Source organism: Rhizobium mongolense USDA 1844, from assembly GCF_000419765.1.
In the GTDB taxonomy this organism is placed as follows: domain Bacteria; phylum Pseudomonadota; class Alphaproteobacteria; order Rhizobiales; family Rhizobiaceae; genus Rhizobium; species Rhizobium mongolense.
On record NZ_ATTQ01000010.1, the window covers coordinates 110,708 to 223,997 of the forward strand.

A 113,290-nucleotide genomic window follows, 5' to 3' on the forward strand; every position below is an offset into this window, starting at 1 on the left:
ACGGCTTCAGGCGCGGCACCGACGCGTTTGCCACCTGCTTGCAGCGCATTGATCTCGACAGGCGCGCCGACGCGCGGGCATTTCGCGCGCAGGCAGATGAAAACTTCGACGACTTCACCCGGCCGATCTACTATCCGCGCTATTACCGCCGCTGACCGTTGCTGATGACCGCCTGAGCTGCCGCGAGCCGGGCAATCGGCACGCGGAACGGCGAACAGGAGACATAATCGAGGCCGATCGTCTCACAGAAATGGATCGAGGCGGGATCGCCGCCATGCTCGCCGCAGATGCCGAGCTTCATGTCGTTGCGTGTGCGCCTGCCGCGTTCTGCAGCGATGCTGATCAACTCGCCGACGCCGTCGAAATCCAGTGAGATGAAAGGATCGTGCTCGATAATCCCCTTTCGCTGGTAAGTCGGGATGAAGGCGGAGGCATCGTCGCGCGACATGCCGAAGGTCGTCTGCGTCAGGTCGTTGGTGCCGAAGGAGAAGAACTCGGCGGCCTCGGCGATCTTGTGCGCGCGCAGGGCTGCCCGCGGCAACTCGATCATCGTGCCGACGAGATAATCGATCTTCATGCCAGCCTCGGTCATCACCTCCCCGGCAACCGCGTCGATCCGTTCCTTGACATAATCCAATTCCGAACGCAGGCCGACGAGTGGCACCATGATTTCCGGCACGACGGCCGCCCCCGTTTCCTGCGCGGCGGCAATAGCCGCCTCGAAAATGGCGCGCGCCTGCATTTCGACGATTTCGGGATGGGAAATGGCTAGCCGGCAGCCGCGGTGGCCGAGCATCGGGTTGAACTCGTGCAGCGCATCGACACGCTGTCGGAGTGCGGCCGCCTCCATGCCCATGGCAGCGGCGACATCCACGACCTCTTCCTCGGTCTTCGGCAGGAATTCGTGGAGCGGCGGATCGAGCAAGCGGATCGTCACCGGCAGGCCGTGCATGACGCTGAAGAGGCCGGTGAAATCCAACCGCTGCATTGGCAGCAGCTTGTCGAGTGCGGCGCGCCTGCCCTTTTCGTCTTCGGCAAGGATCATTTCACGCATGACATGGATGCGCTCGCCTTCGAAGAACATGTGTTCGGTGCGGCAGAGGCCGATACCTTCCGCGCCGAAGGCACGCGCAGCGCGCGCGTCGGCGGGGGTATCGGCATTGGTGCGCACCGTCATGCGGCGGAGCCTGTCGGCCCAGCCCATGATGCGGCCGAAATCGCCGGAAAGCTCCGGCTGGATCATCGGAACCTCGCCCTTCAGCACCTGCCCGGCCGAGCCATCGATGGTGATGATGTCGCCCTTTTTCAGCGTCACGCCAACACCAATAAGGCGCTCGTTGCGGAGATCGATGCGCATGGTCCCGGCCCCGACCACGCAAGGGACGCCCATGCCGCGGGCGACCACCGCCGCGTGGCTGGTCATACCGCCGCGCGTGGTGAGGATACCTTCTGCGGCATGCATGCCGTGGATATCCTCCGGGCTCGTTTCGACGCGGAGCAGAATGACCTTGCGGCCCTCCTCATCCGCCTCGACCGCCTCTTCCGCTGTGAAGACGATCGCGCCGGTCGCAGCCCCCGGCGAAGCCGGCAATCCGGTGCCGATCACCTGGCGGTCTACACGCGGATCGATCGTCGGGTGCAGAAGCTGGTCGAGCGTTGACGGCTCGATGCGCAGCACCGCCTGCTCTTCGGTGATCAGCTTTTCATCCACCATATCGACGGCGATCTTCATGGCCGCCTTTGTCGAGCGCTTGCCGGAGCGCGTCTGCAGCATCCAGAGCTTGCCGCGCTCGATGGTGAATTCGATGTCCTGCATGTCGCGGTAGTGCGCTTCGAGCTCCGTGCAGATACGGGTGAGTTCCTCGAAAGCCTCTGGCATCAGCTTTTCCAGCGACGGACGGTCGGAACCGGAGTTGATGCGTCCCTCCTCCGTAATGCTTTGGGGGGTGCGGATGCCGGCGACCACGTCTTCGCCTTGCGCATTGACAAGGAATTCGCCGTAGAGCGACCTTTCGCCGGTCGAGGGGTTGCGCGTAAAGGCGACCCCGGTTGCCGACGCATTGCCGAGATTGCCGAAGACCATGGCCTGGACGTTGACGGCCGTGCCCCAGCCTCCCGGAATGTTGTGGAGCTGGCGATAGGTGACGGCGCGCGCGCTCATCCAGCTTGCGAAGACGGCACCGATGGCACCCCAGAGCTGCTCTTCGGGATCCTGCGGGAATTCCTCGCCGAGTTCCTCCTCGATCAGCTCCTTATACAGCGAAACGACATGCTGCCAGTCGCTGGCCGTCAGCTCGGTCTCGAGCTCATGGCCGAGACGCGCCTTCTGGTCTTCCAGGATCTCCTCGAAAATTTCGTGATCAAGGCCCATGACGACATCCGCATACATCTGGATGAAGCGGCGGTAGCTATCCCAGGCAAACCGGGCGTCGCCCGCATCATGTCCCAGCGCCTGCACGGTTTCGTCGTTGAGGCCGAGATTGAGAACCGTATCCATCATGCCCGGCATGGAAATGCGGGCGCCCGAGCGGACCGACAAGAGCAGCGGCCGGTCCTTTGCGCCGAACTGCCGGCCGGTCGCCTTCTCGATCGTCTCCAATCCGCGGCGGATTTCATCTTTCAGGCCAGCATCGATCCGTCTGCCGAGCGTGTAATAAGCGCTGCAGGCATCGGCGACGATGGTAAAGCCGGGCGGCACCGGCAGGCCCAGGCTGCACATCTCGGCCAGATTGGCGCCCTTACCGCCCAAAACGTCATGGTCCCGTGCGCGACCTTCCGCCTGCCCGTTGCCGAACGTATAGACCAGTTTGGTCATCTTCCCCCCGATTAAAATCAGGACCAGCTTATTCCCTTGGTCCTGAAATGAAAATCGACAAATACGGCGAAATATTGCACCGCACAATGGATGCACGCCGTTTCGAACCGATTGATTGGAACAGGGAAGAAAAAAAGCTTTGCGGGACTGCAACAACCGTCCCGCAAAGCCTTGTTTCCGTCCAGCCAGGAAACTGGACGGGGGGTACGTTAAACCGGGTAAATCCGACTGCCCTTATTCGGTATGCCACCCGGTCGATCCAACATGCGCATAAGCCCGCATCTCAGGTCCGCCATCTAGAAACAACTTCTAATTCAATTCTGGAAAAAGAGCATCACCCAATTGGGTTAACATGTCCTTTGGGACGTGACCTTTTTTGGGTATTTATGAAAGCGCTTATTTTTCAGGCCGTTTCGCGAAGGCGTTCGGCGGTTTGCAAGTCGACGGAAACAAGCTGCGATACACCTTGCTCGGCCATCGTTACACCAAAAAGTCGATTCATGCGCGCCATGGTGATCGGATTGTGAGTAATGATCACGAATCGGGTCTCGGTCGATGCCGCCATTTCGTCCATCAGATTGCAATAGCGCTCAACATTGTGATCATCCAGCGGCGCATCCACCTCGTCCAGCACGCAGATTGGTGCCGGATTGGTGAGGAAGACCGCGAAGATCAGGGCCATGGCCGTGAGCGCCTGTTCGCCGCCCGAAAGCAGTGTCATCGTCTGTGGCTTTTTGCCGGGCGGGCGGGCGAGGATTTCGAGGCCCGCCTCCAGAGGATCATCGGATTCGATCAGCTGAAGCTCCGCCGTGCCGCCACCGAAAAGATGGGTGAAGAGGCGCTGGAACTGGCCGTTGACGACGTCGAAGGCGGCGATCAGGCGTTCGCGGCCCTCGCGGTTGAGGCTCTGGATCGCGCCGCGGAGCTTGCGGATGGCGTCGATGACGTCGTCACGCTCCCTGATCAGCGCCTCGAGCTTTTCGGTGAGTTCCTTCTGCTCTTCCTCGGCGCGGAGGTTCACGGCTCCGAGTCGCTCGCGCTCCATCTTCAGCCGCTCCAGCTCACGCTCGACCTCGCGCAAGTCTGGGACGGACTGCATAGCCTGCAGGCCTGTCAGACGGTACGCCTCATGCGGCGGAACATTGAGCACTTCCCGGATTCGGCTTTCGCTCTCCTGCCGCTTCTCGCGCGCAGAGACGAGGCGCTCTTCGGCGCGGGCGCGGCGCTCGCGGCTTTCGGCAAGCTCGGAAAGCGCGATGGCGGCCTTATGATCGGCTTCGCGCTGCACGAGTTCGGCGGCAGCGAGAAGATCTGCGGCCCCACGGCGGGCGGCTTCTGCTTTCTGCAGTTCGTTCAGCAGCGCCTGGCGCTTGTCCTCGAATTCATCCGGCGCCATTTCGAGTTCGGCCGCTTCCTCGCGGGCCTCCTCCTCGCGATCGCGCAAGGTCGCGATGTGATCCTCGGCGCTTGCGGCGCGCTGGCGCCAGGTCTCGCGCTCCTGGCCGATCGCAATGATGCGGCGCTGGCGAGCCTCGTTCTCGCGGTTCAGGCTTTCGTGGCGGGCGCGCGCTTCGGCCGCACGACCGCGATCGGTCGCGACCTCCGCCTGCTGGATGCGCAGCCGGTCGTCGAGTGCGGTGAGATCCGGAGCATCCTCGAGCTCGATGCGCGCGGTCTCTTCCTGAACGGCGAGGTCTTCCTGCTGCGACTGGAGCTGGTTGACGGCTTCCGCAACCACGTCGCGACGGCGGATGAGATCGCCGGAGGCGCGTTCGGCGGCAGCCAGCGCGTCGCGCGCCTCGACGAGATGACGGGCCGAAAGGCGGCTCATGTCACGCGCTTCGTTGAGCTTGCGTTCCTCGCCGCGAATGGCCTCGCCCGCCATGGCAAGCCGCTCCTCCGCTTCAGAAAGAACATCGCGAGCGAGCGAAACTTCGCTTTCCAGCTCGCCGAGGCGGTTCTTCTGGGCGAGGCGCAAAGCGGCGGCACTCGGGGCATCGGCGCCGGTCACATGGCCATCCCAGCGGTAGACGGCGCCATCTTTCGTCACCAGGCGCTGGCCGGGCTTCAAGTAGTTCATCAACCGCATCGCGTCGCCATCTGCGACGAGGCCAATCTGCTTCAAGCGGCGCGTCAGTGCAGCCGGCGCGCCGACATGGTTCAGCAAGGGCACGGCACCCGCCGGCAGTGCGGGATCGGAAGTGCCATCACCATTTCCCGACCAGTGGGCGGGCGCCTTCGGATCAAGGGGCGATTCCAGATCGTCGCCGAGTGCAGCGCCCAAGGCCGTTTCGAAGCCGCGATCGACGCGGAGCTCATCGGCAACCGGTGGAAATTGCCCTGCCGCCGCACCCGCAGCCAGCATGCGCGAGATCGTGCGGCCTTCGGTTTCCAGCGCGTTCAGCTTCGAGCGCGCCTGATCGACCGGCACGCGTGAAAGCGCTTCGGTCTCTCGCGCTGCGGAGAGCGCTTGTTCGATCGCCTGGATCACCGTTTCGGCCTCGGCGACAGCCATCTCCGCAGCTTCGACCACTGCCCGCCTTTCATCGGGATCGGGCAGCGCAGTGATCTTTTCAGCCACACTGGAGAACTCGCGGTTTGCTTCGTTCATCTGCCGTTCGAGGCGCATCTTGCGGTCTGCGAGATCGCGGATCGCCCGTTCCAGCTGATGGCGTCCAGCGGCAGCTTCGGCACGCTCGGCGGTCAGCGCTGCGAAAACGCGCTCGCTGTCGGCAAGCTTTGCCGCAGCACCTTCGAAAGCCTCGCGCAACTCGTCGGCATGGCGGCCAGAATCGGCCAATATCTCCGCAATATCCGCCTCCTCGGCATCGAGCCGCGAAAGGATCGCAGCATTGTCCGACACCAGCCGCTCCTCGCGCCGAATATCCTCGGCGAGTTGCGCCAGGCGGCGAGTGAGTTCGTCGCGGCGGCGCAGGATGCGGTTTGCGTCGTCCTCGAGCTGCGACTTGGCGATCTGCAGCCGCTGGAGGGCAGCGGCGGCACGCGCCTCGCTCTCGCGAAGCTCCGGAAGCTTCAGGCTGGCCACCCCTTGAGCCTTTGCGGCCTCCATCTGGATCTGGGCCTTTTCCGCAACGACGACGGTCGCCTGGTTAAGGGCGCTGTCGGCCTCGGCTTCCGCCTCCTTCGCCTGCACCCAGCGGATATGCAGGAGTGTGGCTTCGCGCGCGCGGATTTCAGCAGACAGCGTCTTGAAGCGGTTCGCCTGACGCGCCTGGCGCTTCAGGCTCTCGATCTGGCCTTCAAGCTGCGAGGTCACGTCATCAAGGCGTTCGAGGTTGCCTTCGGCGGCACGCAGTCGCAGTTCGGCCTCATGACGGCGGGAATGCAGGCCGGAAATGCCGGCGGCCTCTTCCAGCAACTGGCGGCGGGCCTGGGGCTTTGCCGAAATCAGCTCGCCGATACGCCCCTGCCCGACCATCGATGGCGAGCGCGCGCCGGTCGAGGCATCGGCGAAGAGAAGCTGCACGTCCTTGGCACGGCTTTCCTTGCCATTGATTCGATAGATCGAACCCTGTTCGCGCTCGATGCGGCGGGTCACCTGAATTTCGTCGCTGTCGTTGAACGCGGCAGGCGCCGTACGCTCGCTGTTGTCGAGATAGAGTGCGACTTCGGCCGTGTTGCGCGCCGGCCGGTTTCCCGAACCGGAGAAGATCACATCGTCCATGCCGGAGGCGCGCATGTTCTTGTACGAGTTCTCGCCCATCACCCAGCGCAGCGCCTCGACAAGATTGGACTTGCCGCAGCCGTTCGGCCCGACAACGCCGGTCAGGCCCCGCTCGATAATGAATTCCGTCGGCTCGACGAAGGATTTGAATCCGATGACGCGGAGCTTGTTGAACTTCATGCGGCGCCCTCACGGCGCGCAGAACAAAAAACGGGCGCATGGCTTTGGCCGCCGCCCGTCATCTTGAAACGGTACGGATCAAAGCAGGCTGTCGATGAGGGCCGACATGGTGTCAACCGGCATGTCTCCAGAATAACGCTTCCCGTTGATGAGGAAAGTCGGCGTGGCATCGATGCCGAACTCCTTGGAGCCCCTTTCCCGCGTGGCGTTCACTTCATCCAGAAGCTTCTGGTTCGTCAAGCACTTCGTAAAACTATCCTCACTAAATCCAGCGAGTTTGGCCATCTGGAGAAGTGCAGCACGGCGATCTTCAGCGGCGGCCCAGGTTTCCTGCTGCTTGAAAAGCATGGAAACCATCGGAAAATACTGTTCCGGCGTGCTCAATTCTTCCGGCTTGGAAGCGTTGCAGCGAGCGAGCATGAAGGCTGCAGCAGCTGCCGGATCGAACGGGAATTCGCGGATGATGAAACGCGCCTTGCCGGTGTCCACGTACTTCTTCTTGATCACGTCGAAAGTCGTGTTGTGGAAGTGGGCGCAATGCGGGCAGGTCATCGACATATATTCGACGATGGTCACCGGCGCATCTTCCTTGCCGAGCGCCATTTCTGGCAGCGGGCCCGGCTTCAGCACTTCCACCATGTCGACATCGCCAGCCGGCTGCGGAAGTTCGGCTGCTGCGTTTGCCGTGCCGGTAACCACAAGTGTCGCGGTCGCGGCGGCCATGCCGCTCAGAAGCTGGCGTTTCGTCAGTTGTATTTCAGAGATCAGCATGGGTTCCCCTAATCGAGAGTGGCGGCTGAATGTGCGATATAACGGCACGCGGCCGCGAACAAGGCACGCTTCGGCAACTTTCTTCAAAGAATTGTGACCTTGGTGGGACGAAAGCTGACGTTGCGCGCCGCATCTGCAATTTCAGTTTTGCCAAAAGGCGGCAGGCGTATTTCTGCCAGTCTGGAACAGCCTCCGTATTTGAACGCTGCTTTTCTCAATTCTATAAGCAATGGGGACCCGTTTCTCGAATACAAGAATGCGAACGAAGACGGTTTTTCAAAGTCCGTTATCTGCTCCGCTTCCCCAGCACCGCCGTGCCCAGCCGCTTCACCGCCTCGCGCAGCTTGTCGCCCTCGATGCCTTCCATCATGTCTTCAAGCTTTCGGGCAGCCTCGCCCTTCAGGGGCGGCGGAGAGCGAGAGCGCTTGACCGCTTGCGAAACGGGCTTCTGGACGATGCGGATCTGGTGGACGGCAGCAAAGCCGAAGAAGCTGTTGATGCGCTGGATGAGTTCGCCCTGCGCGTGCGTCAAAAACAGAGCACGCGCGCCTTCGCACGCAATCGTCAGGACGCCGGGTTTATAGGTGCCGACTTCATTGCCGCGCGCCCAGGCGATCTTTTCCGGACGTGTGCAGTCGGCGAAATCCTCGCCGGCAATTTCATCCCAGGAACCGAGCAGCGCGGTGTTGATGCCGGCCCGTTTTGCAAGCACCGGGTCGATCAGGCCGTTCGCCAGTTCGGATATTTGCTTTTCAGCTTTACGTGGATAACTCATGGAAACCTTCGGATGCCGCCGCCAATCGACGCTACCACCTTGATCGCGCAGCATTGCTCCGCCAAGTATAGGGCACTTCCCCGTCCCGCGGCAAATGATGACATCAACGACCCCCGACGCCCCTTCCGCAACGCCTCTTCTCGACTGGTACGACCGGCATCACCGCGACCTACCCTGGCGCGTCTCCCCGCCGATGGCGGCGCGTGGCGTGAGGGCCGATCCCTATCGCGTCTGGCTTTCGGAAGTCATGCTGCAGCAGACGACCGTGCAGGCCGTGAAGCCCTATTTTGCCAATTTCCTGGCGCGCTGGCCAACGGTTCGCGACCTCGCCGAGGCGCCGAACGACGATGTCATGGCAGCTTGGGCGGGGCTCGGCTACTACGCCCGCGCCCGCAATCTCAAGAAATGCGCAGAAGCGGTCGCCACGCAACATGACGGCGTCTTTCCGGACACGGAGGACAGCCTGAAATCGCTGCCGGGCATCGGCGACTATACGGCAGCGGCGGTCGCGGCGATCGCCTTCAACAGGCAGGCTGCCGTCATGGACGGCAATGTCGAGCGTGTGATCTCCAGGCTCTACGCGATCGCGACACCGCTTCCAGCCGGCAAGCTGCTGATGAAGCAGAAGGTGGCGCTGTTGACGCCAGCCGACAGACCCGGCGATTTCGCGCAGGCGATGATGGATCTCGGCGCGACGATCTGTACGCCGAAACGGCCGGCCTGTTCGCTCTGTCCGTTCAGGGGATCGTGCGAGGCGCTTCGCCTGCATGATCCCGAGCAGTTTCCGGTGAAGGCGGCAAAGAAGGAAAGGCCGGTCCGGCGCGGTGCAGCTTTCGTCGCCGTGACCGCTGACGGCGAAATCCTCCTGCAGCGGCGGATTGCAAGCGGGCTGCTCGGCGGCATGACGGAGGTGCCGACGACCGCTTGGACATCGCGGGCGGATGGGGAAACGTCCGCGGATGCAGCGCCCTTCCCGGCACAATGGGAACCATGCGGCAGCGTCATCCATGTCTTCACGCATTTCGAACTGCGGCTTTCGATCTACCGCACTGCGATCCCATCGCGAATTCAGACTGATGACAAATGGTGGGAGCCGGTTACAAATCTTGAAGCGCAGGCACTGCCGACCATCATGAAAAAAGCGATCGCCACCGCTATTCCTCTTGCGTTTGCAATGCCCAAGGGATGACACATGACAGCATCAATAAATCATATCGTTTTTGATATTGGCAAAGTTCTTATCCACTACGATCCGAATATTCCCTACAGCCGCCTCATTCCCGACGCCGCCGAACGCAAGTGGTTTTTCGACAATGTCTGCACGCATGATTGGAACGTCGAACAGGACCGCGGACGCACCTGGGCGGATGCCGAAGCTCTCCTGATTGAAACCCATCCGACGCGTGAAGAGCATATCCGCGCCTTCCGCAAGTACTGGCACGAAATGGTGCCACATGCCTACGAGGACAGCGTCGCGATCATGGAAGCGCTGATTGCGGAAGGCCGCGATGTCACAATGCTGACGAACTTCGCATCCGATACGTTCCGCGAGGCGCAGAAGCGCTTTGCCTTCCTGACGAAACCGCGCGGCGTCACCGTTTCCGGCGATGTCGGGCTAATCAAGCCGGATATCGCGATCTATGAAACGCATACGAGGAGCTTCAGCCTCGAGCCGGCGGCGACGATCTTCATCGATGACGCGCCTGCGAATGTCGAAGGCGCAAGGGCGGCAGGATGGAACGCCGTGCTTTTCACCGGTGCCGACAAGTTGCGCAGCGATCTTGCCGACTATGGCGTAAGGGCAAGGTGACGGATTGGCGTTGAAAAGAAAAGGCGCCCGGGGTGTTGATCCCGGGCGCCGTAGGCCCTCTTCCGCAACTGGAGGTACAAAAACCGGAAGAAGGTAGTCTCGATCAGGTCAGGCCGCTGCTCATTCCGCCTTCGCCAGATCACTGCGGATCACAGATCTCAAATCGTCGATGGGGCGCAGGGATTGCCCGTCGTCGAAGTGCCAGAATGTCCATCCGTTGCATGCATCAAGCCCCTGCACTTTCGCGCCGAGACGATGAATCGAACCGGCCTCGCCGCCGGAGGCAACCGTGCCGTCGGCGCGGACAATCGCGCTGTAGCGGCGGCGGGCATCAGTCAGCACCTGGCCGGGTTTGATGAGGCCGCTTTCCAACAGGGCATTGAAGGCGACGCGAACCTCCTGCTTCTTGCCGGTCATGACGGTCAGCTCTGCCTTGCCGAGCGGCTCGACGGCGGCAATGCGGGCAGACGCCGCATCGATATAGTCCTGTTCGCGCTCGATGCCGACGAAGTGGCGGCCGAGGCGCTTGGCGACAGCGCCGGTGGTGCCGGAGCCGAAGAACGGGTCGAGTATGATGTCGCCGGGTTTCGACGACGCCATGATGACACGGGCGAGCAGCGCCTCCGGCTTCTGCGTCGGATGAACTTTCTTGCCATCGTCGCCCTTCAGCCGTTCGCCACCGCTGCAGATCGGGAACAACCAGTCGGAACGCATCTGCACGTCGTCGTTGGCAGCCTTCATCGCATCGTAGTTGAAGGTATAGCTCTTGGCCTTCGCGTCGGGGCTCGCCCAGATCATCGTCTCATGGGCATTCTGGAAGCGGCGGCCCTTGAAGTTCGGCATCGGGTTGGTCTTGCGCCAGATGATGTCGTTGAGAATCCAGAAGTTCAGGTCCTGCAGGGTCGCGCCGACCCGGAAAATGTTGTGATAGGAGCCGATGACCCAGATCGTGCCGGTAGGCTTCAGCACGCGGCGGCAGGCAAGCAGCCAAGCGCGGGTAAAGGCGTCGTAGGCTTCGAAGGATGCGAACTGATCCCACGCGTCATCGACGGCATCGACAAGCGACTGGTCCGGACGATGGAGCGTGCCGCCGAGCTGGAGATTGTACGGCGGGTCAGCGAATATGACATCGACAGAATTGGTCGGCAAAGCTTCGAGGGCTGCAACACAATCACCCTTGATGATCGTGTCGATCCAAGAACCCGGTGTTGCGGAGGTCTTGAGATCGGCAAGCGGAAAAACTGACGCCATATGGATACTCGCTTATACACATTACGCTTTTACTCGCCGTTATGGTTACTCAAGTTGGTTACCAAAGCCTGAACCGGTGGATGATTTCGGGAAATAAATGCAGGACGCGGAAATAAAGTCGCCGCCGCGCCAAACTTCCTTCGCGAAAAGAAACGAAGCCATTGAGAGACTGAAGCGACGGGCCGACGCCATCCGGGCGCTCGGTGCAACTTCGCTCTACCTTTTCGGTTCGGTCGCGCGTGAGGAGACAGGCCCGGCGAGTGACCTCGACTTCATCGACTCCATCCGGCAAGCCGCGTCAGCGCCTTCGGTCTCATCGGCATCAAACTCTTCCTAGAAGACGAGAGCAACTGCTCATCGATGTTCGCGATACCGGACAACCCTCCATCCCCTGTCGAAGGACAGGTCGAAAATTCCGCCTTGCAGGTCGTTTGATCCCCCGCGAGGTCCGGCACATTCTAGCGAATATCCTTCAGGCAATTGCCATCATCAAGACAGTAATTGCCGGCAAGCCGTTCGCCGACTACCGGAACGACAATCCTGCCTCTCGCTCTGGAGCGGGTCATCTCGAAAGCCAGCCGCGGCATTCGGACAATTTCAAGAACGCGCGGCCGGAAATTGCCCGGGCCGCGTCAAGGCGGTCGAAGCCGTGCTGCGGCACGAATATCATGGCGTTTTCCGACAGGATTATCCGGGGCGCCATCGTGGATGAACGTCCCGAAAGTCCGGATCGCTGTCGCGGCCATTCAAAGCAGGTGGATGAAGCCTGACTAAGCCGCATCATGCACCTGCCGGCTATCGACCGGCGTTTCCGCCCGCTCGAACATGCCGTAGTCTCGAACCACATGGCCGATGCGCAGGCGGTAGTCGGCGAAGATGCCGTTGCGGCCGGCCTTCTGCGCGGCGCGGTGGGCTTCGAGATTGCGCCACTCTGTGACCGCCTCCTCGTCACGCCAGAAGGACAGCGACAGCAGCTTGCCGCGCATCGTCAGGCTCTCGAAGCGTTCGATGGAGATGAAGCCGTCAATCGTTTCCAGTTCGGCGCGCAGGTCGCCAGCAAGGTCGAGGTATTTGTGGCGTTCGCCCATATAGGGCACGACTTCGAAGATGACGGCGATCATGGCAGCACCGGCGGAGAATGAGGGACGGACACGTTCTTCAGGAAGATGCGGTCTTCCTTCAGGATGAAGCGCTCGCGTTTGGCGAATTCATAGTTCTCCTTGCCGAGCGGATCGGCTGCGAGGCGGGCGCGATAGGCTTCATAGGCGGCGAGGGTTTCGATGTTGTAGACGCCGTAGGCTGTCGTCGCGGACCCCTCGTGGGGGCCGAAATAGCCGATGAGATCGGCACCGTTGCGCGGAATCGCCTGCCCCCAGGCACGGGCATACTCGGTAAAGGCATCCTTCTTGAAGGGGTCGATCTCGTAGCGGATGAAGCAGGTCAGCATCACGTTTCTCCTTTGCTTGTGAAAGGCGTTTTCGCACATTGTGCGACGACGATGCTTCGGTTACGATCGAAGTATGAAAGAAGGACCGGATATTGCCCAGATCGGAGCGCTGATCGGTGATCCTGCCCGCGCCAACATGCTGGCTGCGCTGTCGGGCGGCAGGGCCTTAACGGCGACCGAGCTTGCGGCAGTGGGTGGCATCACCCTGCAGACGGCGAGCACGCATCTCGCCAAGCTAGAAACCGGCGGCCTGCTTACCCAGCGAAAGCAGGGCCGCCACCGCTATTTCACACTCGCAGACGAGGCAACTGCCCTGCTGATCGAGAGCATGATGGGTTTCGCTGCCAGCCGCGGACATCTGCGCCACCGGCCGGGTCCGAAGGAACCGGCGCTGCGCAAGGCGCGCATCTGCTACGACCATCTGGCCGGCGATTACGGCGTGCGCATGCTCGACAGTCTCGTGGCTTCGGGTGCGATCGACGCAATCGGCGAGGGATTGTCGGTCACCCCGAAAGGCGAGAGCCGGCTGCAATGCATCGGAATAGATGTCTCCGGCCTCAAATCGTCCCGTCGCCCGCTCTGCCGCTCTTGCCTCGACTGGAGCGAGCGCCGCGCGCATCTGGCCGGCAGTCTCGGCAAGGCGCTGCTTTCGACTTTCTTCGACAGGGGCTGGGCGCGACGGACGGCGGGAAGCCGCTCGGTGATCTTTTCGCCCGAAGGCGAGCAGAAGTTCCTGTCGCTCTTTCCGCTGGAAGCCTGAGCCGCCAAACGTCAGCCGCGAGCCGCCCGCGCGGCGCATTCCAGCCATGCCGGCGTGCCGGTTGAGCTTTCGACGGCCATCGTGTAAATCGCATCATCCCCCAACAAGGCTTGAGAGTACATGGACGGCTTCGACCTCATTATCTTCGACTGCGACGGCGTTCTGGTCGATTCCGAAATCATCGCGGCGGATGTGGAGTCCAAGCTTCTGACCGACGCAGGCTATCCGATCAGCGGCGAAGAGATGGCGGAGCGCTTCGCAGGCATGACCTGGAAGAACATTCTTCTGCAGGTGGAGCGCGAAGCGAGCATTCCGCTTTCCGCCTCGCTGCTCGACAAATCCGAAAAGCTGCTCGACCTGCGCCTCGAACGGGACGTGCAGGCCATTCCCGGCGTCGAGTTCGCCATCTCGCGCCTTGATCTGAAGCGTTGCGTCTGCTCGAATTCCAGCACGCACCGGCTCGACATGATGCTCGGCAAGGTGGGACTGAAGAAGCTGTTTGCTCCAAACGTCTTTTCCGCAAAAGATCTCGGGCCGGATCGCGTCAAGCCGAAGCCGGACATCTTCCTGCATGGCGCCGAGATGATGGGAGTCTCGCCGTCGAAGACGGTCGTCGTCGAAGATTCTGTCCATGGGATCCATGCGGCACGTGATGCCGGCATGCGCGTCATCGGCTTCACCGGCGCATCGCATACCTATTCCTCGCATGCCGACCGCCTGACGGATGCCGGTGCGGAGACGGTCATCTCGCGGATGAAGGATCTGCCGGGCGTCGTTGCTGCTCTTTCGGAATGGGCTGGCGTCCTCTAAAAGTGGGACGGGCCGGCTCTTAGCTGCTCTTCTTGGTCTTCGCAGCCGGGCCCTGATCGAAACCGATATTGACGCGAACCAGCGCGCCGGAGCCGACGGGCAGCTTGAAGCCGTCCTTGCGGAAGAGGACCTGAGCGGCCGTCTGCCCTGCCGGAATTTCGGCAGTAAACGGGACCACTTCCGAGGTGACCACATCCTGGCCGTCGAAGGCGGTGATCCGGACCGGCAGCGTGACGCGGCCGGGGCCGCCGGCCGGGCCGGCGATCAGGCGGATCTGCGCCACGACAGTCATCGTCAGGTTCTGTTCGTTCAGCGTGCACTGACGCGTGTAGTCCCCGATGGCCGCCTGATGGACGATCTGGCTGTTGTCACCTTTCTTGCCCTTGGCATAGGTGCGGAAGATCGCGTCCTGATCCTTCATGAAAATCTGCGGGCAGGAGCCCTGGACGACCGGCTGCGCTGTACCTTGGACGTTGGTCGCGGTGCCGATCGGCTTGTCGCTGGAAGACGGATTGGCGGGCGCAAGCGGCATGATCTGGGCATTGCCGTTTGGCTGCGCCGGCGCTTCGGCGGACTTGCTTTCGCCGCCGACGCCCAGGGAATTGCAGCTTGCAAGGAGAGCGGCGACTGATACGGAAACAAGGAGACGCGAGACTTTGCCGAACACGATTATTCCACCCTCTTACAAAGTTTCTGGCAGGCCCGAAGTCTTGCTTGCAGGGCCTTTCGTGACAGTTTGCGATGGTCTATATCAGCGGCGCAAAGAAAAATCGATTGGGTAAGCACCGTTTTGACGCACATTTCGATCTGCTGCAACTTCGGCGCCTGGATCCTCTATCCGGATTTCCTCCGGCCATAACGTCAAGGATGAAGAACGTGGACTATATCTCGACCCGCGGCGAGGCCCCATCTCTCGGCTTTTGCGATGCGTTGCTGACGGGTCTTGCGCGCGACGGCGGCCTCTATGTCCCGCGGCAATGGCCGCATTTCTCCAAGAAGGAAATCCGGGCGCTGCGCGGCAAGAGCTACCAGGAGATCGCGTTTGCGATCCTATCGCCCTTTACGAACGACGAAATTCCCGCCGCCACATTCCGGGCGATGATCGACGAAGCTTATGGCACCTTCCGCCATCCGGCGATCGCCCCGCTCGTCCAGACGGGACCGAACAGCTTCGTCATGGAGCTTTTCCACGGCACCACGCTCGCCTTCAAGGACGTGGCGATGCAGCTTCTGGCACGCCTGATGGACTATGCGCTGGAAAAGCGCGGCGAGCGCGCGACGATCATCGGCGCAACATCGGGCGATACGGGCGGTGCGGCCATCGACGCCTTCGCCGGTCGCGAGCGCACCGATATTTTCATCCTCTTCCCGCACGGCAAGATCTCGCCGGTGCAGCAGCGGCAAATGACGACCTCGACGGCTCCCAATGTCCACGCGCTGGCGGTCAAGGGCAATTTCGACGACTGCCAAAACCTCGTCAAAGCGATGTTCAACGACACCGCCTTCCGCGACAAGGTTCGCCTTTCCGGTGTCAACTCGATCAACTGGGCGCGCATCATGGCTCAGATCGTCTATTACTTCACGACGGCGATCTCACTCGGCGGGCCGGATCGTAAGATTTCGTTTACGGTACCGACCGGCAATTTCGGTGACATTTTCGCGGGCTACGCGGCCAAACGCATGGGCCTGCCGATCGGCAAGCTGGTGATCGCGACCAACGAGAACGACATCCTCGCCCGCACGATGAAGGCCGGCCGCTACGACATGCAGAAGGTCAAGGCGACGACCTCGCCGTCGATGGACATTCAGATTTCGTCGAATTTCGAGCGCCTGCTTTTCGAAGCCTATGATCGGGACGCTTCCAAGGTGCGCCATGCGATGGACAGCCTGAAGCAGTCGAATGGCTTCGAGATCGCGCCGAAGGCGCTTGCCGCCATCAAGAAGGACTTCCGCGCCGGCCGCGCCAGCGAGAAGCAGGTGGCGCAGACGATCAAGAATACCTACGCCGAAACCGGCTATCTTCTCGACCCGCATTCGGCAATCGGCGTCTTCGTTGCCGCCAAGCACGACAAGCCGAACACGCCGATGGTGACGCTTGCGACGGCGCACCCGGCAAAATTCTCCGCCGCGGTAAAATCCGCCTCCGGTATTGACCCGGCGCTTCCGACGTGGCTTGCTGGTCTGATGCTTAAGGAGGAGCGCTTCCAAGTCGTCGATCCGGAACTTAAGGCCCTTGAAGGTTTTATCGGCAAGCACGCCCGGACGTAATGCGGCAGGCGCAGAAAGATAGCCAATGACAGTTGAGTGCACCCGGCTCAAATCCGGGCTGACAGTAGTAACCCAGACCATGCCGCATCTTGAAAGCGTCGCTCTGGGCGTCTGGATCAAATCGGGTTCGCGCAACGAAACGGAAGACGAGCATGGCATAGCCCACCTGCTCGAACACATGGCTTTCAAGGGTACCGCACGCCGCTCGGCTCGCGACATCGCCGAGGAAATCGAGGATGTGGGCGGCGAAGTGAACGCGGCCACCTCGACCGAAACGACGTCCTACTACGCCCGCGTGCTGAAGGATTACGTGCCGCTCGCCGTCGATATTCTCGCCGACATCCTGACCGAATCGGCCTTCGAGGAAGACGAGCTCGAGCGCGAGAAGCAGGTGATCCTGCAGGAGATCAATGCGGCGAACGACACGCCGGACGACGTGGTCTTCGACAAGTTTTCCGAGACCGCCTATCGCAACCAGACGCTCGGACGCGCCATCCTCGGCACGCCGGAGACCGTCGTCTCCTTCTCGCCGCAACAGATCCGCAACTATCTCGGCCGCAACTATACGACCGATCGCATGTTCGTCGTTGCCGCCGGCGCAGTCGATCACGACGAATTCGTGCGCATGGTGGAACAGCGCTTCGCGAGCCTGCCGACCGCGCCGAGCGCGCCGCCGGTCATCGAGACCGCCCGCTATATCGGCGGCAGCGTGCGCGAGACGCGCGACCTGATGGACGCGCAGATCCTGCTCGGCTTCGAGGGCAAAGCCTATCATGCCCGCGACTTCTACTGTTCGCAGATCCTTGCCAACATCCTCGGCGGCGGCATGTCCTCCCGCCTCTTCCAGGAAGTGCGCGAGATCCGCGGCCTTTGCTATTCGATCTATGCCTTCCACTGGGGCTTTTCCGACACCGGCATCTTCGGCATCCATGCCGCAACAGGCGGCGAGAACCTTCCCGAACTCGTACCGGTGATCATCGACGAGTTGCATAAGTCGGCCGGCTTCATCGAGCAGAAGGAGATCGAGCGTGCCCGTGCGCAGATTCGCGCCCAGCTTCTGATGGGGCAGGAAAGCCCTGCTGCCCGCGCCGGCCAGATCGCCCGCCAGATGATGCTCTACGGCGGCCCGATCTCCAATCAGGAAATGATGGAACGGCTCGAGGGCATCACCATCGAGCGTCTCACCGATCTCGCCGGCCGGCTGTTCTTCGACACTGTGCCGACGCTTTCGGCAATCGGCCCGCTGGAGCAACTGGCACCGACGGAAGATATCGTCGCCTCGCTGTCCGCTCCCCTGCCGCAGTCGAAAACTGCAAGCCGCTGAGCCGCGTTCCATCTGCCGGGAGTGATCGATGCCAAAATCGGTTTTTCGATTCCTGTCGCGGCAGCCGGAGGCGGTGGAGCTCGAGAACGACCGCTATGCGCTGCGGCTTCCACGCTATCAGGATTTCAACCAGTGGCACAAGCTGCGCTCCGCCAGCCGCAAGTTCCTTGAGCCCTGGGAACCGACATGGCGTCGCGACGAGCTGACAGAGGGCGCGTATCGTGCCCGCGTCATCCGCGGCAAGCAGGAATACGCGTCCGGCCAGGCGATCCCGCTGTTCCTGTTTCTGAAACCAGACATGGAACTGCTCGGCGGGATCACGATTGGCTATATCCGCCGCGGCGCGGCGCAGAGCTGCATGATCGGCTACTGGATGGGCGAGAAGCATGCCGGCCAAGGCCATATGTTCGCCGCACTTCAGTTGGTTATACCCTATATCTTCGCAGGGCTTGAGTTGCACCGTATCGAGGCAGCCTGTATTCCGGAGAACGCACGAAGCATTCGCCTGCTTGAGAAAGCCGGGTTTCAGCGGGAAGGCTATCTGCGCGGATACTTGAAAATAAACGGTCAGTGGCATGATCACGTGATGTATTCACTGCTTGCCACCGATACGGATACAGGCAGGAAAACCGACAGCCGATGACCACGAACCGCATGCTGCCCAAATCACCGTCCGGCCGATTGATCGCGGTGATCGCAGCGCTTTTCCTGTCGATGCTTGCATTGGCTGCAGGCGTTGCGCAGGCGGCGGAACCCGTGAAGATTTCCCGCGACGACACCGCGCTCGACTTGACGGCGACGACGGAAATATATGCCAATCAGGGCGAGGCCTTCCAGGTCTCGACGGCCGCAGGCGCAGACGGCATCCGCCGGCGCATCGAGGTGCGTGCCAGCTCTGAAAACCACCAGGGCGACTGGGCCGTCTTTGCGCTCGCCAATGTCTCGGAAGAACAGCTCGAGCGCGTCATCGTCGCTCCGCATTTCCGCCTCGTGAATTCCAAGCTTTTCTGGCCGGACCTCGGCTCGCAGCGCATCATGGCGATCACGCCGAGCGAGGGCTTTGCGCTCGACCGCCAGCCGAGCGACGAGGCCGACGTCTTCCGCATCACTCTGAACCCCGGCGCTGTCATCACCTTCGTCGCCGAGCTTGCGACGCCCGAGCTGCCGCAGATCTACCTGTGGGAGCCGGACGCCTACAAGGACACGATCAACGCCTTCACGCTCTACCGCGGCATCGTGCTCGGGATTGCCGGCCTTCTGGCCGTGTTCCTGACGATCCTCTTCGTGGTCAAGGGCACCTCTATGCTGCCGGCAACGGCGGCACTTGCCTGGGCGGTGCTCGGCTACATCTGCGTCGACTTCGGTTTCCTCGGCAAACTCGTCAGCGTCGCCTCGGCGGACCAACGAATATGGCGCGCCTGCGCGGAAGTGGCGCTGGCGTCGAGTTTCGTGATCTTCCTGTTCACCTATCTGAACCTCAACCGCTGGCACACACATCTCGGCTATGCGACGCTTGCCTGGGTGCTCGGCCTCGCTCTGCTCTTCGGTGTCGCGATCTATGATCCGTCGATCGCCTCCGGTATTGCGCGGCTCTCCTTCGCGCTGACGGCGACGATGGGCATCGTACTCATCATCTATCTCGGCTTCAACCGCTACGACCGCGCCATCCTGCTGGTGCCTGCTTGGGCGCTGATCCTGGTGTGGATATTCGGGGCTTGGCTGACAGTTACCGGCCGGCTCGACAACGACATCATCCAGCCGGCGCTGGGCGGCGGCCTCGTCCTCATCGTTCTGCTGATCGGATTTACGGTGATGCAGCACGCCTTTGCGGGCGGCGCCTTTCAGCAGGGTCTGTTTTCCGATCTCGAACGCCAGTCTCTGGCGCTGACCGGCTCCGGCGACATGGTGTGGGACTGGGATGTGGCGCGCGACCGCGTCGTCACCATTCCGGATGTTTCCATCAAGCTGGGCTTGTCGCCGGGGACCATGCATGGCGCAGCTCGCAACTGGCTGCCGCGGCTTCACCCGGACGATCGCGACCGATTCCGCGCGACGCTGGACGTGCTGCTCGAACATCGTCGCGGACGGCTGAACCACGAGTTCCGCATCCGCGCCGAGGACGGGCATTTCCACTGGCTGCTGATCCGCGCGCGGCCGGTGCTCGGCTCGAACGGCGAGATCATCCGCTGCGTCGGCACGATCGTAGACGTCACCGAGCAGAAGAATTCCGTCGAGCGGCTGCTGCATGATGCGCTGCACGACAATCTCACTGGCCTGCCGAACCGCCAGCTCTTCATCGACCGCCTGCAATCGGTGCTGGCGCTTGCGCCCGGCGGCGAAACGCTCAGGCCGACGGTGATGGTGATAGATATCGACCGCTACAAGCTGGTGAACGATTCGCTTGGCGTCGCAGCCGGCGATAACATTCTGATCGCGCTGACCCGCCGCCTGCGTCGTCTTCTGAAGCCGCAGGATACGCTGGCGCGCATTGCGGGCGACCAGTTCGGTCTCATTCTCGTTTCCGAGCGCGATCCAGCGAAGGTCGCCGATTTTGCTGATGCCGTCAGCAAGGCGATCATGGTGCCGATCAACTTCGGCAATCGCGAAATTATTCTGACGGCCTCGATCGGTCTCGCCTCCTGGGTAGACCAGCAGGAAAACGCGGCCGGAATGCTGAGCGATGCCGAGCTTGCCATGTATCGCGCTAAGCGCGCCGGCGGCAACCGCGTCGAGCCCTTCCGCCCCGCCTTCCGCGATTTCGGCGCCGACCGCCTGCAGCTCGAATCCGATCTCCGCCGCGCCATCGAGCGCAAGGAGCTCTCGATGGTCTACCAGCCGATCGCGCGGCTGGAGGATGTCGAGATTGCCGGATTCGAGGCGCTGATGCGCTGGGAGCATCCGAAGCGCGGCAACATCCCGCCGTCCGAATTCATCCCGATCGCCGAGGCGTCGGACATCATCGGTCCGCTCGGCATGTTCGCGCTCGAACAGGCGACCAGTGACCTGATGGCCTGGCAGAACCAGACCGGCGAGCTGCCGATCTTCGTCTCGATCAACCTGTCGAGCGTGCAGCTCCTCAACAACGAGCTCTATGACGACGTGCGCTCAGTTCTTTCGAAGACCCATTGTGACCCGTCGCGCCTGAAGCTGGAGCTGACGGAATCCATGGTCATGGAAAATCCGGAACAGGCACGGCTTGTGCTGCAGAAGCTCAAGGAAGCTGGCCTCGGGCTGGCGCTCGACGACTTCGGCACGGGCTACTCGTCGCTTGCCTATCTTACCCGCTTCCCCTTCGACACGATCAAGCTCGACAAAGCGCTCGTTCGCGATGACAGCGACAAGAAGGCAACCATCCTCAGGTCGGTCATCTCCATGGCGCGCGAGTTGGAGATGCAGGTGGTCGCCGAAGGCATCGAATCCAACGAGGATGCCATCGAGCTTGCCAAGATGGGCTGCAGCTACGGGCAAAGCTACCTCTTCGGCCCGCCGATGGGCTCCGATTCCGTGCTGCGCCTGCTGAAGGAACGCTTTCCACTGACGAAGCGGGCTTAGGTCTTTCAAATCAATGCTGGCGCCTACCCCTCACCCTGTCCTCCCCCGAAGGGAGAGGAAGCCGAGATACCCGTTACCTCGTCGATACAACCGAGAGCTTTGCGAGCCTCAACCGCATGCCCCTTCTTCCCGTGGGGGAGAAGGGGCCGCAAGCGGATGAGGGGCTACGCCGCAGCCTTCCGCGACATCGCAGACGCGACCTGAATGATCTTGTGCAGATATTCCAGCTTCGCGACGACAGCCCGCGATAGCACGAAGGGATAGGAATCCGGCTGGCCCATGCTGCGCTGAATGGCGTTGATCGCGACGCTGAGCGGAACCCAGGCGCTGACGAGCTGTTCAGCGCTTTCCGCCCTGTATGGATTGAAATCCACTTCCGAGGCCATTTCCTCATGGCCGCGGGGATCGATGGCGATGCCAAAGGCGCGGGCCGTTTCCAGCGTATCAACGATATGGAGGTAGTGCGCAAAGCACTCGGCAAAATCTTCCCACGGATGTGAGGATGCATAGGCGCTGATGAAGCTCTCCCGCCAGCCGAAGGGAGGACCGCTGGCATAATGGTTCTGAAGGGCTGCGCCATAATCCTGTCGTTCGTCCCCGAAGGCGGCGCGGAAGGCATCTAAGCCGTTCCTGTCCCGCACGAGCTTGTTCCAGACGAAGTGGCCGGCCTCATGGCGGAAGTGGCCGAGCAGCGTGCGGTAAGGCTCGTTCATCATGGTGCGCGCTTGTTCGCGGGTGGCGTCATCGGCTTCCGCCGCACGGATGGCGATCAGGCCTTCCTCGTGTCCGGTCATCGCGGGGAGGATATTGCCGTCGTTCTGAACCGTATCTTCGAGGAAATCGAAAACGAGGCCGCCGACGGGATCTTCCTCGCGATCCGGATGCGGCAGGTTCCAGCGCAGCAGCGAATAGAACAGATGGCGCTGCGCCTGGCTGATACGGCGCCAGCGGGCGATGCCGTCCTGGGTTGCGGTGTTCGGCACCAGCCTGTTGTGGCGGCAGGCGATGCAAAAATCATGGGCGTCCTCATCCGCAAGCAGCCAGTTGCAGATATCGAGACCGGCATTGGCGCAGAAGCGGATCCTGCGCTCCGGGCGTGCGACGAGCTGCCACTGCATTTCATCGCGCGGCTCGAGCGCGTGCACGGAGAGATCATCCGGCAAGAAGCCCAGGCGATGATTGCAGCGGACGCAATGGCGGTTGTCGAAGTGGACGACCTGGTCGCAATTATCGCAGGCGAAGAGTCTCATGATTACCTCGACGAATGGTGACGAACCAAAATGCCTGCTGCGCGGTGCGCAACAGGCATTTCGGCGGCGCGCCATCTGGCACGCTTGCCGGAAGAAAACGTCACGATAACGAAATCGTTCCTGGATTAGATATCACGCATGTCCGGCTTCGGCGGAAAGCATGGCGGCCGTGATGCCCATGCCCGCGAGAGCGCGCTCGTATTTGTCGTCCAGATTGCGGTCGAAGATCAGCGCCTCATTGGCGGCGCAGGTCAACCAGCCGTTGCTCGCAACTTCCATTTCGAGCTGGCCGGCACCCCAGGAGGAATAACCGAGCATCATCGTGGCCCTCTTCGGCCCGCCGCCCTTGGAAATCGCGCGGACGATGTCGAGCGTCGCCGTCAGGCAGATATCGTCGCTGATCGGGATGCTGGAGTCGCTTATATAGTCATCGGAATGCAGCACGAACCCGCGGCCGCTTTCCACGGGACCGCCTGTTTGGATCGGGAAGTCCCGGGCATGGTCCGGCAGGACTATCGGCTCCTGGTCGTTGACCATTTCGAGATGCAGCAGCACGTCCGTGAAGGTAAGGCTTTGGGCGCGGTTGATGATGAAGCCCATGGCACCGGCATCGGAATGGGCGCAGATATAGATGACCGTGCGGAAGAAGTTGCTATCTTCCATGCCCGGCATGGCAATCAGGAACTGCCCGTCGAAAAAGCCGCGTTCCCGTCTGTTTTTCAGCGTGGATAAGGACATACTTCCTCCTGCTGCCAGACCGTTACCAACAGCCCTATAAAAGAAACATGGGGCAATGCCGCAGATCAATCAACTGAAAATGAAGAATTAGATGGCCGAACTTCTGGCAGCGAAAGGCGATTTTCGATAAACCGTTGTTCCATGACGATTATTTTTCTCGGGTTTCGCCAGTTTCTGAACGTAACCATCTGCGCCGCCGCGCTGGCCGGTTCGCTTGGGCCGGCGCGCGCCGAGATGAGCGGCTGGATCGACAATGAGGGCGGCCGGATGCGGCTGATCGCGCTGCCGCCCGGCCGGGACGGCACGATGCGCGGTGCGCTGCAGATCGAGCCGAAGCCCGGCTGGATCACCTATTGGCGCGAGCCCGGCAACAGCGGAATACCGCCCCAGATCACGGTCGCGCCCGAAAGCGGCATCACGCTGACGGCAATCCGCTATCCCGTGCCAAAACATCTCGTCGACGGTAAGATAGACGACATCGCCTATGACGCGCCCGTTTCGCTGCCGCTGACCTTCTCGGCCAAAGACGCCTCCCGGTCGCTCGAACTGAAAGCGAGCGCGTTCATCGGCATCTGCAAGGATATCTGCATTCCGTTCCAGGCCGAATTCTCGCTTCCAATCGCTGCCGCCAATCAGTCCCGGCCGGAAGAGGAAGCGATCCTCAGGAATGCCGAGGCCTCCCTGCCGGAAAAGCCGACGTCGCAGTTCACGGTGATGTCCCACACATTCTCTGAGGACATGAAAGAGCTCTGGCTGCAAGTTGCCTTGCCCAACGGGGGCGACACCGCACCGGAGGTGATCCTCACGGGGCCAAACGGATATGTCTTCACTAGGAAGCTGATGAGCAAGCGCGACGGAAAGAATTTTTCAACGTCGATTGCCGTCGACAAGCTGCCGAAGAACTATGAAATCGCCCGCAAAAGCTGGAGCGTTCTGATCATCGACGGCGGCCGCGCCATGGAGACGCCGCTTGCCTTTGACTGACCGGCTTTTATAGTCGGCGGCAACCCCGCAGCTGCCCCCACCGCGATTATAAACACCAAGGAGAATCCTATGACCATCGCAATCGGCGATAAGCTTCCTGCAGCCACATTCAAGGAAAGGACGGCCGACGGACCGGTCGAGGTTTCGACGGATCAGCTCTTCAAAGGCAAGCGCGTCGTGCTTTTCGCCGTACCCGGGGCCTTCACGCCGACCTGCTCGCTAAACCATCTGCCGGGCTATCTCGAAAACCGCGATTCCATCCTCGCCAAGGGCGTCGACGATATCGCCGTTCTCTCCGTCAACGACTGGCACGTCATGGGCGCCTGGGCCGAACAGTCCGGTGGCATGGGCAAGATCCACTTCCTCGCCGACTGGGACGCCGGCTTCACCAAGGCGCTCGGCCTGGACACTGACCTTTCCGCCGGCGGCCTTGGGGTGCGCTCCAAGCGCTATTCGATGCTCATCGAAGACGGCGTCGTGAAATCGCTGAACGTCGAGGAGAGCCCCGGCCAAGCCACGATCTCAGGTGCGGCCACGATGATAGAGCAGCTCTGAGAGGGCCACAGAGAAGGCGTGGAGAGGCGGCCGAACCCAGCCGCCTCAGACCGGTAAATTATTGTATTTTCGTAGATTCTTGTCGACCAGGAATTCCGGCAGGAAACGACGCATGAGGCTGACTTGGCCCGCCAGTTTTCCCGCGGTGTAGCGCCTTTTCGGCGCGGGATCCGCGGCGGCTTTCACGACGGCTTCTGCCACAACTTCGGGGGCGTCGCCGGTTTCGACGCCGCTCCGCATTTGTCCCTCCATCTGAGCGCGAACCGTGTCGTAAATGGGCAGCAACCGATCAGGCCTAGTGAGGTTTTCTTCAAACGACGTGCGGGTGAAGCCAGGCTCGACAAGCACAACCCGAATGCCGAACGTGCGCAGTTCATGATCGAGCGATTCCGAGTATCCTTCGATCGCATGCTTGGTCGAAGCGTAAAGAGCATTATAGGGAGACGGAATTAGCCCCAGAATGGAACTCATATTGATGATTCTGCCCATGCGTTGGCGTCTCATGACCGGCAACACCGCATTTGTCACGCGGAGAACGCCGAAGACATTCACATTGAACAAGGCTTGAGCCTGCGCAGGTGAGGATTCCTCGGCGCCGCCGAGCAAGCCAATGCCGGCATTGTTGACAAGCAAATCGATGCGTCCAGCTCTGCTTAGAATCTCATCCACGATCTTCTGTACAGAAGCGTCATCGGTCACATCGCAGATCAACATCGTAACACCGTCTACCGTTTCGGCTACCGCTTTCCGGCTGGTTCCGAACACGCGATAGCCAGCGCGCTTCAGGGCTTTGGCCGTTGCCAACCCAATGCCTGATGATGCGCCTGTGACTAGGGCTACGCCACGTTCCGTATTGCTCATGTAACTTCAATTCTCCTGTGGACTGTCTGTCACTATAACGTTAGTATCATTTTGAGAGTAAGTCACTATCAAAATGATATGAACGATCAGAATCTTTTAAATGAACCGTGCCCCATCGCGCGCAGCCTGGCATTGGTCGGCGACGCGTGGAGCATCTTGATCCTCAGGGACGCGAATGCAGGCCTTACTCGTTTTGACGAGTTCCGCAAAAGTCTCGGCATTGCACCCACGATCCTGACACGTCGTCTCGCCATGCTGACGGAGGAAGGTTTGCTGGAAAAGCGGCGCTACTTGGAGCGACCCCCACGGGAAGAATACGTGCTGACGGCTGCCGGTCGCGACTTTCTACCGGTGCTCTTCATGATCGGCGCATGGGGGCGCAAGCACCGTGGCGGTGGTAAGCTGACACGGTTCCTGGACGCTGAAACTGGAATCGAGATTGAGCCCGTCGCCGTGGATGGCGTTACCAGCGCAAGGATCGGAACTCGGGCGATACGCGTTGTTAAACCCGAATGATTGAGGAATGCTCGCAGGAAGATCCTCCCTGCCACCAGATACGCATAGGCAGCTTATGACCCCTTCGTGATTGCATGCGCCTTTTGCTAAACGTGGCCCCCATAAAGCCCGGTACCCAAACCACTGGCGGGTGGCCGTTCAGAGCTTGGAAAGACCATTGCGGCAGGTCTGACCGGGAAGGACAGGAGAAGTCGGCCTAACGCCCGTGCCGTTTAACAGACCGCAGAGTTTTCAGGACTGCAAGCAACCGGCGCCCCATCAGCATGAGGAACCGACAAGGGCTATCAGACCAGCATCGCTAAAATGCGTCAGTGGTCCCTCGACCATATCTTCCTCCGAGAAAGAGCACGTGTCGTAATCTGACCGATCAAAGCGCCCTCATCCAGAAGCTCTCCTTCCGCGGAATTCCCGGCTAAAAAGCGACACTGGCTCGGTCTGACTTTTGCAACATGACAGGCGAGCCTTTTGACTTCGGTCCGTATGGTATCTGCCCTTTTGTTTTTCGGTCGGCTCGCCAACGCCCTCAATTTGCCATATTTGTTATAACATAACCTGTAATGTTATTACATTTAAGAAGCGCATCCCCTATGAAGAGATTGCCTTTCGCCTCCGGTCTGCTCCTGCCCTCTGCTGTCTCCCGCGTCGCCTGCGTGCTCGTTCTCGTCGGGGCACTCTGGACGGCGATCCATTGGGCAATCGTCCTGCCATGAGCGGCGCGCTGATCACCCTCGACAACCTGTCCGTCGCCTATGATCGTCACCCAGCGGTGCATCATGTTTCCGGCTCTATTCTCCCAGGCAGCCTGACGGCGATCGCGGGGCCGAACGGTGCAGGTAAATCGACGCTTCTGAAAGCAATTATGGGCGAGCTGCGGCCCGCCGAGGGGCGGATTTCCCATAGGCTGCAACGCACGGATTTCGGCTACCTGCCGCAGGCGGCCGAAATCAACCGACGCTTTCCGATCTCGGTCTTCGACGCCGTGCTGCTTGGTGCTTGGCGTAGCAGCGGTGCCTTCGGGCGCGTCTTGGCGCATGAGACCGGCAAGGCTCGCGAAGCGCTTTCCGCAGTCGGGCTCGAAGGTTTCGGGAAACGCCATATCGGTTCGCTGTCGGCCGGGCAGTTCCAGCGCGTGCTTTTTGCCCGGCTGTTGCTGCAGGATGCCAAGCTCATCCTGCTCGACGAGCCGTTCACAGCCATCGATGCCCGCACGACAAAGGACCTGCTCGATATCGTCGCGCGCTGGCACGGCGACGGGCGGACCGTCATTGCGGTGCTTCACGACTTCGACCAGGTGCGGGCGCATTTCCCCGAGACGCTGCTGATCGCGCGGACGCTGATCGGCTGGGGGCCGACCGGCGACGTCCTGTCGCCCGCCAATCTTCTCAAGGCGCGCGCCATGGCCGAGCGCTGGGACGAGGATGCGAGAGCCGGCGAGCCGGCGGCATGACGGCCTACGACATCTTCCTCGCGCCGTTTGCGGATTACGGTTTCATGCGCCGCGCGCTCGTCGCCTGCCTCTGCCTCGGTCTCGGCGCCGGCCCGATCGGCGTCTTCCTGATGCTGCGGCGCATGAGCCTGATGGGCGATGCGATGAGCCATGCCGTGCTGCCGGGTGCGGCGATCGGCTACCTCGTTGCGGGATCGCTGTCGCTGACCGCCATGGGCATCGGCGGCCTTATCGCCGGGCTCTCCGTCGCGCTGCTTTCCGGCATCGTCAGCCGGACGACGGTACTGCAGGAGGATGCCAGCTTCGCAAGTTTCTACCTCGCGTCGCTGGCGCTCGGCGTGCTGATCGTTTCGCTGCGCGGATCGAATATCGACCTGCTGCATGTGCTCTTCGGCACCATTCTGGCGATCGACGCTCCTTCCCTCGTCCAGATCGGCGCGATCACCTCGACCACGCTCGTCGTTCTCGCCGCGATCTACCGGCCGCTGGTAGCCGAATGCTTCGACCCGGGGTTCCTCAAAGCCGTCGGCGGGCGGGGACCGGTCTATCATGTGCTTTTCCTGCTGCTGGTCGTCCTCAACCTCGTCGCTAGCTTCCAGGCGCTCGGCACGCTGATGGCCGTCGGATTGATGATGCTGCCGGCGGTAATCGCGCAGCTCTGGTCGCGCAGCCTGCCGTCGATGATGGCGATCGCAGTGATCAGCGCCACCTTCTCCGGCTATCTCGGGCTTATCGCTTCCTACCATCTCGAGCTCGCCTCCGGCCCGACCATCATCATGACGGCGGCGGCAATCTACGGGCTTTCCATCCTCTTCGCGCCGTCGGGCCTTGCCCGGCGCCTCTTTCCCCGCCCGCGTCTTGCAGGCTGAACTCAAGGAGACTTCGATGATTTCCCGCAAACTGCTTCTTTCCGCGGCCCTTCCCGCGCTGATCGCCTTTTCGTCCGTACCAGCCTCCGCCGAAACCCTGAAGGTAGTTGCCTCCTTCACCGTGCTTGCCGATGTCGTCAGCCAGGTCGGCGGCGACCACGTGAACGTCACGAGCCTCGTCGGCCCGAATGGCGACCCCCATGAGTTCGAGCCGTCGCCTGCCGACGCCAAGCATCTGAAGGCCGCGCAGGTGACCTTCGTCAGCGGCGAAGGCCTGGAGGGCTGGATGGACCGGCTGATTACCGCTTCCGGCTACAAGGGGACGCCGGTCACCGTCTCCGACGGCATCAAGACCCGCACGATGGAAGAGGACGGCGAGACCGTGACCGATCCCCACATCTGGAACAGTCCGGTCAACGTGAAGGTCTGGGTCGCCAATATCGAGAAGGCGCTATCGGCCGCCGATCCGGCGGATGCCAGCATCTTCAAGGCCAATGCCGAGCGCTACACGAAGACGCTCGACGCGCTTGACGCCTATGCCCATTCCAAATTCGACACGGTTCCGGACGTCCGGCGCAAAGTGCTGACGAGCCACGACGCCTTCGGCTATTTCGGCCGCGAGTACAACGTCAGCTTCCTAGCGCCGCTGGGCATGTCGACCGAAACGGAGGCGTCTGCCGCAGACATCACCAAGCTGATCGAGCAGATCAAGGCCGAACACGTGAAGACCTATTTCTTCGAAAACTCGAACGATCCCCGACTCGTCAGGCAGGTCGCCAAGGCAACAGGTGCGGAACCCGGCGGCGAGCTCTATGTCGAATCGCTTTCGGATGCGAAGGGACCGGCGCCGACCTACGAGAAGATGTTCCGCTACAATGTCGACCAGATCGCCGCCGCGATGGCAAAATCGAGCTGATTGGCGCCGCGGCTTCCCTCAGAGATTGAAATCAAAGACCAGGAGGCCGGCAAGGCCTCCATCCGTCGAGGAGACGATGCGCTCGCCGACGGCCACATGCTCGGGATGCACGAGATAGGCATCCCGCGCCTCGGCATTTTCGAAGGTCACCACGAAGCCGTCGACGAAGCCGCCATGCAGCCCTTCCGGCGAGACGTTTGGGCCATATCTGACATCGAGGATGCCCGGGATCACCTGCTTCAGCGCCACGACCGATTCGAGCAACGCCTGCTTCTCCTCGCCCGTCATGGCAGCCTTCAGCCGCAGCAATACGCAATGCAGGATCATATGGTGGTCTCCTATGGCGTTGCCGGCAGAATAGAGGGAACGAGGAAGAGGGCAAGGGGATTGCGATGACTTCGCGACGGCTCTACTTGAAACCGTGTCCGGCTCCTCCACCTTTCCTAAGTGGTGCCAATCACGAACGCGGGAGCGCTGCGAGCGAGCCTGCTGGCCACAGATCATTCAACAGAGCACATTGCCCTGCTGTTCGTCCGCATTGACCGGCAGCCTCGAAGAATTCGAGGCACTCCCTTTTCGTTTTCAAATGAAGGGAGATGGAAATGGCAAAGGTCGTTTGCGTCCTCTATGACGATCCGGTCGATGGATATCCGAGCGCCTATGCGCGGGATGGCCTGCCGAAACTCGAACACTACCCCGGCGGCCAGACGCTTCCCACCCCGAAAGCCATCGATTTTCAGCCGGGCGCCCTGTTGGGCAGCGTCTCCGGCGAACTGGGCTTGAGGAAGTTTCTCGAAAGCCAGGGGCACAATCTGGTCGTGACCTCGGACAAGGACGGTCCCGGCAGCGTCTTCGAACGCGAGCTTGCCGACGCCGAGATCGTGATCTCGCAGCCTTTTTGGCCGGCTTACCTGACCGCCGAGCGGATCGCCAAGGCGGCCAAGCTGAAGCTGGCGATCACCGCCGGCATCGGCTCCGACCATGTCGATCTCCAGGCCGCGATGGACCGCGGCATCACCGTCGCCGAGGTGACCTACTGCAACTCAATCAGCGTATCCGAACATGTGGTCATGATGATCCTCAGCCTCGCGCGAAACTATATCCCCTCCTACCAGTGGGTCGTGAAAGGCGGCTGGAACATCGCCGACTGCGTCGCGCGCTCTTACGATATCGAGGGCATGGAGATCGGCACGGTGGGTGCCGGGCGGATCGGCAGCGCGGTGCTTCGCCGGCTGAAGCCGTTCGACGTCAAGCTGCACTATACCGACCGCCACCGGCTTCCCGATGCAGTCGAGAAGGAGCTCGGCGTTACCTTCCACAAGACGCCAACTGAGATGGTGCCCGTCTGCGATGTCGTCACGATCAACGCGCCGCTGCATCCGGAGACGGAAAACCTCTTCGACGAAGCGATGATCGCCAAGATGAAACGCGGCGCCTACCTGGTGAACACGGCGCGCGGCAAGATCTGCAATCGCGATGCCGTCGCGCGGGCGCTCGAGAGCGGCCAGCTTGCCGGTTATGCCGGCGACGTGTGGTTCCCGCAGCCCGCACCGAAGGACCATCCTTGGCGGTCGATGCCGCATCATGGCATGACGCCGCATATTTCAGGCTCGTCGCTCTCTGCCCAGGCGCGCTACGCCGCTGGCACGCGGGAAATTCTCGAATGCTGGTTCGAAGGCAAGCCGATCCGCGAGGAATATCTGATCGTCGACGGCGGCAAACTCGCCGGCGCCGGTGCTCACTCCTACAGCGCCGGAGACGCGACGCGCGGGTCTGAAGAGGCGGCGCGATTCAAAAGCTGAAGGCGCCCGGTAGCTCGGAAGGTCGACCAGCTCTCGTTGCCTGCCGAGAGCCGAAGCGTTGCAGGCATGCGTCATCGTCAGTAATGTTATGCCGACTTGTTCGCTTCAATGAAACGACGCAGCGCTGTGGCAGCGTTCAGCATATGTGCTCGCATGCGCCGAGATGCCATTTCGCCGTCACCCTCCGCGATCGCCTGCATGATGGCATCGTGCTCATCCCGGGATTTACGCATCCGATCGCCTTGCCGTAGTTGCGTGCGCCGAAAGGCGTTCAGCCTCGTGCGCACCGCTATCGCTTGTTCGGCAAGAAAGCCGTTGTGGGTAGCGCGATAGATCGTCTCATGGAATTCACGGTTGAAAGCATCATACGCGTCAAAATCACCCTTCTCGACAATCTCGTCAGACATGTCGTGCAGTCCGATCAGGTGACTTCGCTCGAGCGGGGTCATACGGTATGTCGCAAGCCGCACGCACATGGCCTCGATCTCGGCCGACGTCTCAAACATGTCCATGATGCGTTCGGGGGTCAAGCGAGCCACGACGACGCCTCGCCGTGCGCGAACCTCGACGAGCCCGCTGACCGCCAATTGACGCAGCGCTTCTCGAACCGGAGTGCGCGAGGCGCCGAAACGGTCGGCAAGCTGCTGTTCGTCCAGCGAAGCACCCGCTACCAGCGTGCCCGTAGCGATCTCATCCGTCAGTGCGTTGCGAATGCGGTCAGACAAGAGTTCCCGGTCATCGACATCATCTCGAGCGTCTGATCCCTTGACCATGCATAATCTCCCTGACCGTCGGGCTCCTTTGTACGCGAATATGCACAACCGGAAAAGTGACGCATGCAAAATAGTCATCACGGGACTGTTACGCATTCAATTATTGAAATATTACCGTTTGAAGAATACACATTACCAGCACATCATCCATCGTGCATACGCATGGACTTTTATAAAAATGCGAAGCTGGACGACTGGAAAAGCTCTCGCAGCCACGCTTGAGACACGTTGTACGCAAGCCTTCAAACTGTTCGACGCAGAAGGAAGCCAACTCATGATGATGACAAGACGCATTTTCTCAGCCGCCATTGTTGCCGGCGCGGCCACCTCTCTTGTCTCAACCCGCATCATGGCGGCACCCTCTGGTGCGGTGAAGGCGCGCAACGTCGTCCTGGCGCATGGGCTGTTCGCTGATGGATCGTGCTGGTCCGAGGTGATTGCCCGACTGCAGGCAGCGGGGTTTAATGCCACGGCCGTGCAAAATCCGCTAACGACGCTGCCTGAAGCGGTATCCTCCGTTGAGCGGGTGCTAGCACGGCAGGATGGCCCGACGGTTCTGGTCGGGCATTCCTTCGCGGGGATGATCGTAACTGAAGCCGGTATGCATCCGAACGTGTCGGCACTCGTTTATATCGCAGCGCGGGCGCCGGATGCGGGCGAGGATTATGCCGCACTGGCCAAGACATTTCCCACGCCACCGGCCTCCGCAGGTATCGTTTTCGATGGTGACGAAGGGCGCCTTAGCGAGGCGGCATTCCTGCATGATTTCGCGGGCGACCTACCGGAAGCAAGGGCGAAGGTGCTTTATGCTGTCCAGGAGCCATTCAACAAGGCTCTCCTTACGGGCAAGACCTCGCAGGCGGCTTGGCGTTCGAAGCCAAGCTGGTATGCCGTTTCGACGGAAGATCGCACGATCAATCCAGACCTCGAACGCTTCATGGCCAAGCGCATGGGAGCCAAGACCATAGAGGTGAAGGCCAGCCACCTCTCGCTAATCTCCCATCCGGATGAGATCACCCAACTGATCATCGAGGCGGCGGGATAGCACACGCGATCGGGCCGCCCCCTAATGCACTCCGAGGAACTGCTTGAGTTCGGCGGTCTTCGGATTGGCGAAGACTTCTTCCGGCGGGCCGATTTCGTGGACGCGGCCCTGGTGCATGAAGACGACGCGGCTGCAGACGTCGCGGGCGAATTTCATCTCGTGCGTCACCATCAGCAATGTCATGCCCTCGGAGGCAAGCTCGCGCACGACGGCGAGAACCTCGGCGACGAGTTCCGGGTCGAGCGCGGAGGTGATCTCGTCGCACAGCAGCGCGATCGGCTGCATGGCAAGCGCCCGGGCAATCGCGACACGCTGCTGCTGGCCGCCGGAAAGCTCGTCGGGATAGGCATCGAACTTGTGGCCAAGGCCGACGCGGTCGAGCATCTTGCGGGCGACCTCTTCAGCCTCTGCCTTCGGCGTCTTCTTGACCACCGACTGCGACAGCATGACATTGCCGCCGGCCGTCAGGTGCGGGAAGAGATTGAACTGCTGGAAGATCATGCCGACCTTCAGCCTGAGCGCCTTCAGATGCAATTCGTCGTCCAGAAGCTGGGCGCCGGCTACCGAGATCGAACCTTGGGTGATGGTCTCGAGGCCGTTGATGCAGCGCAGCAGCGTTGATTTTCCCGAGCCGCTCTTGCCGATGATGGCAATGACCTCGCCCGGCTCCACATCCAGGTTGATGCCCTTCAGCACCTCGTTCGTGCCGTAGCTCTTGCGGATTTCAGTGATTTCGATGAGCGACATTGAGCTTCCTTTCGAGGATCTGGCTGCTCTTCGACAGAGGCCAGCAAAGCGCAAAATAAATAAGAGCGACGAGCCCGTAGACTGTGAAGGGCTGGAAGGTTGCGTTGGTGACGACGGTGCCTGCCTTCGATAGTTCGACGAAGCCTATGATCGAGGTGAGCGCCGTTCCCTTGACGACCTGGACGGAGAAGCCGACAGTCGGCGGCACGGCGACCCTCAGCGCCTGCGGTAGGATGACGTAGCGCATCTGCTGCAGCCTTCCCATGCCGAGGCTGGCGGAGGCTTCCCATTGGCCTTTTGCAACCGCTTCGACGCAGCCGCGCCAGATTTCGGCGAGGAAGGCAGCGGTCCAGAGGATCAATGTCAGGCCGGCGGCAAGCCAGGCCGGCACGTCGATGCCGAAAAGTCCGAGACCGAAGAATGCGATGAAGAGTTGCATCAGGAGCGGCGTGCCTTGAAAAAGCTCGATGTAGTATTTTGCAAGCGCCCGCAGCGACTTCCGCTTGCTGATGCGCAGGAAGAGCAGGCCGAGCCCGACCGCGCCGCCCCCGATGAAGGAAACGAGCGAAAGCAGAACTGTCCAGCGCGTGGCGAGCAGCAGGTTACGCAGGATATCCCAGAGTGTGAACTCGATCATCGGACAAGCCTCCTCGGGAAGATGAAACCGCCGGCCACCACCAGCAGCTGCCGGAGCAGGATCGCCAGCGCCAGATAGATGGCCGTCGACACGATGTAGGCTTCGAAGGCGCGGAAGGTTCGCGACTGGATGAAGTTGGCGGCAAAGGTCAGGTCCTCGGCGGCGATCTGCGACACGACGGAGGAGCCGAGCATGACGATCACCACCTGCGAGGAAAGTGCCGGCCAGATGCGCTGGAGCGACGGCACGAGAACGACATGTCGGAAGGTTTCGAAAGGCGTCATGGCGAGGCTTGCGCCCGCCTCGAACTGCCCCTTCGGCGTCGCCTGGATGCCGGCGCGGATGATCTCGCAGCTATAGGCCCCGAGATTGACGATCATAGCAAGATTGGCGGCCGTCAGCTCGGAAAGCTGCAGACCGAGCGACGGCAGGCCGAAGAAGATGAAGAAGAGCTGGATCAGGAACGGCGTATTGCGGATCAGCTCGACATAGGCCGCAACGACGGGCTTCAGCCAAGCCGGGCCGAGCGCGCGCACCCAGGCACAGAAGGTGCCGAGCAAAATGCCGAGCACGCCGCCGATCGAGATCAGCTCGATGGTGATCACGATGCCCTTGACGATCTGCGGGTAATATTGAAGCAGCCAACCGAATTCGAAATGGTAGCTCAAGACACTGTCCCCTCTTTGAATACCGACGGCGAGTGGTCACCCTGCGGCGCGGGATGACCATGCTGGACCGGTTTTTAGAGGTCTTTCGGGAGGTCGGCGCCGAGCCACTTCTGAGCAATGGCGTTCAGCGAACCTTCGGCCTTGGCGGCGGCGATGATGCCGTTCACCTTTTCGAGAAGCGCAGGCTGCTCCTTGCTGAGGCCGATGTAGCAGGGCGAGTTCTTGATCAGGAACTTCAGTTCGGGCCGCTTCGGGGGGTTCTTGGCAAGGATGGCGGCGGCAACGACGTTGCCGGTTGCAACGGCCTCTACCTGACCGGAGAGGAAGGCGGAAATCGTGCCGTTGTTATCCTCGTAGCGTTTAATCGTGACATCGGCAGACGCGATCTTCGTCAGTTCGAGGTCTTCGACGGCGCCGCGGGTGACGCCGACCGTCTTGCCGGCAAGATCTTCCACCTTGGCGACGGAAAGATCGCCTGGCGCGAACACGCCGTTATAGAAGGGCGCATAGGCCGCGGAGAAATCGATGACCTTTTCGCGGTCCGGATTCTTGCCGAGGCTGGAAATAACCAGATCGACCTTGTTCGTCTGCAGATAGGGAATGCGGTTGGCGCTGGTGACCGGCACGAGCTCGGTTTTGACGCCGATTTTTTCGGCAATCAGATTGGCCATGTCGATGTCATAGCCCATCGGCGCCATATCGGTGCCGACGCTGCCGAAGGGCGGAAAATCCTGCGGGACGGCGACGCGCAGCGTGCCGCGCGCGGTGATGTCGGCAAGCGCATCGGCATGGGAAGCGGAACCGAAGCCGACAGCGGCTGCGAGCGTTGCGATTGCAAAGAATGTTCTTCTTGTCAGCATGTGTTCATTTCTCCTTTGAAGTTGCGGTTTTTCGTGTGCCTGACGGTTGGGAAGACACGGTCCTGGGAGGGAGCGACAGGGAGCTGCGCAATTCCGAGAGTGGGTCCGGGCGGGTCGTGAGGTCCAGGCCCGTTTCCACCTCGTCCAGATGTTCGACGGAGAGCTCGGCGGCCTTGACGAAATCGCCTGCTGCCATGGCCTCGAAGATGCGGCAGTGCCCCTCATGAGATTGCACTGCGTGAAATTCCGACTGATAGAGCATCGAAATCAGGATTGTCCTGGCAGTGAGATCGCGCAGGATGTCGACAAGGATCGGGTTGCCGCCGAGTTCGGCGATACGGATATGGAAATCACCCATGAGGCAGGTGAGGCGCTGGCGGTCGCCTGCAGCCATCGCAGCCTTTTCCTCCTCGAGGTGGGAGACGAGAACCGTGCGACCCTCGTCCGTCAGCGCGCGCATGCCACGCAACAGGCCGGATTCGATAGCGCGCCTTGCCTCATAGACGGTCATCGCCTCTTCGGCGGACGGCTCGACCACAAACCAGCCTCGCCGGGGGCTCACGGTGACGATGCCGCGCGTTTCGAGCCTCATCATCGCCTCGCGCACGCGGGTGCGCGAAACGCCGAAGACTGACGCAAGCTGGTTTTCGCTCAGCCGCGTGCCGGGCCGGATCCGGGCGGAAAGAATGCCCGAAACGATGGCCTCTTCGATGTTGCTCTGTGTGCTTTCCGATGTATGGCTATCTTGCATACAAGACGGGTAAGCAAGCCATATGCCAATTTTCGCAAATACTTCATTTACAACGGCTTTCCCACCCTGGACCGCGAACCAGTCCGTTGCAATGCCCACAATTTAAGCGGTTTCACATGCTGAATGATGACGAGGCGTCGATATCGGAGGCAACCGAGCCGACGGCTACACAATGTCCAGCAAGAGCGGCCGATGGTCGGACACTTCCGGTTCCCCGACGACGTCGAAGCTCACGACGCCGACTTCAGGCGTCACCAGCATATAGTCCGCAAAGCGCCCGTCTTTGGCATAGTGCGATGTTCTCGTATCCGTGAAGCCGCGGGAAGTGACGAGATCAGTGAGGCCGAGTCCACCGAGCACATCGAACATGACACTTCCGGGCAGCACGTTGAAGTCGCCGCAGACGACGAGACGCTCGCCCTTGCGCCAGATCTGCCCGATCAGGCTGACCAGCGCATCGGCTTGGCCCCGGCGTGCGGGCGTATCGCCCTTGCCGGCCATCTCACGCAGGCCATGCAGGTGGGCGATCGTGATTGCTTGGCCGGCCCCGTAGTCGAAAAGGCGAATGGCATGGGCGTTGCGGGCGCGCGGATGCTCTCCGTAGCTATCTGCTGAGAAATCGCCATGCACGAAATCCACCGCGTGGCCGATGACCGCAACCGACCGACGCACGAACGTCGCAATACCGAACTCCGAAGGCACCCTGTTTTCGTCATCATAAAGCTCGCCTCTCGCCGTCGGGGCGAAGAAGGCGTCATGCTCCGGAAGAACTGTCTTGATCTCCTCGAAGAGGTTGGCGCGCTGCGGCAGGATGTGGCTGCCATCGCGATATTCCAGCCAGTCGCTCTTGACGGTGACGGAACGGGTGACCTCCTGGAGGCAGAGCACGTCCGCCTCAGCAGCCCGGAAATAGTCCATCAGCGGCCGATGCAGCTTGCCGCCCCAGGCATTCAGCGAAATGATGCGCAATACCGCCTCCCCGGATTTGCCGCCCTACCGCTTCTTGAAGGGCGCCATGCCCATGCGCGCCAGTTCGTCGGCACGCTCGTTTTCCGGATGGCCGGCATGGCCCTTGATCCAGTGGAGCGTCACTTTATGTTTGTTGCGGGCTTCCTCCAGCGCCTGCCAGAGCTCGGCATTCTTCACCGGTTTCTTGTCCGCGGTCTTCCAGCCGTTTTTCTTCCAGCCGAAAATCCACTTGGAAATCCCGTCCTTGACGTAGGCGCTGTCGGTATAGAGGTCGACCTCGCAGGGTGTCTTCAGCGCTGAGAGCGCCGAAATCGCCGCCATCAACTCCATGCGGTTATTGGTTGTCTCCGCCTCGCCGCCCGAGATTTCCTTTTCAATGTCGCCATAACGAAGGATCGCGCCCCAACCGCCAGGACCGGGATTGCCCGAGCACGCGCCGTCGGTGAAAATCTCGACGTGCTTCATGCCGAAAGCCCGTATTCGGCAGCCGATGCGACCTGCCGGTGGAAGCGCAGCTTGCGCAGGTATTCGAGCGGGTCCTTCTTGGTGACCATCGCGCCTTCCGGCGTCGTCAGCCAGTCATAGAGGCGGGTCAGGAAGAAACGGAGCGCAGAACCACGCGCAAGCACAGGAAGCGCTGCGAGTTCGCCACTGTTGAGCGGCCGAACACTCTGGTAGCCTTCCAACATGGCAGTGCCCTTGGTGATGTTGTAGGCGCCGTCCTTTTCAAAGCACCACGCGTTGAGAATGATCGAGACGTCGTAGGCAAGCAGATCGTTGCAGGCGAAATAGAAATCGATCAGGCCGGACAGCTCATCGCCGAGGAAGAAGACGTTGTCGGGGAAGAGATCGGCATGAATGACGCCGGCCGGAAGGTCCTTCGGCCAGTGGGCGGAAAGGAAATCGATCTCGCCCCTGATTTCGGCAGACAAGCCCTTCTCGACTTCGTCGGCGCGCGCCTCGGACTTATCCCAAAGCAACTTCCAGCCGTCCAGCGACAGCGCGTTGGGCCGCTTCAGTTCGAAACCTTCGCCGGCGATATGCATCTGCGCCAGGGCCTTGCCAACTTCGCGGCAATGTTTGGCTTCGGGCTTCCTCAGCCACATGCCTTCGAGGAAGGATATGAGCGCCGCCGGACGATCCGAAAGCGTACCGAGCAGCGCACCGTCCTTGCGCGGCATCGGCAGCGGGCAGGACACGCCGCGGGCGGCAAGATGCTGCATCAGGCCGAGGAAGAACGGCAGGTCGGCCTTTTCGACGCGCTTTTCGTAGAGCGTCAGGATCAGCGGCTTTTTGGTGGTGTGCAGGAGGAAGTTGGAATTTTCCACACCTTCCGCAATTCCCTTGTAGGAAAGCAGGGTGCCGGCGTCATACTCCGTCAAAAACCACTTTAAATCGTCTTCTGAAATATCGGTATAGACTGCCAAGGAGGGCTCTCACATTAAGTACGCTAAGGGGGAGTGGTGAAGCGCATGGGGATACCCCCCTCTGTCACTTCGTGACATCACCCCCACAAGGGAGGAGATTGGAAGCATGCGTCTTGCCTTGCGACCTATCGTCTTCGTCGCGATTACCGAAGACGGTGTTACAGCACATCTCCGCCCTTGTGGGGGTGATGCCCGGCACGGCAAAGGAGGGTAAGCGGCACGCTCCAAGCCCCTAATCCCCGTTCACAAAAGCCATGTCGGCCGTCGTCAGCTCGATGTTGCGCAGTTCCCGGTTGACTAGGAAATGCTCGTTTTCCTGCACGGTCTCCGCAAGCTCCACCCTGGCGTCGAAACGCGCCCGGAAGGCCTCGATGATCTCGTTGACGATCACTTCCGGCGCGGAGGCACCGGCGGAAAGGCCAAGCGTCGAAATCGGACCGATGTCGTTCCAGTCCAATTCGGCGGCGCGCTGCACCAGGATCGACTTCTTTGCCCCTGCCCTCAGCGCGACTTCGACAAGGCGCTTGGAGTTAGAGGAATTCGGCGCACCGACGATGATGAAGAGGTCGCAGCCGGGTGCGGCCTGCTTGACCACTTCCTGGCGGTTGGTCGTGGCATAGCAGATCGAATCGGCGGCGGGTGCCGTCAGCTTCGGGAAACGTTGCTCGAGACGCGCAATCACGCCGGCCGTGTCGTCGACCGAGAGCGTCGTCTGGGTCACGTAGCCCAGATTGTCGGGATCGGCAGGCTGATAGGCATCGGCGTCTTCGACCGTCTCGATCAGCGAGACGGAGCCCTCGGGAAGCTGACCCATCGTGCCGATGACTTCCGGATGACCGGCATGACCGATCAGCACGACATGGCGGCCGAGGCGATTATGCCGCATCGCCTGCTTGTGAACCTTGGAAACCAGCGGACAGGTGGCATCGAGATAGAAAAGATTGCGGGCGTTCGCATCTTCCGGAACGGACTTCGGGACGCCGTGCGCGGAAAAAACGACGGGCTGGGCGCGGTGCTCTGCCGGAATTTCATCGAGTTCTTCAACGAAGACCGCGCCCTTGGCCTCCAGTCCCTCGACGACGTAGCGGTTATGGACGATCTCGTGGCGGACATAGACGGGGGCACCATAGGATTTCAGCGCCAGCACGACGATCTGGATGGCGCGGTCGACGCCGGCGCAGAAGCCGCGCGGTCCGCAAAGCCTGATCGTCAATGGAGGTTTCGCCGCTATGTTCATGTCACGTCCGGTAATCTGGGATAGGGGCTGTCTAGCCCAATATAAGAAGGAATTGAAGCGATACTATTGCGAGGCCGGCTTGCCGCGCCCGCCGAACCACGAGATCGCAACGATCACGACCAGCACCGCCGCCAGGCCATACCAAGTAAAGGCATATTGCAGGTGGTTGTTCGGCAGGTCGACGTCGGTGACGCCGCCGATCGGCAGGCCTTTCGGGTTGGGCGTCGAATCGGCATCGACGAAGAAGGGCAAGACGCTCGCCGTGTCGAGACCGGTGCTTGCGGCCATCACGTCGAGGTCTTTCCAGTAAAAGATGTTCTGAGCGACATCGTTGTCCGGTACGAGCCAGGAAGGCTTTCCACGCAGCTTGTTGCGCGCCAGGCCGGTGACCGTCTGCTCGCCGGTCAGTTGGCCCTGCACGCGCATTTCCGGCTCCTTGTTCTCAAAAGGAACGAAGCCGCGATTGACGAAGAGGTAGCGTCCGCCGGCAAGCTCAAGCGGGGTGTAGATGTAATAGCCCGTCTGGCCGCGCCAGGTGGCGAAGAAGTGCCGCTCCTTGTTGTTCACATAGCGGCCGGTTGTTGTGACGGGCCGGTATTCGATGTCGTCGCCCGAGGCGAGCATCCGCTCGATATCGGCGAGCGGCACCGGCGCCGAGGCGCGGCGCTGGGCAATATCGGCGATCAGCCCTTCTTTCCAATGCAGGCGCTCCACCTGCCAGGTGCCGAGCGAAACGAGTACGGCGAGAGCAATCAGCACGGCAATGCCGGCGAAGACCGGCAGCCTGCGGCGCGCAGCCACGGCATGGATATCAGTCACTGGAAATGCGTCCTTCACGGGCATTGTGGCGGTATTGCATGGCAATCAGGATGCCCTTGCACCAGCGTAGCGCCACCAGCGAAAGAGCGATCGTCAACGGACCGAACAGCAGAATGTGCAGCCAGATTGGCGGCGAATAGTTCACCTCCAGCCAGAGCACGGAGCCGATGATGATGAAGCCGACGATGAGAATGACGAAGACGGCGGGGCCATCGCCCGAATCGGCAAAGGAATAGTCGAGGTCGCAGGCGGCACAGCGCGGCTTCACCCCGAGCACGCCATCGAACAATTTTCCCTGTCCGCAGCGCGGGCAGCAGCCCCGCATCCCGGTCCTTGCGGGATCCACAGGGGGAAAATGTGCACTGTCTTCGCTCATCGCCTTCCTTTCGGCCGGAGATCATTTTCAGCCGCGCCTTAACTCTCCCATAAAGTATCTGCAGGACGAAAGGAAATAGCTGCGCGATTTCGCCTCAGCGATTCGCGCCAAACAGAAGAAGACGCTGATGACCAACGAGAACCCTGCAGGCCAGATCGTGATCCTGAACGGGGCGCCGCGAAGCGGCAAGACGACGATCGCGAGAGCCATTCAACAGCAGTTCGAAGGACCGTGGATGAACCTCGGCGTCGACATCTACAATGCCGCGACGCCGGCGCGCTACCTGCCGGGCATCGGCCTTCGCCCCGGCGGCGAGCGCCCCGATCTTGAGGAGCTGGTGCCGTTCTTCTACGCAGCACTCTACGAGTCCATCGCCATCCATGCCGGGCTCGGGCTGAATGTCGTCGCCGACCTCGGTCATCACGACGCCTATTCGCAGCCGCTCGGGATTCTCACCGATTGCGCCCGGCGGCTGGAAGGCTTCCCGGTGCTGTTCGTCGGTGTGCTCTGCCCGCTCGACGTCATCATGCAGCGTCGCAACATCGACGAGCCCGGGCGCGAGCATCTTTATGAAAGAGGCAATGGCGAGGTCCCTGTTCCGGACGCCGTGCGGCGCTGGCAGGAGGAGGTGCACAGGCCGGGCATCTACGATCTCGAGCTCGATACCTCGGTGCTGACGCCATATGAATGCGCCGAGGCGATCCGGCACCAACTCGATCTCGGAATTGCGGAGCCATCGGCCTTCGAGCGGATCGCTGCTTCAAGGTAGCGATGAAAAAAGGCGGGCGCCGATGGCACCCGCCTTTCTGATTTTCTTTCGGTCCATCAGCCTGCCGCGACAGGAGCGCCCCAGCCGCCCCAGACGTAGATGCAAAAGAACAGGAATAGCCAGACGACGTCGACGAAATGCCAGTACCAGGCGGCGGCTTCGAAACCGAAGTGCTGCTTCGGCGTGAAGTCGCCGCGCAACGCGCGCAGCAGGCAGACCAGCAGGAAGATCGTGCCTATCTGCACGTGGAAACCGTGGAAGCCGGTCGCCATGAAGAAGGTGGCGCCGTAGATCGAGTTCTTGAATGCGAAGGGCGCGTGCATGTACTCGTAAGCCTGGACGCCGGAGAACAGAACGCCGAGCAGGACGGTGAGCGTCAGGCCCTGAATGAGACCTCTGCGATCATTATGAAGCAGCGCGTGATGCGCCCACGTGACCGTCGTGCCGGACAGCAGCAGGATGACGGTGTTGTAGATCGGCAGGTGCCAGGGATCGAGAACCTCAATGCCCTTCGGCGGCCACTGGCCACCAGTATAGGCAAGGCGCGACGCCTGGATCGCTTCGTTCGCAAAGAGGCTGGCGTCGAAATAGGCCCAGAACCAGGCGACGAAGAACATCACTTCCGAGGCGATGAACATGATCATGCCATAGCGCAGATGCAGCGAGACGACGCGGGTATGGGCACCCTCATGGGCCTCCTTCACCGTATCGGCCCACCAGCCGTACATGACATAGAGGATCACTACGAGGCCGATGTAAAACAGCCAGGGCTGGGCCCATTCGACACCGAAGAGGTGCAGCGAACCACCGTTCAGGTAGCGCATGTAGCCGACGCCGCCGAATGTTACGATGAAGGCGCCAAGCGACGCCAGAATCGGCCACGGGCTTGGGTCGATGATGTGGTAGTCGTGATTTTTCTGATGCGCATCGGCCATGTCAGATCCCCGGATGTCTTCCTTCGCTTCGCCACCGGCATAGCCGGAAACGATCCTCAATCAAAGTTTCTTTTCAACCTTCTGCGCTCCACCCTCGTTCGAAGCCACCGGCTTCGGTCCCTCTTTCGGGTAGAACGTGTATGACAGCGTAATCGTGTGGATGTCTTTCGACTCGACGGCCTTGGTAATATCCGGGTCGATATAGAACACCACGGGCATTTCAAGCTTCTCGCCCGGCTTCAGGTCCGTTTCGGTAAAGCAGAAGCACTGGATCTTGTTAAAGTAGACGCCCGCCTCGCCCGGCGTCACGTTGAAGACTGCCTGGCCGCGCTGCGTCTCGTTCGACTTGTTCTCCGCCACGAAATTGACCTGGATGGTCTCGCCGATGCGCGGATTGACCTCGCGCTGCACCGGCTTGAAGTCCCAGTACAGGCCCGACGCCACATTGGCGTCGAAGGTCACGCGCATCTTGCGGTCGAGGATGACGCTCGACGCCTGATCGACGCGTTGGGTGGTGCCGTTGTATCCCGTCATCTGGCAGAAGATGCGGTAGAGCGGAACCGCGGCATAGCTCATCGCCGTCATACCGATGACGAAGCTCAGGCACATGAAGACGACGGCGCCATTGTTGCGACCCTGCTTGTTCTGTGCGTTTTCGGTATCGCTCATCGCTTCAGCCTCCGTGCCCGGTGAACTTCACGATGGTGATGGCGTAGAAGAGAACGCAAAGGCCAGCAAGCGCGAGGCCGAGAGCGATGTTCCGGTTGCGGCGCGACTTGCGCTGCGCTTCCGTGAGCTTGACCGTTTCCATCAGAGCAAACCTCCTGCATGGGAGACCAGCATGGAAGCGAGCCGGTCTATCAACAGGGCAGAAAAGATGGCGAAGAGATAAAAGATCGAGAAAGCAAAAAGCTTCTTCGCCGGGATCATCTTGGGATCGCCATCCGGCATGCGCCAGACGGCGATGGAACAGTATATGAAGACCGCGCCGAGCGATGCAGCGACAAGACCGTATCCGGCGCTCGCAAAGCCGAGGAAGGACGGAACTACGCCGCACACGGCCGTCAATACGGCATAGGCGACGATCTGGTGTTTGGTGGCGCGCTCGCCAGATACGTTCGGCAGCATCGGCACGCCGACGGCTTCATAATCGCGCATCTTGAACAGCGCGAGCGCCCAGAAATGCGCCGGCGTCCAGAGGAAGATGATCAGAAACAGGACGGTGCTTTCGATCGTCACCGAATTCGTCACGCAGGCCCAGCCAATCATCGGCGGAAAGGCGCCGGCGGCACCGCCGATGACGATGTTCTGCGGCGTCGAACGCTTCAGCCACATCGTGTAGATGACGACGTAGAAGAAAATCGTGAAGGCGAGGATCGATGCCGAGAGCCAGTTGACCGCGAGGCCGAGGATGACGACCGAAAAACAGGAGAGGATCAGGCCGAAGGCCAGTGCTTCCTTGGGCGTGATGCGACCTGCCGGAATCGGGCGGCGCGCGGTGCGGGTCATGATGGCGTCGATATCGGCATCATACCACATGTTGAGCGCACCCGAGGCGCCTGCGCCGATGGCAATGCACAGGATCGAAATCAGGCCGAGCACGGGATTGATGTGGCCGGGTGCCAGCACGAGGCCGGCAAAAGCCGTGAAGACCACGAGCGACATGACGCGCGGCTTCAGAAGCTCGAAATAATCGCGCGCACTGGCTTCCGACAGGAGATGTTCGCCGTCGTTCACAAGTACCTCGTGATTGTTTATGACCCTCATTCTTCCGTCCTGCATTCTTCAAGGCCGGACGCCGCATTTGCATGCGGCGCCCGGAATATCAGCATCTTACTTGATGCGCGGGAGCTGTTCCCATTGGTGATACGGCGGCGGCGAAGGCAGCTGCCATTCGAGCGTCGTGGCACCCTCGCCCCACGGATTGTCGCCGGCGACGCGCTTCCTGGCGAAGGCTTCGAAGACGCCGAAGAGGAAGATCAGCACGCCGAAGGCCGAGATGTAGGAGCCGATCGAGGAAACGTAGTTCCAGCCGGCAAATGCATCCGGATAGTCGATGTAACGGCGCGGCATTCCAGCAAGGCCGAGGAAATGCTGCGGGAAGAACACCAGGTTGACCCCAATGAACATGACCCAGAAGTGCAGCTTGCCGACGAACTCGTTGTACATGTAGCCGGTCATCTTCGGGAACCAGTAGTACCAGCCTGCGAAGATGGCGAAGACAGCACCGAGCGACAGAACGTAGTGGAAATGAGCCACGACGTAATAGGTGTCATGCAGCGAGCGGTCGAGACCGGCGTTAGCGAGTTGAACACCCGTCACGCCGCCGACCGTAAACAGGAAGATGAAGCCGATCGCCCAGATCATAGGCGTGCGGAAGGTGATCGAGCCGCCCCACATCGTTGCGATCCACGAAAAGATCTTCACGCCCGTCGGAACGGCGATGACCATCGTTGCGAAGACGAAGTAGCGCTGCGCATCGAGCGACAGGCCGACCGTATACATGTGGTGGGCCCAGACGACGAAGCCGACGGCACCGATCGCGACCATGGCATATGCCATGCCAAGGTAACCGAAGACCGGCTTGCGCGAGAAGGTCGAGATGATGTGGCTGACCATGCCGAAACCTGGCAGGATCAGGATGTAGACTTCCGGGTGACCGAAGAACCAGAACAGGTGCTGGTAAAGAATCGGATCGCCGCCGCCTTCCGGCGCGAAGAACGACGTGCCAAAGTTGCGATCGGTGAGCAGCATGGTGATGCCGCCTGCCAGAACCGGCAGCGAGAGCAGCAGCAGGAAGGCCGTGATCAGAACGGCCCAGGCAAAGAGCGGCATCTTGTGCAGCGTCATGCCCGGAGCGCGCATGTTCAGGATCGTGGTGATGAAGTTGATCGCACCGAGGATCGAGGAGGCTCCCGCGACATGCAGCGCAAAGATCGCAAGATCGACCGCCGGACCGGGCGTACCGGAGGTGGCAAGCGGCGGGTAGAGCGTCCAGCCGCCGCCGGCACCGTAAGCGCCCGCCGGGCCTTCGACGAACATCGAAAGCACGAGCAAAAGGAAGGCAGGAACGATCAGCCAGAAGGAAATGTTGTTCAGACGCGGGAATGCCATGTCCGGCGCACCGATCATGATCGGCACCATCCAGTTGGCGAAACCGCCGATCATCGCGGGCATGACCATGAAGAAGATCATGATCAGCGCGTGCGCAGTCGTGAACATGTTGAACATCTGCTTGGCGCCGTCGATGGCGGCGTCGCCTTCGTAACCATAGACCATCGAGGCCAGGCCGTGGAAGATCTGGATGCCCGGCTCCTGAAGCTCCATGCGCATGGCAACAGAGAGCGCGCCGCCGACGATGCCGGCAATGATCGCGAAGATCAGGTAGAGCGTGCCGATGTCCTTGTGGTTCGTCGAAAAGAACCAGCGGTTGACGAAGCTCGGCTTGTGCGAGTGGTCGTGATGATCGTCATGCGCATGAGCGTCATGCGAGTGATCATGAGAATGATCGTGAGCGGAAGGTCCAGCCATTGTCCCGAGCCCCTTCTATTACTGAACGTTTTCGGCGACGTCGACGGTCTTTGCAGGACCGTCGGTGGCAGCCATGAGAGCCTTGTAGGCTCCGGGAAGATCAGAAGCGGCAGCCGTCAGCCACTGCTTGTACTTGTCTTCGGAGACGACGCGGATCGCGATCGGCATGAACGCGTGGTCCTTGCCGCAGAGCTCGGAACACTGGCCATAGAACAGGCCCTCGCGCTCCGTCTTGAACCAGGTTTCGTTCAAACGGCCGGGAACGGCGTCAATCTTGATGCCGAAGGACGGCATGGCGAAGGCGTGAATGACGTCGGTCGGAGCGGCAGTCACGAGAACGCGGACCGTCTTGTTGACCGGCAGAACCACTTCGTTGTCGACGGCGAGCAGACGCGGATAGGTGGCGAGGTCGGACTTGCCGGCAGCTGCGCGATCCGGATCCTTGAGAAGATAGGAGTCGAAGGTGAGCGGCGTCTCGCCGGTGCCTGCGTATTCATAATTCCACTGCCACTGGGTGGCCGTCGCTTTCAGCGTGACATCCGGGTTTTCCGGCAGGGTGAGCTGCGCCGTCAAAAGGTTGAACGACGGAACGGCAAGGAAGAGAAGAATGAGAACCGGCCCGACGGTCCAGATGACTTCGATCAGCGTGTTGTGGCTTGTCTTCGAAGGCACCGGATTGGCGCTGGCGCGGAACTTGAAACAGACGACGATCAGCAGCACGAGAACGAAAAGCGTGATCGGAACGATGAACCACAGCGTATATTGCTCGAACCAGCGGATTTCCCGCATGATCGGCGTTGCCGCCGGCTGCAGCGTTGCCTGCCACGGCAGGGGCTGATCGGCAAAACTGCCGGAAGCAAAAAGCAGACAGACCAGCGCGGCCAGTGCTGCATAAGCCTTCTTAATCACCTTAGTATCTCCCTCGAGCGCTTGATCTGCCACAAATCGAACGCAGAATCCTTGCCATCTTCAGCGCTTCAAACCACAGTTTGGCATCTACCGCAACAGGCCAGAGCGATTGTCTATGCGGCATTTTTGCCTAAAGTCAAATTCCGCAGTCAGGGCAAAACATTGCTGAAGTTTTCATGGTCATATGAAAAAGACCGGCTGTAACCAATCTGCCCTTCCGACAATATCGGCGAAAGGTCCTATTTCTGCCGTAGTCCCCCGGTTTTGACGGGTCGGGGCTTTTCATTTCCGGTGGCGGCCTTCAACAATAGCGGCACTGATTCGAATTCCAGAGGTTTCCATGGGTTTCCGTTCCCTCGCGCGGTCGCTTATCCTGACCACCAGCATCGCAGCCGCGGCGACAACGCCCGTATTTGCCCAGCAGCAGCCTGCGCCGAAGCCGCCTGCCCAGCAACCGGCGCCGGCCCAGCCGGCGCCAGCGCAACCGGATCGCCCGCAGCAGGCAACGCCCGGACAAAGCCAGCCGCAGGCCCCCGGAACCGTGAAGTCCAACCACGGCGCTTGGTCCGTCGTCTGCGACAAGCCGGCTGGCGCTTCGGCCGAGCAATGCGCCCTGATGCAGAACGTGATTGCCGAAGACCGGCCGGAGGTCGGCCTCTCGGTCGTCGTGCTGAAGACCGCCGACCGCAAGTCGAAGATCCTCCGCGTTTTGGCGCCGCTCGGTGTCCTGCTACCGAACGGCCTCGGCCTCAATGTCGACGGCAAGGACATCGGCCGCGCCTATTTCGTGCGCTGCTTTGCCGACGGCTGCTACGCCGAAGTCGTGCTCGAGGACGAGCTGCTCAAGACATTTCGCAGCGGCACCAGCGCCACCTTCATAGTCTTCCAGACGCCCGAAGAAGGCATCGGCATTCCCGTCGACCTCAAGGGCTTTGCAGAAGGCTACGACGCCCTGCCCTGATAAGGGCTTGCTCGAACAGCTCTGCGGACCTACATCGGCCTGGAAGCGTTTCTGCTTCGAAGCGGAGAAGACGACTATGAATACCGACCTGCTGACGCTGTTCGACGCCGACGAAACGACGATGCGCAAACACGTTGCCGAGGCGCTTTCCGGCTCCGATGACGGCGAGCTATTCATCGAGCATGCGCAGGCGGAATCGCTGATGTTCGACAATGGCCGCCTCAAGGGCGGAAGCTTCAATACCGAGCAGGGTTTCGGCCTTCGCGCCGTCGCCGGCGAAGCGGTCGGCTACGCGCATGCAGGCGATCTCTCGGTTGCGGCGCTGAAGCGCGCGGCAGAGGCCGTCGGAGCGGTCACGAAGGGCTATTCCGGCAGCTACGCCGCAGCGCCCCAGCGCACCAACAAGAAATTCTACGGCGACGAGAACCCGATCGGCTCGCCGACCTTCGAAGAGAAGGTTAAAGTCCTGACCGATATCGATGCATACCTGCGCGGCAAGGACGACAAGGTGCGCCAGGTGACGGCGTCGGTCGCCGCAAGCTGGCAGGTTGTCGATATCCTGCGCGCCGATGGTCATCGCGTTCGCGATATCCGCCCGATGACGCGCATCAACGTCTCCGTCATCGTTGGCGAAGGCGATCGGCAGGAAAGCGGCTCCTATGGCAGCGGCGGGCGCATCGGCTTCGGCGATTTTATTGCCGAGGGCAATTGGCAGTACGGTGCCGACGAGGCGCTTCGTCAGGCACTCGTCAATCTCGAAGCGATCGAAGCGCCGGCCGGCACAATGGATGTCGTTCTCGGCTCCGGCTGGCCGGGCGTCATGCTGCACGAAGCGGTCGGCCATGGCCTCGAGGGCGATTTCAATCGCAAAAAGACCTCGGCCTTCGCCGGCCTGCTTGGCCAGATGGTGGCTGCACCGGGCGTCACCGTGGTCGATGACGGCACGATCGACAGCCGACGCGGCTCGATCACCATCGACGACGAGGGCACGCCCTCCGGCTACAACGTGCTCATCGAGAACGGCAAGCTCGTCGGCTACATGCAGGACCGGCAAAACGCCCGGCTGATGGGCATGCAGCCGACCGGCAACGGCCGCCGCCAGGGCTATGCCCATGTGCCGATGCCGCGCATGACCAACACCTACATGTTGGGCGGCGAAAAGACGCCGGAAGAGATCATCGCTTCCGTGAGGAAGGGCATCTATGCCGTCTCCTTCGGCGGCGGCCAGGTGGACATCACCTCCGGCAAGTTCGTCTTCGGCTGCACAGAGGCTTACCTCATCGAGAACGGCAAGATCGGCGCACCAATCAAGGGCGCGATGTTGATCGGCAACGGCCCGGATGCGATGAAGCGCGTCTCGATGATCGGCAACGACATGAAGCTCGACACCGGCATCGGCAATTGCGGCAAGGCCGGGCAGTGGGTTCCGGTCGGCGTCGGACAGCCGCATCTGCGCATGGACCAGGTGACCGTCGGCGGCACGAAAGCCTAACGATCCGGAGGTGGTGATGAGCGAGATCGAGATCAGACCCTTCGCCGCCCCTGACATCGATGGTGTCTTTTCGGTCATCCTGCCGATCCAGCGCGACGAATTCGGCTTCGCGATCACAGCCGACGACCAACCTGATCTGCAGGTCATCCCGGATTTCTACCAGTCCGGCAAAGGCCAGTTCTGGGTCGCGGAGCTTGACGGCGTCATCGTCGGCACGATCGGCCTCAAGGATATCGGCAACAACCGGGCAGCGCTGCGCAAGATGTTCGTCGCCGCGCCCGTGCGCGGCCCCCGGCACGGCGTTGCCGCAAAGCTGCTCGACACGCTCTTTACCCATGCCAAAGCACATGGCATTCACGAGATCTTCCTCGGCACGACCGACAGATTCCTCGCCGCGCATCGCTTTTACGAGAAGAACGGCTTCACTGAGATCAAGCGCAGCGACCTTCCCCGCTCCTTCCCCTTGATGGCCGTGGACAACAAGTTCTACCGGAGAGCGGTCTAGCGATCGTCCACCGGACCAAAGTCTCAGTGAAGGCGTAATGTTTGGCCGCCGACGTTCCTGCTGAAATTCATATCACCTTACCTTGGATGTTCAGCGCATGAAACGCGCTTCGTGGCCTCGCCAGGCGCTATTGCAGCTATTTTGAAAATCGAAACCGAGCGGTTAGCGACGCATTTATCTCGATGAGAGCGAATTAGCAGCGCTACCCTCAACATTCGTCGGCCCTGCTGAGACCGGACGGAGAGGTCATGCTTGCCAGGCCGCATTCGATCGAGGGAGCGCCTTATTTGACCGAAGAACAGTGCCAGTGGTGGATCGCCGAGAGCTTGCGGCGTGGCAAGGCGACTTGCCTGAAGCGCACCTAGTCACGGCCTAAACAGCCACTTCCGCTCGATCGCTAGTGCGAGGTCGATGCCGTTTTGGCGGGCGAAAAGCAGGATGTGGCCGAGCATGTCGGCCGTCTCGTCGGCGAGATCCTGCTTCAGTTCGTCCGGCGCCTTGCCTTTCGGGCGGCCTCTGCCGCTCACGCGGTTCCAGGGCCTGCGTGAGTTCGCCCATTTCTTCCTGCAGCTTCAGGAGATACCAGTCCGGATCTCTTTCGATGCCGTTCACTTCAGCATAACGGCGGGAAGAGGATTCGAACTTTTCCGCGAGATCGGCAAGCATCGGCGTTCTCCTTTTGTATCCAAAACAGGAGAATGCCGATTCGTCCGGATTGTCCAGCGAAGGGTGTTCGGAGCTTAGCCTTGATTGGCGAGCAGCACGCAGTCGTAGGAGCGCTTCTTGAGGGCTTCGCAGGCGGCGGTGGCGGCCTGCTCACTGTCGAACCCGACGAAGCGGGCGCGGTAGATGGCGTTGGCGCCGGTGCCGAAGGCTTCCGTATAGGGCGTTGCGGATTTCAGCGCCGTGCCGCCTTCGGACTTTGCCTGCGCAAGCAGCGCACGGGCGGCATCGGCGCTTGGAGCGGCGGAAATCTGGATCTGCCAGCCGCGGATCGACGGCTGCGGCTTGCCAGCATTGGCCATTTCCTCAAGTGCTGCCGGACGCTCCAAGGGAACGGTTGCCGTGTCAGAGTAACCGAGCGCGAAAGGAGCGTTGCCGGCTTCGCCTTCGCTTCGTGGCGCGGCGGCTGCAAGCGGCGCATCCGTATCGGCGGCGGCGGAGGCGACTTCGACCGGCTGCTTGGCGCCGACGCTTGCAAGCAGCCTGCCGCCGCTGGAAGCGCGGCCGAGATACTTGTCGAGTAGTGCGGCCATCTGGGCATCGCGGCTGCGAGCCGTGCGGCCGCCGAGAACGACGCCGACGACGCGGCGGTTACCGTCGCGCACGGCGCTCACAAGATTGAAACCGGAGGCGTTCGTGTAACCCGTTTTGATGCCGTCCATACCCTGGTAGCGAACCATCAGGTTGTTATGGCCGCGGATGGTTTTGCCGCGGAAGGTGAACGCGGTCATCGAAAAGAGCCGGTATTCCCTCGGATAGTGCTTGAGCAGCGCGACGCCGAGGGTGGACATGTCGCGGGCTGTCGTCACCTGCCGCTCATCCGGCAGGCCGGAAGCATTATAAAAGGCGGTACGGTTCATGCCGAGCTGACGGGCCTTCTGCGTCATTACGCGGGCGAAGTTGCTTTCGGAGCCCGCGAGCGTTTCGCCCACCGCGGCCGCGGCATCATTCGCGGATTTAACGATCATCCCATAGACGGCTTCGCGCACGGTGATCGTTCCGCCCGCCTTCACGCCGAGCTTTGTCGGCGGGCGGCTGGCTGCGTATTTCGACATGACGATCGGCGTGTCCCAGGTGATCTTGCCGCGGTTCAGCGCCTCGAAGGTGAGGTAGAGCGTCATCATCTTGGTGAGCGACGCCGGGTGGTTCAGCACATCACCGTTCTCGGACGCGAGAACCTTGCCTGTCCGGGCATCGAGGATGAGGGAGGCGCTGCCGGCCATGGCCGCGATCGGTGCCGAAACGGCAAGCGTCACAGCTAGAAATGCGGCCAACAACCTTTTCATGAAGTCCCCTCAATACAAGTGCCGACTGCGGCGAAGCCAAAACATGTCCCGTTCTGCGACAGAAGCCGCTAATCTGGCGCGACTTTGAGGCAACGGACACTAATTTTTTGAGTTTTCTTTGCTCTTGGTGAACGGAACGTAAAGATTTCACCCGAAAATGCAACGTTCAACAACGCTTAACACCATAATTGATAGGCTCGCCCGTCTTCAGGGAGGCGGAATGCACAGGCTGTGGAAAAGTCGCGCGAAACGGATCGCCATTGCCGGCGGGCTCGAAGCTGCGCATCTCATCGCTGCTCTCCGGCTCATGCGCAGCGCGCGCGGGCGCGGTGCGATCTTTACCCTGCATCATGTCAGGCCGCACGAGCCGCATGCTTTTGAGCCGAATGCACACCTCGAAATCACGCCCGCATTTCTCGATGCGGCACTGACGCAGCTTGCCCATGACGGGTACCGTTTCGTCGCGCTGGACGAGATTCCGGCATTGCTTTCCAAACCGGCCGGCGACCATCCCTTTGCAGCCTTTACCCTGGACGACGGCTACCGCAACAACCTCGTTCACGCCTATCCGATCTTCGAGAAGCACGAGGCACCCTTTACCGTGTTCGTGGCAAAGGGCCTGACGGAGCGCACGCACACGATCTGGTGGGAGACGCTTGCCGCCGTCCTGCGGAAGGCCGAAAAGGTCCACTTCGATTTCGGTGGAGGCGAAGAGAGCATCACGCTTTTCACATTGGCCGATCAGCATGCGGCATTCTCGCGGTTCGCGGCCCATGTCCACAGCGCCGACGAGGCCTCGGCGGTTGCGAAGATCGATGCGCTTGCCCGTCACCATGAGATCGATCCGGCCGAACTCGTCGACGATCTCGTGATGGGCGCGGCGGAACTCAATCTTCTCGACGCAAGCCCCCTCGCGTCCATCGGCGCCCATACGGTCAGCCACCGCGCGCTCGCGCGGCTTCCGGAAGCCGAAATACGGGAGGAGATGGCGCTTTCCGCCGACCATGTAGAGGCGATTACCGGCAAGCGGCCGGAAACCTTCGCATTCCCATATGGCACGCCCCAAGCAGCAACCCGTCGCGAGGCGGCAATCGCAGCCGAACTGAGGTTCGAGGTCGCGGTGACGACCCGGCCGGGCGTCTTGCGGCCGGACCTGCCTGGCAGCACCACCTATCTGCCGCGGCTCTCTCTCAATGGCTTTTACCAGAAGCCGCGCTATGTCTCGGCACTCGCCTCCGGCATCCCGCTGAAGCTGATGGGCCGTTAACGGCTCAAGGATACATCCTGACCTTTTGCCAATCGCCTTCCGGGGCCTGGCGGCGGAATTCGATGCGGTCGTGCAGGCGGAAGTTTTGGTCCTTCCAGAATTCGATCGAAACCGGCTTGATGCGGAAACCCGACCAGTAGGGCGGCCGCGGGATTTCGCCGATGGCATAACGCGCCGTATATTCGGCCACGGCTTTTTCCAGCGCAAAACGGCTTTCCAGCGGACGGGACTGCTTGGATGCCCAGGCGCCGATGCGGCTGCCGCGGGCGCGCGTCTGGAAATAAGCGTCGGCTTCCTCGTCTGTCACGATTTCCACAGGACCGCGCACGCGCACCTGCCGTCGCAGCGTTTTCCAGTGAAAACACATGGCCGCTTTTTTCTGCCCCAAGATTTCGCGGCCTTTCTGACTCTCGAAATTGGTGTAGAAGACGAATCCGTCGCTATCGAATCCCTTCAGGAGAACCATGCGGACATTGGGAAGGCCAACTTCATCGACCGTCGCAAGCGCTACCGCATTCGGATCGTTTATCTCGGAACCCTCGGCATCTTTCAGCCATTCCGCGAAAAGCTTGAACGGCTCGTCGCGCTCGGTGAAGTCACCGCTTATTAACTCATTTGCCGACATATTAGCTCAAATGCCCCGGGTTTATCGGTTTAATGCCCAGCTTTTCACGACTGGACAGGACGCAGGGTGGAAGTCATAGCAAAGTCAAATCGCCATACAAAGGGCCTGCGGTCCCGTTGTGCCACGTTGTTCGTCATCGGTGCGGCGATGCTGCCGCTTTCCGGCTGCATGACAGGCGGTTTTGACTTCCTGAGCGATTCGAAGGTGGACCGTTCGGTTGCCACCGGAACCGTGCCGCAGACGCCGCCGAGCACCGATACGCTTTCCGACGAAATGACGGTTCGCAACGCGGTCACCTCTGCCGACATCCAGAGGATGGCCGGCCAGCCGCTGCCCTGGGCGAATTCCTCCACCGGCAGCGCCGGCGTCATCGACACGATCGTCGAAAACAATGACCAGGGCCACGTCTGCCGCCAGTTCCGCACGACGCGGCACTCCTATGCGGGCATTGCCAAATTCTACGGCAAGACCTGCCTCGTCGGCGGCGGCAACTGGCAACTGCTGAGCTTCCAGCCGGAAGGTTGACCCGCTTCAAGACATGATTAATCGCAGCCGGACCGCAGCCGCAATGCTTAGCAGAAAGCTAACCATTTGCGGCGAAAGCCGCATTCCCCTCCCCAAAAAATAAGGACTGATTAGTAACTCTGACGCACGATCGGCTCATAGACGCGCGTTTCGGTTCCCTCTGAAATGGACCGGAAGGCGCGCGAAGAGTTGTCATTGGGCTTCGGGGTGCTGGGCAAGGACAGGCACGCCGCATCGCAACACCGGCGGTTATCAAATGCGCGATCCTTACAAGATTTTGGGCGTTCCCCAGGACGCAGGGACAGACGAGATCAAGGCGGCCTGGCGCCACATGGCCAAGGCCGTTCATCCGGATCACAACCAGGGCGATCCGAAGGCAACGGCTCGTTTCGCCGAGGTCGGTCGTGCCTATGAAACATTGAAGGACCCCAAGAAGCGCAGCCTTTTCGATACGGCCGCACGGATGGCAGAGGCGCGAATGAACGGCGAGACGATCATGCAGCAGCGCCAGGCGGCCCGCGAGGCGGCAGTCCGGGCGAAGGCCGCGCAGGCGAATGCCGAACGGGTGATGGAAGAACTCGCCCGCGCCAACGCGCAGAAGGCGGCGAAGGCGGCCGCCGAGGCGGCAAGACAGCAACACGTCAGCCCGGAATCCGCCGAAGACATTGTCGAGCGCATTTTTGGCGCGCAGGCCAAAGCTGCAAGCGCCGGCGCGACGGCTCATCCACAGGCAAATGCCGGCAAGCGGACGCAGGCGGAGGCAGGCAAACTCGAAGCGGAAGCTGTAAAGCCCGAGGAAGACGGCACGGAGACGGTTGCGGCCGCTGGCGGCATTCTTCAGCCCTTGAGCATCCTGACATCGCTTGTGCGCCGCTTTACCGGCAGCGCCCCCGCACCGGAAAAGGCCCCGGATCAATTCGCGCAGGTAACGGTCACGATCGAGGATATATTGAAGGGCAGCTGGACTACGGTGCAGCTCGGCGAGGGCCGCGAGGCAAGCTTCGCATTGTCGGCCGGGACACGGGAGGGCCATCAGGTCCGGCTGAAGGGCCAAGGGTACAAGCTGCCGAACATGCAGCGAGGCGACGCGGTCGTCAGCATCCACATCGCATCCGATGCGCGTTTCACCGTCGATGGCTTCGACCTGCGTACCGTGCTGCCGGTGACGATCGAGAATGCTGTCCTTGGAACCGAAGCGCGCATCGACGGACCGAACGGGCCGGTCGACGTCGCCGTTCCCGCCTGGTCAGGATCCGACAAGACGATCCGAATCTCCGGCCAGGGCCTGCCCGACGACACAGGCGGAAAGGGCGACCTGATCGTCGAGCTACGCATTATGTTGTGGGAAAAGCCGGATGATAAGGTCACGGATCTTATGAGAAGCATGCGCGAAGGGCTGTTTCTATGAAATTTTCGTGACAAGCGCACCCTTTGTTACGATCCCTTACAGTTGATGATTGCCCGCAATCTTGAACCGATTAACGGCCTATGCCATAGGCAATTTCCAATTGGTTCATTAGGGGGCAAAATATGGCTCAAGCAACAGGCCTCATGTCAGGCAAGCGTGGCGTCATCATGGGCGTCGCCAACAATCGTTCGATTGCGTGGGGCATTGCCAAAGCCATTCATACACAGGGCGCCGAAATTGCCTTTACATATCAGGGCGATGCCCTGAAAAAACGCGTCGAGCCTCTGGCTGCCGAACTTGGCGGCGTACTCGCCGGCCACTGTGACGTCAGTGATGAAGCGAGCATCGATGCGGTTTTCGAGAACATCGAAAGGATGTGGGGCAAGATCGATTTCGTCGTTCACGCGATCGGCTTCTCGGACAAGGACGAGTTGACCGGCCGCTACGTCGATACTTCGCCGGACAATTTTTCCAAGACGATGCAGATTTCCGTCTACTCGTTCACGTCCGTCGCACGCCGCGCCGAGAAGCTGATGACGGAGGGCGGCTCGCTTTTGACGCTCACCTATTACGGCGCCGAGAAGGTCATGCCGAACTACAATGTCATGGGCGTTGCGAAGGCTGCGCTCGAAGCGAGCGTCAAGTACCTCGCCGTCGATCTCGGACCGAAGAACATCCGCGTCAATGCGATTTCGGCAGGCCCGATCAAGACGCTGGCAGCGTCCGGCATCGGCGATTTCCGCTATATCCTGAAGTGGAACGAGTATAACGCTCCACTCCGCCGCACCGTCACCATCGAAGACGTCGGCGATGTCGGCCTTTACATGCTGTCTGACCTCTCGCGTTCGGTCACCGGCGAAGTGCACCACGCCGACAGCGGTTATCATGTGATCGGCATGAAGGCGGTAGACGCGCCGGATATTTCAGTTATCAAGGACTGATCGAAGTCCCAATCAAGCGGAATCTGCCTTGCTCATCTATGTGGTCCGACATGGTCAGACCGACTGGAACGCCGAACGCCGTCTGCAAGGCCAGAAGGATATTCCGCTGAATGTCATCGGCCGCGAACAGGCGCGGCTGAACGGCATCGACATGGCCGAGATTCTCAGGGTCGAAGCCATTTCCTTCGATTTCGTCGCAAGCCCGCTCCAGCGCACGCGCGAGACGATGGAGATCATGCGCACGGCAATGGGCCTGCCGCCCAAGGACTATCGCAGCGACGACCGGCTGGTCGAAGTTTCCTTCGGCGACTGGGAAGGCTTCACCATCCGGGAACTGAAGGCGACCCAGCGCGATCGCATCATCGAGCGCAATATCAACAAATGGGATTTCATCCCGCCGGGCGACTATGCCGAAAGCTACGAGATCATGTCGTGGCGCATCCGCTCATGGCTGAACTCCGTCGAGCGCCCGACCGTTTGCGTCACACATGGCGGCGTCATCCGCAGCCTCTTCAAGATGATCGCTGATCTGCCGAAGCACGAGGCTGCCGAGGGGGAAATTCCGCAGGACCGAATCCTGAAGATCGACACCGCGAAGAGACTGATCGGCTGGATATAGCCTCTACTTACTGTACGATGTCGAGGTCGTTGATCACCCGCTTGCCGTCCACTTCCGTGTAGAAGATCACCACTTTCACACCGGCCTTAAGCCCATCGAAGTTGAACTCCTCGGGCGCCTGATATGTCTTGCCGTCATCGAGTGTCAGGCTGAGACTGCTCATGTCGACTTTCTTGATGGTCGCTTCGACGTCGGCGCTTTCGGCAAAGCTGCTGATGGGCGACAGGAAACTTGCTGTGGCCAGCAGCGTGGCAACAAAAAAACGCATCGCGGCAACCCTCTTGAAACTCGACGCAATAATCCGGTGAAACACACATAAGCTCCTGAATATGGCGAAAATTGCCCGGAAGAATGGCTTTCCGCGCCTCATTGATGAATAGCATTTTAACAACAATCAAGAGCAGCCGCTAACCATGAGAGGGATCTGAATTGCAAGCCGCAAAGATGAACCATCAGGAAATCGTAAATTAACCGGTTCCTCCTAGAGTTCCGCCGAACAGGGGGACATATTTTTGCTTTTCCGGCTGGGCGCCAATATGCAGTTGCGGCGGGTACTCAAGAATACCTGGGTTTCACTGCTGGTTTCGACCCTCGTCGCATTTGTGGTCGTTGCGGTCGGCTTCACGCTCGACCGTGCGAATACTGCGGCCTATCTGCGAGAGGTGCAGATCCGCACAGAAAACGAGACGAACCTCATTCGCGCCCGCATGGCGGCACAGATCAATATGGACGTCACCGTCGTCCGCGATCTGTCCAACATGATTTCCATGAGCGCGAAAGCCAACGATGAAGAAATGGAGCGCCAGATCAATTGGCTGCTCATCCAAAATCCCCATTTCGTCAGCATCGCCGTCGCACCCGATTTCGTCGTCGGCAACGTCTTCCCGCCGCAGTCCGGCAAGAGCCGCATCGGCAAGGATGTGCGTGAAATGCTGATGCTGCGCCAGCCCGTCGGGCGCAATACGGGGGACCAACAGGCGCGTTTCTACGGTCCGGTCAAGATCGGCAGCGGAAGGGATGCCTTCGCGATCTTCTTCCCGATCTTCATCAAGGAGAGCGGGCAGCGAAAGATCTGGGGTGCGGTCGAAGTCATGATCGACCAGGATATGTTCTACGAGAACACTGGCCTCAAACCCGCGCGCAATAGCGAAAACCAGGAACGCTACCCGCATCTCGACCATCTTTCGATCGCAGTGCGCGACCTGGGGACTGTGGCCGAGCAACGCGCCCTTCCCTTCTTCGGCAGCGCCGATGTCCTCGACAAGCAGCCGTTCCGCCGCAAGATCACCTTTGCTGGCGGGCGCTGGGAGCTTTCGGCCGTGCCGACGACCGGATGGAATGAAGCTCCGCCGAACCAGCTTCAGCTTCGCTTGATCATCATCGCGGCAGGCTGCGTCATCATCGTGCCGATCTTCCTCGCGACCCTGCTTCTTGGCGAGCGCACCCGCAATGTCAACGAACTCGAGGCACGCGAAACGAAGCTGCTCGAACTTTCGCAACGGCTGAACCTGGCGCTGGATTCGTCCAATATCGGCATCTGGGAACTGCAGGATCACGGCCACAGCCTTTACTGGGACACGCGCGCCTCGGGCCTTCACGGCCAGCCTGCCGGCGAGGGCAGTCATCCGCTTGAAAGCTGGCTCGAGGCAATCGTGGCGGCAGACCGGCCAATCGCCGAGACTCACTTTTTCAACTGCAGCCTGGCAGGCACGTCCTGCACGGCGCAGTACCGTATCAGGCTTTCGGACGGCAGCATCCGGTATCTGCGCTCGGTAGGCTCCTTCTACACGGATGCGGGCGGAACCGGCAGGACGATCGGCATCGTCGCGGACGTGACTGCAGACGCGGAGGCAGCCGATATGCTGCGCAAGGCAAAAGAAAACAGCGATATCAAGAATGCCGAGCTGGAACTGGCACTGGACGAGCTCTCCCGCCGCGAGATGCAGCTTGCCGAACTTTCAACCCGCCTCGATCTGGCGCTCGATTCCTATCAGTGCGGCATCTGGGAAACGACGCTCGACACTGCCGGCTCGGTCTGGGACGAACGCATGCACGAGCTCTACGGGCTGGAACCACGGCAGGGATTCATGCCCCAGGATGTATGGCTTTCCTGCATTCACCCGGAAGATCGAGCTCTTGCGCTGGAAAGCGCACGGCATTTCAAGCAGCTCGGCGACAAGCACACGCTCATTTGCCGCGTGCCGGCCGAGGACGGCAGCATTCGCTACGTCCGCTCGACCGGCAAGGTGCACCAGACGGCGACAGGTCAGCTGAAGCTCATTGGCGTAGCGCTCGACGTCACGGAAGATGCGCTGCTGACAGCCGAGCTGCAGGCTGCGAAGGACGAAGCGGTTGCCAAGAATATCGAACTCGAACTTGCCAAGAATCGTATCGAGCACAATTCGCTGCATGATCCGCTGACGGCACTGGCCAACCGCCGCAAGCTCGACATCGCGCTCGAAAACCTGACGGCCGGCAGCCGGTCGCAGCGGCAGAAATTCGCAATCCTCCACATCGACCTCGACCGCTTCAAGCAGATCAACGACACGCTCGGCCACGCAGCCGGGGACGCGATGCTGGTGCATGCGTCGAAGGTTCTTTCGAAGAATGTCCGCGGCAGCGATGTCGTCGCGCGCATCGGCGGCGACGAGTTCGTCATCCTCGCACTCGATGTCAGCGACGAGGATATGGCCGCGCTGGCGGGCGGGATCATCGAAGAAATGCGCCAGCCCGTCAATTTCCAGGGCTTCCCCTGCCGCTGCGGCGTTTCGATCGGCATCGCGCTTGCGAACGGCGTCCATGTCGACGCGCGCAAGGTGCTGATCAACGCCGATATCGCCCTCTACCGCGCAAAGAGCCTGGGTCGGAACCGCTACGAATTCTTCAACCAGAACCTCCAGGCCGACATCATCAACAGCAAGCGCGTCGCCGACGAGATCCTTGCCGGCATCGAGAATGGCGAATTCACCGCTTGGTACCAGCCGCAATTTTGCGCGCGGACGATGCAGCTCGCCGGCGTCGAAGCGCTGGTGCGCTGGAACCACCCGGCCCGCGGCCTGCTGACGCCGGACAAGTTCCTGCGCATCGCCGACGAGATCAACGTGGTGCAGGCGCTGGACCGCATCGTTCTCGAAACCGCACTGAAGGACAAGATGCGCTGGGCAGCACTCGGCGTTTCAGTGCCGCAGGTCTCCGTCAATGTTTCAGCGCGGCGGCTGCATGACGGTAGCCTCTTCGAATCGCTGAGCGACCTGCAGATACGCCCGGGCGAGCTTTCATTCGAATTGGTGGAATCGATCTTCCTCGACGAGAGCGAGGATGTGGCAGCTCACAACCTCGACCGCATCAAGGCGCTCGGCATCGACATCGAAATCGACGATTTCGGCACCGGCCATACATCGATCGTGAGCCTGCTGAAGCTGAAGCCGAAACGGCTGAAGATCGACCGCCAGCTTGTGCAGCCGATCCTCAACTCTCCGCAGGAGCGCGCACTGGTAAGCTCGATCATCGACATCGCCCGCTCGCTCGGCGTCGAAACGGTGGCGGAAGGGATCGAGACGATCGCGCATGCCGATATGCTGCGCGATCTTGGCTGCGACCTGCTGCAGGGCTACGCCTTCTCTCGTCCCCTCTCCTTCGACGACTTCACGGCCGCCGCAGCCGATGGTGCGGCCTGGCGACTCGCTTCCTGAGGGGCTTAGATAGCCGTTTGCGATTTTTGCCCCCGCTCTCCATCGCATGATTTGCCCCTCGCCCTAACGCTTCTCCCCGTAAACGGGGCGAGGCAACTTGACATGCCCAGCGCCGAGATTTGAGGAAGGTGATGAAGGGGCCGCGGCATTTCTCAATGCCGATGACGTCCAAAACCCGCATCGATCGCAAATTGCGGAAACATCATTTCTTCCTCGCGTGGATTTCGCGCAAAGAAAGGCTTTTGCCCCAACCTCTTTTTGGCCTATGAGTGTCGCGCATTTTGGAGAATGGCGCGGGTTGCCGCGCGTGGTCGGAACACATGTCGCACAATACATTCGGTCATCTCTTCCGTGTAACAACCTGGGGCGAGAGCCACGGCCCGGCACTCGGCTGCGTCGTCGACGGCTGCCCTCCCGGCCTGCGCTTCAAGCTGGAAGACATCCAGGCCTGGCTCGACAAGCGCAAGCCCGGCCAGTCGCGTTTCGTGACGCAGCGCCGCGAGGCGGACCTCGTGAAGGTGCTGTCCGGCGTGATGCTGGATGCCGACGGCGAGACGATGACGACGACCGGAACGCCGATCGCGATGACGATCGAGAACACGGACCAGCGCTCCAAGGATTACGGCGAGATTGCCCGGCAATACCGCCCCGGCCACGCCGACTATACTTATGACGTCAAATACGGCATCCGCGACTATCGCGGCGGCGGCCGCTCCTCCGCCCGCGAGACCGCGGCACGTGTCGCGGCCGGCGGGATTGCCCGTCTCGTTGTGCCGAACATGAAAGTTCACGGAGCTCTCGTGCAGATCGGCAAGCACAAGATCAACCGCCAGAACTGGGATTGGGATCAGGTTAACCAAAATCCCTTCTTCTCGCCGGATGCCGAGATCGTCCCCGTATGGGAGGAATATCTTGACGGCATCCGCAAGAACGGCTCCTCAATCGGCGCCGTCGTCGAAGTCGTGGCTGAAGGTGTTCCGGCCGGGCTCGGTGCGCCCATCTATGCCAAGCTCGACCAGGACATCGCCTCGCTGCTGATGTCGATCAATGCCGTGAAGGGCGTCGAGATCGGTAATGGGTTCGGCGCCGCCGAGATCACCGGCGAAGAAAACGCCGACGAGATGCGCATGGGCAATGACGGCAAGCCGCTGTTTCTTTCCAACCACGCCGGCGGTATTTTAGGCGGCATATCGACCGGTCAGCCGGTGATCGCGCGGTTTGCGATCAAGCCGACTTCCTCCATCCTCACCGAGCGGCGCTCGATTGATGCCGATGGAAACAATGTCGATATCCGCACCAAGGGTCGGCACGACCCCTGCGTCGGTATCCGGGCCGTGCCGATCGGCGAAGCCATGGTCGCCTGCGCCATCGCCGATCACTACCTCCGCGACCGCGGCCAGACCGGCCGGCTGAAATAGGAACTGTCCCATGCCTTATGACCAGAAGCGTGTCGTCGATGCCATCCGGGCCTTCGAAGCCGGCGAAATCGTCGTCGTCATGGATGACGACGACCGGGAGAATGAAGGCGACCTGATCGTCGCCGCCGTCCATTGCACACCGGAAAAGATGGCCTTCATCGTCCGCCATACCTCCGGCATCGTCTGCACGCCCATGCCGAAAGAAGAGGCGAAGCGCCTGAACCTCAACGCCATGGTGGCCGAAAACGACTCCGCGCACACGACGGCCTTCACCGTGTCCGTCGATTTCAAGCACGGCACGACGACCGGCATTTCCGCCGACGACCGCACGCTGACGGTGCGCAATCTCGCCAATCCGAATGTCGGTGCGAGCGATTTCGTCCGGCCCGGCCACATCTTTCCACTCGTTGCCCGCGAAGGCGGCGTTCTGATGCGTTCTGGCCATACGGAAGCGGCCGTCGATCTCTGCAGGCTCGCCGGACTGCCGCTGATCGGCGTCATCAGCGAGCTCGTTAATGACGACGGTACGGTGACGCGCGGGCCGCAGGTCATCGATTTTGCGGAAAAGCATGGCCTGAAGCTCGTCTCGGTCGCAGACCTCATCGCCTATCGCCAGCGCAAGGAAACGCTGATCGAACTCGGCGCCAGCTTCGATATCGAGACGCCGTTCGGCAAGGCCAAGGCGCACACCTATTCGCTTCCCTGGGATCCGATGCAGCACCTCGCCGTCGTCTTCGGCGATATACGCGACGGCATCGACATCCCTGTGCGCCTGCACCCGGAAAATGTCGCCGAGGACCTCTTCGGCAAGAAAAGCCCGGTCGACCACTACATGCAGAAAATCGCCGAGGAAGGCCGCGGCATCATCGTCTACCTCCGTGAAGGCTCCGTGGGCGTGGGCCACTACGACAACGGCCGCAAGGCCCGCAGCCAGGGCCGCGAAGCCCACGCCGAAGCCAAGAGCCGCGAAAGCGAATGGCTGGAAATCGGCTTGGGCGCGCAGATCCTGAAAGACCTCGGCGTCAGTTCGATCAGGCTGCTCACCAGCCGCGAGCGACACTATGTCGGCCTGGAGGGATTTGGAATCAAGATTTCAAAGACGGAGATTTGGTGAGAGGCTCCCTTCTCCGGCGGAGACAGGTGGCCTGCCGGGGCCGGATGGGGGGCGTTCCGACAATCTCGTGCCGAGCGAGGCTCGGCACTTCTCCCCGCTGGGGAAAAGAGACACGCGGCTAACCCATCCACCCCTTAAGAAACACAACCTTCTCCACCCCCGCAAACTTCGCCACGCGCTCCAGTTCCGCTCGCAGCCTCTCCATCCGTCCCGCAGAAGCCTTCACGCCGGGCTCCAGCCATAGCCGCTTCACATCCAGCGTCCCCTTCTTGCGGTCGGCCTTCATGTCGATGCGGCCGATGAGTTTGTCGCCTTCGAGCAGCGGAAAGACGTAATAGCCGTATTCGCGCTTCGGCTCAGGTACGAAAACCTCGATGCGGTAGAAGAAGCCGAACAGGCGTTCGGCGCGGTTGCGGTCGCGGATCGTCGGATCGAAGGGGCTCAAGACGCGAATGCGCGCCGGAGCCTCGAGATAGTCATCCAGCGTCGAAAGGAAATCCGCGAAGGCCCAGGAGGGGCGCGGCTTGCCGCCGAGCGCCGGCTCGATCAGGATCTCGGTCAGTTCGTCGCGATGGGTTGAAACCCAGGCCTTCGCCTCGTCCGGCAACAGCAGATTCCAAAAGGCGGCGATTTCGCCGTGTGTCGCAAAACCGAGCCGTTTCAACGCGCTTCGGCACGCCCAATCGACAAACTCCTCCCGGCTTACTTCCGGATCGCGGAATTCGGCCGGGATGACACGCTCGACCAGATCGTAGATCTTCTGGAAATTGGAGCGGCCGGCGATGGCGAACTTGCCGGTGTGCCAGAAATATTCGAGCGCGGTCTTGTTGGGATGCCAGTTCCACCAGCCGCCCGAGGTGTGTCCGTCGGCCTTGATCTCGCGCGCCATGATCGCGCCGTCGCGCGCCACGCGCTCGTAGGTCTCGTCGAAGGCATGCTCGAAACCCTCGCCGCGCCATTTGCGCCAGCGCTCGACGAGCACCTCTTCCTGGTGGCGGAATTTGTGCTTCCAGTATTTGAAGAAGTCGCTCGGCAGGATGGAGGCGTCGTGCGTCCAATGTTCGAACAGCGCGCCGTCCTTCTCCAGGAGCGCGGTCAGGTGTTCGCGTCTGTATGTCTGGTTGCGGGAAAAGAGGATCTGGTGATGCGCCCGCTCCACCGTCTGGATGCTGTCCACCTGCACGAAACCGATGTCATGGATCAGCTGCAGCAGCCCGGCCTTGGTCAGGGCGCGATTCGGCGGAGAGCTTAGGCCCTGTTTGGCGAGGAAGACGCGGCGGGCATCGCTGTTCGAAAAGAGATTCGTCATGGGCACATCATATTCGGGAAAATGTTCCTAGCCACCCGGTTTTGCACTTTTGACGCTGCGGCTATAGAAGCAGCATCGGATTGTGACAGGGGAATGATTTGGAGATCCGCTTCGAAGGGGCTGCAGTCACTTATGGCGCGCGGGAAGCGCTCTCGCCGCTGACCCTCACTCTCACGGAAAACCGCATCGGCGTAATCGGCCTCAACGGTTCGGGAAAGACCACTTTCGCGCGGCTGATCAATGGCCTGACGAAGCCGACAGCTGGACGCGTGATCGTCAATGGCCGCGACACGGCCGACTTTCATTCGGCCCTTCCGGATGTCGGCTTCATCTTCCAGCAGCCGCAGAACCAGATCATCCTGCCGATCGTGCGCGACGACATTGCCTTCGGATTGAAGGGCCGCGGCCTCTCGAAGGCCGAGATCGAAGCGAAGGTTGAAGCTGCACTCGGCCGCTTCGGTGCCGCCCATCTGGCAGCGCGGCGGGCGCACGAGCTTTCTGGCGGCGAGTTGCAGATCGCTGCCCTCTCCGCGGTGCTGGTGACCGGCCCGGATATCCTGATCCTCGACGAGCCGACGAACCAGCTGGATCTCAAGAATCGCGCGTTGGTGCAGAAGATCATCGAGGACCTGCCTGAAAACGCCATCGTGATCAGCCATGATCTGGAACTGGTCGCGGATTTCGGCCGCGTCCTGCTCTTCCACGGGGGGAGGCTTGCCGCCGATGCGCCGGCGGCCGAGGCCATTGCGCGCTACCGGGAGATTATCGCCTGATGCAATCGCTTTATGTCGAGGGAACCAGCATCATGCACCGGCTTCCGGCGCGCTCGAAGCTGCTTGTTCTCGCGATCCTCGGCGTCATTCTCTTCACCACCCGCAACATTCCGCTGCTTTCGCTCGGCGTGCTGATAACAGGGGCCGTCTATTTCAGCCTCGGCCTGCCTTTCGGGCAGGCGACTGCACGACTGAAGCCCGTGCTGCTGACGATCTTCGTCGTGGCACTTTTCAGCCTCGCCTTCAATCCCTGGCATGGCGCGGTCGTGGCGCTGTTGCGGCTGACGGCGCTGATGCTCTTTGCGGCGGCGGTGACGGCGACAACGACGATCAGCGAGTTCATCGACGAGATCACGCTGCTTGCCCGCCCATTGGAGCGGGCCGGCCTGGTGGCGGCGAACGATGTCGGGCTTGCGGTCGGTCTCGTCGTCCGTTTCGTGCCGGAAATCCTTGGCCGCTACCAGGCGATCAAGGAGGCGCATACAGCCCGCGGCATTAAGGTGCGGCCCGTCACGGTGCTTGCGCCGTTGATCATCCTCACGCTCAGAGATGCGGATAATATTGCCGCAGCGATTGACGCGCGCGGCGTTCGGCGGCATGTCAGTTAACATTCTGTAAACACGGAGCCCATCATGAGCACCCGCGACCTCGTACTCTCAGCCCTCTTTGCCGCAATCATCGTGGCGCTCGGCATTCTGCCGCCGATCACGCTCGGCTTCATTCCGGTGCCGATCACCGCGCAGTCGCTTGGCGTCATGATGGCAGGCGTCGTGCTCGGCGCGCGCCGCGGCGCGATCGCCGTGCTGATCGTGCTTGTTCTTGTTGCGATCGGCCTTCCGGTGCTTTCAGGCGGCCGCGGCGGCCTTGCGGCATTTGCCGCACCGACGACCGGCTTCCTCATCGGCTGGCTCTTTGCCGCCTTCGTCACCGGCTATGTCGCCGAGCGCCTGGTGAAGGCCGAGCAGTCCGGCCTCGTGCAGACGGTCGGCTTCTTCCTCGCATCCGTGATCGGCGGCATCTTCGTTCTCTATGCTTTCGGGATCGCCTATCTCGCGGTCGCTGCCGGCGTCGGCCTGCAACAGGCGTTCGTCGGCTCGATGGCCTTCGTCCCCGGCGATGTCATCAAGGCGTTCGTAGCAGCGCTCGCCGGCCGCGCCGTCATGGTTGGCTATCCGTTGCTGCCTGCACGTGCTTAGGATCGGAGCCTAATCAACGAAGGTGTAAAGCCAGTCGCGCGTTTCTTCAGGGAGCGCGGCCGGCGACAGGTCTTCGCGATTGCGCGCTTGCCAGATGATCTCGACCTCGGCGGCGCGTTCGCCTTCCGCCTCGACGGCAATCAGAAAGCCGACGGAGCGGACGCCGATCTTGTCGACCGCGGTGGTGAACTCCACCAGTTCGTCGTAGTGCAAGGGCCGGTGCAGGATGCAGGAAATCTTGCTTGCAGTATAAATTGGCTCGCCTTCCACTTCCGGCCGCGTAAGCCAGAAATTTGCAAGTACGGATTCGGCATAGGAAATATAGGACGAGATGAACATCTCACCATGCATGTCGACATCCCGAAACGGCACACGTATTTCCGCTACGTTCGAGCGCGCTGATTTTGCCATCTGTCTGCCTATCCTTCCTTCCCTGCTGAAAGACTAATGGCGACACAGGCCGAAGTAAACGGTGGAGGTAACATGCGCGCGACACCGCGCGTATGTTGAAATTGCCGGCATTTGCGCCATCTGCTGTGGATCATGACTGGGGCAAGCGATAAGAGTATCCGCATGAGCACCCGCCTTTACGAACACCCGATCTTTCTCGAACATGTCACGCCCGCGGGCCATCCCGAGCGGCCGGACCGGATGCGGGCAATCAACGTCGCGCTCGGCCATCCGAATTTCGAGCGGCTGGAGCGCAAGGAGGCGCCGCAGGCGAACGAGGAGGCCGTGCTGCTTGCCCATCCCGAGGAACATCTGCGCGCCGTCATGCGCCAGATTCCCGAAGAGGACGGCGAGATCAACCAGATCGAGGCCGATACCTATGCGAGCCCGAAGAGCCTGCAGGCGGCGCTGACGGGCGTCGGTGCGGCCATGGCTGCGGTGGATGACGTCTTCACCGGCAAGGCCGACAATGTCTTCGTCGCCGCCCGCCCGCCCGGGCATCACGCGGAGAAGCTGACGGCAATGGGCTTCTGCTTCTTCAACAATGCGGCGATCGCCGCCCGCCATGCCCAGAAACGCCATGGCGCCGAGCGTGTCGCGATCGTCGATTGGGACGTGCACCACGGCAACGGCACGCAGGACATCTTCTGGGACGACGCCTCCGTGCTCTTCTGCTCGACGCATCAAATGCCGCTCTATCCGGGATCGGGCGCGAAGGACGAAAGCGGCAAGCACGGCACGATCATCAATGCGCCGCTTTCGCCGAATGTCGGCAGCGATCATTTCCGCGAGGCATTCAAATCGCGCGTGCTGCCGGCGCTTGTCGATTTCCGGCCGGACCTCATCATCATATCTGCCGGATTCGACGCGCATCACCGCGATCCCTTGGCGCAGATCAATCTTGTCGGCGAGGATTTCGACTGGGCGACCGGAAGATTGCTGGAGATAGCCGACAAAAGCGCCTCCAACCGGGTCGTCAGCCTGCTGGAAGGCGGCTATGATCTGGAAGGGCTTGCCGAATCGGCAGGCCTGCATGTGCTTCGATTGATGAAGGGTTGAGTATGACTGACAGCGCCAAGCCGGAGGTTTCCGGTCTTTCCTTCGAAAAGGCGGTTGCCGAACTCGAAAGCATCGTGGCCCGCCTGGAGCGCGGCGACGTGGCGCTCGATGAATCCATCGAGATCTACGAGCGCGGCGAAGCGCTGAAGAAGCATTGTGAGACGCTGCTTTCGGCTGCCGAAAACCGCATCGAGAAGATCCGGCTCGACCGCGCCGGCAAACCGCAGGGCACGGAGCCGCTGGACGGGGCGTGATCCCGTAAAACATTCTCCCAAGACTTCTGGCCGGAAGCAAATCGTCAGTCTAACATCCTCCACCAACAGCAGAGGGAACAGTTCAGAATGACGGATAGGCTGAAGGGCAAGGTTGCCATCATCTCGGGCGGTGCGACCGGCATGGGCGGCGCAGCGTCAAAGCTGTTTGCCGCCGAAGGCGCTCGTGTCGCGATCATAGACCGCAATGGCGAGGCGGCGGCGCAGACCGCCACGGCCATCCGGGATGCAGGCGGTGAAGCGGATTACTGGATTGCCGACGTTTCCGACGAGAAAGCGGTGAACACCGCCGTTGCCGGTATCGAGGAGCGCTATGGCGCCGTTACCGTGCTCTTCAATCATGCGGGCACCATCGTCATCAAGCCGTTCCTGGAAACGACGCTTGAGGAATGGGATTGGCTGCATGCCGTCAACGTGCGCTCGATGTTCCTGATGACAAAGGCCGTGTTGCCGAAGATGATCGCGGCAGGCGGCGGATCGATCGTCTGTACCTCGTCCATCTCCGCCGTTGCCGCGACGCCGATGGAAGTGCTCTATGACACGACCAAGGGTGCAGTGCATATGTTCGCGCGAGCGATTGCGGTGGAATTCCGCGACCGCAACATCCGCTGCAATGCAGTCTGCCCCGGCTTCATCCGTACGCCGCACGGCCTTCGTGAGGTAGCCGACTTACAGGCGTTTGGCGTCGATCTTTCCGACGCCGCGATTGCTGCGCAGCAGGGAAGGATCGGCGAGCCGGAAGATGTAGCGAGGGCGGCGCTCTATTTGGCGAGCGACGAATCCAGCTTCGTCAACGGAGCCCATCTCTTCGTCGATAACGGCTTCACAGCCATCTGACGAACATGAACCCTTTCGCGGCGGCCCGCCAGGCGCTATTGCTGGTTGCGCCCTCGTGCTCGGAGAACCGCCATGTCCTTCTTCCCCGGTAAAGACCCGCTGCCCGGTGACGCCTTCGCCTGCGACGCCATCGAGAATCTGATCATTCCGCGCACCAGCGATATCGGCGGTTTTCAGGTGCGGCGAGCGCTTCCGACGCGGCAGCGCCGGCTGGTGGGGCCGTTCATCTTCTTCGACCGGATGGGACCGGCGATTCTGAAGCCTGGCGAAGCGCTGGATGTGAAGCCGCATCCGCATATCGGATTGTCGACAGTCACCTATCTTTTCGATGGCGAAATCCGGCATATGGACAGTCTTGGTACCGAGAAGGTGATACGGCCCGGCGATATCAACCTGATGACGGCCGGGCGCGGCATCGTGCATTCGGAGCGCACGCCCGACAATCTGCGTGGTCACCCGCTGCTGATGTCGGGCCTGCAGACCTGGCTGGCACTACCGGACGACAAGGAAGAAATCGACCCTTCGTTTGCCCATACGGAAAAAAGCGAGATGCCGCTGATCGATGAACGTGGCGTGAGAGGGCGCGTCGTCATCGGCTCCTTCGAAGGCATGACGTCGCCGGTCAAGGTGTTTTCGGACACGCTCTATGCCGATCTCGATATTGAACCAGGCGCCAGCTTCCCCTTCGGCGCGGCCCATGAAGAGCGCGCAGCCTATGTGCTTTCAGGCGAAGTCATCATCGCCGGCGACCGCTTTGCCGCGGATCAGCTGCTCGTCTTCCGGCCAGGCGACGCAATCACGCTTGAGGCAGGTCCTGCGGGCTGTCATCTGATGCTCTTTGGGGGTGCGGCGCTGAATTCGAAGCGGTACATCTGGTGGAACTTCGTTTCCTCCTCCAAGGAGCGTATCGAGAAGGCGAAGGAGGAATGGCGCACGGGCCGCTTCGACATCGTTCCGGGGGACGAAGAGGAATTCGTGCCTTTGCCTGAAGGATGAACTCCCTTAGAATTATGGGGTTGCGGTTCTTGAAATGCACTTGTTTTGCCGCAATCTAATCGAATAAGCAAAGCAAGAACCATAAGAAAGAGCTCCCGCCCGTGACACATCAGCCGAAAACCCCGCTGCTCGACCAGGTCAAATATCCCGCCGACCTGCGCAAGCTCGAGGATCGTGACCTGCCGCAGCTTGCGCGCGAAGTCCGAGACGAGATGATCGATGCGGTCTCGCGCACCGGCGGACATCTGGGCGCGGGTCTTGGCGTCGTCGAACTGACGATCGCCATCCACAGCGTCTTCGATACGCCCGAGGACCGGTTGATCTTCGACGTCGGCCACCAGTGTTACCCGCACAAGATCCTTACCGGCCGCCGCGAGCGGATCCGCACGCTGCGTCAGGAAGGCGGCCTTTCCGGGTTCACGCGGCGCGCCGAGAGCGAATACGATCCCTTCGGGGCGGCGCACTCATCGACCTCGATTTCCGCGGGTCTCGGCATGGCGGTCGCCGCCGAACTGAGCAAGACAGACCGGCGCGTGATTGCCGTCATCGGCGACGGCGCGATGTCGGCCGGCATGGCTTACGAGGCGCTGAACAATGCCGGCGCGCTCGATGCGCGGCTCATCGTCATCCTCAACGACAACGATATGTCAATTGCCCCGCCGACGGGTGCCATGAGCGCCTATCTCGCCCGCCTCGCCTCCGGACGGACCTATATGGGCTTTCGCGATTTCGGCAAGAAGCTGACGGCTTATCTCGGCAAGAAAGTCGACCGGGCGCTCACCCGCGCCGTCGAGCATGCGCGAGGCTACGTGACCGGCGGCACCATGTTCGAGGAAATGGGCTTCTACCATATCGGCCCGATCGATGGACATTCGTTCGAGCATCTGCTCCCGGTGCTGCGCAATGTGCGCGACAACGCCGAAGGTCCGGTGTTGATCCACGTCGTGACGCAGAAGGGCAAGGGTTATCCGCCTGCCGAAGCCGCCGCCGACAAGTACCACGGCGTCAACAAATTCGATGTCATCACCGGGGCGCAGGCGAAGGTGAAGCCGAATGCGCCGAGCTATACGAGCGTCTTCGCCGAGGCGCTGGTGCAGGAGGCAACGCTCGACGACAAGATCGTCGGCATCACGGCGGCCATGCCGAATGGCACTGGCCTGGACAAGCTTGCCGAAGTCTTCCCTGCCCGCTGTTTCGATGTCGGCATCGCCGAGCAGCATGCCGTCACCTTCGCGGCCGGCCTCGCCACCGAGGGTTACAAGCCGTTTGCGGCGCTCTATTCCACCTTCCTGCAGCGCGCCTACGACCAGGTCGTCCACGATGTCGCAATCCAGGGCCTGCCGGTCCGTTTCCCGATCGACCGCGCTGGTTTCGTCGGCGCCGACGGCCCGACGCATGCGGGTTCGTTCGACACGACATTCCTTGCGACGCTTCCCGGCTTCGTCGTCATGGCTGCGGCCGACGAGGTGGAACTGAAGCATATGGTGCGCACGGCGGCGGCTTATGACGCCGGCCCGATTTCATTCCGTTATCCGCGCGGCGAAGGTGTCGGCGTCGAAATGCCGGCGCGCGGCGAAATCCTGCAGATCGGCAAGGGCCGCATCGTCAAGGAAGGCACCAAGGTTGCGCTGCTTTCCTTCGGCTCGCGGCTCGCGGACTGCCTGCTTGCGGCCGAAGATCTTGAGGCTGCCGGCCTTTCGACCACGGTTGCCGATGCGCGTTTCGCCAAGCCGCTGGACCACGGCCTGATTCGCCAGCTCGCCCGCCACCACGAAATGCTGATCACCGTCGAAGAAGGCGCCATCGGCGGCTTTGGCAGTCATGTGCTGCATTTCCTTGCGATGGAAGGCCTGCTTGAAAGCGGCCTGAAGGTCCGCTCGCTCACCATGCCCGATATCTGGATGGAGCAGGCGAAACCAGAGGTGATGAACGCTCATGCCGGTCTCGACCGCGCAGGCATTGTTTCCACCGTCTTCCGGACACTCGGCCCCGGCGCGGCCGTGGGGGTTGCGGGCTGACGCCATCTGGGGCCTTGGGCAGCGCGCAGGCTCCCCCAAAGCTACCAATCTACTTCTTTCCGTCCGGTGTGCCGCCGCACTTCCCGGCGGCGGCAGGTCAGCCGCAGGTGACAGCTGCGGCGACGCCGCATCTGATCGACGCAGGCGTCCGATTGCTGCCTACGCGCCGGAATATGCGGGGGTCCTCGCACCGCTTTTCGAACGCGAGATCCTATACCGAGCCGGCCGCAGGCGGGTCTGCTGCAGCAGATCGCCAATGGTAAAAGCCGGCTGAACCAGATCGGCCGCCCAATCGATTTCGTGCGCAGATCAGGCTGCAGGAGGCGCGGCGCCTCATGGTCGTCGAAGGCATGAAGGCGGCCGAAGCGGGATTTCCCATTGCTACGACAGCCCGTCCCAGTTCAGCGGCGACTATGTCCGGTTCCACCATTGCCACCGAAAGGCGACGTCGAGCGAATGCGCGGCATCCAGGGCATTTAGCACGCAACAAACGAGAAGGGCGGCCAAACCGTCCGCCCCCCTCTTATATTCCAGATCGATCAGCGATCTCAGAATTCCGTCCAATCGTCTTGGACGGCTGCGGCGGTTGCCGCCTTGCCGACGAAGGCGCTGGCGAGCTTGTTGGTCAGCGCGCGGGCGGGCGATGCAACAGGGCGGGCGCCGGACTGCCCGGCAATCGCACGGGGTGCGGCTGCCGGTGCGGCCTGGCCGAGCTTGAACTGTTGCAGCAAGGCGTCCAGCGCGTTGGCTTCCTGAGCCAGCGCATGGCTTGCCGCCGTTTGTTCTTCGACCATGGCAGCATTCTGCTGCGTGCCCTGGTCCATATTGTTGACGGCGGTGTTGATCTCCTGCAGGCCGATCGACTGTTCGCGCGTGGCGGTGACGATCGCGCCGATATGGCGGTTGATCTCCTGGACCTCGCTTACGATCTCGGCAAGCGCCTTGCCGGTTTCACCGACAAGCGAGACGCCGGTGTTGACATGGTCGCCGGAGGTCGTGATCAGCGCCTTGATCTCCTTGGCGGCGTTGGCGGAACGCTGGGCCAGTTCACGCACCTCCTGGGCAACGACGGCAAAGCCCTTGCCCGCATCACCTGCACGGGCGGCCTCGACGCCCGCGTTCAAGGCAAGCAGGTTCGTCTGGAAGGCGATGTCGTCGATGACGCCGATGATGTTGCTGATCTCGCCCGAGGACTTCTCGATCTGCTGCATGGCAGTGACGGCCTTGCGGACAACATCGCCGGAGCGCTCGGCACCGAGACGCGCACGCTCGACCAGATGGCCGACATCTTCGGCGCGCTTGGCGCTGTCGCGGACGGTCGTCGTGACCTCTTCGAGAGCTGCGGCGGTTTCCTCGACAGCAGCAGCCTGCTGTTCGGTGCGGCGGGCGAGGTCGTCGGCGGCGGAGCGGATTTCGCCGGCGCCGGCATTGATCGCCGAGGCATTGCGGCCAACCGCCTGGAGTGCAGACTGGAGCTTTTCAGCGGCATGGTTGAAGTCGTTTCGCAGGCTGTCGAAGTGAGCGGAGAAGGGCGTTGCGATCCGGCTTGCGACATCGCCGTTGGCGAGGTTCGAAAGACCACCCGCCAGACTATCGATCGCAAAGCGGATCTCGGCTGCCTCGCGGGCCTTCTCCTCGTCGGAGAGCTGGCGCTGGCGCTCGGCCTCGTCGCGCATGCGGTCCGTCTCGCCGGAAAGGCGCTGCTTTTCGATTGCGGCCTCCTTGAAGACCAGCACCGATTTCGCCATCAGGCCGACCTCGTCGCCGCGGTCGAGCGCCGGCACGTCGATATCGTTGTGGCCCGCTGCCAAGCGGCCCATGGCGACGGTCATGCCGACGATCGGCTGCGCGATGGTACGCGATAGAAGCCAGGCGAGCACGGCTGCGGCAAGCGATGCAGCGATGCCACCGACGATCAGCGTGAAGGTCAGATCCTTGTTGGCGTCGAGCTGGGTTGCGGCAAAGGCCGCCGACTTTTCGCGGGCGACAGCCTTGATCTTGGCGGAGGCCTGACGGAAGCCGTCGAGTTGTCCCTTCGTGGCGTTAACACCGATCTTGACGACGTCTGCGATCGGCGTCTCGGTTTCCTTGCGGGCTCTGGCCTGCGGTTCGGCAAGTTCGTGGAAATAGAGATCGGCCGCCTTTTGCATGCCGTCGATCATCCCGATCAGTTCCGCCTCGCCTGCAGCTGTCTGCTTGGCAGCAGCAATCGCCTTCAGCATGCGTTCGCGATTGGCGAAGATATCGCCATAGGTGCTGTCGCTGCGGAAGAGGATGAAGCCACGCAGGTTGACGGCCTGCTCCAGCATCGCCTGCAGCGCGTCGTCGATGTGATTGACGAGGAGCTCCGATTTCTCCTGTTCGGCGGCAGCCGCAGCCGACGCGTTTGCCTTGCTGTACACATAGGCTGAGACGGAAATGAAGATGAGAATCAGCGCGGCAAAGGTTGCGGCAAGCTTTCCCTTCAAGGACATGTTGGCGAACACCGGTCAACTCTCCTGACAAAAACGGCGAAACAAGCCGCGCGAGACGCAGCGGCAGAGCGAATTAAACTGAAACATGATCTGCAGGTGAGGTTTTGATGCCATCATGGCAGGGAACGGCCCGGGCGGACCGCTGCAATCACCGCGAAGCTATGGGCACCGGCTTTAAATTTGCTTAATCTGTACTGCCCAAAATTTGGGGAGGAATTGTTTCCACGCGCTTCGCATTTCCTCGAAATGCCCTGGTCTCATCTGCGGCGACGGCAACAAAAGGCTTGCAAGCAGCGGCTTTGCCGGTCATGGACAGCCGATGTCCGATCAGAATACCCAGCGCCTCGACCAGCTTCTCGTGAGCCTCGGCCTTTTTTCCAGCCGCTCGCGGGCACGCGATGCCGTAAGCCGTGGCACAGTGAAGGTCGGCGGCGCTGTCGTGACAAAGCCGGGCGCTCTCTTTGCCGAGGACGCCGTAATCGAGGTCGATGATCCGGCACAGGATTACGTCTCCCGTGCCGCGCTCAAGCTCATTGCGGCGCTCGATCATTTCCATCTCTGTCCGGCAGGCCACCACTGTCTCGACATCGGTGCTTCGACAGGCGGCTTCACGGAAGTGCTGCTGGAGCGCGACGCGGCACATGTGACCGCCATCGATGTCGGTCACGGGCAGATGCATCCGCGCATCGCAGGCGATCCGCGGGTCACGAATATCGAGGGGCTGAACGCCCGCAATTTGACGGCAGAGGATATCGGCCGGCCAACCACCTTCGTCGTGTCGGATGTTTCGTTCATTTCGCTGAAGCTCGCGCTGGCGCCTGCGTTGCAGATCGCCGAGCCTGGCGCCATTGCAGCGCTTTTGGTAAAGCCGCAATTCGAAGCCGGACGCGAAGCGATCGGCAAGGGCGGACTGTTGAAGGACCCCTCCTCCGCGCCTGCGGTCGCGGCGGAGCTCGAGCGCTGGTTCGCCGAAGACATGGGCTGGAAGAGCCTTGGGCTCATCGCTTCGCCGATCGCCGGCGGCGACGGCAATCAGGAATTTCTACTCGCAGGAACGAAGCCGTGAGCACCGAAACAGTCACCATCCAGAAACTCGGCGGCCAGGGCGACGGCATTGCCGACGGCGCGGATGGCCCGATTTACGTGCCCTTCTCACTGCCCGGCGAAAGCGTGGCGATCGCGCGTGTCAAGAACCACGGCACGATCATGTCGATTGCCAAGCCTTCGGTCGACCGGCAGGATCCGCCCTGCCGCCATTTCGGCCCGGATGGCGTCAACGGAACTTGCGGCGGCTGCACGCTGCAGCACATGGCGGATCAGCCCTACCGGACCTTCAAGCGGCAGCTGGTGATCGACGCCCTGAAATCGAAGGGCATATCGGCCGAGGTCGGCGAACTCGTCCCGGCACATCCCGGCGAGCGGCGGCGCGTCGTCTTTGCGGCACGCAAGACCGAGAAGGATATGCTGATCGGCTTCAACCAGGCCGAAAGCCACCATATCGTTGCGATCGAGGAATGTCCTATCTCGTCGGCGGCGATCCTTGCACGGCTGCCGGCGATCAAGGCAATTGGCGCAGCGCTTGCGACCAGCGCCGAGGCCTTTCGCATTTCGGTTCTCGAAACACTTTCCGGGCTCGATCTCGCCGTCGACGGGATCAAGAAGATGCCGGACCCGCAGCGGCGTAAGGCGATTGAAACCGTGCTTGGCCTTCGCGGCATCGCGCGCGTTTCGCTGAATGGCGAAATCCTGGTCGAGCCATCCAAGCCGATCGTCGAGTTCGGCGGTGTGCAGGTCTCGCCGCCGGCTGGCGGCTTCGCGCAGGCGACGAAGCCAGCCGAAGAGACGATGGCCGAGCTGGTGCTTGCCCATCTCGGCAAGGCAAAGCGCATCGCCGATCTCTTTGCGGGCGCCGGCACTTTTTCTCTTCGGCTTGCCCGGATCGGACGTGTGCATGCCGTCGAAGGCGAGGAGAAGGCGCTCGCCGCGCTCGACCAGGCGGCGCGCAAGGCACAAGGGCTGAAGCCGGTCAGCGTCGAGAAGCGCGATCTCTTCCGCCGCCCGCTGATGACGTCCGAACTGAAAGTCTATGACGCGGTGGTCTTCGATCCGCCTCGCGCCGGAGCGGAGTTCCAGTGCCGCGAGCTCGCCCGTTCGACAGTGAAGAAGATCGCCGCGGTCAGCTGCAATCCACTGACACTGGCGCGCGACCTCACCATTCTCATCGAGGGCGGTTACCGGATCACCGGCGTCACGCCGATTGACCAGTTTCTCTGGACCTCGCATGTCGAGGTGGTGGCGACGCTGGAAAAATAGGCCCGGGCTCTCGCTGAGCCGCCATTGCGATCCTGCGCGCGAACGAAAATGCCCGCACAACGCGGGCATTTTTTTGGTTTGAAGCGGCAGGGATCAGGCGGCGCGGCGGTTAGCCGAAGCCGTCATTGCGTGCGCCCCGGATTGTAGGTTGAACTGCGCCAGAAGCTGCATCAGCTTTGCGGCCTCGGTTGCCAGGCCGTGGCTTGCCGCTGTCTGCTCTTCGACCATTGCAGCGTTCTGCTGTGTGCCCTGATCCATTGTGTTGACGGCCATATTGATCTCGTGGAGGCCGGTCGATTGCTCACGGGTGGCCGTGACGATCGCGCCGACATGGCGGCTGATTTCCTGCACCTGCAGAACGATCGCCTCCAGTGCTTTGCCGGTATCGCCGACCAGCGTCACACCGGAGCGAACCTGGAAATTCGAGGCCGTGATCAGGCTCTCGATCTCCTTGGCCGCCTTGGCGGAACGCTGCGCCAGTTCGCGAACTTCCTGCGCGACGACGGCAAAGCCCTTGCCTGCCTCGCCGGCACGTGCGGCTTCGACACCGGCATTGAGCGCCAGAAGGTTGGTCTGGAACGCGATATCGTCGATGACGCTGATGATGTTCGAAATCTGCTCGGACGACTGCTCGATGCCGTTCATCGCATCGACCGCCTTGCGGACGATCTCGCCGGATTCTTCGGCGCCGGCGCGTGTGCGGTTGACGAGATTGCCTGCTTCCTCGGCGCGGCGGGCGGTGTCCTTGACGGTGGTCGTGATCTCCTCGAGTGCTGCGGCAGTCTCTTCGACTGACGCTGCCTGCTGCTCCGTGCGGCGGGCGAGACCATCGGCAGCCGTGCGGATCTCCGACGCACCGGCATCGATCGCATGCGCGTTGCGGCCGACTGTCTGGAGTGCCGCGTGCAGCTTGCCGACGGCCGTGTTGTAGTCGCTGCGGAGGCGGTCGAGATGCGCGGCGAACGGCGTTTCGATGCGGTGGGCGAGATTACCCTCCGAAAGCGCTCCGAGCGCACCCGCCAGCGCGTCGACGGCCGTACGGATTTCTGCCGCCTCCAGCGCTTTTTGCGCTTCGCGGTCCTGACGCTCGCGCTCGGTCAGTGCGCGGCTGGTCTCGGCCTCGCCTTCCAGGCGCTCGCGATCGATTGCGTTGTTTTTGAAGATGGCGACCGCTTCGGCCATCGAGCCGATCTGATCGCGGCGTTCCTCACCGGGAATGGCGGCAGAGAGATTGCCGGCTGCCAGGTTCTGCATCGCAGCCGTCATGGCGGTGACCGGGCGGATGACGAGACCGTGCAGCAGCCAAGCCATGGCGACGATCATCAGGCCAACGGCGAGAAGCGTGGCGATGGTCGCGGCGATGCGGAACTCGTTCAGGGACGCGAAGGCCTTGTCGCCGTCAACGACGAAGCCGAGATGCCACTCGACCGTCGGCAGGCCATCAACCGGCAGAAAGCTGACGAGAACCGGCTTGCCGTCGAATTCGCTCTCGACCAGGCCGGGACCGATCGACGGCGTCGCGTTCGGGAAGGCATCGGCAAGCGTTTTGGTAACAAGCTTGGCATCCGGATGGATGACAATCTGGCCGCTCTTGTTGACCAGGAAAGCCATGCCCTGGCCGCCGAGATCGATCTCCTTGATCATCTTCACCATCGTATCCAGCGAAAAATCGCTGCCGACTACGCCGGCGAGCTTGCCGTCGCGCTTGACCGGAACGGCCGCACTGATGATGAGATCGCCGCTCGAGGCGTCGGTGTAGGGCTCGGTCAGTACGGGCGCATCGGCCTTGGCTGCGTCCTGATACCACGGGCGCTTGCGCGGATCGTAATCTGCCGGAAGCGGCAGGTCCGGCCAGGACGTGAACACCCCCTGTTCGTCGCCGAGATAGGTACTGACGAACTGCTTCGTCAGGACGTCGTTCTGCAGCACGCTGACAACGCCGGCCCGATCGCCGGCCTTTGCGGAGGCGTTCGCGGCCATCGCGGTCAGCGCGACGCGCCCGTTCATCCAGTTGGCAAGGCTGCGTGCAGCCTGCTCGCCGGAAGACTGGATATTCGCTTCGATCGCGGCCGTCGTGACGCTGCGCTGCACCGAATTGATATAAGAGGAAAAGGCGACAAAGGCCGCGAGAACGACGGCGGACGCGGCGACAAGGATGCGCGTCATCAAATTCGTCTTCTTTTTCAAGATGCGTTCCTTTCGGATCGTCTGCCGTCCCGTCGGCGCGCAGGAACGCGGCGGGAACGCTGAACGGGCAGAGGGCTCATGGAGACAAGGATGCGCAAAGCGCCTCATGCGCCCGGACGACCGAATGGAATCAACTCGTCACCCCCTGATTATTAGGGGTTACTTAAAACAGGCTTAAAATTTAGCAGAAATCCTGCGTCCGGCATCAGCGGCGCATGAAGGCCTCGAAAGCCGCACGGGCTTCGGCGCTCTTCAACTGTGCGGCAAAATGCTGGGCCTCGTCATCGATGCGCGCAATGATCTCGGCACGGTCGCCGCGGATGAGATGACGAGCAATCTTCAAGGCTTCCGGCGGCTTGGCGGCGAGTTTTGCGGCGGCCGCAAGGGTTAGGGATTCAACGTCCGGCGCGGAGCAAACCTTCCAGACCAGTCCGGCATCCTTTGCCTCCTGCGCGGAGAATGCTTCACCCGCAGCAAGCAGGGCGAAGGCGCGCTGATGACCCATGATGCGCGGCGCAAGCAAGCTGGAGGCAGCTTCGGGCACGAGCGCCAGATCGACGAAAGGTGTGCGAAACTGGCTGCGGTCGGAGGCGACCGTCAAATCGCAATGCATGTGCATCGTCGTGCCGATGCCGATCGCCAGCCCATCGACGCCGGAAACCAGCGGCTTTTCGGCATTGACGAGCGCATTGAGGAAATCGAGGAGCTCCCGGCCAAGGGAGCCACCCATCGCCGCCGCAAGGAAGTCGCCAATATCGTTACCTGCGGAAAAAGCGCCTTCTGTGCCGAGGAAGACCGTCGCGCGGATGGTGATGTCCTCATTCGCGGCCTTTAGCGCTTCGGTCATCCGCACATACATGGGGCGGGTGATCGCGTTCTTCTTTTCCGGGCGGTTGAAGCGAATGATCTGTACGCCGGGATGAGTAGCGGATTGTTCGACGATGATGTGGTCGGACATGAATGATCCTCAGGCAAGAGCAATGCGGGCTGCCGCGAGACTATCTGCGCCGTTGATGACGCGATCCTTCAAGGCTGCGGTTTCCGACAACAGATTTTCGGCGGCAAAGCGGCAAAGCGCAATGCGGCTTTCGTGCGCACCGTCAGATACCCTGGCAAGCCCGCCTTTGGCGAGGTAGGAGCCGGTCAGGGCGAGCCCGAAGAGGCGCTGATAGGGCGTCGCTCCCGAAAGGGCCTCGGCCACCTTGCCGTCTGCCTGCACCTTCAAAAGCCAGCCGGTTGCCTGTTCGAGATCGGCGATGGCCGAATCAAGCCGTGCTGCCGTTTCGCCAAAGCCATCGAGATTGGAACTGCGCACCTGATCGGCGATATCGCGAAGTTCGGCGAGGAAGCCTTTCACGTGATCGCCGTTCGAAAGCGGCAGCTTGCGGGTGACGAGATCGATCGCCTGGATTCCGTTGGTGCCTTCGTAGATCGGCGCGATCCGAGCGTCGCGCAGGAAGCGGGCAGCGCCCGTTTCCTCGATGAAGCCCATGCCGCCATGGACCTGAATGCCGAGCGAGGCGACGTCGACGCCGGCATCGGTCGAGAAGGACTTGGCGATCGGCGTCAGAAGCGCAGCGCGTTCGTGCCAATGCTGCTTGTCTCCGCTGGCGCGATGCGACATGTCGATCGCATGGGCGCAAGCATAGGAGATGGCGCGGGAGCCTTGCGTCAGCGCCTTCATCGTCAGCAGCATGCGGGCAACGTCGGGATGTTCGATGATCGGGCTCATGCCGCTGCCGCTCCAGCCGGGCGCCCTGCCCTGCGTGCGCTCCATGGCATAGGCGATCGCCTTCTGCGTTGCGGCTTCGGCGATCGCGACACCCTGCATGCCGACCGTCAGACGGGCGTTGTTCATCATCGTGAACATGCAGTTGAGGCCCTTGTTCTCCTCGCCCACGAGCCAGCCGACCGCCCCCTTCTCGCCGCCGAACCTGCCGTCTCCATAAATAATCGTGCAGGTGGGCGATCCATGGATGCCCATCTTGTGTTCCAGCGAATGGCAAAAGACGTCGTTGCGGCGACCGAGCGAGCCATCGTCGTTGACAAGGAACTTCGGCACCAGGAACAGCGAAATGCCGCGCGTGCCGGCCGGTGCATCAGGCAGGCGGGCGAGGACGAGATGGATGATGTTGTCCGTAGCGTCGTGCTCGCCCCAGGTGATGAATATCTTCTGGCCGAACAGGCGATAGGTGCCGTCATCGCGCCGCTCGGCCCGGCTCTTCAGCGCGCCGACGTCCGACCCTGCATGCGGCTCGGTGAGGTTCATGGTGGCAGTCCACTCGCCGGAGATGAGCTTCGCCAGGTATTTCTGCTGAAGTTCCGGGCTGCCGTGGGCACTCAGCGCCTCGACCGCACCCATCGTCAGCGTCGGGCAGAGCGCGAAGGCCGTGGCGCCGGAATTCCACATTTCAAGAGCGGCTACGTTCAGCATGTTAGGCAGGCCCTGGCCGCCATATTCCTCGGGGCCCGTCAGTCCGTTCCAGCCACCTGCAATCCAATCCTGATAGAGTTTCGCCCAGCCATCCGGGGTCTTCACTTCGCCGTCAACCAGACGAGCACCCTGCCTGTCGCCGATCTCGGCCAGCGGGGCGACTTCTTCCGTCGCGAAACGACCGGCTTCGTTCAGGATCGCATCGACGAGATCTTCGCCGAGGTCGCCGAGCAGGCCTTTATCGATCGCGTCGCTCAGCCCTGCGATGTGTCTCAGGGTGAACGCGATGTCCTCGACGGGCGCCTTGTACATATCATCTCCTCGCATCTCAATCGGAACCGTGGTTCCAAGCCTCCGGTGGAAGAGCTATTTGATTTTTACGTAAACGTCAATTTCGAATTCGGCGTTTCAGAATTGACGATATCTTGCCGCTCGCAGGTCTTCACACTTGCACAAACAAACGTCATGGAGAATCTCTAAACAGACTGATCGCATCGAAAGGATCGCGACCGATGGATACATTGCCCGCCAATATACCCGGCCTCGTCTGGGCCTACAGTTTTCCGGGAAGAAGCGGTAAGGCAGTGCGCCTGCACAACAGCGCGTTTCCGGCAGAACTGGTGTCCGGCAACGGCTTTTACTGGCTGCATCTCAACCTCGCCGATGCGCGCGTCCCTGCCCTGCTCGAAACGCTGGACGGCCTTTCCGAAGATGCCAAGGCGGCTCTCACCACGCGCGATACGCATGCTGCGCTTACCGTGGACGAGCAGATGCTCTACGGCACGCTCATCGATTGCCAGCGTGAATTCGATCAGGATACCAACGATCTCGGCTGGCTGCATTTCGCGATCGCCGATCGCTTCATCATCACCACCCGTCTGCAGCCGCTGCGCAGTGTCGAGCGGGCGCGCGCGATGATCGAAAAGAATCCGGCAAAATTCTCCCGGCCGGTGGACCTCTTCGAACTGCTGGTGATCGAGTTTCAGCGCACGCTGATTTCCGTTGTCATGGAGCTCACCGAAGAGCTGAACCTCATCGAAGACTTCGTCTACGACAGCGTTTCGCGCGATGAGCGGCGGCGGCTGGCGCCGGCACGCCGCACGATCGTACGCCTCCACCGGCACCTCAGAAACGTGTTGACGCTCATGCGGCGTGCCTCGGCCTCCGACGAGGACGAGATGCCCTTCGGCTTCGAGGATATCGCCGGCCGGCTAACGAGCAGGCTGGAATCGGTCGACCACGATATCTATGCATTGCAGGAGCGCGCCCGCTTGCTGCACGAGGAAATCGACTCGAAGCAGTCCTCCGAGACCAACCGACACCTCTACATCCTTTCGATCATGACCGCCTTCCTGCTGCCGCCAACGCTGGTGACCGGCTTCTTCGGCATGAATACGGCCAATCTACCCTTCGCCGAAGGACCTGGCGGTACGGAATACGCGGTGGCGCTCCTTATCGCTTCGGTGCTGCTTGCCTGGTGGCTGCTCAAGCGGGTCAATATTCTTTGACAAGAAAATTCGCTGTCGGAGCACTGCTTGCCATGGACGCATATCGAAATACGCAGAGTAACTGCAATGGATGGGTTGCGTGCCGGCTCGCACTTCGTCCCGCAGAAGAATAAGATCACGACATGAAAGTGCGTGCACTCGACCATATCGTACTCTGTGTAAATGACGTTGCGGTTACCTGCCGTTTCTATGAACGCGTTCTCAGCATGGAGGCACGGGAAGAGCGACCCGGTAAGTGGTCATTGCATTTCGGCACGAACAAGATCAGCCTTCAGGACGCCGGTGCATCGCCAAACATAGCCCGCGAAACTATCCCTGGCAGCGGAAACTTCTGTTTGCTAACCGATACTCCGCTGGATTCGGCCATCCTGTACTTCAAGCGCCAAGGCATAGAAATTGTCGAGGGGCCGGGCGAGCGTGACGGAGCGATGGGCAAAATCCTGTCCGTTTACTTCAAGGATCCGGACGGCAACCTCGTCGAGGTGAGCAATCAGCTCTAGCAACACCTCGAATGACCGCATCGAGTCGAGACGAAGCCTTTGCGGCGCTGGGGGTTCGTTCTCTGGCGCAAAACAGCCACCATTGTACCGTCCTCACGACGTCAGCCGGCGGCATTTATACTCAACATCGAAAAGCCCGGCAGTGCTGCCGGGCTGATCGGTTCAAAAATTGCACTAGGCCTTAGTTGTAAGGCGAATAGCATTGCTGACGTGGGCCGTTGTAGGGCTGGAACGTATTGTCGTAAGCCCGGTACGAACGGTAGCGGTTTGCGCACCAGGCGACGTGACCGCCGCCGCCACTATAGGCCGGCGGGGCAACGTAGCGCGGCTGCGAGGCGATCGCGCCACCGATTATGGCGCCGGCACCGAAAGCAGCCAGCGGATACCAGTAGCCGTTATAGTGACGATAGCCAGGGCGCGAATAGCGATACCCGCGATATCCGCCATAGTAACCAGAGCGATATGCGGGACGGTAGCCGGGATAGTATCCGGGACGATAGCCCGGGCGATAGTAACGGCGATACTGAACGTTCTGCACGTCCGAGGATTTTTCCATCTGCGGTGCTGCCGGCATCTGAACGGCCTGGGACGGCACGAAGCTCGTCAGGACAACAGCGGCGGAAAAGACGGCGGTGGCAATTTTCTTACTGAGCACATTCATTGCATTCTCCAATCCCCAAGCGCGAAATCTGGCCTCGCCTGTAACGTATGAGTGCGGAAAATGTTCCCAACCCGCGCCGTTCGGCATGGATCGAGTTTTACCGGAACGCAAATGAACCGGGGATTAACCGGTTCATTTTCCGCGATTGGAACGGGAAAAGTCAGGCGACGTCGGAAAGCTTCGCCTGATCGCCCTGGAGGCGGTTCACCATGAAGTTCGAATACCATTCGAGGAACTGCATGACGCCGCCTTCATGGAGCATCGAGTAGGGACCGGGCTCATAGGCCGGCGAGTGGATGCCGAAGGCGTTCTCTTCGACGATGCGGCGGTCCTGATCGTTGGTTTCCGTCCAGACGTGCGTGAGTTCCTCGAGATTGTAGTCCACGCCTTCGACGGCGTCCTTGTGCACGATCCACTTCGTCGTGACGGCTGTCTCGTTGGCGCTGAGCGGCAGGACGCGGAACGAGATCGCGTGGTCGCCGAGCAGGTGGTTCCAGGTCGTCGGATAGTGAAAGAGCAGCATGGTGCCGATGCGGTCGATCTTCACATCCTCCGAAAGCGGGCGCTTGACGGCACTCTTGCCGGACATGGTGTAGCTTTCGGCATCCTCGATCAGCGGCATGCGGGCGGTGCGGAACTGGCCATCCGGCGAAATCTGGAACTTGCTCGGAAGGCCCGCCGCCTCGCAGCGTGCCCAGTGACCGGCGATTTCCGGGTCGTCGGCGCCACCGTCCGTGCCAGTGACGCTCGGGGCTTCCGGATAGGTGCGGCAGAGTTCCGGATGGTTGGCAGCGCAGTGATAGCACTCGCGGTTGTTTTCCCAAACGAGCTTCCAGTTGCCCTTCTCGATAATGGTGCTCTGGAAGGCGATCTTGCCTTCGCTCAGACGGTGGGGAAGCAGATAGGGGCTGACCATGTCGCGAATCGGCTGGAAGTCCGGTGCCCTTTCTGCCAGGCAGATGAAGATGTAGCCCGCAAAGCTCTCGCAGTGCACGGGCTTCAGGCTGTAGCCGCTCTTGTCGAAATCATCGCCCATGTGGCGGGCGAAGGCGAGCTTGCCGTCGAGGTCATAAGCCCACTGGTGATAGGGACAGACGAGGCGGACCGACGAGCCGTGCTCCTTGGTGCAGACACGCGAGCCGCGGTGGCGGCAGCTGTTGTGGAAGGCACGGATGACGTTGTCGCGGCCGCGTACGATGACTACGGGATACTGGCCGATCTGAACCGTGAAATAGGCGCCAGGCTTCGGCAGTTCGCAATCATGGCCCATGAACAGCCAGTCGCGATAATAGATCATCTCCATATCGAGCTTGAAATAATCTTCATCGATATAGAAAGGCTGCTCAAGGCTGAAGCCTGCGCGCCGGTTCTTGAGCTGCCGCAAAACGTTGCTGCGAATATCCATCTGTTTATCCTCGTGCCATAGGCTGCCGCCGCGAAGCCGGGATGGAAGCGCCCGCTTCTTCTCCATGCGGGAGAACTATCATGGGGTCATTTAAACACCGGCCATGACTGCCGCTTGGTTGTAATGCGACATCGGCTTCGAAATTGACGACAGCGTGGCGAGGCAACACGATTTTCGGGCCCCCGCCACAGAGCCTCAAATGCGACATCCGACAAACTCAAACCTGACAGCAGAATCCACCTGCATTCGCCGTCATTATCGCATCTGCGACGCCGTTTCGCCACACGCTCCCGCCATCGTGCGCTTTAACTGGCCATTAAGCATAAACTCCTATGTTTCCCTTATCAGACAAAGCAGATGGAATGCGAGCCATGGCGAAACTTCGCTATTTCGACGCCAAAGGAGATGCCGGGCCGCAGGACATGAAGCCTGCAGCGCCGCATTCCGAATTTCTTCGCACCGGCAAGATCACCCGCGATCGTGCGCACTGGCTCGCGGAAGAACGCCGCTACCTGAGCTACCGCGAAGTAAGCGAGAAAACCGGCCGAAAACTGCAGACGGCAGGCATAAAGGCGCATCAGCAGATCAATGGCTTCCACCGCACGATCCAGTTCCCCAAGATGGTGTTCCACCGGACGCTCGCCGACAGCCCGCATCTCGGCTACTGCCATGTCACGGCAGCCCGGACGAAATTCGCTCGCTACGAGGAGGTCAGCTGGGCCTTCTATATCGCCAATTTCTACGCAGACATCGGCGACAACGACAATTTCTTCCATCACATCGATATCAAATATTCCCGCATGTATTTCGCCGTCGCAATCAAGCCCGGCGAGCATACGCCGGAGAAAATGACGATCGACCGCTCCATTCGCGGCAACGGCGTGCTCTTCAGAACCGACGATCCGCAGGTGGCGATCAGGAATGTGCTTCTGCTTGGCGCCCGCAACGAACAGCTTCGCGAAATCATCCGCCAGCTCTGATATTGATCGCAAGCTTTCAAAGGCCTATGGGACTGCCTGGAACAACGGGCGGCACATGGCACGCATAATCGACATCGCAGAACATCGACATGAAGCGCTGCAAATGGCGACCGCCGTGCTCTCGGAAGGTTTTCCCGTCGCCATTCCGACTGAGACCGTCTACGGCCTTGCTGCCGATGCTACCAATGCGGTGGCGATAACCCGTATCTACGAGACCAAGGGCCGCCCCCGCTTCAATCCGCTGATCTGCCATGTGAGCGATCTGGCGATGGCGGAAGAGTATGCGGAGTTCGATCCGGTCTCGCGCGCACTGGCGGAAGCCTTCTGGCCAGGGCCGCTGACGCTCGTCCTGTCCTTGAAGGCGAAAAGCCAGATCCATGCGCTGGCAACTGCCGGCCTGGATACGGTTGGTATCCGTGTGCCGAAAGGCTTTGCGGGCGATCTTATCCGCGCTTTCGGCAAACCGCTAGCCGCACCGAGCGCCAACACATCGGGCAGGATCAGCGCCACCAGCGCAGCGCATGTCGACGCCGATCTCGGCGGCAAGATCCGGCTCATCGTCGATGCAGGCGCCAGCACCGTCGGCGTCGAATCCACCATCGTCAAGGTCGAGGACGGCGAACTGAAACTGCTGCGACCTGGTGGGCTTCCGGCTTCCGAGATCGAGCGCATCGCCGGCAAGCGGTTGCGGCGTGCCGGCAAGGCATCCGCAGCAATCGAGGCTCCCGGCATGCTCGCCTCGCATTATGCGCCCGGTGCCAATGTCCGTCTCGATGCCGGGGCTGTTAAAAGCGACGAGGCCTTGATTGCCTTCGGCGCGGCCGATGTCGCGGGTGCGAGCGATGCCGCCATCGTGCTCAACCTCAGCCCCTGTGGCGATCTGGCGGAGGCGGCTGCCAATCTTTTCGACTACATGAAGAAGGCCGATGCCAGCGGCGCAGCGACGATCGCCTTTTCGCCGATACCGGACGAGGGACTTGGCGAAGCGATCAACGACCGTTTGCGGCGTGCCGCCGCGCCGCGCGAATAACAAGGAAGGAATGAGCTCGATGAGCGCCAGCGTCTTGCCCGAACTTCTCGACCGCTTCGCCGCAATCGTCGGCGAGAAATACGCGCTACGCAGCGAGGCCGAGCTTGCCCCGCACCTGATTGAGAACCGAGGCCTCTATCACGGTTCCTCCCCTCTCCTGCTCAAGCCCGCGAATGTCGAGGAGGTTTCGGCCATCCTCAAGCTTGCGACGGAAACCGGCACCGCGGTCGTACCGCAGACGGGCAATACCGGCCTCGTCGGCGGCCAGACGCCGCGCGAGGGCAAGTCGGACATCATCGTCTCGCTCGAGCGGATGAACAGGATCCGCGACGTCGATCCGGTGGCGAACGTGCTGGTTGCCGACGGCGGCGCAATCCTCGCCGAGGTGCAGAAGGCGGCCGAGGCGCATGGCAAACTTTTCCCACTCTCGCTCGGCGCCGAAGGCTCCTGCCGGATCGGCGGCAACCTCTCGACGAATGCCGGCGGAACGGCGGTGCTGGCCTATGGCAACATGCGCCAGCTTTGCCTTGGCCTCGAAGTGGTGCTGCCGACCGGCGAAATCTGGGACGGCCTTCGCCGCCTGAAGAAGGACAATACGGGCTACGACCTTCGCGATCTCTTCATCGGCGCCGAAGGCACGCTCGGCATCATCACCGGCGCCGTCCTCAAGCTTTACCCGCAGCCGCTCGGCCATCAGGTCGCCTTTGCAGGACTCAACTCCGTGGAGGAGGCGCTTGCCCTGTTCAATCTGGCGGGCAGCCTCTGCGGCACCTCCCTGACCGGCTTCGAGCTGATGCCGCGGTTCGGTGTCGAGATCACCGCCAAACATATCGAGGGCGTGCGCGATCCGCTGGACGCGGCTTACCCGTGGTATGTGCTGATCGACATCTCGACCTCGGATTCGGCGGAAACCGCCGAGCGGATGATGAATGCGCTACTCGAACAGGGTTTTGAGGCGGGCCTGGTAGAGGACGCGGCGATTGCCTCATCTGTCGCGCAGCAGAAGGCGCTGTGGCATATGCGCGAGAGCATGTCCGAGGCCCAAAAGCCCGAAGGCGGTTCGATCAAGCACGATGTTTCTGTGCCGGTCTCGAAGATCCCGCATTTCATGCACGAGGCCGGCGACGCCGTGATGGCGGCAATGCCCGGCGCTCGCATATGCGCCTTCGGCCATATGGGCGACGGCAATATCCACTATAACATTTCCCAGCCGCTCGGCGCCGACAAGGACGCCTTCATCGCCCGCTGGCATGAGATGAACGAGATTGTGCACGGCATCGTTCTGGCACACAGCGGCTCGATCTCGGCAGAGCACGGCATTGGCCAGCTCAAGCGCGACGAGCTCGCCGCGATCCGCCCCACCATCGAGATCGACCTCATGCGCCGCATCAAGCGTGCCTTTGATCCGGCGAACATCATGAACCCGGGCAAAGTGGTCAGCGTGGAGTAAGAACGTGGCGGCTTAACCGCCACCGGTCAGAATCTGCAGCGCCGGCGATTGGGTCGTGACGTTCTGAATGTCGTACATCGCCGTGAACCGCTTCACCAACTTGTCGACCTTCTTCTTGTCGGCAAGATCCTTCAGGTCCACAAACTTTTCGAGAAGCGCAACCTGCTTCTCGACATCCATGCTGGAGATCTGGCTCGGCAGGTTGTAGGCGGTGGTGATGACCTGGAAGAGCGCCTTGTCGCCTAGGATGGAATAGAGCGAGGTGATATCCGGCGCCTTGCGGGCGAAGTAAAGCGCCAAGCGCGTGCCGTCGTTCGTCTCGCCTTCCTGCGTCTCGAGCGTCTGCTGCAGATAGGCGTCCTGCGTGCGATCAAGCGCACCCTGATCCTGGACGATGCCCAGCTTGGCGCGCGTGAGATTGCCGGCCGTGTCGAAGTTAAAGTCGGCGACGATGTTCTTGAACTTCGAGTCCGCCTTGGTGTTCAGATAACTGATTGCATCGTCGGGATCGGATGTGAAAATCTTGTGCAGCGTTTCTTCGTCGTAGTCCTTCGGATCGAGACCGACAGACTTGAGAATGAGACCGGTCAACCGGTCGTCCTCCAGGAAATCGTCGAGAGACTGCACCGATTCCATGGTCTTGGCGAAATAGTCGACTTCCTCGGTCGCATCTTTGGATGCCTTGTCCTTCAGGGGGCCGTCCTTCATCAGCATGGTGACATGCGACTTATAGTTCGTCGCATATTTGGCCATCGCGGCGGGCGACAGTGCCTGCAGCTGGATCGACGCGTTGCCTTCGCCATCGAAATTGAAGGCTCTCGCCAATTGGGTGATGCGGTCGTCTTTGAAGGATGCGACATAGCCCTCTGGGTCGTAGGGATCGCTTGCGAGCAGCTTGCGCATGGCGGATTTCGACAGTTCCTCTTCCGTCAAGCCGTAAGCCTGAAGCGCAACCTGATAGAGGTCGGGCAGATCGTCGTTCGTCTTGTCTAGATCGCCGGTCTTGTTGGTTTTCAGGAAATCGTTGATGCTGTCGACGTCGGAGAAATTGTCAAGCGTCCTGGTATCGGACATGCGTGTCTTGTAGTTGGCGACGATTTCCTCGATGGCCGCTTTCGCCTCGTCGTCGTAACGGGCCATGTAGTTAACGGAAGTTGCCTGGATCAGGGAATCCGATTGCGGGCCGTCAGGCCCGAGGACGCTTCCATCGGCCTCAAAGCTGAAGGCCTGATAGACAGCCGTGGCACCCATCGTATTGGCATAGGCCGGATCGATAAGGATTTGCCTCAAGGCCGTGTCGCTCAAGTCCGTGCCGAAGCTGCTCGGGCCAAGACTGTAAGCGGCCTTGATGTAGTCCGTCAGGCGCTCATCGGCGATGAGGCTGTCAACGTTGGTGATCGTCTTGATCTTGGATTCGTAGTAGGTCTTGTTGTAGTCGGCGGCGGCCTTCGTCGTATAGACGATATCCGGAAACACGTCGTTGTCGACAATGACGGTCGACGAATTCAGATTGTACTGCTCCATGACCGTGTTTTTCTGGGTCGCAGTCTGGACCGAGCCATTCACCGTGCCGTCTGCATTGAAATTGAACTGCGCCGCGAGCGCCTGGTACTTCTCACCGCCCTGAAGGTTCACCACGCTGTTCGGATCGTTGAGATCGCTGGTCAGCACATCCCGCAGAAACTGCTTGGACGCGTAGGTCGTATCGATGCCGAACGTCTTCAGCACATAGGTGCGCAGCCGCGTATCATTGACGAGATCATCGACTGTTTGCACGTCAGCAATCGCCGCGCTGTAATAGTCGGTGTCCTTGATCGCCTGCTTTTCCTGATCGGTGAACGATGCGTTGTACCTGTCGATCAGGTCGTCTTCCTGCGCATCCGTCTGCGCATCGGGCTTGGGCGCATTAAAATTGAACGCCGCCGCGAACTGCTTGTAGCGCTGGTCCGAAAGCTTGTTGGCGAAACTGTCGGGGTCGGTCAGGTCACTTTCCAGCACCTTCTTCATGAAGGCCTTGGCATAGGTCATGTCGTCGAGGCCATAGGCCTTCATCGCGTAGCTGTAGAGCTTGTAATTGCCGAGGAAGTCGTCGACGTCCTTCACCTTATTGATATTCTCGGCGTAGTATTCGGCGTCCCTTTTGACCGTCGCCTGCGAGGCAATGCGATCAAGACTCGTCTTCGGGTCGCGACTTATGATCGCGTAGGCAACGGAGGCGGAAATCATGAATGCGCCCTAAAAAATAATGCAGGATCCTGCGCGCATTTTGCCATGCAAAGCTTACCCGAGACTTACCTGACGCTGTCCCGCTTTGGCGCAGCCATCCTCGCCGGTCCGTTCATGGTCCGGAAACCTTGCCACATTGGTTTTTGATAACCATCGGGGAAGGCAAACTTTTCTTAACCGCAAATTTTAAGTGGTCCGGAAGAGGCCCCGCCTATTGTCGAGGCGTAGAGGGCGAAAAAGCCCCGAGGAGAAGACCGGAAACCGGCTCTCAGGTAAGACAAGGGTAGAAATGAACATGAACAACACCGTTATGAAGCCCGCTTGGGCTGGAACGACACTGCGTCTCGATCCGTCGCGCTTTCCCCAGCAGGTCAGCTACGCCATCCACGACTCCACAAGTGACGTCAGCATAACGATCGATGAACGCGGCGCCATCCTCCGCAAGACCCTTCCCTCCAGCGGCCTGCCGCTTTCCGTTGCCCTGCCGAAGCGCGCCTTCAAAGGCGTTGCAGCCCGGGCGATCGACCACGGCAACGGGGAAGTGACCGTAACGCTGGAATTGCACCACGAAGACCCGGATCTCTGCATTCCGCTGCTTGTCGCCCACGATCTCTCCGATATCGCGGCCGACTGGCGGGGCTGGTCGGAGGCATTCCGCATTCCGATGCTGATGGTGGAGGCCGACGGCGTTGCACGCCCTCTCGAGGAGCACCTCGGCGAATTGCGTACCAGCCACATGAAACCGCGCCGGCGCCATTCCTATTTCGCCAATCGCCGTCCGCGCTTCCTCGTGCGCCGCACGACCGGCAAGCTCGGCGTGACAATGAAGATTGAAGGCAAGGAAATTATCGCCCGCAATTAAGAATTCGGCGAGTGACCCAATCTGAAACCCGGCCTAGCGCCGGGTTTTTCGTTTCAATCAGGGAAGCCCGAAGAGCAGCGAGACGAACAGTCCCGCAAAGATGATCAACCCGACACGGTTGTTCGATTTGAAAAGCGCCAGGCATTGCGTCGCGTCGTTGATGTCGAGCCTGGCGATCTGCCGGGCGAACATGCCGGTGGCAATCAGCAGCCCGAGATATGCCGCAAAACCGACGCCGGCAAAAACAAAGGCGAGCAGCATCAGGACCAGTGTTGCGCCATAAAGGCCAATCAGCCACTGCCGCGTCCGATCGCCGAAAAGCCGGGCGGTGGAACGCACGCCGATCAATTCGTCGTCTTCCTTGTCCTGATGCGCATAAATCGTGTCGTAGCCGATCGTCCAGGCGACGGAAGAAAGGTAGAGCGCAATCGCAGCGAAAGACAGGCCTCCGAATATGCCAGCCCAGCCCATCAGCGCGCCCCAGGAAAAGGCAAGGCCGAGAAAAAATTGCGGCCAGTCTGTGAAGCGCTTGGCAAACGGGTAGAGCGCAACGATGGCGAGCGAGAGCACGCCGAGAATGACTGCAAACCAGTTGAACTGCACAAGCACCAGCAGACCGGCAAGCGCCTGAAGCACCATGAAGATCTTTGCCTGGGTGCGCGTGACGCGTCCCGAAGGCAGCGGCCGCGAGCGCGTGCGTGCGACCTCCATGTCGATCCTGTGATCGACCAGATCGTTGTAGGTGCAGCCTGCCCCGCGCATGGCGACGGCGCCGATGAAGTAGAGAAACAGGTGAAACAGCGTCTGCGAGCCGGAAAACAGGCCTTGTCCCGCGGCCACATTTGCGGCCAGCGCCACCGACCAGAAGCAGGGCCACATCAGGAGTTGCCAGCCGATCGGCCTGTCCCAGCGCGCCAGCTGCGCATAGGGCCAGAGCCACGGAGGCAAAATCCGGTAAACCCAATTGTCCGAAGGCGCATCGGCAACGCGCCCGTTCAAGCCGCCAATCTGTTGCATGCGGCCATCTAGCGACGGGCGAAGGCGCGGGTCAATAGCAGCGTGGCCTGCCTGCGCGTTCATCTTCGCCGATAGAGAAAATAACGGCCCTTCTCGACGGACGGAGGCAGCGGCATTTCCTCCAGTTCGGGATGCTTCAGTTCCAGGCCGCTTGCTACAAATCCGTCAAGGGTCAGCACCGCGACCACGCGGGACGGCAACCACTCGCGGATGATTGCGTCCTGCTCCGGATAGCCGGTTCCAATGTCGGCATGAACGACGGCTGCCCTGGTGCCAGTATAACTCAGGCAAGTCTCCCTGATATCGCCGATGACGACATCGCCGTCATCGGGCCGGCAGCTTCCGTGCGCACCGTTTTCGCGGTCGAATGCAACGATGTGCCGATCCGGGAAGCGCACCCGCAAATGGCTGTAGGTCCTGCCATTGCCGAGGCCGATTTCTAGTATCGGTCCATCGGGCAGGCTTGCCTGCCTTGCCGCGATGTGATCGAGAATGTCCCTCTGTGCGGAAATCCTGCTGATGAAATCGTCGAGACGTGTTCGCATAGGGAGCTCCGAAGGTTGAACTCGAAACAGGCTTTAAATTCAATAGTTCATCACGCCGCTCCAAAGCGACAGCCTCTTAGCGCTGGTTCCAGCGCCGGATCACCGGCTCCGTCAGATCGTGCTCATAGCCTAAGATACTGATGCTTGCAGTATCGAGGACGAAGCGCGAGCCGTCTTCAGGCGGCAGGCCGAGCCAGCGGGCGGCGAGCACGCGGAGGAAGTGGGAGCTCGAGAAGATCAGGATCGGCGCGCCGGCATGGCGAAGCTCGCGGACGATACGGTCCGCCCTTGCGCCGACATCTGCGGCCATTTCTCCGTCCGGGCAGCCGTCGCGGAAGAGCTGCCAGCCGGGGCGGGCCGCGAGGATTTCCTTCGTCGTGATACCCTCATAGGCACCATAGTCCCATTCGGCGAGATCGGGCTTGATCACGGCATCTGCGCCGAAATCGGCAAGGGCGCAGGTGTTCGTCGCCCTTTGAGAAGGGCTCGACCAGACGGCCGAGACAATCAGTCCCTTCAGGCGATCCGCGAGTTTGCGGGCGGCCGTCTCGCCATTTTGGGTCAGCGGGATGTCAGTCCTGCCGGTATGTTTTCCGGAGAGGCTCCATTCCGTTTCGCCGTGGCGGACAAGATGGATTTCGGGAAATGCACTGCTCATCTGCACGCCTTTCCTTGTGGAAAAAACGCGGCCGATGCTGCGCCGCGATATCAGAAGACAACCTTTTCCAAGGGGGGCCGTGTGGCCTCGAATTCCTTCAGCTTCGCCTCGTTCGCGGCAATGTAATTGCGGTTGTCCGGTGTTGAATACTGGTTCTTGGAAACCTGGATCTGCATGACGAAGAGTTCGTCCCAGCGGAAGCCTATTTCGGAGCCGGCGAGATAGAATTCCCACATCCGGAAGAAGCGCTCGTCATAAAGGGCGACGGCTTCCGCCTTGCGCGCCATGAAGCGCTCGCGCCAATGGCGGAGCGTATAGGCATAATGCAGCGGCAGGACCTCGATGTCCCGGATCAGCAACCCGGCCTTCTCGATTGCAGGCACCGTCTCGCCGATCGACGGGATGTAGCCCTGTGGGAAGATGTATTTCTCGATGAAAGCATTTGTCGCAAAGCTCGGCTTCGGCCGGGCGATGGAATGAAGAAGCATGACGCCGTCGTCAGCGAGAAGTTCATGCACCTTGCGAAAGTAATTGTTGAAATTGCCGATGCCGACATGCTCGAACATGCCGACCGAGACGATGCGGTCGAACTTCATGCCCGTCATCGTGCGGTAATCCTGCAACTCGAAGCGGACGCGATCGGCGAGACTGCGCTTTTGGGCGCGCTCGCGCGAGATCTTCAGCTGCACTTCGCTGAGCGTGATGCCAGTGACGTCAACGCCCTGCGTGGATTCCGCCAGATACATCCCCATGCCGCCCCAGCCGGAGCCGATTTCCAGAATACGCTGGTTGGGCTCCAGCAGAAGCTTGGCTGCGATATGGCGCTTCTTGGCGACTTGTGCTTCCTCCAGGCTGATGCCCGGCGGATCGAAATAGGCGCAGGAATATTGCCAGTCCTCGTCAAGGAAAAGTTCGAAAAGCTTTTCCGACAGGTCGTAGTGATGAGCGACATTGCGCTTGTTGTGATTGACCGGCAGCCGGCTCTTCAGCTGCTGCAGTGCGATGCGGCCGACCAGAAGTGCGGCCATCGGGATATCGAAGATTTCGTTGGTGGTGTTCTGCTTCACCATCGAAAGGAAGTCGTAGATGTTGCCCTGTTCAAGTACGAACCGGCCGTCCATGTACATTTCGCCGAGCTTGAGGGTGGGGTCGCGGCGGATAAGCTTCTCCGCCTCCTCGTCGGCAACGCGGACGACGACCAGATCCCCGGTGCCATCGCCAATTGCATATGTCTCGCCATTGGCCAGCGTGAGCTTCAGATTACCCTTGCGGATGATTTTTTGGACAATTGATAAAAATCCCGACGCCATGAAAGGCCTCGCATATGTGACAGGATGATGTGCGTTAAACTTAGTCGCTCTCTTCCGCCACACAAGCGCCGTATTTGGCAGTTCCGCAACAAGACTGCCAAACTGTGACATTTTTGCAATGCCTGCCGTTAAGCTATTATTTTCGCTTCATGGCCTCGGCAAGAGCAGCGCCGAAGGCGCCCTGGGTTTCCTGTTTCGGGACAGCCGGACGCCGGTCGTGTTGCGGCCGTGCGCCTTGATTTCCACGGGGTTCGCCCCGTGGCGCTGAAGCCGAGGAGCCATCGTCTTTGCGCATCGAAAGACCGATGCGCTTGCGTTTTGCATCGACTTCGACGACCCGCACCTTGACGACATCGCCGGCCTTCACAACTTCGTGAGGATCTTTGACGAAGCGGTCGGCAAGCTGTGAGACATGCACAAGGCCGTCCTGATGCACGCCGATATCGACGAAGGCGCCAAAAGCCGCAACGTTGGTCACCGTGCCTTCCAGCATCATGCCGGGCTTGAGATCGGAGATTTCGTTCACGCCTTCTGCGAAGGTTGCCGTCTTGAAGCTCGGGCGCGGATCGCGGCCGGGCTTTTCCAGTTCGGCGAGGATATCCTTGACCGTCGGCAGGCCGAACTTCTCGTCGATGAACTGCCGTGGATCAATCGATTTCAGTGCCGCGCTGTCACCCATCAGCGACCGCAGGTCGCGGCCGCAGGCGGCAACGATCTTCTTTGCCACGCCATAGGCTTCCGGGTGCACCGATGACGCGTCGAGGGGCTCCTTGCCATTCGGGATGCGCAGGAAGCCTGCCGCCTGCTCGAAGGTGCGGGTGCCGAGACGCGCGACCTTGAGCAGGTCGCGGCGGCTTTCGAAGGGACCGTTCTGGTCGCGATGGACGACGATGGCTTCGGCAATCGACGGGCCGAGGCCGGAAACGCGTGAGAGCAGCGGCGCCGAAGCCGTGTTGAGATCGACGCCGACGGCATTCACCGCGTCTTCGACGACAGCGTCCAGCGAGCGCGACAGCTTCTGTTGGTCGACGTCATGCTGATACTGGCCGACGCCGATCGATTTCGGCTCGATCTTGACAAGTTCGGCCAGCGGATCCTGCAGGCGGCGGGCGATGGACACCGCGCCACGCAGCGACACGTCGAGATCCGGAAATTCAGCTGCGGCGGTCGCGGAGGCGGAATAGACCGACGCGCCGGCTTCCGAAACGATGACCTTGGTGGGCTTTGCACCCGCAAGATCGGCCAGCATGTCGGCCACCAGCTTTTCGGTTTCGCGGCTTCCAGTGCCGTTGCCGATGGAGATCAGTTCGACATTGTGCCTAAGGATCAGCGCGGTGAGTTCTGCCTGAGCGCCACGCACGTCGTTGCGGGGCTGGAAGGGATAGACCGTGGAGGTCGCAACGACCTTGCCGGTGCCGTCGACCACTGCGACCTTGACGCCAGTGCGGATGCCCGGATCGAGGCCCATCGTGGCGCGCGAGCCGGCAGGCGCCGCCAGCAGCAGATCCTTCAAGTTTCGCGCAAAGACGTGGATCGCCTCCTCTTCGGCGCGTTCGCGCAGTTCGCGCATCAGGTCGAGAGACAGCGACATGGAAAGTTTGACGCGCCAGGTCCAGCTTGCGACATCCATCAGCCAGCGGTCGCCGGGGCGGCTCGTGCCGATTTCATAGGCAGCAGCGATCATGCGCTCGACAGGTTTGTTGGGAGAGGCGGTCTCGGCGTCGGCCTCGATCGTCAGCGTCAGCACTTCCTCGTTCCAGCCGCGCAGCATGGCGAGTGCGCGATGGCCGGGCGCGGTCGCCCAGCGCTCCGAATGGTCGAAATAGTCCGAGAATTTCTCGCCGGCCGTCTGCTTGCCATCCACGACCTTGGCCTTCACAAACGCGGCGCTGCGCATATGGGCACGGAGCTTGCCGAGCAAATCGGCATTTTCCGCAATGCCTTCGGCGACGATATCGCGTGCGCCTTCGAGCGCTGTCTTCGCATCCGGCACATCGGCAGTGATATAGTCCTCCGCCAGCATCGCCGGTCCCTTCGAGCGATCGGCGAGGATCGCGTCGGCGAGCGGACCGAGGCCGCGCTCGCGGGCGATTTCGGCACGGGTACGGCGCTTGGGTTTGTAGGGCAGGTAGAGATCCTCGAGCTCCGCCTTGGTGGCGGCACCAGCGATCTTGCCCATCAGTTCGTCGGTCATCTTGCCCTGGCCGGCGATCGATTCGACGATCGTGTCGCGGCGGGCTTCCAGTTCGCGCAGATAGACGAGGCGTTCTGCCAGATTGCGCAGTTGCGTATCATCCAGGCCACCAGTTACTTCCTTGCGGTAGCGCGCGATGAAGGGAACGGTCGCGCCCTCGTCGAGCAGCTCGATCGCGGCTTTGGCCTGGTCCGGCCGGGCATTGATTTCGGAGGCGATGACTGCGGCAAGTGAGCGGAGGTCTGCGGCCATGGGATTCCCTGAATTAACGAAGGTAGCGGGACCATAGCGGCGAAAAGCGGCAAGGCAATGCCCGGCAGAGCTTTCCACAGCAGACTGACGCCCTTCATACAGGTCTGCGCCCGCACCCATCCGACCCTTCGGGCCTACCTTTTCCCCGCTGGGGAGAAAGGACGACAAAGCAGCCGCCTCATCTCTTCGCCCCCAGACAGAAGGTGCCTGGCAGGGTGCGGATGCGGGGGCGGCGCAGAAGGGCGATTGCCTCCTCGCCTGGCTCGCGCGCCTGGATTTCCCGTTTTTGCGGTTGTGCAGATGCGGCATTCTTTGGTAGCAGAGGCGACCGTTTTGGACCGTCCTCCCTAAAGGAGGCAAGGAAAAGTGACATGCCCGATCTGCTTCTAGAACTTCGCTCCGAGGAAATTCCGGCCCGCATGCAGCGCAAGGCTGCCGGCGACCTGAAGAAGCTCGTCACCGATGCGCTGGTGGAGGCAGGACTTTCCTATGAGGGCGCCCGCGAATACTGGACGCCGCGCCGCCTGACGCTTGATATCCGCGGACTGACCGCCCGCTCCGCCGATGTGCGCGAAGAGCGCAAGGGCCCGCGCACCGATGCCAACGAAAAGGCGATCGAAGGCTTTTTGCGCGGCGCCGGCCTTTCTTCGATTTCCGAGGCGCAGGTGAGTAGCGACCCGAAAAAGGGCGATTTCTACATTGCCGTGATTTCAAAGCCCGGCCGCGCTACGGAAGAGATCATCGGCGACGTGATGCCCGGCATCATCCGCGATTTCCCTTGGCCGAAATCCATGCGCTGGGGCAAGGCGTCCTCCAAACCTGGCTCGCTGCGCTGGGTGCGCCCGCTGCAATCGATCGTCTGCACTTTCGGCACCGAGCATGAGGAAACCTCCGTCGTCCCCTTCGAGATCGACGGTATCGTCGCCTCCAATGTGACCTACGGCCACCGCTTCCATGCGCCAGGCGCCATCACCGTCAAGCGTTTCGACGACTATGCCGCGAGCCTCGAAAAAGCGAAGGTCATCCTCGATGCCGAGCGGCGCAAGAACATCATCCTGCATGATGCCCGCGACATCGCCTTTGCCGGCGGACTGGAACTCGTCGAGGACGACGGTCTGCTGGAGGAAGTCTCCGGTCTCGTCGAATGGCCGCAAGTGCTGATGGGCAGCTTCGAGGAGGATTACCTCTCGATCCCCTCCGAAATCATCCGGCTGACGATCAAGACGAACCAGAAGTGTTTCGTAACGCGTAAACAGGGCGAAGAGACGCTTTCGAACAGGTTCATCCTCGTCTCCAATGTTGAGGCGACCGACGGCGGCAAGGAAATCATCCATGGCAATGGCAAAGTCGTCCGCGCCCGCCTTTCCGACGCCCTACATTTCTGGAAGCGCGACCAGGGGAACTTGCCGGACCTCGAAACGCTGGAGGCTTCGGCGAAGAAATTCGGGCTTGATCTGAGGAAGCCGCTCGATCAGCGGATGGCGAAGCTCGATGCGCTGCATGTGACGTTCCACGCAAAAATTGGAACGCAGGGCGAGCGGGTAACACGCATTCGCACCCTTGCCGGCGAAATCGGTAAAATCGTCAATGCAGATCCCCTGAAGGTTAGCCGAGCAGCAGCCTTGGCAAAGGCGGACCTGCGAACTGAGGTCGTGGGCGAATTCCCTGAACTGCAGGGTGCAATGGGGAAGAAATATGCGCTGCTGCAAGGTGAAGATGAACCAGTGGCGGCGGCACTGGAGGACCATTATAAGCCTCAGGGTCCCACCGACCGAGTGCCTACCGACGGTGTTGCCATAACCATAGCCCTTGCTGACAAGATCGACACACTTGTATGGTTTTGGCGAATAAACGAAAAACCAACCGGTTCGAAGGATCCGTTCGCGTTAAGAAGAGCAGCGCTAGGATCGATACGGCTGCTGTTGGAACGGGGAATCAGAGCATCCCTCATCCCCCTGTTTCGCTCTGCATTTCGTAGCGAATGGGCTGTGGCCATCGCTAGCCATGAAGCTTCGATAAGACTCTTCGAGCTTAAAATCCAACAGGATAACGAAAGGTTCGACCACGAGAGGCTCGTGCAAGAACAGCGCGAAGCTATCAAATATTGCAAGAATTATCTTGCTGACGGCCATCCAAAGACAATCGAAGAAGAACATGAGCTGGCAATCAACCTCCTTTCCTTCTTCCACGACCGCCTCAAGGTCTATCTCCGCGACCAGGGTGCCCGCTACGATCTGATCGATGCCGTCGTCACATCCGAGGCTGACGACCTTCTCATGATCGCCCGCCGCGTCGAGGCGCTGACGGCTTTCATTACCTCGGAAGACGGCAAGAACCTCCTGGTCGGCACCAAGCGCGCCACGCAGATTCTGGCCGCCGAGGAGAAGAAGGGTACCGTCATCGCCGACGGCGTTTCGGAAAAGCTGTTCCGGCTGGATGCCGAAAAGGAACTCTTCGCCGCCATTGCCAAAGCATCGGCCGAGGCTTCCACCGCCATCGCCAGCGAAGACTTCCGCTCGGCCATGGAGGCGCTTTCGAAGCTCCGCGCCCCGGTCGACCGCTTCTTCGACGACGTGCTCGTCAACGACGAGGACGCGGCAATCCGCGCCAACCGCCTCGCCCTGCTGCGGCTGATCCGCGAGGCGACGGGGACGGTCGCGGACTTCTCGAAGATCGCAGGGTAACAGTTTCGGACTAGCCGCGGGCCTGCCCTGGCGGCGACCTCGGGACCTCATTGTTGCCCTTTGAACGAGTCTCCCGCGCGATGGACATGGCGCTGCTGGATCCCTGTGACAGGCACAGCGAGAGGTGGATGAGAAGCGCGTCCCACTGGTCATTCACCAGCGCTCGGGCTATCAGACAATCATGACCACCAAAATCCTCGTCAGCGCCTGTCTCATGGGCCATGCCGTCCGTTATGACGGCCGGGCGAAGCCGCTCGCACATCCGGCGCTCGAGCGCTGGCGGACGGAGGGCAGGCTGGTGACGATCTGTCCGGAGATGTCGGCAGGCATGCCGGTGCCGCGGCCGCCGGCGGAAATCGAGGGCGGCGCGAGCGGCAAGGACGTGCTGTCTGGAGCAGCACGTGTGTTCGAGATCACCGGAGGCGATGTGACGGCTGCATTCCGAGAAGCGGCGCAGAATGCGCTCAGGCTGGCTCAGGAGACAGGCTGCACCCATGCGCTGCTCATCGACGGCAGCCCCTCCTGCGGTTCCGGTGTCATTTATGATGGGTCTTTCAGCGGAACGCGGCGGGACGGCAATGGTGTTACAGCTGCGCTGCTGAAGCGCGCGGGAATCCAGGTCTTCTCGGACCGAGAAATCGACCGGCTGGTGGAAAGCCTCGCGACGCCAGTTGCATGAGTACTTTGAAATCAATTGAAATAAAGAATGCGCTCCTGCTTCTCTTCAGGAGCGCATTCAATCCGCCATACGGCGGACCCCGTACGACCAAAACTTTGGCCGGGTCAGGGGCAGGGAACTAAAAATCACATCCTTAGCTTAAAGTCGGAAACGTCGAGCGGCGCCGTTTGTTCCGCAGGGGCGGACATACCTGCAACAACAGGCTTCGCATCGCCGCCGATGACGGAGGTCGTTGCCGTCGGGTCGATGCCTTCGACGGGGACCGTCACCTTGAAGGCGGCCAGGACTTCGGGGGTTGCCTTGGTCACGAAAACGACGGGCGAGCCGCCCATCCAGCCTTCGGTACGGTAGAGCTTCTGCTCTCCGGCCACATCGTGGAGCGCGCTGGCCTGGATGGCCCCGGGCGGCAACGCCGGCACCGTGTAATCCTTCTTGCGTTCGGTCGATCGCAGCGGCGGGCAGGTCGTGCAGCTCTCGGTCACGATGCTTTCGCCGCCGGTGCGCGGTGTCTTGCCGATCACCTCGATCGAGGATGCCATCGCCGAACCGGCCGCCAGAAGAATTGCCGCACCGAGAATGAATTGACGCATGGAAACTGCTCCGACTTACTATGGGAACAGAATAGCGCGCCTTTATTTCCATCCCGTCAGGGGAAAGGGTAAAAATTTAGGGAACTGAACCCGATTTCGGGCCAAAGTTAAGCTCTTTCGCGCTCGATCGCCCGCCAGCCGATATCGCGGCGCCAGAAACCGTTTTCCCATTCCACCTTGTCGAGCAGCGCATAGGCGCGGCTCTGCGCCTCGCCGACTGTTTGGCCGGTGGCGGTCACGTTCAGCACACGGCCGCCGGTTGCGACAAGCTCGCCGTCCCTCAAAGACGTGCCGGCATGGAACACTTTCGCGCCGTCGCCTGCCTCCGGCAGCGAGAGGATCGGCGTGTTCTTCTCGTAGGAGCCCGGATAACCCTTAGAGGCCATCACGACGGTCAGCGCCGGATCGTCGCTCCACTCGGCAGTGACCTTGTCGAGCGTGCCTTCGGCCGCTGCCAGCAGCAGCGGCAGCAGATCGCTCTTCAAGCGCATCATCAGTACCTGGCACTCAGGATCGCCGAAGCGGACATTGTATTCGATGAGTTCCGGGCCCTTGGCCGTAATCATCAGCCCGGCGAAGAAAACACCGGAGAAGGGATAGCCGCTTTCGGCCATGCCGCAGATCGTCGGCTCGATGATTTCCTTCATCGTCCGCTCGATCATCTCGGCCGTCATCACCGGAGCCGGCGAATAGGCGCCCATGCCGCCGGTGTTGACGCCGGTATCACCCTCGCCCACACGCTTGTGATCCTGTGCGGTCGCCAGTGGCAGGGCGTTCCTGCCGTCGCAGAGGCAGAAGAAGCTTGCCTCTTCGCCGTCGAGATAGGCCTCGATGACGACCTCGGCGCCGGCTGCGCCGAACGCACCTTCGAAGCAATCGTCAACTGCGGCAAGCGCCTCCTCGACGGTCATCGCCACCGTCACACCCTTGCCGGCGGCAAGACCATCCGCCTTGACGACGATCGGGGCGCCCTGTGCGCGGATATAGGCCTTTGCCTTCGGAGCGTTGTTGAAGCGCTGGTAGGCACCGGTCGGGATGTTGTAGCGGGCGCAGATATCCTTGGTAAAACCCTTGGAACCTTCGAGCTGGGCTGCTGCAGCGGAAGGACCGAAAACCTTCAGCCCATCGGCTCGCAGGCGGTCGGCAAGGCCGGCAACCAGCGGCGCCTCGGGGCCGACGACGACAAAGTCGATCGCCTTTTGCGCGCAGAAGGCCGCGACTGCCTCGTGATCTTCGACCTTCAGGGAAACGAGCCTCGCATGTTCCGCAATGCCCGGGTTGCCCGGCGCGGCATAGAATTCCGTCATTAGTGGCGATTGTGCCAGCTTCCAGGCAAGCGCATGCTCGCGTCCGCCCGAGCCGATCAACAGAACCTTCATGCCTGATCCTTTCCGTTTTCTGTCTGGCGGTTAAGGGGCGGGACGCCAAAGGTCAAGCGGGAAAGCTCACCAGCCGCCACCCCCGCCGCCTCCCCCGCCACCACCCGAAGAACCGCCGCCACCGGAAAAACCGGAAGAGGAACTGGAGGGCGGAGGCGAGGGAATAGTCGAAGCGATGGTGGACGCCATCGACGACGAGAAGCCGCCGATGCGGTCGGAGAAGCTTCCGCTGCTGAAGTTGCCCGAATACCAGGACGGGGCATAGGCAGCAGCCGCACCGGCAGCGGCCGCCGCGAGCCAGGTTTCGAAGGTGCGCGTCCAGGGCTTCTCGACACCTAGCGCAACGGCATAGGGCAGCAGCCTCTCAAAATGTTGGGGCGACATTTCCGGCGCACCGGCCATGTTCATCCGGTCTTTCTCGGCAAGCGTCAGATACTGACGAAGGCCGTCGATGCCATCCATGATCTTCGAGCCGAGCGGCGTCGGCGCACCCATGATGAAGACATAGAGCAGGTTGAGCAGCACGATGCCGCCGACGGCAAAGAGCATCGGCGTCTCGTGGAATTCTAACAGCGTGGAGAAAAGCGCCAGAGCCAGCGATGAAATGATGCTGAAGCCGACAAAAACGATGACCGCGATCGCGATCACAGCGGCGATCTTGCCGCCCAAGGACTGGCCAGGACGGAACGACCGTGCAAAGCCGGCCACGAAGATGGCGACGAAGACAGAAACGACGATCGGGATGATCATAAGGACGATCGCATCGGGTTCCAGCGTGCCGAAAACGAAGAGCGCAATAAGTGCGGCAGCGCTGAGCGCGATGCCGCCAGTCGTATAGCCTGTATTGGAATTGTAGTATTTGCCGCGATGTTCCCGCTCGATCGCCGAGCGGAAGTTTTGACCGACCGACTTCACGCGTTCGCCGTTTGCCTTGTCGATCGTCAGCGATCCCTTGTTGGCGACGGCGCTCAGGAGGCTGGTTTCGCCCGCTTCCAGCTTCACCTTACCCAGCGGCTTTTCCGTGCGGCGTACGATGATCGATTGCTTGAGGTCTTCAAGGATGACATAGCCGCGAACCGCCAGGTCCAGCGCCGTTGCCGAAAGCGCCGTCCAACCCCCGCCTGAAATGCCCTTGTTGTCGATGTAGTTGACGAGCGCCGGCGAGATGCCTTCGGGAGGATCCCAGCGCGGCACAAGGACGCCACGGGAAGGGTCGCGTCCGACCTTCATCCAGGAGCGGGTGTAGTAAAGGAAAACAAGGAGGAGGCCGCCGAAACCGATGAAATAGTCGCGGTTGTCCTTCAGCCACCAGATGTTCTGGTCCGATTGGCTCGGCGGATCGATCGCGCCTTTCGGAAGCTTGACGGCAATCGTCAGACCTTCGTTTGCATCGAGCGGCATGGTCGTCGAGAAGACCGGCCGGGCGTTGCCGCCTGAAATCCGGGCATTCTTGTCCTTGGCGCCAAGCGCACCGGTGAAGACATTCGTATCGGTGGCGGTGATGCCATCTGGCAGGTTCACGGTCGCGGTCGCGGTCATGATCGGGAAGATCCAGCCGTTACCGGTCACATTCCAATAGAGTTCGTCGTGGTCGGCGAAATATCGGATCTGGCGATTGGTGGTGTAGGTGAAGGCATATTGATGGCGGCCTGGTGGAAGCATGACGTCTTCTGACCCAGCATAGATGCGGATGCCGCCGGAGATGGATTCGGTCTTCCACGGCTCGTCATTGCCGTCGCGTTTCACCGATACAACGTCGAAGTCGACGCTGCGGCGGCGACCTTCTTCATCGACGAAAGTCAGCGGAAAGTCGCGGAAGATGCCGCGCCGGATCCGATTGCCCTCGGCATTGACGGTGATTGTCTCCGTCACCGTCATGGCGCCGCTCTTTTCGAGTTTTATATCCGATGCGAAGGAGTTGATGACCTCCGCGGCACTTGCCCCATATGCTGCAAACGCCAGAAACAGAATGAAGCAAAGGCCGAAAAGCCGCCGGATCATCATACCTCTCCCCGCCGGCGGCGCGCTGCCGCCTCAGATAATGTCAGCCCTCGTTCGCATATTTGACGCCCAGTCCTGCCAGCGTCCGCCAATAGGCAGGGAACGTCTTGCCGACGCAGTCCGGATCGAGGATCGTGATGCCGTCTATCTTCAGCCCAGCGAGCGCGAAGCTCATGGCGATGCGGTGGTCGGCAAAAGTGTCGATCTCGGCAGGAAGACGCCTTCCGGCAAGCGACGGATCAGACTGGACGATGAGATCGTCTCCTTCCTCGCGTGCCAGATCCGGGCGAATCTGCGTCAGGCCGGTCGACAGCGCGCGGATGCGATCGCATTCCTTGACACGCAGATTGGCAATGCCGACGAAATGGACGGGCGTTTCGTTGAAAGCGGCAAGGACTGCGAGCGTTGGAACCGCGTCCTGCATCTGCGAGCCGTCGATTTCAGCCGGCAGGCGCGGGAATTTGGCGATCATCTCATAGGCGCGCGCATCCGGCTGCGTGAAGGCGCCGTTCGGCACGCCGAGATCGATGGAGCCGCCGGTCAGGACTTCGGCAGCCCAGAGATAAGTTGCCGCCGACGCATCCGGCTCGATGACGAAATCGGCCGCCGTGTAGCCGGTCGGCTCAACGCGCCAGCTGATCGCGCTCGTCTTCTCGACCTTGGCGCCGAAGGCTCGCATCGCGGCGGTCGTGAGATCGATGTAGCCGAGAGCACCGATGTCCTCGCCGAGGAGTTCGATATCCACCGGGCGGTCGCCTCCGGCCGCCATCATCAGCAGAGCGGACACATACTGGCTGGAGAGACCGCCATCGATCCCGATACGGCTCGCCTCGAAGCAGCCTGTGCCCTTCACGGTTACAGGCGGGCAGCCGGTTTCGGCCGTCGCATCGATTCCCAGTGACCGCAACGCATCAACCAGCGGGCCGATCGGGCGCTTGCGCATGTGCTGATCACCGTCGACGACGACGATGCCATCAACGAGTGCGGCAGCGGCCGTCAGGAAGCGTGTTGCAGTGCCGGCATTGCCGAGGAAGAGCGGCGCTTTTGGCGGAAGCAGCTTGCCGCTTCCGGTGACGACGAAGCTCGTATCGTCGCGTTCGTCGATGGCGACGCCCATGGCGCGCAGGGCATCCGCCATGTAGCGCGTATCGTCGCTCTTCAGCGCGCCGCTCAGGCGGCTGGTACCCTTGGCGAGGCCAGCCAGGAGCAGTGCTCGGTTGGTGATCGACTTCGAGCCCGGTGGCACGGCGCGCCCCACGAGCGGAGCCTTAGCCGGGATGATGGTGAGTTTCTTGTCCTTGCTCATGACGCTTGTCTGTCCGTCCATTGCGCTAGCCGCCCTACGGCCTTGACCGGCCCTGCTCATAGCAGCTTTTGCGCAAAGGCAAACGCCCATATCAGAATTTGACGGCCGGAACGGCGCGGTCGGCCTCGTTGGCGATCTCGAAATATTCCCGCTTCTGGAAGCCGAACTGCCCGGCGACCAGATTGGAGGGGAAGCTTTCAACCTTGACGTTGAGATCACGGGCAGCGCCGTTGTAATACCGGCGGGCCATCTGGATTTCGCTTTCCATGGTCTCGAGCGAGGCCTGAAGCTCGGAGAAGTTCTCGTTCGCCTTCAGGTCCGGATAGGCTTCCGCTAGCGCCAGCACACGGCCGAGCGCCTGGCCGAGAAGGCCTTCCGCCTGCGCCCTGCCCGCTACATCGCCAGAAGGCACCGCCTGCGCCTTGTTGCGCAGCTCAACGACCTCTTCCAGCGTGCTCTTTTCGTGGGTAGCGTAACCCTTGACGGTCTCGATGAGGTTTGGGATCAGATCGGCGCGGCGCTTCAGCTGCACGTCGATGCCGGACCAGGCCTCTTCGGCCATCTGCCGGGCGCGGACGAGACCGTTATAGACAAAGACAAGATAAAGCGCGATCAGAACGATCACACCGAGAACGATAAACATCGCGAATCCCCCGCAACGACGCAAAGTTTGGACGGAGACTATGCGGCTTCCGCTGGATTGTCATCCTGCATTTCCGGGCTGCGGTTTACATCAGCGACTAGCGAAATCTCACGATACCGCACACATACAGCCGGTTGTATCTTTCTTATTGTGCCGGCTTGTTTACGGTGCACTCGCAACTCATGACGAGGAATAATCGACAATGAGCGCAGCAATCTTCCTATTGAGCCTGTCGGCGATCGCATCCCTTGTCGTCTTCCGAAAGACCCCACGGCCGGCACCCCGGCGCGTCGTCGTACGGTCCAACCACCGCCGCTAAGCGGCATTCTCAGGCGGCGGCCCTGGCGATGTTCATGCCGCCGGCATCCGTCAACAGGAAGGCTTCACCGCAAGCCTTGGCGAGCGTGCGCACCCGCAGGATATAGCTCTGACGCTCGGTGACCGAGATCACCCCGCGTGCATCCAAGAGGTTGAAGACGTGGCTTGCCTTGATGCACTGGTCGTAGGCTGGAAAAACGCACTTGTGCAGCAGCTGATTGGCATTGTCGCTCGGCGCACCAGCAGCGAGAAGCGCCTGGCACTCCTTCTCCGCATCGATGAAATGGCGATGCAGCATCTCGGTATTGGCGAATTCGAAGTTGTGGCGTGAGTATTCCTGTTCGGCCTGCAGGAAGACTTCGCCGTAGCTGATCTTTTCGTCGCCTTCGCGACCGTTGAAGTTCAGGTCGTAGACGTTGTCGACGCCCTGCACATACATCGCCAGACGCTCGAGGCCATAGGTCAGTTCGCCAGCAACCGGCGCGCATTCGATGCCGCAGACCTGCTGGAAGTAAGTGAACTGCGAGACTTCCATGCCGTCGCACCAACACTCCCAGCCCAGCCCCCAGGCGCCGAGCGTCGGGCTTTCCCAGTCGTCTTCGACGAACCGGATGTCGTGCAGCAGCGGATCGAGGCCGATCGCCGCCAGCGAGCCGAGGTAAAGCTCCTGCAGGTTCGGCGGGTTCGGTTTCAAGATGACCTGGTACTGGTAATAATGCTGCAGACGGTTTGGGTTTTCACCGTAGCGGCCGTCCGACGGACGGCGCGACGGCTGGACATAGGCAGCCTTCCACGGCTTCGGGCCGAGCGCGCGCAGCGTGGTTGCCGGATGGAACGTACCGGCGCCGACCTCCATGTCATAGGGCTGCAAAACCGCACAACCCTTGTCCGCCCAGTAGTTATGAAGCGTCAGGATTAGCGCCTGGAACGAGCGCTTCGGGTTCATATGGTCGGGGATCGATGCAGACATGGAGACAAGCCACCGGTTGCGTATTTTGCCGGACAGGTGCCATGGGAGAGGACAAGGGTCAATACATAACGTATGATCGGACCATGTTTTGGAAGGCGTTCCGTCACGAAGGTCAAGACAACGGTCACCTGTCTGATGAACAGAGAAGTTGAGCGACTTTCCCATATCGAACCATAAGAAACGACGTCACCCCGGGCTCCGGGCAATTCCGGCTTCAGATAGAGCGGTCATTTGCTTCACTGTGGAGCGGGGTTAAGCACGCCACTATTCGAGAACCCGCCTCGTCGCGATCGAACTTGTAGTCGACCGGCAATTGCAGCCGGAAAGCGCGTATTCGTTCGAGAGCCTGCACGCGTACTTCAGCGGTCACCATCATTCATCCTCCCGCTTTACGCGGTATTCGCCGGTCACCGGATCCTTGACAAGCGTGCCGACGGCGCCGGTCTGACGCTCCTTCTCGGCACGGCGGGATTTTTCCTGCAGGCGCTTGGCATCGGAGATGAAGCGGCGGTAGAGCCACCAGGCAGCGCCGACCAGGATTATGACTGTTATAAGCTGCGCCATCTCCCTTTCTCTTCTCCTCTCACAGTCCGTAGCGGCTCCACAATGCCTTTTCTTCCGCCGCTTCGACAAGTCCCGTCGCAAGACCTGATGCCAAGCCATCAATCGAGACGGGCGAGACACCGGGTATCCGCCGGCCGAAGAGGCTGCGGGCAGCGGTGACGAGCTGCAGTCTGGTTTTCGGGCCGTAGCGCCTCTTCAGTTCCTGGCGCATGTCGCCGAGGCTGTCGACGAGGCCGAGTTCGAGCCCGCGCGTGCCGCTCCAGAATAGGCCGGAAAAGACGGTTTCGTCATCCTTCAGTCTGCCGGCGCGGCGTTCGCGCACCATGGTGATGAAGACCTCGTGAATCTCGAGCTGAAGGGTCTTCAGATATTCGATGTCCTTCTCCTTTTCAGGCTGGAAGGGATCGAGGATGACCTTATTTTCGCCGGCCGTATAGACGCGGCGCTCGACGCCGATCTTCTTGAGGAGTTCGGGGAAGCCGAAGCCGCCGGAAACGACGCCGATCGAACCGACGATAGAGGTCGGGTCGGCAATGATTTCATCGCCGGCAAGCGCGATCATGTAGCCGCCGGAGGCCGCCACATCCTCGACGAAGACCAGCACTTTCTTCTGCTTCTCACGGGCAAGCTCCCGGATGCGCGTGAAGATGAGCCGCGACTGAACTGGCGAACCACCCGGCGAATTGACGGCAATGGCAACAGCGGGAGCTTCCTTGTCAGAGAAGGCCTTTTCCAGCACCGGTGCGACGTTGGCGAGATTGAGTATCGGGCGGAACTGGCCGCCGCCGCTCATGATTGCGCCCTGAAGTCTGACGACCGGGATGATCACCCCTTCCTTGCGGAAACGCTTCGGTACCAGTTTTCTCAAAAATCCGGCCATTTCAAATCCTTCTCGCTCTCGGCATCGCAATCCATGTATGCAATGGAGCAGCAAACGCAATGGGCCACCTTCCCAACATGCATCCGATTTTCCATTTTGCGAATGACTTGCATTATCATTCTAATCGGGCATAGTGCACGGCATTGGTCCCACAAGCGGTAATCATATGTTTTGAATCGTACTCCAAAAGGTGGCTGGCGACACGACCGCGAAGAAGCCTCGCTTTCAGACGTTTATCGCACGATCGGCACAGGCCGCCCGGGATCGAAACTCCGGCGGATTGCCGCCTTTGCCGGCCCTGGCTACATGGTCGCGGTCGGCTATATGGATCCCGGAAACTGGGCGACCTCGCTCGCCGGCGGCTCGAAATTCGGCTACGCGCTGCTGACTGTGGCACTGCTTTCGAACCTCATGGCGATCGTGCTGCAAGCGCTTTGCGCCCGGCTTGCCATCGCTTCTGGCCGCGATCTGGCGCAGGCCTGCCGGGACGCCTTCCCGAAATTCGTTTCTGTACCGCTCTGGGCCTTTGCGGAAATCGCAATCATCGCAACGGACATTGCCGAGGTGATCGGCACCGCAATCGGCCTCAACCTGATCTTCGGCGTTCCTCTGGAACTCGGCGTGCTGATTACGGCGCTCGACGTTTTCCTTATCCTCTATCTGCAAAAGCTCGGCTTCCGCTGGATCGAAGCGTTCATCATCACGCTGCTCGGCGTCATTGCGCTGTGCTTCGGCGTACAGATCTTCCTCGCCGACCCGCAGTGGGGCGCCGTCATCACGGGCTTCTTCCCGACGACGGAAATCGTCAGCAACCCGGAAATGCTCTATCTGGCGCTCGGCATTCTCGGCGCGACCGTCATGCCACACAATCTCTATCTTCATTCCGGCATCGTGCAGACCCGCGCCTACGGCCACACAGTGCCGGAAAAACGGGAAGCGCTGACCTATGCGACGATCGACTCGACCTTTGCGCTCTGCTTTGCGCTGCTGATCAACGCCTCGATCCTGATCCTGGCCGCAGCCGCATTCAACGCCCACGGCCGGACGGACATCGTCGAACTCGGGGAGGCGCACTCGCTGCTGTCACCGCTGCTCGGGCTTGCAATCGCACCCACGCTTTTCGGCATCGCCCTGCTCTGTTGCGGCCTGAATTCGACCGTGACGGCGACGCTTGCGGGCCAGATCGTCATGGAAGGCTTCCTGAAGATCAAGCTTCAGCCATGGGTGCGCCGTCTGATCACCCGCGCCATCGCAATCGTGCCGGCAGCGATCGTGACGATCTGGTACGGCAACCAGGGCACGGCACAATTGCTGATCCTGACGCAGGTCGTGCTTAGCCTGCAGCTTTCCTTCGCCGTCTTCCCGCTGGTGATGTTCACCGCCAGCAAGGCGAAGATGGGCGAGCTCGTCGCGCCGCGCTGGCTGAGCACTATTGCCTATGTGATCGCAGTGGTGATCGCCGGATTGAACATCAAGCTGCTTATCGACTTCGTGACCGGCTAAGCCTTGCATAGGCCGCGCGGCCATTGTTCAGATCGTCGACGAAGGGGGAGAATTTATGCGTTCCTTCTTCGTGCATGATAAGGGGTGCGCGCAATGAAAGCCGCGCCCGCGACCCCTTGATCGCCGTCACCAGGATGCGGACGGCATTCTCACCTTTGCGCGGATGGATGGCGGTAATCTCGATGCCGCCGAAGCGCCTGCCGCAGCCGGTGATGATGTCGGCGATCGATTCCGGCCGCGCAATCAGCGACAATTGCCCGCCGGGGATCATGATCGCGCCGGCGGTACGAATCCACCTTTCGAAAAGACCATCCGTCATCGCATGCGCTTCAGCCTTCAGTGCATCCGGCGTTCGCCGGTCAGCCGCGTCGTTGAAAGGCGGGTTCATGATGACATGATGGAAGACCTCGTCGGCAAGGCCTGCGTCGTTGCGCGCCTTTGC

Annotated in this window: 106 protein-coding genes and 1 pseudogene (2 of these 107 cut by a window edge); 50 read left to right on the forward strand and 57 right to left on the reverse strand. The window is 61.1% G+C overall.

All coding sequences use genetic code 11. The features are described from left to right. Positions 1–155, forward strand: the 3' portion of a protein-coding gene (locus A3C3_RS38840; protein ID WP_022716432.1) for a hypothetical protein. The gene continues 115 nt to the left of window position 1, outside the view; 155 of the gene's 270 nt are visible here — the last part of the coding sequence; its start codon lies off the left edge, out of view; its stop codon occupies positions 153–155. On the opposite strand, the gene ppdK is transcribed toward A3C3_RS38840, so the two are convergent. The 4 genes from ppdK to A3C3_RS0120390 form a co-directional block, all read right to left on the reverse strand. Continuing rightward, positions 143–2,815, reverse strand: coding sequence for a pyruvate, phosphate dikinase (gene ppdK / locus A3C3_RS0120375; protein ID WP_022716433.1), 2,673 nt, complete (start codon positions 2,813–2,815; stop codon positions 143–145). The two genes, A3C3_RS38840 and ppdK, sit on opposite strands and share 13 nt — an antisense overlap. Before the next feature lie 403 nt (positions 2,816–3,218). Next, positions 3,219–6,680 carry a chromosome segregation SMC family protein gene (locus tag A3C3_RS0120380; protein WP_022716434.1) on the reverse strand — a complete coding sequence of 1,154 codons (3,462 nt, stop codon included), beginning with the start codon at positions 6,678–6,680 and terminating at the stop codon, positions 3,219–3,221. Between the two features lie 78 nt (positions 6,681–6,758). Further along, positions 6,759–7,451 (reverse strand): DsbA family protein, encoded by a 693-nt coding sequence (locus A3C3_RS0120385; RefSeq protein WP_028739832.1) that lies wholly within the window; start codon positions 7,449–7,451, stop codon positions 6,759–6,761. Between the two features lie 286 nt (positions 7,452–7,737). Then, a complete protein-coding gene (locus A3C3_RS0120390; RefSeq protein WP_028739833.1) occupies positions 7,738–8,226 on the reverse strand; it encodes a DUF721 domain-containing protein in 489 nt (162 codons plus the stop codon). Positions 8,227–8,323: 97 nt separating this feature from the next. On the opposite strand from A3C3_RS0120390, the gene mutY reads away from it, so the two are divergent. Together mutY and A3C3_RS0120400 are read left to right on the forward strand one after the other, a co-directional pair. Next, positions 8,324–9,415 (forward strand): A/G-specific adenine glycosylase, encoded by a 1,092-nt coding sequence (mutY, locus tag A3C3_RS0120395; RefSeq protein WP_022716436.1) that lies wholly within the window; start codon positions 8,324–8,326, stop codon positions 9,413–9,415. A 3-nt stretch (positions 9,416–9,418) separates the two neighbouring features. After that, positions 9,419–10,036, forward strand: a complete 618-nt coding sequence (locus A3C3_RS0120400) for an HAD family hydrolase (protein ID WP_022716437.1) — start codon at positions 9,419–9,421, stop codon at positions 10,034–10,036. A 120-nt stretch (positions 10,037–10,156) separates the two neighbouring features. Here A3C3_RS0120400 and A3C3_RS0120405 read toward each other — a convergent pair whose 3' ends face one another. Then, on the reverse strand, positions 10,157–11,287 hold the full coding sequence (locus tag A3C3_RS0120405) for a site-specific DNA-methyltransferase (protein ID WP_022716438.1): 1,131 nt from the start codon (positions 11,285–11,287) through the stop codon (positions 10,157–10,159). A gap of 97 nt (positions 11,288–11,384) precedes the next feature. Here A3C3_RS0120405 and A3C3_RS42680 point away from each other — a divergent pair, with 97 nt between their 5' ends. Then, the gene (locus tag A3C3_RS42680; protein ID WP_051154499.1) at positions 11,385–11,624 is read left to right on the forward strand and encodes a nucleotidyltransferase family protein; all 240 of its coding nucleotides are present in this window, start codon (positions 11,385–11,387) and stop codon (positions 11,622–11,624) included. Between the two features lie 433 nt (positions 11,625–12,057). Here the strand turns inward: A3C3_RS42680 and A3C3_RS0120420 are convergent, their stop codons facing one another. Continuing rightward, positions 12,058–12,408, reverse strand: a complete 351-nt coding sequence (locus A3C3_RS0120420) for an antibiotic biosynthesis monooxygenase family protein (RefSeq protein ID WP_022716440.1) — start codon at positions 12,406–12,408, stop codon at positions 12,058–12,060. Next, the gene (locus A3C3_RS0120425; protein WP_022716441.1) at positions 12,405–12,734 is read right to left on the reverse strand and encodes an NIPSNAP family protein; all 330 of its coding nucleotides are present in this window, start codon (positions 12,732–12,734) and stop codon (positions 12,405–12,407) included. Before A3C3_RS0120425 ends, A3C3_RS0120420 begins: the two co-directional genes overlap by 4 nt. 73 nt (positions 12,735–12,807) lie before the next feature. On the opposite strand from A3C3_RS0120425, the gene A3C3_RS0120430 reads away from it, so the two are divergent. Then, positions 12,808–13,494: an ArsR/SmtB family transcription factor gene (locus tag A3C3_RS0120430; protein WP_022716442.1), complete on the forward strand. Its 687-nt coding sequence runs from the start codon at positions 12,808–12,810 to the stop codon at positions 13,492–13,494. A gap of 120 nt (positions 13,495–13,614) precedes the next feature. Next, positions 13,615–14,304, forward strand: coding sequence for an HAD family hydrolase (locus tag A3C3_RS0120435; protein WP_022716443.1), 690 nt, complete (start codon positions 13,615–13,617; stop codon positions 14,302–14,304). A 19-nt stretch (positions 14,305–14,323) separates the two neighbouring features. On the opposite strand, the gene A3C3_RS0120440 is transcribed toward A3C3_RS0120435, so the two are convergent. Next, a complete protein-coding gene (locus A3C3_RS0120440) occupies positions 14,324–14,974 on the reverse strand; it encodes a hypothetical protein (protein ID WP_028739834.1) in 651 nt (216 codons plus the stop codon). A gap of 206 nt (positions 14,975–15,180) precedes the next feature. Between A3C3_RS0120440 and thrC the strand changes: the two genes are divergently transcribed. The 4 genes from thrC to A3C3_RS0120460 are packed head-to-tail and all read left to right on the forward strand — an operon-like array spanning position 15,181 to position 21,448. Next, positions 15,181–16,572 (forward strand): threonine synthase, encoded by a 1,392-nt coding sequence (gene thrC / locus A3C3_RS0120445; protein ID WP_376774877.1) that lies wholly within the window; start codon positions 15,181–15,183, stop codon positions 16,570–16,572. A gap of 25 nt (positions 16,573–16,597) precedes the next feature. Beyond that, positions 16,598–17,896: a M16 family metallopeptidase gene (locus tag A3C3_RS0120450; RefSeq protein WP_022716446.1), complete on the forward strand. Its 1,299-nt coding sequence runs from the start codon at positions 16,598–16,600 to the stop codon at positions 17,894–17,896. Between the two features lie 28 nt (positions 17,897–17,924). After that, positions 17,925–18,539, forward strand: a complete 615-nt coding sequence (locus tag A3C3_RS0120455; protein WP_022716447.1) for a GNAT family N-acetyltransferase — start codon at positions 17,925–17,927, stop codon at positions 18,537–18,539. Beyond that, positions 18,536–21,448, forward strand: coding sequence for a sensor domain-containing phosphodiesterase (locus tag A3C3_RS0120460; RefSeq protein ID WP_022716448.1), 2,913 nt, complete (start codon positions 18,536–18,538; stop codon positions 21,446–21,448). Before A3C3_RS0120455 ends, A3C3_RS0120460 begins: the two co-directional genes overlap by 4 nt. A gap of 164 nt (positions 21,449–21,612) precedes the next feature. On the opposite strand, the gene A3C3_RS0120465 is transcribed toward A3C3_RS0120460, so the two are convergent. Both A3C3_RS0120465 and A3C3_RS0120470 read right to left on the reverse strand, forming a co-directional pair. Continuing rightward, entirely contained in the window at positions 21,613–22,698 is a 1,086-nt protein-coding gene (locus A3C3_RS0120465) for a zinc-binding metallopeptidase family protein (RefSeq protein WP_028739836.1), read from the reverse strand. Between the two features lie 132 nt (positions 22,699–22,830). Then, positions 22,831–23,436 (reverse strand): YqgE/AlgH family protein, encoded by a 606-nt coding sequence (locus tag A3C3_RS0120470; protein WP_022716450.1) that lies wholly within the window; start codon positions 23,434–23,436, stop codon positions 22,831–22,833. A gap of 141 nt (positions 23,437–23,577) precedes the next feature. Between A3C3_RS0120470 and A3C3_RS0120475 the strand changes: the two genes are divergently transcribed. Both A3C3_RS0120475 and A3C3_RS0120480 read left to right on the forward strand, forming a co-directional pair. Continuing rightward, entirely contained in the window at positions 23,578–24,420 is an 843-nt protein-coding gene (locus A3C3_RS0120475) for a protein-disulfide reductase DsbD domain-containing protein (protein ID WP_022716451.1), read from the forward strand. Positions 24,421–24,489: 69 nt separating this feature from the next. Next, the gene (locus tag A3C3_RS0120480) at positions 24,490–24,975 is read left to right on the forward strand and encodes a peroxiredoxin (protein WP_022716452.1); all 486 of its coding nucleotides are present in this window, start codon (positions 24,490–24,492) and stop codon (positions 24,973–24,975) included. 45 nt (positions 24,976–25,020) lie between these two features. Here A3C3_RS0120480 and A3C3_RS0120485 read toward each other — a convergent pair whose 3' ends face one another. Beyond that, positions 25,021–25,836: an oxidoreductase gene (locus A3C3_RS0120485; RefSeq protein ID WP_022716453.1), complete on the reverse strand. Its 816-nt coding sequence runs from the start codon at positions 25,834–25,836 to the stop codon at positions 25,021–25,023. 78 nt (positions 25,837–25,914) lie between these two features. On the opposite strand from A3C3_RS0120485, the gene A3C3_RS0120490 reads away from it, so the two are divergent. From A3C3_RS0120490 to A3C3_RS0120505, 5 genes are all read left to right on the forward strand, one after another. Next, positions 25,915–26,352 carry a winged helix-turn-helix transcriptional regulator gene (locus tag A3C3_RS0120490; protein ID WP_022716454.1) on the forward strand — a complete coding sequence of 146 codons (438 nt, stop codon included), beginning with the start codon at positions 25,915–25,917 and terminating at the stop codon, positions 26,350–26,352. A gap of 587 nt (positions 26,353–26,939) precedes the next feature. After that, entirely contained in the window at positions 26,940–27,062 is a 123-nt protein-coding gene (locus tag A3C3_RS47950) for a hypothetical protein (RefSeq protein ID WP_267890062.1), read from the forward strand. Continuing rightward, positions 27,059–27,799 carry a metal ABC transporter ATP-binding protein gene (locus A3C3_RS38850; protein WP_022716456.1) on the forward strand — a complete coding sequence of 247 codons (741 nt, stop codon included), beginning with the start codon at positions 27,059–27,061 and terminating at the stop codon, positions 27,797–27,799. Before A3C3_RS47950 ends, A3C3_RS38850 begins: the two co-directional genes overlap by 4 nt. Beyond that, on the forward strand, positions 27,796–28,668 hold the full coding sequence (locus A3C3_RS0120500; protein ID WP_022716457.1) for a metal ABC transporter permease: 873 nt from the start codon (positions 27,796–27,798) through the stop codon (positions 28,666–28,668). The genes A3C3_RS38850 and A3C3_RS0120500 overlap by 4 nt, the downstream gene beginning before the upstream one ends. 16 nt (positions 28,669–28,684) lie before the next feature. Then, positions 28,685–29,584: a metal ABC transporter substrate-binding protein gene (locus A3C3_RS0120505; protein WP_022716458.1), complete on the forward strand. Its 900-nt coding sequence runs from the start codon at positions 28,685–28,687 to the stop codon at positions 29,582–29,584. Positions 29,585–29,602: 18 nt separating this feature from the next. Here A3C3_RS0120505 and A3C3_RS0120510 read toward each other — a convergent pair whose 3' ends face one another. Then, a complete protein-coding gene (locus A3C3_RS0120510) occupies positions 29,603–29,911 on the reverse strand; it encodes a Dabb family protein (protein ID WP_022716459.1) in 309 nt (102 codons plus the stop codon). Between the two features lie 275 nt (positions 29,912–30,186). Between A3C3_RS0120510 and A3C3_RS0120515 the strand changes: the two genes are divergently transcribed. Then, positions 30,187–31,386 (forward strand): NAD-dependent formate dehydrogenase, encoded by a 1,200-nt coding sequence (locus A3C3_RS0120515; RefSeq protein ID WP_028739837.1) that lies wholly within the window; start codon positions 30,187–30,189, stop codon positions 31,384–31,386. A gap of 86 nt (positions 31,387–31,472) precedes the next feature. On the opposite strand, the gene A3C3_RS0120520 is transcribed toward A3C3_RS0120515, so the two are convergent. Next, entirely contained in the window at positions 31,473–32,159 is a 687-nt protein-coding gene (locus A3C3_RS0120520; protein ID WP_022716461.1) for a GntR family transcriptional regulator, read from the reverse strand. 274 nt (positions 32,160–32,433) lie between these two features. On the opposite strand from A3C3_RS0120520, the gene A3C3_RS0120525 reads away from it, so the two are divergent. Continuing rightward, positions 32,434–33,204, forward strand: a complete 771-nt coding sequence (locus tag A3C3_RS0120525) for an alpha/beta fold hydrolase (RefSeq protein WP_022716462.1) — start codon at positions 32,434–32,436, stop codon at positions 33,202–33,204. A 21-nt stretch (positions 33,205–33,225) separates the two neighbouring features. On the opposite strand, the gene A3C3_RS0120530 is transcribed toward A3C3_RS0120525, so the two are convergent. The 11 genes from A3C3_RS0120530 to A3C3_RS0120580 form a co-directional block, all read right to left on the reverse strand. After that, the gene (locus A3C3_RS0120530) at positions 33,226–33,951 is read right to left on the reverse strand and encodes an amino acid ABC transporter ATP-binding protein (RefSeq protein WP_022716463.1); all 726 of its coding nucleotides are present in this window, start codon (positions 33,949–33,951) and stop codon (positions 33,226–33,228) included. Next, complete coding sequence (locus A3C3_RS0120535) at positions 33,929–34,588, reverse strand: amino acid ABC transporter permease (RefSeq protein ID WP_022716464.1); 660 nt, start codon at positions 34,586–34,588, stop codon at positions 33,929–33,931. The genes A3C3_RS0120530 and A3C3_RS0120535 overlap by 23 nt, the downstream gene beginning before the upstream one ends. Continuing rightward, a complete protein-coding gene (locus tag A3C3_RS0120540) occupies positions 34,585–35,256 on the reverse strand; it encodes an amino acid ABC transporter permease (RefSeq protein WP_022716465.1) in 672 nt (223 codons plus the stop codon). Before A3C3_RS0120540 ends, A3C3_RS0120535 begins: the two co-directional genes overlap by 4 nt. A gap of 74 nt (positions 35,257–35,330) precedes the next feature. After that, the gene (locus A3C3_RS0120545; RefSeq protein WP_022716466.1) at positions 35,331–36,116 is read right to left on the reverse strand and encodes a transporter substrate-binding domain-containing protein; all 786 of its coding nucleotides are present in this window, start codon (positions 36,114–36,116) and stop codon (positions 35,331–35,333) included. Between the two features lie 4 nt (positions 36,117–36,120). Next, a complete protein-coding gene (locus tag A3C3_RS38855; RefSeq protein ID WP_084796992.1) occupies positions 36,121–36,867 on the reverse strand; it encodes a GntR family transcriptional regulator in 747 nt (248 codons plus the stop codon). A 165-nt stretch (positions 36,868–37,032) separates the two neighbouring features. Then, a complete protein-coding gene (locus A3C3_RS0120555) occupies positions 37,033–37,836 on the reverse strand; it encodes an endonuclease/exonuclease/phosphatase family protein (protein WP_022716468.1) in 804 nt (267 codons plus the stop codon). A 24-nt stretch (positions 37,837–37,860) separates the two neighbouring features. After that, positions 37,861–38,301, reverse strand: a complete 441-nt coding sequence (rnhA, locus tag A3C3_RS0120560) for a ribonuclease HI (RefSeq protein WP_022716469.1) — start codon at positions 38,299–38,301, stop codon at positions 37,861–37,863. Continuing rightward, entirely contained in the window at positions 38,298–39,263 is a 966-nt protein-coding gene (locus A3C3_RS0120565) for a homoserine kinase (protein ID WP_022716470.1), read from the reverse strand. Before A3C3_RS0120565 ends, rnhA begins: the two co-directional genes overlap by 4 nt. Before the next feature lie 232 nt (positions 39,264–39,495). Continuing rightward, the gene (ispH, locus tag A3C3_RS0120570; RefSeq protein ID WP_022716471.1) at positions 39,496–40,500 is read right to left on the reverse strand and encodes a 4-hydroxy-3-methylbut-2-enyl diphosphate reductase; all 1,005 of its coding nucleotides are present in this window, start codon (positions 40,498–40,500) and stop codon (positions 39,496–39,498) included. A 63-nt stretch (positions 40,501–40,563) separates the two neighbouring features. Continuing rightward, entirely contained in the window at positions 40,564–41,319 is a 756-nt protein-coding gene (locus tag A3C3_RS0120575; protein WP_022716472.1) for an SURF1 family protein, read from the reverse strand. Further along, entirely contained in the window at positions 41,312–41,695 is a 384-nt protein-coding gene (locus A3C3_RS0120580) for a DUF983 domain-containing protein (protein ID WP_022716473.1), read from the reverse strand. The genes A3C3_RS0120575 and A3C3_RS0120580 overlap by 8 nt, the downstream gene beginning before the upstream one ends. A 127-nt stretch (positions 41,696–41,822) precedes the next feature. Between A3C3_RS0120580 and A3C3_RS0120585 the strand changes: the two genes are divergently transcribed. Continuing rightward, positions 41,823–42,464, forward strand: a complete 642-nt coding sequence (locus tag A3C3_RS0120585) for a chloramphenicol phosphotransferase CPT family protein (protein WP_022716474.1) — start codon at positions 41,823–41,825, stop codon at positions 42,462–42,464. A gap of 56 nt (positions 42,465–42,520) precedes the next feature. Here A3C3_RS0120585 and A3C3_RS0120590 read toward each other — a convergent pair whose 3' ends face one another. The 6 genes from A3C3_RS0120590 to coxB form a co-directional block, all read right to left on the reverse strand. Continuing rightward, the gene (locus A3C3_RS0120590; protein ID WP_028739838.1) at positions 42,521–43,399 is read right to left on the reverse strand and encodes a cytochrome c oxidase subunit 3; all 879 of its coding nucleotides are present in this window, start codon (positions 43,397–43,399) and stop codon (positions 42,521–42,523) included. Between the two features lie 60 nt (positions 43,400–43,459). Next, positions 43,460–44,068 carry a cytochrome c oxidase assembly protein gene (locus A3C3_RS0120595; protein WP_022716476.1) on the reverse strand — a complete coding sequence of 203 codons (609 nt, stop codon included), beginning with the start codon at positions 44,066–44,068 and terminating at the stop codon, positions 43,460–43,462. Positions 44,069–44,072: 4 nt separating this feature from the next. Further along, the gene (locus A3C3_RS46170; protein ID WP_022716477.1) at positions 44,073–44,210 is read right to left on the reverse strand and encodes a hypothetical protein; all 138 of its coding nucleotides are present in this window, start codon (positions 44,208–44,210) and stop codon (positions 44,073–44,075) included. Further along, on the reverse strand, positions 44,210–45,166 hold the full coding sequence (locus tag A3C3_RS0120605) for a heme o synthase (protein WP_022716478.1): 957 nt from the start codon (positions 45,164–45,166) through the stop codon (positions 44,210–44,212). The genes A3C3_RS46170 and A3C3_RS0120605 overlap by 1 nt, the downstream gene beginning before the upstream one ends. 66 nt (positions 45,167–45,232) lie before the next feature. Continuing rightward, positions 45,233–46,930 carry a cytochrome c oxidase subunit I gene (ctaD, locus tag A3C3_RS0120610; protein ID WP_022716479.1) on the reverse strand — a complete coding sequence of 566 codons (1,698 nt, stop codon included), beginning with the start codon at positions 46,928–46,930 and terminating at the stop codon, positions 45,233–45,235. An 18-nt stretch (positions 46,931–46,948) separates the two neighbouring features. Further along, entirely contained in the window at positions 46,949–47,839 is an 891-nt protein-coding gene (coxB, locus tag A3C3_RS0120615; RefSeq protein WP_022716480.1) for a cytochrome c oxidase subunit II, read from the reverse strand. A gap of 340 nt (positions 47,840–48,179) precedes the next feature. On the opposite strand from coxB, the gene A3C3_RS0120620 reads away from it, so the two are divergent. The 3 genes from A3C3_RS0120620 to A3C3_RS0120630 all read left to right on the forward strand — a co-directional run bounded on the left by A3C3_RS0120620 (position 48,180) and on the right by A3C3_RS0120630 (position 50,797). Further along, positions 48,180–48,800 (forward strand): invasion associated locus B family protein, encoded by a 621-nt coding sequence (locus A3C3_RS0120620; RefSeq protein ID WP_022716481.1) that lies wholly within the window; start codon positions 48,180–48,182, stop codon positions 48,798–48,800. A 76-nt stretch (positions 48,801–48,876) separates the two neighbouring features. Continuing rightward, positions 48,877–50,292, forward strand: a complete 1,416-nt coding sequence (gene tldD, locus A3C3_RS0120625) for a metalloprotease TldD (RefSeq protein WP_022716482.1) — start codon at positions 48,877–48,879, stop codon at positions 50,290–50,292. 16 nt (positions 50,293–50,308) lie between these two features. After that, positions 50,309–50,797 carry a GNAT family N-acetyltransferase gene (locus A3C3_RS0120630; protein ID WP_022716483.1) on the forward strand — a complete coding sequence of 163 codons (489 nt, stop codon included), beginning with the start codon at positions 50,309–50,311 and terminating at the stop codon, positions 50,795–50,797. Positions 50,798–51,162: 365 nt separating this feature from the next. On the opposite strand, the pseudogene A3C3_RS41670 reads toward A3C3_RS0120630, so the two are convergent. Both A3C3_RS41670 and A3C3_RS0120645 read right to left on the reverse strand, forming a co-directional pair. Then, a pseudogene (locus tag A3C3_RS41670) lies at positions 51,163–51,463 on the reverse strand (pyrophosphatase). Positions 51,464–51,537: 74 nt separating this feature from the next. Continuing rightward, positions 51,538–52,806, reverse strand: a complete 1,269-nt coding sequence (locus tag A3C3_RS0120645; RefSeq protein WP_028739839.1) for a D-alanyl-D-alanine carboxypeptidase family protein — start codon at positions 52,804–52,806, stop codon at positions 51,538–51,540. 220 nt (positions 52,807–53,026) lie between these two features. Between A3C3_RS0120645 and A3C3_RS0120650 the strand changes: the two genes are divergently transcribed. Further along, positions 53,027–54,073 (forward strand): polysaccharide deacetylase family protein, encoded by a 1,047-nt coding sequence (locus A3C3_RS0120650; protein ID WP_022716486.1) that lies wholly within the window; start codon positions 53,027–53,029, stop codon positions 54,071–54,073. Between the two features lie 4 nt (positions 54,074–54,077). Here A3C3_RS0120650 and pdxH read toward each other — a convergent pair whose 3' ends face one another. Beyond that, a complete protein-coding gene (gene pdxH, locus A3C3_RS0120655; protein ID WP_022716487.1) occupies positions 54,078–54,698 on the reverse strand; it encodes a pyridoxamine 5'-phosphate oxidase in 621 nt (206 codons plus the stop codon). A gap of 66 nt (positions 54,699–54,764) precedes the next feature. Between pdxH and A3C3_RS0120660 the strand changes: the two genes are divergently transcribed. The 4 genes from A3C3_RS0120660 (at position 54,765) to A3C3_RS0120675 (ending at position 58,191) form a co-directional block, all read left to right on the forward strand. After that, positions 54,765–55,223, forward strand: a complete 459-nt coding sequence (locus A3C3_RS0120660; RefSeq protein WP_028739840.1) for an RT0821/Lpp0805 family surface protein — start codon at positions 54,765–54,767, stop codon at positions 55,221–55,223. Positions 55,224–55,479: 256 nt separating this feature from the next. Continuing rightward, positions 55,480–56,631 (forward strand): DnaJ C-terminal domain-containing protein, encoded by a 1,152-nt coding sequence (locus A3C3_RS0120665; protein WP_022716489.1) that lies wholly within the window; start codon positions 55,480–55,482, stop codon positions 56,629–56,631. Between the two features lie 122 nt (positions 56,632–56,753). Further along, positions 56,754–57,572 carry an enoyl-ACP reductase FabI gene (gene fabI, locus A3C3_RS0120670; protein WP_022716490.1) on the forward strand — a complete coding sequence of 273 codons (819 nt, stop codon included), beginning with the start codon at positions 56,754–56,756 and terminating at the stop codon, positions 57,570–57,572. Between the two features lie 28 nt (positions 57,573–57,600). Then, positions 57,601–58,191, forward strand: a complete 591-nt coding sequence (locus A3C3_RS0120675; RefSeq protein WP_022716491.1) for a histidine phosphatase family protein — start codon at positions 57,601–57,603, stop codon at positions 58,189–58,191. Between the two features lie 7 nt (positions 58,192–58,198). Here A3C3_RS0120675 and A3C3_RS0120680 read toward each other — a convergent pair whose 3' ends face one another. Continuing rightward, positions 58,199–58,459, reverse strand: a complete 261-nt coding sequence (locus A3C3_RS0120680; protein ID WP_022716492.1) for a DUF1344 domain-containing protein — start codon at positions 58,457–58,459, stop codon at positions 58,199–58,201. Between the two features lie 268 nt (positions 58,460–58,727). Between A3C3_RS0120680 and A3C3_RS0120685 the strand changes: the two genes are divergently transcribed. From A3C3_RS0120685 to ribB, 3 genes are all read left to right on the forward strand, one after another. Further along, positions 58,728–61,883 carry a putative bifunctional diguanylate cyclase/phosphodiesterase gene (locus A3C3_RS0120685; protein WP_376774884.1) on the forward strand — a complete coding sequence of 1,052 codons (3,156 nt, stop codon included), beginning with the start codon at positions 58,728–58,730 and terminating at the stop codon, positions 61,881–61,883. Between the two features lie 320 nt (positions 61,884–62,203). Then, entirely contained in the window at positions 62,204–63,301 is a 1,098-nt protein-coding gene (gene aroC, locus A3C3_RS0120695) for a chorismate synthase (RefSeq protein WP_022716495.1), read from the forward strand. A 10-nt stretch (positions 63,302–63,311) separates the two neighbouring features. Next, positions 63,312–64,415, forward strand: coding sequence for a 3,4-dihydroxy-2-butanone-4-phosphate synthase (gene ribB / locus A3C3_RS0120700; protein ID WP_022716496.1), 1,104 nt, complete (start codon positions 63,312–63,314; stop codon positions 64,413–64,415). A gap of 118 nt (positions 64,416–64,533) precedes the next feature. Here ribB and A3C3_RS0120705 read toward each other — a convergent pair whose 3' ends face one another. Then, positions 64,534–65,724, reverse strand: a complete 1,191-nt coding sequence (locus A3C3_RS0120705; protein WP_022716497.1) for a winged helix-turn-helix domain-containing protein — start codon at positions 65,722–65,724, stop codon at positions 64,534–64,536. A 98-nt stretch (positions 65,725–65,822) separates the two neighbouring features. Between A3C3_RS0120705 and A3C3_RS0120710 the strand changes: the two genes are divergently transcribed. The 3 genes from A3C3_RS0120710 to A3C3_RS0120720 are packed head-to-tail and all read left to right on the forward strand — an operon-like array spanning position 65,823 to position 67,693. Beyond that, on the forward strand, positions 65,823–66,497 hold the full coding sequence (locus A3C3_RS0120710) for an energy-coupling factor ABC transporter ATP-binding protein (protein ID WP_022716498.1): 675 nt from the start codon (positions 65,823–65,825) through the stop codon (positions 66,495–66,497). Continuing rightward, positions 66,497–67,105 (forward strand): energy-coupling factor transporter transmembrane component T family protein, encoded by a 609-nt coding sequence (locus A3C3_RS0120715; protein WP_022716499.1) that lies wholly within the window; start codon positions 66,497–66,499, stop codon positions 67,103–67,105. Before A3C3_RS0120710 ends, A3C3_RS0120715 begins: the two co-directional genes overlap by 1 nt. Positions 67,106–67,129: 24 nt before the next feature. After that, positions 67,130–67,693: a biotin transporter BioY gene (locus A3C3_RS0120720; protein WP_022716500.1), complete on the forward strand. Its 564-nt coding sequence runs from the start codon at positions 67,130–67,132 to the stop codon at positions 67,691–67,693. A 9-nt stretch (positions 67,694–67,702) separates the two neighbouring features. Here the strand turns inward: A3C3_RS0120720 and A3C3_RS0120725 are convergent, their stop codons facing one another. Next, complete coding sequence (locus A3C3_RS0120725; protein WP_022716501.1) at positions 67,703–68,104, reverse strand: acyl-CoA thioesterase; 402 nt, start codon at positions 68,102–68,104, stop codon at positions 67,703–67,705. Positions 68,105–68,266: 162 nt separating this feature from the next. Between A3C3_RS0120725 and A3C3_RS0120730 the strand changes: the two genes are divergently transcribed. From A3C3_RS0120730 to dxs, 5 genes are all read left to right on the forward strand, one after another. After that, positions 68,267–69,202: a histone deacetylase family protein gene (locus tag A3C3_RS0120730; protein ID WP_028739841.1), complete on the forward strand. Its 936-nt coding sequence runs from the start codon at positions 68,267–68,269 to the stop codon at positions 69,200–69,202. A gap of 2 nt (positions 69,203–69,204) precedes the next feature. Next, positions 69,205–69,456, forward strand: a complete 252-nt coding sequence (locus tag A3C3_RS0120735) for an exodeoxyribonuclease VII small subunit (protein WP_022716503.1) — start codon at positions 69,205–69,207, stop codon at positions 69,454–69,456. Positions 69,457–69,543: 87 nt separating this feature from the next. Further along, positions 69,544–70,311, forward strand: a complete 768-nt coding sequence (locus A3C3_RS0120740; RefSeq protein ID WP_022716504.1) for an SDR family NAD(P)-dependent oxidoreductase — start codon at positions 69,544–69,546, stop codon at positions 70,309–70,311. 72 nt (positions 70,312–70,383) lie between these two features. Next, positions 70,384–71,307 (forward strand): pirin family protein, encoded by a 924-nt coding sequence (locus tag A3C3_RS0120745; protein ID WP_022716505.1) that lies wholly within the window; start codon positions 70,384–70,386, stop codon positions 71,305–71,307. 101 nt (positions 71,308–71,408) lie between these two features. Next, entirely contained in the window at positions 71,409–73,325 is a 1,917-nt protein-coding gene (dxs, locus tag A3C3_RS0120750; protein ID WP_022716506.1) for a 1-deoxy-D-xylulose-5-phosphate synthase, read from the forward strand. A gap of 548 nt (positions 73,326–73,873) precedes the next feature. Here dxs and A3C3_RS0120755 read toward each other — a convergent pair. After that, on the reverse strand, positions 73,874–75,799 hold the full coding sequence (locus tag A3C3_RS0120755) for a methyl-accepting chemotaxis protein (protein WP_033419748.1): 1,926 nt from the start codon (positions 75,797–75,799) through the stop codon (positions 73,874–73,876). A gap of 319 nt (positions 75,800–76,118) precedes the next feature. Between A3C3_RS0120755 and A3C3_RS0120760 the strand changes: the two genes are divergently transcribed. Both A3C3_RS0120760 and A3C3_RS0120765 read left to right on the forward strand, forming a co-directional pair. Then, positions 76,119–76,865, forward strand: a complete 747-nt coding sequence (locus A3C3_RS0120760; protein WP_028739842.1) for a TlyA family RNA methyltransferase — start codon at positions 76,119–76,121, stop codon at positions 76,863–76,865. Further along, positions 76,862–78,112: a class I SAM-dependent RNA methyltransferase gene (locus A3C3_RS0120765; RefSeq protein ID WP_022716509.1), complete on the forward strand. Its 1,251-nt coding sequence runs from the start codon at positions 76,862–76,864 to the stop codon at positions 78,110–78,112. Before A3C3_RS0120760 ends, A3C3_RS0120765 begins: the two co-directional genes overlap by 4 nt. Before the next feature lie 93 nt (positions 78,113–78,205). Here A3C3_RS0120765 and mcpU read toward each other — a convergent pair whose 3' ends face one another. The 3 genes from mcpU to A3C3_RS0120780 form a co-directional block, all read right to left on the reverse strand. Then, the gene (gene mcpU / locus A3C3_RS0120770) at positions 78,206–80,299 is read right to left on the reverse strand and encodes a methyl-accepting chemotaxis protein McpU (RefSeq protein WP_022716510.1); all 2,094 of its coding nucleotides are present in this window, start codon (positions 80,297–80,299) and stop codon (positions 78,206–78,208) included. 205 nt (positions 80,300–80,504) lie between these two features. Beyond that, positions 80,505–81,257, reverse strand: a complete 753-nt coding sequence (locus tag A3C3_RS0120775) for a crotonase/enoyl-CoA hydratase family protein (protein WP_022716511.1) — start codon at positions 81,255–81,257, stop codon at positions 80,505–80,507. A gap of 9 nt (positions 81,258–81,266) precedes the next feature. Next, on the reverse strand, positions 81,267–83,045 hold the full coding sequence (locus A3C3_RS0120780) for an acyl-CoA dehydrogenase family protein (protein ID WP_022716512.1): 1,779 nt from the start codon (positions 83,043–83,045) through the stop codon (positions 81,267–81,269). A 200-nt stretch (positions 83,046–83,245) separates the two neighbouring features. Between A3C3_RS0120780 and A3C3_RS0120790 the strand changes: the two genes are divergently transcribed. Next, entirely contained in the window at positions 83,246–84,241 is a 996-nt protein-coding gene (locus A3C3_RS0120790) for a transporter (protein ID WP_022716514.1), read from the forward strand. Between the two features lie 122 nt (positions 84,242–84,363). After that, positions 84,364–84,741: a VOC family protein gene (locus tag A3C3_RS0120795; protein ID WP_022716515.1), complete on the forward strand. Its 378-nt coding sequence runs from the start codon at positions 84,364–84,366 to the stop codon at positions 84,739–84,741. Positions 84,742–84,922: 181 nt separating this feature from the next. On the opposite strand, the gene A3C3_RS0120800 is transcribed toward A3C3_RS0120795, so the two are convergent. Continuing rightward, entirely contained in the window at positions 84,923–85,402 is a 480-nt protein-coding gene (locus A3C3_RS0120800) for a BA14K family protein (RefSeq protein WP_022716516.1), read from the reverse strand. Between the two features lie 160 nt (positions 85,403–85,562). After that, positions 85,563–86,807, reverse strand: coding sequence for an aromatic ring-hydroxylating oxygenase subunit alpha (locus A3C3_RS0120805; protein ID WP_028739843.1), 1,245 nt, complete (start codon positions 86,805–86,807; stop codon positions 85,563–85,565). Positions 86,808–87,178: 371 nt separating this feature from the next. On the opposite strand from A3C3_RS0120805, the gene A3C3_RS0120810 reads away from it, so the two are divergent. The 3 genes from A3C3_RS0120810 to A3C3_RS0120820 are packed head-to-tail and all read left to right on the forward strand — an operon-like array spanning position 87,179 to position 90,267. Continuing rightward, entirely contained in the window at positions 87,179–87,787 is a 609-nt protein-coding gene (locus A3C3_RS0120810) for a DUF6656 family protein (protein ID WP_022716518.1), read from the forward strand. Between the two features lie 55 nt (positions 87,788–87,842). Next, complete coding sequence (locus tag A3C3_RS0120815; protein WP_022716519.1) at positions 87,843–88,817, forward strand: L-threonylcarbamoyladenylate synthase; 975 nt, start codon at positions 87,843–87,845, stop codon at positions 88,815–88,817. Between the two features lie 19 nt (positions 88,818–88,836). Next, positions 88,837–90,267 (forward strand): FAD-binding oxidoreductase, encoded by a 1,431-nt coding sequence (locus A3C3_RS0120820; protein WP_376774876.1) that lies wholly within the window; start codon positions 88,837–88,839, stop codon positions 90,265–90,267. A gap of 12 nt (positions 90,268–90,279) precedes the next feature. Here A3C3_RS0120820 and A3C3_RS0120825 read toward each other — a convergent pair whose 3' ends face one another. Beyond that, on the reverse strand, positions 90,280–92,493 hold the full coding sequence (locus tag A3C3_RS0120825) for a DUF1217 domain-containing protein (RefSeq protein ID WP_022716521.1): 2,214 nt from the start codon (positions 92,491–92,493) through the stop codon (positions 90,280–90,282). 295 nt (positions 92,494–92,788) lie between these two features. Between A3C3_RS0120825 and A3C3_RS0120830 the strand changes: the two genes are divergently transcribed. Continuing rightward, positions 92,789–93,355 carry a DUF6101 family protein gene (locus tag A3C3_RS0120830; protein ID WP_028739845.1) on the forward strand — a complete coding sequence of 189 codons (567 nt, stop codon included), beginning with the start codon at positions 92,789–92,791 and terminating at the stop codon, positions 93,353–93,355. Positions 93,356–93,412: 57 nt separating this feature from the next. On the opposite strand, the gene ubiA is transcribed toward A3C3_RS0120830, so the two are convergent. The 5 genes from ubiA to A3C3_RS0120855 all read right to left on the reverse strand — a co-directional run bounded on the left by ubiA (position 93,413) and on the right by A3C3_RS0120855 (position 99,331). Next, on the reverse strand, positions 93,413–94,372 hold the full coding sequence (gene ubiA / locus A3C3_RS0120835; RefSeq protein WP_028739846.1) for a 4-hydroxybenzoate octaprenyltransferase: 960 nt from the start codon (positions 94,370–94,372) through the stop codon (positions 93,413–93,415). A gap of 59 nt (positions 94,373–94,431) precedes the next feature. Further along, on the reverse strand, positions 94,432–94,917 hold the full coding sequence (locus A3C3_RS0120840) for a class I SAM-dependent methyltransferase (RefSeq protein WP_022716524.1): 486 nt from the start codon (positions 94,915–94,917) through the stop codon (positions 94,432–94,434). A gap of 76 nt (positions 94,918–94,993) precedes the next feature. After that, on the reverse strand, positions 94,994–95,575 hold the full coding sequence (locus tag A3C3_RS0120845) for a histidine phosphatase family protein (protein ID WP_022716525.1): 582 nt from the start codon (positions 95,573–95,575) through the stop codon (positions 94,994–94,996). A 50-nt stretch (positions 95,576–95,625) separates the two neighbouring features. Further along, entirely contained in the window at positions 95,626–96,885 is a 1,260-nt protein-coding gene (locus A3C3_RS0120850; protein WP_022716526.1) for a cyclopropane fatty acid synthase, read from the reverse strand. A gap of 136 nt (positions 96,886–97,021) precedes the next feature. Continuing rightward, a complete protein-coding gene (locus A3C3_RS0120855; protein WP_028739847.1) occupies positions 97,022–99,331 on the reverse strand; it encodes a Tex family protein in 2,310 nt (769 codons plus the stop codon). Positions 99,332–99,702: 371 nt separating this feature from the next. Between A3C3_RS0120855 and glyS the strand changes: the two genes are divergently transcribed. Together glyS and A3C3_RS0120865 are read left to right on the forward strand one after the other, a co-directional pair. Next, entirely contained in the window at positions 99,703–102,015 is a 2,313-nt protein-coding gene (glyS, locus tag A3C3_RS0120860) for a glycine--tRNA ligase subunit beta (RefSeq protein ID WP_022716528.1), read from the forward strand. Between the two features lie 181 nt (positions 102,016–102,196). Then, entirely contained in the window at positions 102,197–102,694 is a 498-nt protein-coding gene (locus A3C3_RS0120865) for a 2-thiouracil desulfurase family protein (RefSeq protein ID WP_028739848.1), read from the forward strand. A gap of 125 nt (positions 102,695–102,819) precedes the next feature. Here the strand turns inward: A3C3_RS0120865 and A3C3_RS0120870 are convergent, their stop codons facing one another. From A3C3_RS0120870 to A3C3_RS0120910, 8 genes are all read right to left on the reverse strand, one after another. Further along, positions 102,820–103,284 carry a plant virulence effector HPE1-like domain-containing protein gene (locus A3C3_RS0120870; protein WP_022716530.1) on the reverse strand — a complete coding sequence of 155 codons (465 nt, stop codon included), beginning with the start codon at positions 103,282–103,284 and terminating at the stop codon, positions 102,820–102,822. A gap of 107 nt (positions 103,285–103,391) precedes the next feature. Continuing rightward, the gene (gene purD, locus A3C3_RS0120875; protein ID WP_022716531.1) at positions 103,392–104,663 is read right to left on the reverse strand and encodes a phosphoribosylamine--glycine ligase; all 1,272 of its coding nucleotides are present in this window, start codon (positions 104,661–104,663) and stop codon (positions 103,392–103,394) included. A 66-nt stretch (positions 104,664–104,729) separates the two neighbouring features. Then, positions 104,730–106,664 carry a DUF2207 domain-containing protein gene (locus A3C3_RS0120880; protein WP_022716532.1) on the reverse strand — a complete coding sequence of 645 codons (1,935 nt, stop codon included), beginning with the start codon at positions 106,662–106,664 and terminating at the stop codon, positions 104,730–104,732. 43 nt (positions 106,665–106,707) lie between these two features. Next, positions 106,708–107,970, reverse strand: a complete 1,263-nt coding sequence (gene aroA / locus A3C3_RS0120885) for a 3-phosphoshikimate 1-carboxyvinyltransferase (protein ID WP_028739849.1) — start codon at positions 107,968–107,970, stop codon at positions 106,708–106,710. Positions 107,971–108,061: 91 nt separating this feature from the next. After that, positions 108,062–108,613, reverse strand: coding sequence for a LemA family protein (locus A3C3_RS0120890; RefSeq protein ID WP_022716534.1), 552 nt, complete (start codon positions 108,611–108,613; stop codon positions 108,062–108,064). A 328-nt stretch (positions 108,614–108,941) separates the two neighbouring features. Beyond that, entirely contained in the window at positions 108,942–109,901 is a 960-nt protein-coding gene (locus A3C3_RS0120895; RefSeq protein WP_022716535.1) for a glycine--tRNA ligase subunit alpha, read from the reverse strand. 372 nt (positions 109,902–110,273) lie between these two features. After that, the gene (locus A3C3_RS0120905; protein ID WP_022716537.1) at positions 110,274–110,465 is read right to left on the reverse strand and encodes an NfeD family protein; all 192 of its coding nucleotides are present in this window, start codon (positions 110,463–110,465) and stop codon (positions 110,274–110,276) included. A 19-nt stretch (positions 110,466–110,484) separates the two neighbouring features. Continuing rightward, entirely contained in the window at positions 110,485–111,345 is an 861-nt protein-coding gene (locus A3C3_RS0120910) for a S49 family peptidase (protein WP_022716538.1), read from the reverse strand. Positions 111,346–111,516: 171 nt separating this feature from the next. On the opposite strand from A3C3_RS0120910, the gene A3C3_RS0120915 reads away from it, so the two are divergent. Beyond that, positions 111,517–112,848, forward strand: coding sequence for an Nramp family divalent metal transporter (locus tag A3C3_RS0120915; protein WP_022716539.1), 1,332 nt, complete (start codon positions 111,517–111,519; stop codon positions 112,846–112,848). Here A3C3_RS0120915 and A3C3_RS0120920 read toward each other — a convergent pair. Continuing rightward, on the reverse strand, positions 112,826–113,290 hold the 3' portion of the coding sequence (locus A3C3_RS0120920; protein WP_022716540.1) for a tRNA1(Val) (adenine(37)-N6)-methyltransferase. Its footprint extends 327 nt past the window's final position; the window shows 465 of its 792 coding nt (coding positions 328–792); its start codon lies off the right edge, out of view; the stop codon is at positions 112,826–112,828. The genes A3C3_RS0120915 and A3C3_RS0120920 overlap by 23 nt on opposite strands.

Excerpts from the sequence above, each read along its gene's own strand:
- A3C3_RS0120865 (WP_028739848.1), top strand. The coding sequence starts at position 102,197 with ATGACCACCAAAATCCTCGTCAGCGCCTGTCTCATGGGCCATGCCGTC.
- A3C3_RS0120825 (WP_022716521.1), bottom strand. The coding sequence starts at position 92,493 with ATGATTTCCGCCTCCGTTGCCTACGCGATCATAAGTCGCGACCCGAAG.
- A3C3_RS0120820 (WP_376774876.1), top strand. The coding sequence starts at position 88,837 with ATGAGCGCCAGCGTCTTGCCCGAACTTCTCGACCGCTTCGCCGCAATC.
- A3C3_RS0120420 (WP_022716440.1), bottom strand. The coding sequence starts at position 12,408 with ATGATCGCCGTCATCTTCGAAGTCGTGCCCTATATGGGCGAACGCCAC.
- A3C3_RS0120580 (WP_022716473.1), bottom strand. The coding sequence starts at position 41,695 with ATGAGCGAAGACAGTGCACATTTTCCCCCTGTGGATCCCGCAAGGACC.
- A3C3_RS0120805 (WP_028739843.1), bottom strand. The coding sequence starts at position 86,807 with ATGGATATTCGCAGCAACGTTTTGCGGCAGCTCAAGAACCGGCGCGCA.
- A3C3_RS0120585 (WP_022716474.1), top strand. The coding sequence starts at position 41,823 with ATGACCAACGAGAACCCTGCAGGCCAGATCGTGATCCTGAACGGGGCG.
- A3C3_RS0120745 (WP_022716505.1), top strand. The coding sequence starts at position 70,384 with ATGTCCTTCTTCCCCGGTAAAGACCCGCTGCCCGGTGACGCCTTCGCC.
- A3C3_RS46170 (WP_022716477.1), bottom strand. The coding sequence starts at position 44,210 with ATGGAAACGGTCAAGCTCACGGAAGCGCAGCGCAAGTCGCGCCGCAAC.
- ispH (WP_022716471.1), bottom strand. The coding sequence starts at position 40,500 with ATGAACATAGCGGCGAAACCTCCATTGACGATCAGGCTTTGCGGACCG.
- A3C3_RS0120760 (WP_028739842.1), top strand. The coding sequence starts at position 76,119 with ATGTCCGATCAGAATACCCAGCGCCTCGACCAGCTTCTCGTGAGCCTC.
- A3C3_RS0120680 (WP_022716492.1), bottom strand. The coding sequence starts at position 58,459 with ATGCGTTTTTTTGTTGCCACGCTGCTGGCCACAGCAAGTTTCCTGTCG.
- A3C3_RS0120385 (WP_028739832.1), bottom strand. The coding sequence starts at position 7,451 with ATGCTGATCTCTGAAATACAACTGACGAAACGCCAGCTTCTGAGCGGC.
- A3C3_RS0120545 (WP_022716466.1), bottom strand. The coding sequence starts at position 36,116 with ATGCTGACAAGAAGAACATTCTTTGCAATCGCAACGCTCGCAGCCGCT.
- A3C3_RS0120740 (WP_022716504.1), top strand. The coding sequence starts at position 69,544 with ATGACGGATAGGCTGAAGGGCAAGGTTGCCATCATCTCGGGCGGTGCG.
- A3C3_RS0120480 (WP_022716452.1), top strand. The coding sequence starts at position 24,490 with ATGACCATCGCAATCGGCGATAAGCTTCCTGCAGCCACATTCAAGGAA.
- A3C3_RS0120845 (WP_022716525.1), bottom strand. The coding sequence starts at position 95,575 with ATGAGCAGTGCATTTCCCGAAATCCATCTTGTCCGCCACGGCGAAACG.
- A3C3_RS0120715 (WP_022716499.1), top strand. The coding sequence starts at position 66,497 with ATGCAATCGCTTTATGTCGAGGGAACCAGCATCATGCACCGGCTTCCG.
- A3C3_RS0120810 (WP_022716518.1), top strand. The coding sequence starts at position 87,179 with ATGGCGAAACTTCGCTATTTCGACGCCAAAGGAGATGCCGGGCCGCAG.
- A3C3_RS0120450 (WP_022716446.1), top strand. The coding sequence starts at position 16,598 with ATGACAGTTGAGTGCACCCGGCTCAAATCCGGGCTGACAGTAGTAACC.
- A3C3_RS0120830 (WP_028739845.1), top strand. The coding sequence starts at position 92,789 with ATGAACAACACCGTTATGAAGCCCGCTTGGGCTGGAACGACACTGCGT.
- A3C3_RS0120595 (WP_022716476.1), bottom strand. The coding sequence starts at position 44,068 with ATGAGCGATACCGAAAACGCACAGAACAAGCAGGGTCGCAACAATGGC.
- rnhA (WP_022716469.1), bottom strand. The coding sequence starts at position 38,301 with ATGAAGCACGTCGAGATTTTCACCGACGGCGCGTGCTCGGGCAATCCC.
- ctaD (WP_022716479.1), bottom strand. The coding sequence starts at position 46,930 with ATGGCTGGACCTTCCGCTCACGATCATTCTCATGATCACTCGCATGAC.
- A3C3_RS0120755 (WP_033419748.1), bottom strand. The coding sequence starts at position 75,799 with ATGTCCTTGAAGGGAAAGCTTGCCGCAACCTTTGCCGCGCTGATTCTC.
- A3C3_RS0120400 (WP_022716437.1), top strand. The coding sequence starts at position 9,419 with ATGACAGCATCAATAAATCATATCGTTTTTGATATTGGCAAAGTTCTT.
- A3C3_RS0120425 (WP_022716441.1), bottom strand. The coding sequence starts at position 12,734 with ATGCTGACCTGCTTCATCCGCTACGAGATCGACCCCTTCAAGAAGGAT.
- A3C3_RS0120510 (WP_022716459.1), bottom strand. The coding sequence starts at position 29,911 with ATGATCCTGCATTGCGTATTGCTGCGGCTGAAGGCTGCCATGACGGGC.
- A3C3_RS0120685 (WP_376774884.1), top strand. The coding sequence starts at position 58,728 with ATGCAGTTGCGGCGGGTACTCAAGAATACCTGGGTTTCACTGCTGGTT.
- A3C3_RS0120815 (WP_022716519.1), top strand. The coding sequence starts at position 87,843 with ATGGCACGCATAATCGACATCGCAGAACATCGACATGAAGCGCTGCAA.
- A3C3_RS47950 (WP_267890062.1), top strand. The coding sequence starts at position 26,940 with ATGAAGAGATTGCCTTTCGCCTCCGGTCTGCTCCTGCCCTCTGCTGTC.
- A3C3_RS0120405 (WP_022716438.1), bottom strand. The coding sequence starts at position 11,287 with ATGGCGTCAGTTTTTCCGCTTGCCGATCTCAAGACCTCCGCAACACCG.
- A3C3_RS0120735 (WP_022716503.1), top strand. The coding sequence starts at position 69,205 with ATGACTGACAGCGCCAAGCCGGAGGTTTCCGGTCTTTCCTTCGAAAAG.
- A3C3_RS0120890 (WP_022716534.1), bottom strand. The coding sequence starts at position 108,613 with ATGTTTATCGTTCTCGGTGTGATCGTTCTGATCGCGCTTTATCTTGTC.
- A3C3_RS0120435 (WP_022716443.1), top strand. The coding sequence starts at position 13,615 with ATGGACGGCTTCGACCTCATTATCTTCGACTGCGACGGCGTTCTGGTC.
- A3C3_RS0120535 (WP_022716464.1), bottom strand. The coding sequence starts at position 34,588 with ATGATCGAGTTCACACTCTGGGATATCCTGCGTAACCTGCTGCTCGCC.
- A3C3_RS0120795 (WP_022716515.1), top strand. The coding sequence starts at position 84,364 with ATGAAAGTGCGTGCACTCGACCATATCGTACTCTGTGTAAATGACGTT.
- A3C3_RS0120475 (WP_022716451.1), top strand. The coding sequence starts at position 23,578 with ATGACGATTATTTTTCTCGGGTTTCGCCAGTTTCTGAACGTAACCATC.
- A3C3_RS0120895 (WP_022716535.1), bottom strand. The coding sequence starts at position 109,901 with ATGTCTGCATCGATCCCCGACCATATGAACCCGAAGCGCTCGTTCCAG.
- aroC (WP_022716495.1), top strand. The coding sequence starts at position 62,204 with ATGTCGCACAATACATTCGGTCATCTCTTCCGTGTAACAACCTGGGGC.
- A3C3_RS0120870 (WP_022716530.1), bottom strand. The coding sequence starts at position 103,284 with ATGCGTCAATTCATTCTCGGTGCGGCAATTCTTCTGGCGGCCGGTTCG.
- A3C3_RS0120840 (WP_022716524.1), bottom strand. The coding sequence starts at position 94,917 with ATGCGAACACGTCTCGACGATTTCATCAGCAGGATTTCCGCACAGAGG.
- A3C3_RS0120905 (WP_022716537.1), bottom strand. The coding sequence starts at position 110,465 with ATGGCGCAGCTTATAACAGTCATAATCCTGGTCGGCGCTGCCTGGTGG.
- A3C3_RS0120605 (WP_022716478.1), bottom strand. The coding sequence starts at position 45,166 with ATGAGGGTCATAAACAATCACGAGGTACTTGTGAACGACGGCGAACAT.
- purD (WP_022716531.1), bottom strand. The coding sequence starts at position 104,663 with ATGAAGGTTCTGTTGATCGGCTCGGGCGGACGCGAGCATGCGCTTGCC.
- A3C3_RS0120460 (WP_022716448.1), top strand. The coding sequence starts at position 18,536 with ATGACCACGAACCGCATGCTGCCCAAATCACCGTCCGGCCGATTGATC.
- pdxH (WP_022716487.1), bottom strand. The coding sequence starts at position 54,698 with ATGTCGGCAAATGAGTTAATAAGCGGTGACTTCACCGAGCGCGACGAG.
- A3C3_RS0120490 (WP_022716454.1), top strand. The coding sequence starts at position 25,915 with ATGAACGATCAGAATCTTTTAAATGAACCGTGCCCCATCGCGCGCAGC.
- aroA (WP_028739849.1), bottom strand. The coding sequence starts at position 107,970 with ATGAGCAAGGACAAGAAACTCACCATCATCCCGGCTAAGGCTCCGCTC.
- A3C3_RS0120485 (WP_022716453.1), bottom strand. The coding sequence starts at position 25,836 with ATGAGCAATACGGAACGTGGCGTAGCCCTAGTCACAGGCGCATCATCA.
- A3C3_RS0120855 (WP_028739847.1), bottom strand. The coding sequence starts at position 99,331 with ATGGCCGCAGACCTCCGCTCACTTGCCGCAGTCATCGCCTCCGAAATC.
- A3C3_RS0120910 (WP_022716538.1), bottom strand. The coding sequence starts at position 111,345 with ATGGCCGGATTTTTGAGAAAACTGGTACCGAAGCGTTTCCGCAAGGAA.
- A3C3_RS0120515 (WP_028739837.1), top strand. The coding sequence starts at position 30,187 with ATGGCAAAGGTCGTTTGCGTCCTCTATGACGATCCGGTCGATGGATAT.
- A3C3_RS38850 (WP_022716456.1), top strand. The coding sequence starts at position 27,059 with ATGAGCGGCGCGCTGATCACCCTCGACAACCTGTCCGTCGCCTATGAT.
- A3C3_RS0120850 (WP_022716526.1), bottom strand. The coding sequence starts at position 96,885 with ATGGCGTCGGGATTTTTATCAATTGTCCAAAAAATCATCCGCAAGGGT.
- A3C3_RS0120590 (WP_028739838.1), bottom strand. The coding sequence starts at position 43,399 with ATGGCCGATGCGCATCAGAAAAATCACGACTACCACATCATCGACCCA.
- A3C3_RS0120645 (WP_028739839.1), bottom strand. The coding sequence starts at position 52,806 with ATGAAAAGGTTGTTGGCCGCATTTCTAGCTGTGACGCTTGCCGTTTCG.
- A3C3_RS0120500 (WP_022716457.1), top strand. The coding sequence starts at position 27,796 with ATGACGGCCTACGACATCTTCCTCGCGCCGTTTGCGGATTACGGTTTC.
- A3C3_RS0120780 (WP_022716512.1), bottom strand. The coding sequence starts at position 83,045 with ATGTACAAGGCGCCCGTCGAGGACATCGCGTTCACCCTGAGACACATC.
- A3C3_RS0120730 (WP_028739841.1), top strand. The coding sequence starts at position 68,267 with ATGAGCACCCGCCTTTACGAACACCCGATCTTTCTCGAACATGTCACG.
- A3C3_RS0120530 (WP_022716463.1), bottom strand. The coding sequence starts at position 33,951 with ATGTCGCTCATCGAAATCACTGAAATCCGCAAGAGCTACGGCACGAAC.
- A3C3_RS0120465 (WP_028739836.1), bottom strand. The coding sequence starts at position 22,698 with ATGAGACTCTTCGCCTGCGATAATTGCGACCAGGTCGTCCACTTCGAC.
- ubiA (WP_028739846.1), bottom strand. The coding sequence starts at position 94,372 with ATGCAACAGATTGGCGGCTTGAACGGGCGCGTTGCCGATGCGCCTTCG.
- A3C3_RS0120430 (WP_022716442.1), top strand. The coding sequence starts at position 12,808 with ATGAAAGAAGGACCGGATATTGCCCAGATCGGAGCGCTGATCGGTGAT.
- A3C3_RS0120470 (WP_022716450.1), bottom strand. The coding sequence starts at position 23,436 with ATGTCCTTATCCACGCTGAAAAACAGACGGGAACGCGGCTTTTTCGAC.
- ppdK (WP_022716433.1), bottom strand. The coding sequence starts at position 2,815 with ATGACCAAACTGGTCTATACGTTCGGCAACGGGCAGGCGGAAGGTCGC.
- A3C3_RS0120390 (WP_028739833.1), bottom strand. The coding sequence starts at position 8,226 with ATGAGTTATCCACGTAAAGCTGAAAAGCAAATATCCGAACTGGCGAAC.
- A3C3_RS0120880 (WP_022716532.1), bottom strand. The coding sequence starts at position 106,664 with ATGATCCGGCGGCTTTTCGGCCTTTGCTTCATTCTGTTTCTGGCGTTT.
- mutY (WP_022716436.1), top strand. The coding sequence starts at position 8,324 with ATGACATCAACGACCCCCGACGCCCCTTCCGCAACGCCTCTTCTCGAC.
- A3C3_RS0120455 (WP_022716447.1), top strand. The coding sequence starts at position 17,925 with ATGCCAAAATCGGTTTTTCGATTCCTGTCGCGGCAGCCGGAGGCGGTG.
- glyS (WP_022716528.1), top strand. The coding sequence starts at position 99,703 with ATGCCCGATCTGCTTCTAGAACTTCGCTCCGAGGAAATTCCGGCCCGC.
- A3C3_RS0120720 (WP_022716500.1), top strand. The coding sequence starts at position 67,130 with ATGAGCACCCGCGACCTCGTACTCTCAGCCCTCTTTGCCGCAATCATC.
- A3C3_RS0120665 (WP_022716489.1), top strand. The coding sequence starts at position 55,480 with ATGCGCGATCCTTACAAGATTTTGGGCGTTCCCCAGGACGCAGGGACA.
- A3C3_RS0120790 (WP_022716514.1), top strand. The coding sequence starts at position 83,246 with ATGGATACATTGCCCGCCAATATACCCGGCCTCGTCTGGGCCTACAGT.
- A3C3_RS38855 (WP_084796992.1), bottom strand. The coding sequence starts at position 36,867 with ATGCAAGATAGCCATACATCGGAAAGCACACAGAGCAACATCGAAGAG.
- A3C3_RS0120630 (WP_022716483.1), top strand. The coding sequence starts at position 50,309 with ATGAGCGAGATCGAGATCAGACCCTTCGCCGCCCCTGACATCGATGGT.
- ribB (WP_022716496.1), top strand. The coding sequence starts at position 63,312 with ATGCCTTATGACCAGAAGCGTGTCGTCGATGCCATCCGGGCCTTCGAA.
- A3C3_RS0120705 (WP_022716497.1), bottom strand. The coding sequence starts at position 65,724 with ATGACGAATCTCTTTTCGAACAGCGATGCCCGCCGCGTCTTCCTCGCC.
- A3C3_RS0120525 (WP_022716462.1), top strand. The coding sequence starts at position 32,434 with ATGATGATGACAAGACGCATTTTCTCAGCCGCCATTGTTGCCGGCGCG.
- A3C3_RS0120520 (WP_022716461.1), bottom strand. The coding sequence starts at position 32,159 with ATGGTCAAGGGATCAGACGCTCGAGATGATGTCGATGACCGGGAACTC.
- A3C3_RS0120505 (WP_022716458.1), top strand. The coding sequence starts at position 28,685 with ATGATTTCCCGCAAACTGCTTCTTTCCGCGGCCCTTCCCGCGCTGATC.
- A3C3_RS0120800 (WP_022716516.1), bottom strand. The coding sequence starts at position 85,402 with ATGAATGTGCTCAGTAAGAAAATTGCCACCGCCGTCTTTTCCGCCGCT.
- fabI (WP_022716490.1), top strand. The coding sequence starts at position 56,754 with ATGGCTCAAGCAACAGGCCTCATGTCAGGCAAGCGTGGCGTCATCATG.
- A3C3_RS42680 (WP_051154499.1), top strand. The coding sequence starts at position 11,385 with ATGCAGGACGCGGAAATAAAGTCGCCGCCGCGCCAAACTTCCTTCGCG.
- A3C3_RS0120650 (WP_022716486.1), top strand. The coding sequence starts at position 53,027 with ATGCACAGGCTGTGGAAAAGTCGCGCGAAACGGATCGCCATTGCCGGC.
- A3C3_RS0120775 (WP_022716511.1), bottom strand. The coding sequence starts at position 81,257 with ATGTCCGACCACATCATCGTCGAACAATCCGCTACTCATCCCGGCGTA.
- A3C3_RS0120380 (WP_022716434.1), bottom strand. The coding sequence starts at position 6,680 with ATGAAGTTCAACAAGCTCCGCGTCATCGGATTCAAATCCTTCGTCGAG.
- A3C3_RS0120620 (WP_022716481.1), top strand. The coding sequence starts at position 48,180 with ATGGGTTTCCGTTCCCTCGCGCGGTCGCTTATCCTGACCACCAGCATC.
- tldD (WP_022716482.1), top strand. The coding sequence starts at position 48,877 with ATGAATACCGACCTGCTGACGCTGTTCGACGCCGACGAAACGACGATG.
- A3C3_RS0120725 (WP_022716501.1), bottom strand. The coding sequence starts at position 68,104 with ATGGCAAAATCAGCGCGCTCGAACGTAGCGGAAATACGTGTGCCGTTT.